This is a genomic window from Halorubrum tropicale (assembly GCF_001280455.1).
In the GTDB taxonomy this organism is placed as follows: Archaea; Halobacteriota; Halobacteria; order Halobacteriales; family Haloferacaceae; genus Halorubrum; species Halorubrum tropicale.
Map to the genome: position 1 here is coordinate 943,358 of NZ_LIST01000001.1, position 87,669 is coordinate 1,031,026.

Annotated in this window: 96 protein-coding genes, 1 tRNA gene and 1 pseudogene (1 of these 98 running past the window's edge); 42 read left to right on the forward strand and 56 right to left on the reverse strand. The window is 71.3% G+C overall.

The features are described 5' to 3' along the window. The 5 genes from AMR74_RS18390 to AMR74_RS04645 all read right to left on the reverse strand — a co-directional run. A protein-coding gene (locus AMR74_RS18390) for a hypothetical protein (protein ID WP_139042959.1) crosses the window boundary here: on the reverse strand, positions 1-27 show its start. 441 nt of this gene lie to the left of the window's left edge; 27 of the gene's 468 nt are visible here — the first part of the coding sequence; the start codon lies at positions 25-27; its stop codon lies off the left edge, out of view. Between the two features lie 421 nt (positions 28-448). Continuing rightward, positions 449-533 (reverse strand) — tRNA-Leu (locus tag AMR74_RS04630). Between the two features lie 45 nt (positions 534-578). Then, complete coding sequence (locus AMR74_RS04635) at positions 579-935, reverse strand: ferredoxin (protein ID WP_053770869.1); 357 nt, start codon at positions 933-935, stop codon at positions 579-581. Between the two features lie 72 nt (positions 936-1,007). Beyond that, positions 1,008-1,247: a DUF7508 domain-containing protein gene (locus AMR74_RS04640; RefSeq protein ID WP_053770870.1), complete on the reverse strand. Its 240-nt coding sequence runs from the start codon at positions 1,245-1,247 to the stop codon at positions 1,008-1,010. 19 nt (positions 1,248-1,266) lie between these two features. Then, a complete protein-coding gene (locus AMR74_RS04645) occupies positions 1,267-1,725 on the reverse strand; it encodes a DUF5796 family protein (RefSeq protein ID WP_053770871.1) in 459 nt (152 codons plus the stop codon). A gap of 158 nt (positions 1,726-1,883) precedes the next feature. Here AMR74_RS04645 and AMR74_RS04650 point away from each other — a divergent pair, with 158 nt between their 5' ends. The 7 genes from AMR74_RS04650 (at position 1,884) to AMR74_RS04680 (ending at position 6,534) form a co-directional block, all read left to right on the forward strand. Further along, the gene (locus AMR74_RS04650; protein WP_053770872.1) at positions 1,884-3,242 is read left to right on the forward strand and encodes a hypothetical protein; all 1,359 of its coding nucleotides are present in this window, start codon (positions 1,884-1,886) and stop codon (positions 3,240-3,242) included. Continuing rightward, positions 3,239-3,700 carry a hypothetical protein gene (locus tag AMR74_RS04655; protein ID WP_053770873.1) on the forward strand — a complete coding sequence of 154 codons (462 nt, stop codon included), beginning with the start codon at positions 3,239-3,241 and terminating at the stop codon, positions 3,698-3,700. The genes AMR74_RS04650 and AMR74_RS04655 overlap by 4 nt, the downstream gene beginning before the upstream one ends. Continuing rightward, positions 3,697-4,326: a hypothetical protein gene (locus tag AMR74_RS04660; RefSeq protein WP_053770874.1), complete on the forward strand. Its 630-nt coding sequence runs from the start codon at positions 3,697-3,699 to the stop codon at positions 4,324-4,326. The genes AMR74_RS04655 and AMR74_RS04660 overlap by 4 nt, the downstream gene beginning before the upstream one ends. Before the next feature lie 97 nt (positions 4,327-4,423). Then, positions 4,424-5,317, forward strand: coding sequence for a shikimate kinase (locus tag AMR74_RS04665; RefSeq protein ID WP_053770875.1), 894 nt, complete (start codon positions 4,424-4,426; stop codon positions 5,315-5,317). 22 nt (positions 5,318-5,339) lie between these two features. After that, on the forward strand, positions 5,340-5,633 hold the full coding sequence (locus AMR74_RS04670; RefSeq protein ID WP_004596730.1) for a chorismate mutase: 294 nt from the start codon (positions 5,340-5,342) through the stop codon (positions 5,631-5,633). Positions 5,634-5,877: 244 nt separating this feature from the next. Beyond that, positions 5,878-6,108: a hypothetical protein gene (locus AMR74_RS04675; RefSeq protein ID WP_053770876.1), complete on the forward strand. Its 231-nt coding sequence runs from the start codon at positions 5,878-5,880 to the stop codon at positions 6,106-6,108. A 9-nt stretch (positions 6,109-6,117) separates the two neighbouring features. Continuing rightward, positions 6,118-6,534, forward strand: coding sequence for a PIN domain-containing protein (locus AMR74_RS04680; protein WP_053770877.1), 417 nt, complete (start codon positions 6,118-6,120; stop codon positions 6,532-6,534). Positions 6,535-6,705: 171 nt separating this feature from the next. Here AMR74_RS04680 and AMR74_RS04685 read toward each other — a convergent pair whose 3' ends face one another. The 6 genes from AMR74_RS04685 to AMR74_RS04710 form a co-directional block, all read right to left on the reverse strand. Next, positions 6,706-7,059: a type II toxin-antitoxin system PemK/MazF family toxin gene (locus AMR74_RS04685; protein ID WP_053770878.1), complete on the reverse strand. Its 354-nt coding sequence runs from the start codon at positions 7,057-7,059 to the stop codon at positions 6,706-6,708. Further along, positions 7,052-7,288: a hypothetical protein gene (locus tag AMR74_RS04690; RefSeq protein ID WP_053770879.1), complete on the reverse strand. Its 237-nt coding sequence runs from the start codon at positions 7,286-7,288 to the stop codon at positions 7,052-7,054. The genes AMR74_RS04685 and AMR74_RS04690 overlap by 8 nt, the downstream gene beginning before the upstream one ends. A gap of 159 nt (positions 7,289-7,447) precedes the next feature. Next, on the reverse strand, positions 7,448-8,032 hold the full coding sequence (locus AMR74_RS04695; RefSeq protein ID WP_053770880.1) for a methyltransferase family protein: 585 nt from the start codon (positions 8,030-8,032) through the stop codon (positions 7,448-7,450). Between the two features lie 78 nt (positions 8,033-8,110). Further along, complete coding sequence (locus AMR74_RS04700) at positions 8,111-8,503, reverse strand: CopG family ribbon-helix-helix protein (protein WP_053770881.1); 393 nt, start codon at positions 8,501-8,503, stop codon at positions 8,111-8,113. A 50-nt stretch (positions 8,504-8,553) separates the two neighbouring features. Beyond that, positions 8,554-9,714, reverse strand: a complete 1,161-nt coding sequence (locus AMR74_RS04705) for an acyl-CoA dehydrogenase family protein (RefSeq protein ID WP_053770882.1) — start codon at positions 9,712-9,714, stop codon at positions 8,554-8,556. A gap of 179 nt (positions 9,715-9,893) precedes the next feature. Beyond that, positions 9,894-11,114, reverse strand: coding sequence for a mandelate racemase/muconate lactonizing enzyme family protein (locus tag AMR74_RS04710; RefSeq protein WP_053770883.1), 1,221 nt, complete (start codon positions 11,112-11,114; stop codon positions 9,894-9,896). A gap of 224 nt (positions 11,115-11,338) precedes the next feature. Between AMR74_RS04710 and AMR74_RS04715 the strand changes: the two genes are divergently transcribed. The 8 genes from AMR74_RS04715 (at position 11,339) to AMR74_RS04750 (ending at position 18,853) form a co-directional block, all read left to right on the forward strand. Then, on the forward strand, positions 11,339-12,658 hold the full coding sequence (locus tag AMR74_RS04715; RefSeq protein ID WP_053770884.1) for a DUF362 domain-containing protein: 1,320 nt from the start codon (positions 11,339-11,341) through the stop codon (positions 12,656-12,658). Between the two features lie 98 nt (positions 12,659-12,756). Further along, positions 12,757-13,545: an SDR family oxidoreductase gene (locus AMR74_RS04720; protein WP_053770885.1), complete on the forward strand. Its 789-nt coding sequence runs from the start codon at positions 12,757-12,759 to the stop codon at positions 13,543-13,545. Beyond that, positions 13,542-13,889, forward strand: a complete 348-nt coding sequence (locus tag AMR74_RS04725) for a cupin domain-containing protein (RefSeq protein WP_053770886.1) — start codon at positions 13,542-13,544, stop codon at positions 13,887-13,889. Before AMR74_RS04720 ends, AMR74_RS04725 begins: the two co-directional genes overlap by 4 nt. A 21-nt stretch (positions 13,890-13,910) precedes the next feature. Beyond that, on the forward strand, positions 13,911-14,732 hold the full coding sequence (locus AMR74_RS04730; protein WP_053770887.1) for a fumarylacetoacetate hydrolase family protein: 822 nt from the start codon (positions 13,911-13,913) through the stop codon (positions 14,730-14,732). Between the two features lie 51 nt (positions 14,733-14,783). Next, the gene (locus AMR74_RS04735; protein WP_053770888.1) at positions 14,784-15,212 is read left to right on the forward strand and encodes a universal stress protein; all 429 of its coding nucleotides are present in this window, start codon (positions 14,784-14,786) and stop codon (positions 15,210-15,212) included. 173 nt (positions 15,213-15,385) lie between these two features. Continuing rightward, positions 15,386-16,477: a TAXI family TRAP transporter solute-binding subunit gene (locus AMR74_RS04740; RefSeq protein ID WP_053770889.1), complete on the forward strand. Its 1,092-nt coding sequence runs from the start codon at positions 15,386-15,388 to the stop codon at positions 16,475-16,477. 154 nt (positions 16,478-16,631) lie between these two features. Beyond that, positions 16,632-18,623, forward strand: coding sequence for a TRAP transporter permease (locus tag AMR74_RS04745; protein WP_053770890.1), 1,992 nt, complete (start codon positions 16,632-16,634; stop codon positions 18,621-18,623). After that, positions 18,620-18,853 carry a hypothetical protein gene (locus AMR74_RS04750; protein WP_053770891.1) on the forward strand — a complete coding sequence of 78 codons (234 nt, stop codon included), beginning with the start codon at positions 18,620-18,622 and terminating at the stop codon, positions 18,851-18,853. Before AMR74_RS04745 ends, AMR74_RS04750 begins: the two co-directional genes overlap by 4 nt. Positions 18,854-19,102: 249 nt before the next feature. Here the strand turns inward: AMR74_RS04750 and AMR74_RS04755 are convergent, their stop codons facing one another. Then, on the reverse strand, positions 19,103-20,008 hold the full coding sequence (locus AMR74_RS04755; RefSeq protein ID WP_053770892.1) for a heavy-metal-associated domain-containing protein: 906 nt from the start codon (positions 20,006-20,008) through the stop codon (positions 19,103-19,105). Between the two features lie 82 nt (positions 20,009-20,090). Beyond that, a complete protein-coding gene (locus AMR74_RS04760) occupies positions 20,091-20,960 on the reverse strand; it encodes a CheF family chemotaxis protein (RefSeq protein WP_053770893.1) in 870 nt (289 codons plus the stop codon). A 232-nt stretch (positions 20,961-21,192) separates the two neighbouring features. Here AMR74_RS04760 and fer point away from each other — a divergent pair, with 232 nt between their 5' ends. After that, positions 21,193-21,582 (forward strand): ferredoxin Fer, encoded by a 390-nt coding sequence (gene fer, locus AMR74_RS04765; protein WP_049931604.1) that lies wholly within the window; start codon positions 21,193-21,195, stop codon positions 21,580-21,582. A 356-nt stretch (positions 21,583-21,938) separates the two neighbouring features. On the opposite strand, the gene AMR74_RS04770 is transcribed toward fer, so the two are convergent. Then, positions 21,939-23,345, reverse strand: coding sequence for an ATP-binding protein (locus AMR74_RS04770; RefSeq protein WP_053770894.1), 1,407 nt, complete (start codon positions 23,343-23,345; stop codon positions 21,939-21,941). A 329-nt stretch (positions 23,346-23,674) separates the two neighbouring features. Between AMR74_RS04770 and AMR74_RS04775 the strand changes: the two genes are divergently transcribed. Both AMR74_RS04775 and AMR74_RS04780 read left to right on the forward strand, forming a co-directional pair. After that, on the forward strand, positions 23,675-24,049 hold the full coding sequence (locus tag AMR74_RS04775; protein ID WP_053770895.1) for an Htur_1727 family rSAM-partnered candidate RiPP: 375 nt from the start codon (positions 23,675-23,677) through the stop codon (positions 24,047-24,049). Continuing rightward, positions 24,046-25,281, forward strand: a complete 1,236-nt coding sequence (locus AMR74_RS04780) for a TIGR04347 family pseudo-SAM/SPASM protein (RefSeq protein WP_053770896.1) — start codon at positions 24,046-24,048, stop codon at positions 25,279-25,281. The genes AMR74_RS04775 and AMR74_RS04780 overlap by 4 nt, the downstream gene beginning before the upstream one ends. A 19-nt stretch (positions 25,282-25,300) precedes the next feature. Here the strand turns inward: AMR74_RS04780 and AMR74_RS19010 are convergent, their stop codons facing one another. The 3 genes from AMR74_RS19010 to AMR74_RS04790 form a co-directional block, all read right to left on the reverse strand. Next, on the reverse strand, positions 25,301-25,468 hold the full coding sequence (locus AMR74_RS19010; protein ID WP_158293536.1) for a hypothetical protein: 168 nt from the start codon (positions 25,466-25,468) through the stop codon (positions 25,301-25,303). A gap of 69 nt (positions 25,469-25,537) precedes the next feature. Continuing rightward, positions 25,538-26,146, reverse strand: coding sequence for a helix-turn-helix domain-containing protein (locus AMR74_RS04785; RefSeq protein ID WP_053770897.1), 609 nt, complete (start codon positions 26,144-26,146; stop codon positions 25,538-25,540). Positions 26,147-26,275: 129 nt separating this feature from the next. Beyond that, positions 26,276-27,319: a cell division FtsA domain-containing protein gene (locus tag AMR74_RS04790; RefSeq protein WP_053770898.1), complete on the reverse strand. Its 1,044-nt coding sequence runs from the start codon at positions 27,317-27,319 to the stop codon at positions 26,276-26,278. Positions 27,320-27,464: 145 nt separating this feature from the next. On the opposite strand from AMR74_RS04790, the gene AMR74_RS04795 reads away from it, so the two are divergent. Continuing rightward, positions 27,465-28,298 (forward strand): geranylgeranylglycerol-phosphate geranylgeranyltransferase, encoded by an 834-nt coding sequence (locus AMR74_RS04795; RefSeq protein ID WP_053770899.1) that lies wholly within the window; start codon positions 27,465-27,467, stop codon positions 28,296-28,298. Between the two features lie 119 nt (positions 28,299-28,417). Here AMR74_RS04795 and yciH read toward each other — a convergent pair whose 3' ends face one another. The 5 genes from yciH to AMR74_RS04820 form a co-directional block, all read right to left on the reverse strand. After that, a complete protein-coding gene (yciH, locus tag AMR74_RS04800) occupies positions 28,418-28,711 on the reverse strand; it encodes a stress response translation initiation inhibitor YciH (RefSeq protein ID WP_004596695.1) in 294 nt (97 codons plus the stop codon). A 54-nt stretch (positions 28,712-28,765) separates the two neighbouring features. Next, positions 28,766-31,048, reverse strand: a complete 2,283-nt coding sequence (locus AMR74_RS04805) for a transglutaminase TgpA family protein (protein ID WP_053770900.1) — start codon at positions 31,046-31,048, stop codon at positions 28,766-28,768. Further along, positions 31,045-32,205 carry a DUF58 domain-containing protein gene (locus AMR74_RS04810; RefSeq protein ID WP_053770901.1) on the reverse strand — a complete coding sequence of 387 codons (1,161 nt, stop codon included), beginning with the start codon at positions 32,203-32,205 and terminating at the stop codon, positions 31,045-31,047. Before AMR74_RS04810 ends, AMR74_RS04805 begins: the two co-directional genes overlap by 4 nt. 30 nt (positions 32,206-32,235) lie before the next feature. Further along, on the reverse strand, positions 32,236-33,276 hold the full coding sequence (locus tag AMR74_RS04815) for an AAA family ATPase (RefSeq protein ID WP_053770902.1): 1,041 nt from the start codon (positions 33,274-33,276) through the stop codon (positions 32,236-32,238). A 208-nt stretch (positions 33,277-33,484) separates the two neighbouring features. Beyond that, the gene (locus AMR74_RS04820; protein ID WP_053770903.1) at positions 33,485-34,816 is read right to left on the reverse strand and encodes a dihydroorotase; all 1,332 of its coding nucleotides are present in this window, start codon (positions 34,814-34,816) and stop codon (positions 33,485-33,487) included. Positions 34,817-34,934: 118 nt separating this feature from the next. Between AMR74_RS04820 and AMR74_RS04825 the strand changes: the two genes are divergently transcribed. Together AMR74_RS04825 and serS are read left to right on the forward strand one after the other, a co-directional pair. Next, on the forward strand, positions 34,935-35,504 hold the full coding sequence (locus tag AMR74_RS04825) for a hypothetical protein (protein ID WP_053770904.1): 570 nt from the start codon (positions 34,935-34,937) through the stop codon (positions 35,502-35,504). An 87-nt stretch (positions 35,505-35,591) separates the two neighbouring features. After that, on the forward strand, positions 35,592-36,962 hold the full coding sequence (serS, locus tag AMR74_RS04830) for a serine--tRNA ligase (protein WP_053770905.1): 1,371 nt from the start codon (positions 35,592-35,594) through the stop codon (positions 36,960-36,962). 49 nt (positions 36,963-37,011) lie between these two features. Here serS and AMR74_RS04835 read toward each other — a convergent pair whose 3' ends face one another. From AMR74_RS04835 to AMR74_RS04845, 3 genes are all read right to left on the reverse strand, one after another. After that, positions 37,012-37,884, reverse strand: coding sequence for an ABC transporter permease (locus AMR74_RS04835; protein ID WP_053770906.1), 873 nt, complete (start codon positions 37,882-37,884; stop codon positions 37,012-37,014). Further along, complete coding sequence (locus AMR74_RS04840) at positions 37,881-38,921, reverse strand: ABC transporter ATP-binding protein (RefSeq protein ID WP_053770907.1); 1,041 nt, start codon at positions 38,919-38,921, stop codon at positions 37,881-37,883. The genes AMR74_RS04835 and AMR74_RS04840 overlap by 4 nt, the downstream gene beginning before the upstream one ends. A 99-nt stretch (positions 38,922-39,020) precedes the next feature. Next, positions 39,021-39,428, reverse strand: a complete 408-nt coding sequence (locus AMR74_RS04845; RefSeq protein WP_053770908.1) for a winged helix-turn-helix transcriptional regulator — start codon at positions 39,426-39,428, stop codon at positions 39,021-39,023. Positions 39,429-39,543: 115 nt separating this feature from the next. On the opposite strand from AMR74_RS04845, the gene AMR74_RS04850 reads away from it, so the two are divergent. Next, entirely contained in the window at positions 39,544-40,203 is a 660-nt protein-coding gene (locus AMR74_RS04850) for an NAD(P)-dependent oxidoreductase (RefSeq protein WP_077152245.1), read from the forward strand. Beyond that, on the forward strand, positions 40,200-41,054 hold the full coding sequence (locus tag AMR74_RS04855) for an SDR family oxidoreductase (RefSeq protein ID WP_053770909.1): 855 nt from the start codon (positions 40,200-40,202) through the stop codon (positions 41,052-41,054). Before AMR74_RS04850 ends, AMR74_RS04855 begins: the two co-directional genes overlap by 4 nt. Before the next feature lie 37 nt (positions 41,055-41,091). On the opposite strand, the gene AMR74_RS04860 is transcribed toward AMR74_RS04855, so the two are convergent. Together AMR74_RS04860 and endA are read right to left on the reverse strand one after the other, a co-directional pair. Next, on the reverse strand, positions 41,092-41,694 hold the full coding sequence (locus AMR74_RS04860) for a hypothetical protein (RefSeq protein ID WP_053770910.1): 603 nt from the start codon (positions 41,692-41,694) through the stop codon (positions 41,092-41,094). A 55-nt stretch (positions 41,695-41,749) separates the two neighbouring features. Further along, positions 41,750-42,904 carry a tRNA-intron lyase gene (gene endA / locus AMR74_RS04865; protein ID WP_053770911.1) on the reverse strand — a complete coding sequence of 385 codons (1,155 nt, stop codon included), beginning with the start codon at positions 42,902-42,904 and terminating at the stop codon, positions 41,750-41,752. A 490-nt stretch (positions 42,905-43,394) separates the two neighbouring features. Between endA and AMR74_RS04870 the strand changes: the two genes are divergently transcribed. Continuing rightward, positions 43,395-45,626 (forward strand): AAA family ATPase, encoded by a 2,232-nt coding sequence (locus AMR74_RS04870; protein WP_053770999.1) that lies wholly within the window; start codon positions 43,395-43,397, stop codon positions 45,624-45,626. 43 nt (positions 45,627-45,669) lie between these two features. On the opposite strand, the gene AMR74_RS04875 is transcribed toward AMR74_RS04870, so the two are convergent. The 5 genes from AMR74_RS04875 to lwrS all read right to left on the reverse strand — a co-directional run bounded on the left by AMR74_RS04875 (position 45,670) and on the right by lwrS (position 48,205). After that, on the reverse strand, positions 45,670-46,185 hold the full coding sequence (locus AMR74_RS04875; RefSeq protein ID WP_053770912.1) for a CopG family ribbon-helix-helix protein: 516 nt from the start codon (positions 46,183-46,185) through the stop codon (positions 45,670-45,672). A 76-nt stretch (positions 46,186-46,261) separates the two neighbouring features. Beyond that, on the reverse strand, positions 46,262-46,585 hold the full coding sequence (locus AMR74_RS04880; protein WP_053770913.1) for a PadR family transcriptional regulator: 324 nt from the start codon (positions 46,583-46,585) through the stop codon (positions 46,262-46,264). A gap of 34 nt (positions 46,586-46,619) precedes the next feature. Beyond that, positions 46,620-47,339, reverse strand: a complete 720-nt coding sequence (locus tag AMR74_RS04885; protein WP_053770914.1) for an HAD family hydrolase — start codon at positions 47,337-47,339, stop codon at positions 46,620-46,622. Between the two features lie 62 nt (positions 47,340-47,401). Continuing rightward, on the reverse strand, positions 47,402-47,770 hold the full coding sequence (locus AMR74_RS04890) for a hypothetical protein (protein ID WP_053770915.1): 369 nt from the start codon (positions 47,768-47,770) through the stop codon (positions 47,402-47,404). A 51-nt stretch (positions 47,771-47,821) separates the two neighbouring features. Then, a complete protein-coding gene (gene lwrS, locus AMR74_RS04895) occupies positions 47,822-48,205 on the reverse strand; it encodes an LWR-salt protein (RefSeq protein WP_053770916.1) in 384 nt (127 codons plus the stop codon). A 65-nt stretch (positions 48,206-48,270) separates the two neighbouring features. Between lwrS and uppS the strand changes: the two genes are divergently transcribed. Further along, positions 48,271-49,275, forward strand: coding sequence for a polyprenyl diphosphate synthase (uppS, locus tag AMR74_RS04900; RefSeq protein WP_053770917.1), 1,005 nt, complete (start codon positions 48,271-48,273; stop codon positions 49,273-49,275). Here uppS and AMR74_RS04905 read toward each other — a convergent pair. From AMR74_RS04905 to AMR74_RS04915, 3 genes are all read right to left on the reverse strand, one after another. Next, the gene (locus tag AMR74_RS04905; RefSeq protein WP_053770918.1) at positions 49,272-50,372 is read right to left on the reverse strand and encodes a DUF2891 domain-containing protein; all 1,101 of its coding nucleotides are present in this window, start codon (positions 50,370-50,372) and stop codon (positions 49,272-49,274) included. The two genes, uppS and AMR74_RS04905, sit on opposite strands and share 4 nt — an antisense overlap. Positions 50,373-50,503: 131 nt before the next feature. Beyond that, a complete protein-coding gene (locus tag AMR74_RS04910) occupies positions 50,504-50,962 on the reverse strand; it encodes an NOB1 family endonuclease (RefSeq protein ID WP_053770919.1) in 459 nt (152 codons plus the stop codon). Then, the gene (locus AMR74_RS04915; protein WP_053770920.1) at positions 50,962-51,207 is read right to left on the reverse strand and encodes a PRC-barrel domain-containing protein; all 246 of its coding nucleotides are present in this window, start codon (positions 51,205-51,207) and stop codon (positions 50,962-50,964) included. Before AMR74_RS04915 ends, AMR74_RS04910 begins: the two co-directional genes overlap by 1 nt. Before the next feature lie 160 nt (positions 51,208-51,367). Between AMR74_RS04915 and infB the strand changes: the two genes are divergently transcribed. From infB to AMR74_RS04935, 4 genes are all read left to right on the forward strand, one after another. Beyond that, a complete protein-coding gene (gene infB, locus AMR74_RS04920) occupies positions 51,368-53,161 on the forward strand; it encodes a translation initiation factor IF-2 (RefSeq protein WP_053770921.1) in 1,794 nt (597 codons plus the stop codon). Positions 53,162-53,220: 59 nt separating this feature from the next. After that, positions 53,221-53,529, forward strand: coding sequence for an amphi-Trp domain-containing protein (locus tag AMR74_RS04925; RefSeq protein ID WP_053770922.1), 309 nt, complete (start codon positions 53,221-53,223; stop codon positions 53,527-53,529). 60 nt (positions 53,530-53,589) lie between these two features. Next, the gene (locus tag AMR74_RS04930; RefSeq protein ID WP_053770923.1) at positions 53,590-53,769 is read left to right on the forward strand and encodes a hypothetical protein; all 180 of its coding nucleotides are present in this window, start codon (positions 53,590-53,592) and stop codon (positions 53,767-53,769) included. 72 nt (positions 53,770-53,841) lie between these two features. Beyond that, positions 53,842-54,168 carry a hypothetical protein gene (locus AMR74_RS04935; RefSeq protein WP_053770924.1) on the forward strand — a complete coding sequence of 109 codons (327 nt, stop codon included), beginning with the start codon at positions 53,842-53,844 and terminating at the stop codon, positions 54,166-54,168. Between the two features lie 24 nt (positions 54,169-54,192). On the opposite strand, the gene AMR74_RS04940 is transcribed toward AMR74_RS04935, so the two are convergent. The 3 genes from AMR74_RS04940 to AMR74_RS04950 form a co-directional block, all read right to left on the reverse strand. After that, positions 54,193-54,840 (reverse strand): hypothetical protein, encoded by a 648-nt coding sequence (locus tag AMR74_RS04940; RefSeq protein ID WP_053770925.1) that lies wholly within the window; start codon positions 54,838-54,840, stop codon positions 54,193-54,195. A gap of 420 nt (positions 54,841-55,260) precedes the next feature. Continuing rightward, positions 55,261-56,328 (reverse strand): mRNA surveillance protein pelota, encoded by a 1,068-nt coding sequence (locus AMR74_RS04945; protein WP_053770926.1) that lies wholly within the window; start codon positions 56,326-56,328, stop codon positions 55,261-55,263. A 25-nt stretch (positions 56,329-56,353) separates the two neighbouring features. After that, on the reverse strand, positions 56,354-57,466 hold the full coding sequence (locus AMR74_RS04950; RefSeq protein WP_053770927.1) for a DUF4013 domain-containing protein: 1,113 nt from the start codon (positions 57,464-57,466) through the stop codon (positions 56,354-56,356). A gap of 236 nt (positions 57,467-57,702) precedes the next feature. On the opposite strand from AMR74_RS04950, the gene AMR74_RS04955 reads away from it, so the two are divergent. The 3 genes from AMR74_RS04955 (at position 57,703) to AMR74_RS04965 (ending at position 59,440) form a co-directional block, all read left to right on the forward strand. Next, the gene (locus AMR74_RS04955) at positions 57,703-58,119 is read left to right on the forward strand and encodes a hypothetical protein (protein ID WP_053770928.1); all 417 of its coding nucleotides are present in this window, start codon (positions 57,703-57,705) and stop codon (positions 58,117-58,119) included. Beyond that, entirely contained in the window at positions 58,116-59,051 is a 936-nt protein-coding gene (locus tag AMR74_RS04960; RefSeq protein ID WP_053770929.1) for an alpha/beta hydrolase, read from the forward strand. The genes AMR74_RS04955 and AMR74_RS04960 overlap by 4 nt, the downstream gene beginning before the upstream one ends. A 77-nt stretch (positions 59,052-59,128) precedes the next feature. Continuing rightward, the gene (locus AMR74_RS04965) at positions 59,129-59,440 is read left to right on the forward strand and encodes a thiamine-binding protein (protein ID WP_053770930.1); all 312 of its coding nucleotides are present in this window, start codon (positions 59,129-59,131) and stop codon (positions 59,438-59,440) included. A gap of 35 nt (positions 59,441-59,475) precedes the next feature. On the opposite strand, the gene AMR74_RS04970 is transcribed toward AMR74_RS04965, so the two are convergent. From AMR74_RS04970 to AMR74_RS04985, 4 genes and pseudogenes are all read right to left on the reverse strand, one after another. Then, complete coding sequence (locus tag AMR74_RS04970; RefSeq protein WP_053770931.1) at positions 59,476-60,984, reverse strand: RtcB family protein; 1,509 nt, start codon at positions 60,982-60,984, stop codon at positions 59,476-59,478. 90 nt (positions 60,985-61,074) lie between these two features. Continuing rightward, positions 61,075-61,617 carry a hypothetical protein gene (locus tag AMR74_RS04975; protein ID WP_053770932.1) on the reverse strand — a complete coding sequence of 181 codons (543 nt, stop codon included), beginning with the start codon at positions 61,615-61,617 and terminating at the stop codon, positions 61,075-61,077. A gap of 55 nt (positions 61,618-61,672) precedes the next feature. Continuing rightward, on the reverse strand, positions 61,673-62,119 hold the full coding sequence (locus tag AMR74_RS04980) for an archease (RefSeq protein WP_053770933.1): 447 nt from the start codon (positions 62,117-62,119) through the stop codon (positions 61,673-61,675). A gap of 158 nt (positions 62,120-62,277) precedes the next feature. After that, positions 62,278-63,084: pseudogene (locus AMR74_RS04985) on the reverse strand (DUF502 domain-containing protein); the annotation flags it as partial. A 187-nt stretch (positions 63,085-63,271) separates the two neighbouring features. Here AMR74_RS04985 and AMR74_RS04990 point away from each other — a divergent pair. Then, complete coding sequence (locus AMR74_RS04990; RefSeq protein WP_053770934.1) at positions 63,272-63,745, forward strand: GNAT family N-acetyltransferase; 474 nt, start codon at positions 63,272-63,274, stop codon at positions 63,743-63,745. An 84-nt stretch (positions 63,746-63,829) separates the two neighbouring features. Continuing rightward, complete coding sequence (gene hmgA / locus AMR74_RS04995; RefSeq protein ID WP_053770935.1) at positions 63,830-65,053, forward strand: hydroxymethylglutaryl-CoA reductase (NADPH); 1,224 nt, start codon at positions 63,830-63,832, stop codon at positions 65,051-65,053. 36 nt (positions 65,054-65,089) lie between these two features. Here the strand turns inward: hmgA and AMR74_RS05000 are convergent, their stop codons facing one another. The 6 genes from AMR74_RS05000 to nadA form a co-directional block, all read right to left on the reverse strand. Further along, complete coding sequence (locus AMR74_RS05000; RefSeq protein WP_053770936.1) at positions 65,090-65,410, reverse strand: DUF2250 domain-containing protein; 321 nt, start codon at positions 65,408-65,410, stop codon at positions 65,090-65,092. 123 nt (positions 65,411-65,533) lie between these two features. Next, positions 65,534-66,991, reverse strand: coding sequence for a 7,8-didemethyl-8-hydroxy-5-deazariboflavin synthase subunit CofH (gene cofH, locus AMR74_RS05005; RefSeq protein WP_053770937.1), 1,458 nt, complete (start codon positions 66,989-66,991; stop codon positions 65,534-65,536). Positions 66,992-67,295: 304 nt separating this feature from the next. Beyond that, positions 67,296-68,303, reverse strand: a complete 1,008-nt coding sequence (locus tag AMR74_RS05010; RefSeq protein WP_053770938.1) for an HFX_2341 family transcriptional regulator — start codon at positions 68,301-68,303, stop codon at positions 67,296-67,298. 109 nt (positions 68,304-68,412) lie between these two features. After that, positions 68,413-69,237, reverse strand: a complete 825-nt coding sequence (nadC, locus tag AMR74_RS05015) for a carboxylating nicotinate-nucleotide diphosphorylase (RefSeq protein WP_053770939.1) — start codon at positions 69,235-69,237, stop codon at positions 68,413-68,415. Next, entirely contained in the window at positions 69,237-70,784 is a 1,548-nt protein-coding gene (locus AMR74_RS05020) for an L-aspartate oxidase (RefSeq protein ID WP_053770940.1), read from the reverse strand. The genes nadC and AMR74_RS05020 overlap by 1 nt, the downstream gene beginning before the upstream one ends. Position 70,785: 1 nt before the next feature. Continuing rightward, entirely contained in the window at positions 70,786-71,916 is a 1,131-nt protein-coding gene (gene nadA, locus AMR74_RS05025; RefSeq protein WP_053770941.1) for a quinolinate synthase NadA, read from the reverse strand. 383 nt (positions 71,917-72,299) lie between these two features. On the opposite strand from nadA, the gene AMR74_RS05030 reads away from it, so the two are divergent. Then, positions 72,300-73,607, forward strand: a complete 1,308-nt coding sequence (locus AMR74_RS05030) for an acetamidase/formamidase family protein (RefSeq protein WP_053770942.1) — start codon at positions 72,300-72,302, stop codon at positions 73,605-73,607. A gap of 4 nt (positions 73,608-73,611) precedes the next feature. On the opposite strand, the gene AMR74_RS05035 is transcribed toward AMR74_RS05030, so the two are convergent. Then, positions 73,612-74,598, reverse strand: a complete 987-nt coding sequence (locus AMR74_RS05035) for a M48 family metallopeptidase (protein WP_053770943.1) — start codon at positions 74,596-74,598, stop codon at positions 73,612-73,614. A gap of 126 nt (positions 74,599-74,724) precedes the next feature. Between AMR74_RS05035 and AMR74_RS05040 the strand changes: the two genes are divergently transcribed. Continuing rightward, positions 74,725-75,804: an aminopeptidase gene (locus AMR74_RS05040; protein ID WP_053770944.1), complete on the forward strand. Its 1,080-nt coding sequence runs from the start codon at positions 74,725-74,727 to the stop codon at positions 75,802-75,804. A 15-nt stretch (positions 75,805-75,819) separates the two neighbouring features. Here the strand turns inward: AMR74_RS05040 and AMR74_RS05045 are convergent, their stop codons facing one another. Next, on the reverse strand, positions 75,820-76,209 hold the full coding sequence (locus AMR74_RS05045; protein WP_053770945.1) for a hypothetical protein: 390 nt from the start codon (positions 76,207-76,209) through the stop codon (positions 75,820-75,822). 97 nt (positions 76,210-76,306) lie between these two features. Here AMR74_RS05045 and AMR74_RS05050 point away from each other — a divergent pair, with 97 nt between their 5' ends. Beyond that, on the forward strand, positions 76,307-76,591 hold the full coding sequence (locus AMR74_RS05050; RefSeq protein WP_053770946.1) for an amphi-Trp domain-containing protein: 285 nt from the start codon (positions 76,307-76,309) through the stop codon (positions 76,589-76,591). 25 nt (positions 76,592-76,616) lie between these two features. Here AMR74_RS05050 and AMR74_RS05055 read toward each other — a convergent pair whose 3' ends face one another. Continuing rightward, the gene (locus AMR74_RS05055) at positions 76,617-77,174 is read right to left on the reverse strand and encodes a response regulator (RefSeq protein WP_053770947.1); all 558 of its coding nucleotides are present in this window, start codon (positions 77,172-77,174) and stop codon (positions 76,617-76,619) included. Positions 77,175-77,431: 257 nt separating this feature from the next. On the opposite strand from AMR74_RS05055, the gene pan2 reads away from it, so the two are divergent. From pan2 to AMR74_RS05070, 3 genes are all read left to right on the forward strand, one after another. After that, positions 77,432-78,655, forward strand: a complete 1,224-nt coding sequence (gene pan2, locus AMR74_RS05060) for a proteasome-activating nucleotidase Pan2 (protein ID WP_053770948.1) — start codon at positions 77,432-77,434, stop codon at positions 78,653-78,655. A gap of 84 nt (positions 78,656-78,739) precedes the next feature. Beyond that, positions 78,740-79,285, forward strand: coding sequence for a pyruvoyl-dependent arginine decarboxylase (locus tag AMR74_RS05065; RefSeq protein ID WP_053770949.1), 546 nt, complete (start codon positions 78,740-78,742; stop codon positions 79,283-79,285). A 95-nt stretch (positions 79,286-79,380) separates the two neighbouring features. After that, complete coding sequence (locus AMR74_RS05070) at positions 79,381-79,758, forward strand: DUF5811 family protein (protein WP_053770950.1); 378 nt, start codon at positions 79,381-79,383, stop codon at positions 79,756-79,758. 51 nt (positions 79,759-79,809) lie between these two features. On the opposite strand, the gene AMR74_RS05075 is transcribed toward AMR74_RS05070, so the two are convergent. Next, entirely contained in the window at positions 79,810-80,682 is an 873-nt protein-coding gene (locus AMR74_RS05075; protein ID WP_053770951.1) for a succinylglutamate desuccinylase/aspartoacylase domain-containing protein, read from the reverse strand. A gap of 55 nt (positions 80,683-80,737) precedes the next feature. Then, positions 80,738-80,908, reverse strand: a complete 171-nt coding sequence (locus tag AMR74_RS17075) for a hypothetical protein (protein WP_240471126.1) — start codon at positions 80,906-80,908, stop codon at positions 80,738-80,740. Positions 80,909-80,984: 76 nt separating this feature from the next. On the opposite strand from AMR74_RS17075, the gene AMR74_RS05080 reads away from it, so the two are divergent. Beyond that, entirely contained in the window at positions 80,985-84,119 is a 3,135-nt protein-coding gene (locus tag AMR74_RS05080) for an FAD-binding and (Fe-S)-binding domain-containing protein (protein ID WP_053770952.1), read from the forward strand. Positions 84,120-84,181: 62 nt separating this feature from the next. Here the strand turns inward: AMR74_RS05080 and AMR74_RS05085 are convergent, their stop codons facing one another. The 3 genes from AMR74_RS05085 to AMR74_RS05095 form a co-directional block, all read right to left on the reverse strand. Further along, complete coding sequence (locus AMR74_RS05085) at positions 84,182-85,168, reverse strand: aldo/keto reductase (protein WP_053770953.1); 987 nt, start codon at positions 85,166-85,168, stop codon at positions 84,182-84,184. Between the two features lie 325 nt (positions 85,169-85,493). Continuing rightward, on the reverse strand, positions 85,494-85,868 hold the full coding sequence (locus tag AMR74_RS05090; RefSeq protein WP_053770954.1) for a hypothetical protein: 375 nt from the start codon (positions 85,866-85,868) through the stop codon (positions 85,494-85,496). Positions 85,869-85,934: 66 nt separating this feature from the next. Next, positions 85,935-87,023: a pyridoxal-phosphate-dependent aminotransferase family protein gene (locus AMR74_RS05095; protein ID WP_053770955.1), complete on the reverse strand. Its 1,089-nt coding sequence runs from the start codon at positions 87,021-87,023 to the stop codon at positions 85,935-85,937. Between the two features lie 143 nt (positions 87,024-87,166). Here AMR74_RS05095 and AMR74_RS05100 point away from each other — a divergent pair. Continuing rightward, positions 87,167-87,669, forward strand: a 503-nt coding sequence (locus AMR74_RS05100; protein ID WP_205625945.1) for a metal-dependent hydrolase, incomplete at its 3' end; no start/stop codon positions are given.

Below are 87,669 nucleotides of genomic sequence, written 5' to 3' on the forward strand. Positions count from 1 at the left end.
TCTCCGGCGTGACTCTGTGGAGGGCACGGTTGTATGTTCTTTTCGATTTAATATGAATACTGGGTCAGAACAAGCCTGCCCGACCATCGCCATCAAGGGGAGAGAGGGTGGACCGAATCCAGTTCCACGTGAGACGGGGGAGACGCTCTGTTTTGGGCAACGGCTGTATCAACTACTCGATTGCTATCAGCAATGCCGTGACCGATACGCGCCCTGTATTTAGCATGGCTCCAAGAACATATCCCCTGTTAAGGATTTCAACAAAGCCCCCTGATCCGTATCCCCTCTCGTCCGATTACTGCTGCTCGCGGGTTGCTCGCAGCAGCAATGCGGGGGAAGGGATTCGAACCACGTTCGCTCGCCGCGACGCGGCTCGCTCACTTCTCGCTCCCTAGTTCGAATCCCTTCTGCTCCTAGTGCTGTCGCTCACGTATTGTTCGTGACAGCATGCGGGGGAAGGGATTCGAACCCTCGAACCTCTACAGGAGCGGATCTTAAGTCCGCCGCTTTTGGCCAGGCTCAGCCACCCCCGCGCGGGTCCCGCTATCCGCGGCGAGGTGAAACCCCTTTCGGAAGTCCTACCAGTCGACCGACAGCGTCCCGTCGCCGTGCGGGTCCGGCGCGATCTCCTCGTCGGTGCGGCGGTCGACGACGTGGATCACGCCCGCGTCCTTCTTCGCGGGACACGCCTCGGCCGCGCGGACGTTCTCTTCGAGGTCCTCCTCGCCGATGTAGTACGCCTCGGGCTTCGCCATCCCGCTCACCACGTCCATCACCCAGTTGTCCGCGACCTCGGCGCACTTGCCCGCCCCGAAACACTTGTTCGCCTCGAAGACGATCTTGTACGGCTTCTCGTCGATCGGCGGTCCCTCGCCGCCGATGTCGCTGGCGCGGAGCACCTCGTCGCCGCCGTCGGTCTCGGCCTCGTCGCTCATGTCGCTTCTTCGGCGGTCGCGGGCCTTTCGTCTGTCGGTCGTTCCCGCTCGTTCGGATCGAGGCGACGGGCGTCAGCCGTCCGTGTGCTCCGCGAGCAGGCGCTCGGTGTGCTCGAGCGAGTCGGCCAGCTCCCACCGGACCTTCGCGGCGTCGCCGTACGCCAGCGCCTCCTTCAGCTCGTCGCGGAGGACGCCGGTGCCGAACCCGACCGTGTCGCCGTCGGCGTCGCCGAGCTCGTACAGCGCGTAGCGGCTCGGCGCGCTCCCGACGGTCGAGCGGTCGAGGTCGCGCCAGGGCTTCGCGAGGCTCACGGCGTCGCCCTCGCTCCCGTCATCGGTGCGCGTCGAGGCCGTCCTCTGGGGCTTCGACGATCTCGTAGCTCCCCTCGGTCCAGCCGTCCTCGACGAAGACGAACACGCGCCCGCCGGCGACCTCGGGGTCGGCGATCACCTCGTTGCGCTGCCCCTCGCGGCCGACGATCACGCCGGGGAACACCTCGTCGCGCTCGCCGTCCTCAACGATGACGCGGCCGACGCCGGACTCCTCCAATATCTCGTCGTCGGTCTTGTAGTCGTTGACGTACGTCATCACGCCCTCCGTCTCCGTGGGGTCGGTGACGAGGACGTGGGTCTCCTTGCCGGGGCCGGCGGTCACCGACCCCTCGGCGGACTCGGGGACGCCCCGGTAGAGGGTCGTTCGGCCGTCGAGGTACTCGACGACGACGCCCTCCTCGCGGAGGTCGACGCCGATCGAGGTCGGCGGCACGTCGCTGCGTGATGGCGCGGACATACGCGACGCTCGGAGTGCCGGCCTCAAAAGGGACGCGCTCGGGCCTCGCGCCGACGCGCGCCCGTCGACGAACCGCCCCGAACGCCGCGCGGTGGGGCGGCCTCAGCCGCGAGAATCGGCGTACCACATTTAAGTTCCTGCCGCGGGGAGTGCGTGGCATGCAACGGACGCGACGGGCGCTTCTCGGGGTCGGCGTCGCCCTCGCCGGGACCGCCGGGTGTCTCGGCGTCGAGGGCGTCCAGTACCCCGACGCCGCCGCGGGCGACGGGGGCGACCCCGTCGGCGACCCGCCCGAAGACGGCCCTCCCGACGACCCGCCCGAGCAGACCGACGGCGGCCCGCCGGACGCCAACGCCGCGCTGGCGACGGCGACGCGCGCGGTCGTCGACGACGCGGTGTGGTTCGCGACCGAGTACCCGGCGGCGGTCGCGACCTACCGCGACGCGATAGCCGACGCGGTCGCGACGGTCCGCTCGGTCCGCGCGACCGTCGACGAGGAGGCGGCGATCGCGACCGAACAAGTCGACGCGGTCGCGGCCGCGGGCGAGACCGCCGCCGACCGCGCGGCCGCGGCGCTCGAACCCCACTTCTCGCCCGGCCCGCGGATCCGCGCCCGCGTCGACCGCCACGTCGCGGTCCTGCGGGAGTTCGCCCCGCGCAACGACGTCGACCGCGCGCTGGAGGAGCTCGACCGCATGCGCCGCGACCTCGCGAGCGTCGGGACCTCCATCTACGTCGAGGAGGAGTTCTCTCGGGACCCGATCTACAACCGGCTGTTCCGCCGACTGCTGGCGCCGCTCCCGCCCGAGGACCCCGAGCGCGGCCGCGTCACGGGCGGCACGCTCGTCGAGCTCGCTGTCGCGAGCCGCGACTTCTCGACGTACGCGCACCGACCCTACGACCGCGACGGGGTCGACCGCGACCGGATCCCGCGCATCTACGGCGACGCGTTCGACTCCGAGCGGCAGCGGGAGCTCCGCGCTCGTCTCGGCCCGATCCCCCAGCCGGAGGACCGCGTCGAGGAGCTGTTCGTCGCGTACGCGCGGCGGCCGCCGCTGGGGACCCGCCGCCGGGAGGCGTTCGAAGGCTGGCCCCGCGAACTCGACGGCGTCCCGGTCCACGTCCAGCGCTACCCGGACGCCGAGACCGCCGAGGCGCGGCTCTCGACGGCCCTCGACGAGGGAGCGACGGAGGGCCGCGCGCCGGTCGATCCCGAGGCGACGCTCGCCGGGTCCGACTTCAGCGGGAACGCGTCCGCGGACGGAAACGCCACCGAGAGCGGAAACGCCTCCGACGCGGACGGCGAGACCGACGACGGCCCGACGGCCTGGCACCGCTTCTACCACCGCGAGGCGGAGGGCGAGCGGTACGGCTTCGACGAGCATGCCGGCGTCCAGTACGGCTACCTCGTCCGGGCGGGCGAGTTCCTGCTCGCGACCGGCTTCTCGGGCGACGCGTGGGAGGAGCGGACCGGGTGGCACGGTCGCCTGCGGCACGGGTGGGTGACCGGCGCGTGAACGCGAAACAGATCGGTCTCGTCGCCGCCGTGTTCGGCCTGGTCGGCGTCGGCGTCGGCATCGTCGGCGCGGCCGCGACGGGCTGGGCGGAGGCGGCGCTCGCGACCGCCGCGACCGGCGAGACGGCGCGGTTCGGCCCCGTGTTCGTCGCGCAGTCCTACCTCGCCGCGACCGCGACCGTCCTCGTTTCCGCCGTCCCGCTGGCCGGCGTCCTCGGCGTCCTCATCGGGTCCCGCGCCCGCGGCGTCGGCTCCGCGGCGACGACCTGCGGGCTCGGGACGGGCCTCGGTGCGCTGGCGTACGGGCTGATCGCGGTCACGGTGATCGTGGTCTCGCAGGGCGACGCCGCCGCACAGGCGCACGGCCTCGTCGACGCCGTCGTCCCGACGCTCGCGACCGCGTTCGTCGCCGGCGCCGTCGGCGCGTCGACCGGCGTCCTCGGGACGGTGATGCGATGACCGCCGACTTCGGTCGGCCCGGCTCCGGCGACGACGGCCGGCCGGACAGACCGATCCGACGCGCGTCGCGGCGAGGCGTCCTCGCGGTCGGCGCCGCCGGACTCCTGGCCGGCTGCCTCGTCACGTCGGAGGAGGAGGGCTCGGACGCCCGGCAGACGGGCGACGGTGCGAACGGGAGCGACGCAGACGGCGACGGGGACGAAAGCGGGTCCGGCGGCGACGCTGGAAGCGACGGGGACGCGTCCGAAGACGCGTCGACCCCGGACGAGGTCGGTCCCGACGGCTCCGGGCTCGTCGTGACCGACGCGACCGTCCGCGAGGTGACGGAAGGCGGCGGGTGGACCAGAGTTCGGGCCCGCCTGACCGTCCGGAACGCCGGCCGGTTCGAGTACGGGACCGTCGAGTTCCGCGCCGACGCGTACGCCGTCAGACCGGGCACGGACGAGCGCGAGGCGGTCGGCTTCGGCTACGTCACGCGCCGCTTCTCCCCGGACGACCGGTTCGGGGAGGGCCGCTCGCGGTCGTTCGACGTGACGATCCGCTTCGAGAGCGACGAGACGCCGGTCCGTCCCGAGCGCGACCGGTACGCCGTCGACGCGGCGGTGCGGCGCGCGGAGCCGCTCTGACGCGACCCCGATCGTGGCCGCTGTTTCCGGTCCGCTCTCGGCAGAGAGACTCGCCGTGATCGCTACCTCTTTGTCCGCGGTCGCGAGCCGTGAACCCATGGAGGGACAGGCGGCGGCGCTCGGCGCCGGGACCGTGTTGAACGCGCTCGCGACCGGCACGGGCGCGGCGTTCGGCCTCGACGTCGAGACGCGCGCGACGGTCGAGCTGGACCCCGCGGCCGACGGCGTGGAGGGCGAGATAGCCGAGGACGCCGCCGCCGACACCGACCTGATCGAGCGCTGCGTCGCGCTCGCGACCGACCGCTGGGGCGACGGCGAGGGCGGCCGCGTCCGGACCGACAGCGACGTGCCGCTGGCGGCGGGTCTAAAGAGCTCCAGCGCGGCCGCCAACGCGGCCGTCCTCGCGACCTGCGACGCGCTCGGGCTCGCGGTCGGCGACGATCCGGACGACCCCGCGGTCGACGTCACCCGCCTCGCGGCCTGCCGGCTCGGCGTGCGCGCGGCCCGCGAGGCCGGCGTCACGGTCACGGGCGCGTTCGATGACGCGACCGCGTCGATGCTCGGCGGCGTCACCGTCACCGACAACGGCGCCGACGAGCTGCGCCGTCGCGAGGCGGTCGACTGGGACGCCCTCGTCTGGACCCCGCCCGAGCGGGCCTACTCGGCCGACGCCGACGTGGCGCGCTGCGAGGCCGTCGCGCCGATGGCGGACCTCGTCGCCGACCTCGCGCTCGACGGCCGGTACGGCGAGGCGATGACGGTGAACGGGCTGGCGTTCTCGGCCGCACTCGGCTTCGACGCCGACCCCGCGGTCGAGGCGATGCCCCACGCGACCGCGGTGTCGCTGTCGGGGACCGGCCCGAGCGTCGTCGCCGTCGCGGCCCCCGACGACCCCGAGACCGACCTCGACGCGGTCGCCGACGCTTGGGGCGACCGCCCCGGAACGCTGCGACGATCGGCGACCAGAAACGACGGCGCGGCCGTCGAGTGACCACACCACTACCCCACTACCAATGAGCGACACACCCAACGCGGAGGACCGGAGCCTCGACGAACTGCGACACGAGATCGAGGACATCGACCGCGAGATAGTCGAGCTGATCGCCCGCCGGACGTACGTCGCCGACACCGTGGCGGCCGTGAAGGAGGAGCGCGACCTGCCGACGACCGACGAGGGGCAGGAGGAGCGGGTGATGGAGCGCGCCGGCGAGAACGCCGAGCGCTTCGACGTGGACGCCAACCTGGTGAAGGCCATCTTCCGGCTACTGATCGAGTTGAACAAAGTTGAGCAAAGAGAGAGTCGGTGAGGCCGAATACACGCACCTCAGGCGCTCTAACTTCTAATTAGTCATCTGAAGTTCGGTTCTGAGGCGTTCTTCGCGTTCGATCAGAGTCGGTGAGCAGCCGGAAGACCGGATACTGATCCGTATCGCATACGTTCCAATAACACTCCGTTCAGTCTCGATAAGACGAACACCGCGAAGCTATCGGTCAGTTCTTACTGCGTCTCGACCCAAAGACACAATATTCTGTGTACGCATAGTTTCCTGTATGCCGAGTATCACCGTCAACGTCGATGACGATCTGAAAGACCGAATGGAGCAACATCCAGAGATCAACTGGAGCGAGGTCACCCGACAGGCTATTCAGGACAAGATCGAGACGCTCGACGTGATGGACGAACTCACGTCCGGGAGTGAACTCACCGAGAGCGATGTCGCGGAGATCGCCAATAAAATCAACGCGAGCGCACGCGACCGCGTGGAAGAGGAATCGGAGTAGCCTCGACGAATGAAGCTGGTCGTCGATGCCAACGTCGTCATCTCCGCACTCATCGCTGACTCGAAAACCCGTGAACATATTGTCACACTCGAACCCGACCTACTGACACCCGAATTCGTCTACGACGAGATCGAGAACTACACAGAGTTGATCGTCCAGAAGTCCGGCATGAGTCCAGAGCGAGTCGCCCAGTTTATCGACCTCCTGTTTCAGTACATAGAGGTCGTTCCCGCCCAAGAGTTCTATCCGCACATCGAAGAGGCCGAAGCAGCGATCGGTGAAACAGATCCCGACGACGTGCTATATGTCGCGTGCGCCCTGGCAGAGGACGCGGCAGTCTGGAGTGATGATACTGATTTCGACGAACAGACTCACGTCGAGACGTATTCGACGAGCGACGTGATCGACTCGTTCGACACACGTTAGCCGATCGGAACGCCCTAAAACAGCGGAGACCTATTTATATACGACACCAATACACACCCTCTGTATTCCGATTTCTGTGGTATTGGGCGCGTGATTAGACACTATTTTCACGAGAATCTATCATGAATTTCAGCCACCTGAACAAAGTTGAACAAAGAGAGAGCCGGTAGCTCAGTCGAGGCCGAGACTCAGCTGTAACGCCTCGTCGACTTCAGCCATCGTGGGTCCGTCGAGTGAACCGACGACCGAGTGAACCCGTTCCGGAACCGAGACGGTTCGAAGCTGGTCGAGCCGGACTGACGAATTCTTTTCGAGCGGTGACCCGTCCGCTTCGACGAACACCTCGAACGGATAGTCGCGGTAGGTCCCCGTGACGGGCGCGACAATGGTCGTACTGGAGTTCCGGTTTCCGATATCGTTTTGAACGACCACGGCCGGGCGCGTCTTCTTCATCCCCTGTCCCTCGGCGGGGTCGAGTCGAACGATTACCACATCGCCCCGTCGCACGTCCGTGCCGTCACTCATCGAGGCGTTCCCACGCTTCGTCGGACGTTTCGCTCCACTCCGCGGCGAGCGCCTCCGCGCTCTCGGAGGCCTCCCGATAGGCGGCTGCCAGCTCGTCGTCGTCCGGCTTGTCGGACTCGACCTCGACGACGGCGACGGTGACGCGCTTGTTCGCGTACTCGGTGCCGAGGTAGACTCGACCCCGGTCGTCCGTCTCCTTCGTTTTGAGGTCTGTCGCGTCGACTTTCATCGACGAATGGTACGGACCCACCGCTGATATGTGTTGCCCACTATTACCCACGAATTTCCCCGTAGCGGGTATAGGTGTATTATGGATTTCAGCTACCTGAGCGAGGCGGAGCGGCGGGAGAATCGGGAAGCGGCTCGGCGTGTCGGACCGGTGTCGGGGTTAGTCGTCGCCGAGCGCGCGCGTGAGCGTCCTGACGCCGACGAACCGGCGGACGCGCTCGCAGTACTCGTCGTAGGCGTCCCCGTAGACCTCGCGGAGCCAGGCTTCCTCGGCGAGCACCTGGAGCACGGTGACGACGGCGAATTCGACGGTCAACACACCGACGAGCGGGGAGTTCGCGAGGACGGCGTACGTCGCGAACAGAAGGACGTAGCCGACGTTCTGGGGGTTGCGGGTGTACCGATAGAGGCCGTCGGTCCGGAGCTCGTCTTTGCGCCCTTCGGTCGCCTCCTGCCCGAGGTCGACGGCGGACCTGCCGAGAACCCCGAACGCGACCAGCACGCCGACGGCGCCGACGCCGAGGTGCCACGGGGCCGCGAGCGGGCCGGCGTTCCAGTTGAGGACGCCAGTCGCGAACACCGCGGGCAACAGCGGGCGGCTGAACGCGAGGTAGACCCGGCGCTTCCGGTCGTCGTCGCCCGCGGGCCAGAGCCGACGCTCGGGCGCGAGCAGGGAGGCGACCATCAGCGCCGACAGCCCGAGGAGGCAGCCCGCCGCGGCGGCGAACGCGACGAGTACGAGCATCGAGTCTGATTGACGAACCGACAGGTATCAAATCCACGGTCCGGCCGGTTCCGCGCTGGAGGTCCGGAAACTCCGAAGTCAATCGCCGTCCCGGATCATCATCACCTTCACGCGGCGAACGGCGTCGAAGTCGCGCAGCCGGTACGTCAGTTCCCGGACGCGGGCGGCGTCGCCGCGGCAGAACAGGGACTCGAGACACCACTCTCCTTGGTGCGTGTGACTCGTGTTGAGGATGACGTCCTGGTACTCGTGTTGGACGCCGTGGAGCTCCCGGATCACCTCGTGGTGACGGTAGTCGAAGCCGAGGAGCGCGACGACCTCGCCCGCCGTGTCTTCGAGCCGCGCGTGCGACTCGACGTACTCCCGCATCGCCTCCCGGACCGCCCGCGACCGGTTCTCGATCCCTTCATCCCGCCACGTCCGGTCGAACTCCTCGATCAACCCCTCGGGGACGTTGAAACTCGTTCGCATCACCTCGTCGTCGGGCCCGCGGGCACAAGAGGGTCGGTATGCCGGTCCGCTTACTGATACGCCTGGATCCCGGTGAGGTCCTCGCCGAGGATCAGGGTGTGGATGTCGTGGGTGCCCTCGTAGGTGTACACCGTCTCCATGTTCGCCATGTGGCGCATCGGCGAGTAGTCGGCTGTGATCCCGTTGCCGCCGAGCATCTCCCGGGCGATCCGCGACTGGTCGCGGGCCATCCGAACGTTGTTACGCTTGGCCATCGAGACGTGCTGCGGCCGCATCTCGCCGGCCTCCTTGAGGTCCGCGAGCCGGTGAGCGAGCAGCTGGGCGAGCGTGATCTGCGTCGCCATCTCCGCGAGCTTCTCCTGTTGCATCTGGAAGCCGCCGATCGGCTTCCCGAACTGCTCGCGGTCGGTGGCGTACTCGCGCGCGACCTCGAAGCAGTCCCGCGCGGCGCCGACCGCGCCCCACGCGATGCCGTAGCGGGCCTGCGTCAGACACGACAGCGGGCCCTTCATGCCCTCAACGCCGGGGAGGCGGTTCTCGGCCGGGACGCGGACGTTCTGGAGGCTGATCTCGCCCGTGATCGACGCCCGGAGGCTGAGCTTCTCGTCGATCTCGTTCGTCGTGACGCCGTCGCGGTCGGTCTCGACGAGGAAGCCGCGGACCGGCGTCCCCTCCTCGCCGTGGTCCTTCGCCCACACGACCGCGACGTCGGCGATCGGGGAGTTCGTGATCCACGTCTTCGAGCCGTTCAGGACGTACCCGTCGCCGTCCGGCTCGGCCATCGTCTCCATCGCGGAGGGGTTCGACCCGTGCTCCGGCTCCGTGAGCCCGAAGCAGCCGACCGCGTCGCCGGTGCCGAGCCGCGGGAGCCACTCCTCCTTCTGCTCGTCGCTGCCGAAGGCGTGGATCGGGTACATTACCAGCGCCCCCTGGACGCTCGCCATCGAGCGGAGCCCGGAGTCGCACGCCTCGAGTTCGCGCATCAGCAGGCCGTACGCCGTCTCGCTGACGCCCGGCAGGCCGTCTCCGTCGAGGTTCGGCGCGTAAAAGCCCATCTCGCCCATCTTCGGGATCAGTTCCGTGGGGAACGTGCCCTCGATCCAGTGGTCTCCCATGTCCGGGACCTCCCCCTCGACGAACGACCGCGCGGAGTCGACGAGCAGCCGCTCCTCCTCTGACAGCGTCGACTCCATGTCGAAGTAATCAAGCATACGATCGCTTGCGATCCCACGGATAAATAAGTATAGTTGTGTCCGCTCAGGGACCAAAACCGCCGATTTCGCCGTCGAGTGAGCCGGGCGCGACGCCGAAACCGCCGCCGGGCGGAGCCCCCGGAAGCGGGCCGGCGATCACCCGGGACCCCAGTCGGCGAGCGCCCCCTCGCGGCGCCTCAGTCCCAGCCGTCCGTCCCGTCGAGCAGGTGCTCCTCGACGACGGCCTCGTCGAGCTCGATCCCGAGCCCGGGCGCCTCCGGCACCGCGATGCGGCCGTCCTCGATCAGCGGCTCGTCGCGCGCCAGTAGGTCGTCCCACCAGTCGACCTCCAGCGCGTGGTACTCCAGCAGGTCGAAGTTCGGCGTGGCGGCGCCGAGGTGGACGCAGGCCATCGTCCCGACCGGGCTACAGACGTTGTGCGGGGACAGCGGCACGTAGTTCTCCTCGGCGCGGTCGGCGATCCGCATCGTCTCCGTGAGCCCGCCGACGGTCGTCGGGTCGGGGGTAACGATGTCGACGCCGTGGTCGTAGATCAGGTCCGACAGCTCGAACACGCGGAAGCGGTTCTCGCCGGTCGCGACCGGCGTCCGCGTCGCCTTCGTCACCTCCTTTTGCGCCTCCATGTTCTCGGGCGGGACGAGGTCTTCGAGCCACATCAGGTCGAACTCCTCCAACTCGTGGGCGAGCCGCTTCGCGCTCTCGACGGAGTAGTCCCAGTGGCAGTCGAACGCGAGGTCGACGTCGTACCCGATCTCGTCGCGCACGGCCGCGACGATCTCCTTTTTCTCCCGGATCGCCGCGTTCGTCAGGCGCCCGTTGTACGGGTCGTTCTCGTTGTCCGCGGGGAGGTCGAGGTCGAACTTCAGCGCGGAGAAGCCCATGTCGGTGACGCGCGCGGCCTCGGCGGCGTACGCCTCGGGCGAGTACGCCTCCGCGTCGGCGTAGGCGGTCGCGCCGTCCTCGACCGCGTACGCCTCGCCGGCGTGGCAGTCGCAGTAGAGCCGAACCTCGTCGCGGTACTTCGAGCCGAGCAGCTGGTAGACCGGGAGCCCGAGGATCTTCCCGGCGGCGTCCAGGAGCGCGATCTCGATGCCCGACGCCGCGGTGACGACCTTCCCGGTCGTACCGCCGTGGCCCGACATCTCCTGGAAGATGTACCGCACGAGCCGCCCCGCGTCGAGCGGATTCTCGCCGACGAGGAACCGGTTCGTGTAGTCGACGAGCTCCGGGATCCCGCCGCCGCGGTACGCCTCACCGATCCCGGTGACGCCGGCGTCGGTCTCGACTTTGATCAGGTTCCACTCGAAGTTCCCCTCGACGACGCAGGCGTCGAGGCCGGTGATCCGTACGTCTCGGTCCGGGTCGCGGGTGTCGATCTGGTCTGAGTAGTCTCGCATGTGTGGTGGTGGTAGCGGTCTCGAACGCGGGGCGGCGGAAGCTCGCTGGCGCCTCGGGGTCGGCCGTCCGCACGTGTGCTGCGGAGTCACACGGCTACAAGTAGAACGCTGTATCGGCAATGCTCTCGGTCGAGACGGCCCGGGCGGAACCGGATACCGTCCCGGGCGATCCGGCGGCGATCCGCCACCGGCAGCTTTTGTATCGGCGCCGCGAGGGGCCCCGTATGGAGTTCCCCGAGCGAGCCGACGTCGACGGACTCATCGACCCGCAGCCGCTTCCGGAGTTCGCGCGGGTGCGGTACGAGCCGCGGACGGAGCGCCTCGACGACCCCGTCGGGGCCGCGCGCGAGTCGCTCGGCGCGCTCGACCTCGACGGTCTCTCCGCGGGCGCGACCGTGGCGGTCGGGGTGGGCAGCCGCGGGATCGACCGCATCGACGAGGTCGCGGCGGGGGTCGTCGACCGCCTCGACGAGCGGGGCTTCGACCCGGTCGTCGTGCCCGCGATGGGCAGTCACGGCGGCGCGACGCCCGAGGGACAGCGCGAGGTGCTGGCGGCGCTCGGCGTCACCGAGGAGTCCGTCGGCGCGCCGATCGACGCGCGCATGGCGGCGGCGGAGCTGGCGACCGTGTCCGTCGGCGACGCCGAGACGCCGGTGTACTTCGCCGAGGCGGCGCTCGAAGCGGACGCGGCCCTGGTGGTGAACCGCGTGAAGGCCCACACCAATTTCACCGGGCCGATCGAGAGCGGGCTCGCGAAGATGACCGTCGTCGGGCTCGGCAAGCAGCGCGGCGCGAAGACGTTCCACTCGACGGCGATCGCCGAGGGGTACGTCGAGACGCTGGCGGCGGCGCTCGACGTCATCGAGGAGGAGACTCCGATCGTCGGCGGCGTCGCCCTCGTCGAGAACTTCGAGGAGGAGATCGGCCACGTCGAGGGCGTCCCGGCGGGCTCGTTCCTTGACCGCGAGCCGGCGCTGCTGGAGCGCGCCTACGAGGAGATGCCGACGCTGCCGGTCGACGACGTCGACCTCCTGGTCGTCGACGAGATCGGCAAGGAGATCTCGGGCGCCGGCATGGACACGAACGTCATCGGTCGGTACCGCGTCCTCAACGCGCCCGACCCCGAGACGCCCGACATCGACCTCATCTACGTCCGGGGACTCACCGAGGCGACGAAGGGGAACGGCAACGGGATCGGGCTGGCGGACCTCACCCGGCGGGCCGCGGTCGACCAGCTGGACCTGACGAAGTCGTACGCGAACGCGCTCACGAGCGGCTCGCTCGCGAAGTCGAAGCTCCCCGTGGTCGCGCCCGACGACGAGTTCGCGCTCCGGACCGCGGCGGCCGCGCTGGGGGCGTACGACCCGGAGAGCGCCCGGATCGTGTGGATCCGGAACACGCAGGAGCTCGGCGAGTTCCGCGTCTCCGACGCCCTGATCGAGGACCTCCCCGAAGCCGCGGTCGTGACCGGCCGCGAGACGGTGACGTTCGACGCGGGGACGGCGGGATTCGAGCCGGCGAGCGACGGCGACGCGGACCCGTAGCGCTCGCGTCGACCGGTCGAACCCGCCGCGTCGCCGCCTGAGACCGCCCGGTTGCCTGTAGGCAAACGTTTTCACGCCGTACTCGGGATCGGTGAGACATGGACCTACAGATCGACGGCAACGCGGCGCTCGTCACCGCATCGTCCAGCGGGCTCGGCAAGGCATCGGCGAAGGCGCTCGCACGCGAGGGCGTCGACGTCGTCATCAACGGCCGCGACGAGGGGCGGCTGGGGGACGCGAAAGCCGAGGTCGAGGCCGTCGCGACCGGCGAGGTCGTCGCCCACTCGGCGGACCTGACCGACGCCGACGAGGTCGCGGCGCTCGTGGAAGCGACCGTCGACGAGTTCGGCACGATCGACCACCTCGTGACGAGCGCCGGCGGCCCGCCCTCCGGCGCGTTCCTCGACACCGACGACGAGGACTGGCAGCACGCCTACGACCTGCTCGTGATGAGCGTCGTCCGACTGGCGCGGGAGTCGTATCCGTACCTCAAGGAGGGCGACGGCGGCACTATCGTCAACGTGACCTCCCGCAGCGTCAAGGAGGCCATCGACAGCCTCGTGCTGTCGAACTCCGTGCGGATGAGCGTCATCGGTCTGGAGAAGACGCTCTCGAAGGAGTTCGCCCCGGAGGTACGCGCGAACGCGGTCCTGCCGGGCCCCCACGAGACGAGCCGAATCCGGGACCTCGTCGAGGCCGCCGTCGAGCGCGGCGACTACGACTCCTACGAGGAGGGGCTCGACGACTGGGCACAGAACCCGCTCGAACGCATCGGCGACCCGATGGAGCTCGGCAACACCGTCGCCTTCCTCTCGTCGCCGAAGTCGGGGTACGTCAACGGCACCGCCCTCCCGATCGACGGCGGCTCCACCGGAGCGAACCTATGAAGCCGGTGGCGTTCGACGAGGCGGAGACGTACGAGCCCGACGAGGGCTGGCGCCGCGTCTCGATGGCGGGCAGCGACCGGTTCTCCTTCGAGTGGTTCGAGAAGCCGCCGGGCCACAGCTCCCCGATGCACGACCACGAGAACGAGCAGGTGTGCCTCTGCCTGGAGGGCGAGCTCACTGTCGTCTCCGAGGACGACGAGGTCACGCTTCAGAAGAACGACTCGGTCCTCTTAGAGGCCAACGAGCCCCACAGGGTCGAGAACACCGGCGACGAGCGCGCGGTCGGCCTCGACGTGTTCGCGCCCGGGCGCTCGTTCGACTTCTGGACGGACCGGGAGGAGTGAGATGAACGGAGCCACCCCGCGATGAAGTACCTCGCGCGCACGGCGACCGGCGAGCCGCTGCTCGGCGACGACGAGGGGTACGTCCCGCTCGACGCCGTCGAGCCCGACCTGAGGAGTGTCCGCGACGCGCTTCCCCGGGCGGCCGCGGGCGACCTGGGAGACCCGGCCGACGCGCCGGCGGACCCCGTCCCGGCAGCGGACGTGTCGTTCGGCGCGCCCCTGGAGTCGTTCGGGAAGCTCTGGGGGGTCGGCCTGAACTACGAGGCGCACGCCGGGGACCTCGACGAGCAGCGCCCCGACGAGCCGGCGAGCTTCATGAAGCCGCGGTCGGTCTTGGCGGGCCCCGGCGGCCCGATCCGGCTGCCCCCGGAGTCGCAGAGCGAGCGGGTGACCGCCGAGGCCGAACTGGCGGTCGTGATGGGACGGACGTGTCGGAACGTCGCCGAGGGCGACGTCGACGACGTGATCGCGGGCTTCCTCCCCGTGATCGACATGACCGCCGAGGACGTGCTCCGGCGGAACCCGCGCTTCCTCACGCGGGCGAAGAGCTACGACACGTTCCTCGTCCCCGGCGCCGCGCTCGCGGTGCCCGACGGCCCGGTCGACCTCGACGGGCTCTCCGTGCGGACGGAGGTCAACGGAGAGGTGCGGGCCGAAAACGAGGTCCGGAACATGCTGTTCCCGCCGGCGGAGATCGTCTCGTTCCACTCCGACGTGATGACGCTGGAGCCCGGCGACCTGTTCAGCACCGGGACGCCCGGCGCGGCGCCCATCGACCCCGGCGACGAGGTGCGGGCGGTCGTCGAGTCCGTCGGGTCCGTCACCGCGCCGGTGACGCGGTAGGCCGGCGAGCCGGCGGCTACTTTTATTACCTGCATTCGGGTAGTGGCGGATATGTACCGAGTACTGCTACCGGTCGGCGGAGAGACCGAACACGCGCCGGCCGCCGCGGACGCGGTCGCGTCGCTTCCGAACGCCGCCGAGGAGGTCGAGGCGGTGCTGCTCAACGTCTACGAGGGGTTCGAGGTCAGCGGCGAGGGCGGCCGCGTCGACTCCGAGGACGTGTGGAACGAGGAGAACTTCCCCGAGGCCGTCGCGGCCGTCGAGGCGCGCTTGGAGGCGGCCGAGGTGGCGACGTCGAAGCGGCGCGAGCACGGCGAGCCCGCGGAGACGATCATCGAGGTCGCCGAGGAACTCGACGTCGACAACATCACGATGAGCGGGCGTCGGCGGAGCCCGACCGGCAAGATGCTGTTCGGGAGCACGACGCAGTCGGTGCTGCTCGCGGCCGACCGACCGGTGACGGTCATCCTCGACGAGTAACCGGCGCCGGCACCGGGGTCCCGACCAGTGATCGGATCCGATGTCGCCGGCCTCGAATAATAACCTGTTCCGGTGACGTGTTTGCTGACGACCATTATAATGAATATTCATTTGAGTTGAACTGAAATAAACAGACACATTGTTAATGATCGACTGGGAGTACTCGGTTGAGTATGTCCGAGAACTCAATCGATCGGCGGAAGTTCCTGTACGGTACCGGCGCGGTAGGCATCACCGGACTCGCCGGCTGTTCCGGCGGCGGGGACGGCGGCGACGGGGGAGACGGCTCCGACGGCGGCGACGGGGGCGACGGCGGCAGCCAGGACCTCTCGCTGCGCGTCGGCACGTCGGCCGGCGGGACGCAGGACGTCGGCCTCGCGGTCGAGCGCGCGGTGAGCCAGGAGAGCGACACGCTGAGCTACTCGACCATCGAGAGCCCGGGATACATCGGGACGATTCGCCGGATGGCGAACAACCAGTTCAACGCCGGCATCACCGACAACAACTCGCTGTCGAAGGCGCTCAGCGAGACGGGCGCGTTCGCGGAACAGCCCGTCGAGCGCATCCCGCAGTACGGCTTCTACGCGTTCCCGTACAGCATCTACGTCATCGCCCGCGACGGCACGGGGATCGAGACGTTCGACGACCTGGCCGGCGCGAACGTCTATCCGGCCGAGCCGGGGTACTCGACGCGCGCGACGACGCTCGACGTCTGGTCGCAGGACCCGACGGCCGACGTCTTCGACCAGATGAACATCCAGAACATGGGCGTCGACTCCGCGCCCGGGGCGATGGAGGAGGGGACCATCGACGCCAGCATCGCGTACGGGACGCCCGGCGTGCGGTACACCGGCTTCGTCCAGGAGATCGCCTCCCGGGTCGACATCCACTACGTCGAGCCGACCGACGCGCTCATTGAGTCCGCCGAGTCGTACGACGGGGCCGGCACCGGCACCACGAGCTACGACGACTGGTCCATCGCGGGCACCGACATCGGCACGGACGAGGTGTTCCACTGGAACCTGGAGGTGAACTACACGTTCAACCCCGAGGCGAACCCCGACGCCGTCTACGAGCTGTGCCGCGTCGTCGACGAGCACAACGACACCGTCAACGAGGGCGAGGCGCAGTTCAACGACTTCGAGTCGACCGCCGACATGCTCGCCTCCGCCCGCGAGAACATCCCGGTCCACCGCGGCGCCGTCCAGTACTACCGGGACAACGACGCCTGGGACGACAGCCTGACCGAAGGCGAAAGCCCTTAATCGGTCGGTAACCGGGCTTTCGCTCCGTTCGCCGCGGTGTACCGATCAGTAATTTAAAATCATCAAATACGCAACCGACAACTCAGACACCAACTATGACACTATCACTCACGTCCGGGCGACCGACCATCCGCTCCGCGGTACATCCGCGCCAATGAGTACGGAAACGGCCTCGGCGGACTCCGAGTCCGGACTCCTTCAGGGGCTCGACATCACCGTCACGGGGGCGGCGCTGCTGTTCTGGGCCGGCGTCCTCTACTGGGCGCAGACGCAGGCGATCTCGCAGGTGCGGTTCGCGACCGCGTTCGTCGGCGGCATCCTGACCGTGTACGCGCTCAACGAGACGCGGCTCGCCATCTCGGACGGCGACTGGATCGACGGCGCCGTGCTGATCCCCGCGTCGCTCGCGCTGATGACCGCGTCGGCGTTCTTCGCGATCAACTTCCAGGACGTGTACCTCCAGCGGCAGGGGTACGCGCTCGAACACGAGTACATGCTCGCGCGGCTGGTGATCCTCTCGCTGATGTACCTCACGTGGCGCGAGTTCGGCAACGTGTTCCTCGGGCTCGTCTTCGCCGTGTTCGGGTACGCGATGTTCGGGAACCTCGTGCCCGGCGTGTTGGGCCACGCGGGGATGAACCAGGCGACGCTGCTCCAGGCGACGGTCACCGACCTGTACGGGTTCTACGGGAGCCTCACGCAGATCACGGCCTCGTGGATCGCGCCGTTCCTGCTGTACGCCGGGCTGCTGTTCGCGTACGGCGCGTTCGACCTGATCCTGCGCGTCGCCATCGTGGCCGCGAAGTACATCGAGTCCGGGATCGCCCAGACCGCCGTGCTCTCCTCGGCGGTCATCGGCTCCATCAACGGATCGTACACCGCCAACGCCGCGATGACGGGGTCGTTCACCATCCCGACGATGCAGGAGGCCGGGATGAAGGGCCACCGGGCGGCGGGCATCGAGGCGGTCGCCTCCACCTCCGGGCAGGTGCTGCCGCCCGTGATGGGGGCGTCCGCGTTCGTGATGGCCTCGTACCTCGGCGTCCCGTACCTCGACATCGTCGTCGCCGGCCTCGTCCCGGCCGCCATCTTGGTCGTCTCCATCTCCATCGCGGTCCACTACCTCGCCATCGCGGACTCCAGCAGCCAGGACATGGAGTTCTCCGAGTTCTTCGACGAGACGCTCTCGACCGAGAAGAAGGTGTTCGAGGCGGTCCGGTTCGGCGTCCCGTTCGGGATCCTCATCTACCTGCTCGGCATCGCGCAGTACACCGTGATGACCTCCGCGCTGTACACCGTGGTCGCGATGATGATCACGGGGACGCTCATGCCGCCGCTCCAGCGTGTCGTCGACAGTTCGGGCGTCAGTCCGGTCAGCGAACTCGTCACGCAGGTGAAAAACACCGTTCACGGGATCCGGCGCGGCGCGATCATCCTCGCGCCCATCGCGATCATCCTCGTCGTCATCAGCGGCGTCGTGAACCTCTTCAGCACGACCGGGATCCCGGCGAAGATCGCGCTGCTGCTCATCAACATCTCGGGCGGCGTGCTGCTGTTCGCGGTGCTGCTCGGGATGGGGGTCGCGATCCTGATGGGGGTCGGCATGCCGACCGTGGCCGCCTACGTCATCGTGGCCATCCTCATCGTGCCGACCTTCGTCTCCGAGTTCAACGTCCCGGCCATCACCGCCCACTACACGATGTTCTACGCGGCGATCCTCGCGGGGATCACGCCGCCGGTGGCCACCGCGGCGGTGATAGCCGCGGGGATCGCGGAGGCCAACTTCTGGCGGACCTGCGGGGCGGCGATCCGGATCGCCGCGCCGCTTTTCATCCTGCCGGTCGCGTTCGTCTACAACCCGGGTCTGATCTCGATGGACGTCGGGATGAACACGCTGTACGTCGGGCTGCTCGTCCTGCTCGGCGCGGTCACGATCATCTACGGGCTGAACTACCCGTTCAAGATGCGCCCCGGTCGGAAGCTCGGCGCGCGCGCGCTGCTCGCGACGCTCGGCGTGCTGATCATGGTGTACCCGTCGAACGTCGCGAAAATCGCCGGCATCGCGGTCTTCGCGGCCGTGTTCGTCGCGGAGAAGGTGATGATCCGCGGTCTCACGCTGCCGTTCGGCAGGGGGGCGAGCCAATGAGCGACGACGACTCCCCCGAGGCGGTCGCCGAGCAGTCGGCACAGCAGGCCGGCGGGCTCGACGAGATCATTCCGGAGCCGCTGCTGCCGGTGTGGAACCAGGTGGAGAAGGTCCAGGCGTTCCGCCGGACGCACGGCTCGAAGTACGTCGGCGCGCTCGAACTGCTCACCGCCCTCGCGCTCACCGGCGGCTACGTCTGGTGGTTGCTCATCTACCTCGAACTGCTGTGAGGCCGCGGGCGGCCCCCGGCCGCCGCGACTATCCTTCTTCGCTCTCGTTCGACCGCCCGCCGCGATGTTGCCCTTGACCCGTCGACAGTGACTGCCTCCGCTCGTCGAACGGGCGTCCGCCTCGTCCGTGAACCGTCCGCTCGCTCGCACGGACGGGACGATTCCGAGCGTGCGCGAGAAACGGGCGACCGTCGAGCAACGTGAGGGCGAGAATGTTCCGCGAGGAAAACGCCGCGAGCGCGGACCGCGTCAGCGACCGCCGTCGGTCATCGCGACCGGCTCGTCGGCCGTCGCCTCCGCCGCCGCGTCGTCGCTCGACGCGGGGTCGGTCGCGGTGTCGGTGACGCCGAACTCCGTCCAGAGCGTGGCGACGACGACCGCGTACGCGACGAGGTCGTAGTGGACCGCGCCCTCGACGCCGGCGAACGCGACCAGCGTGCTGTACCCGTAGAGGGCGGCGACGCCCCCGACGAACGCAGCCTCGTTGGTGAACCGTCCGTCGCGCGCCGCGGCGACCGCGCGGCGGATCGCGGGCGCGCAAGCGACGAGGAACGCGAGCCCGGACAGCGCGCCGAGGTTGATGAAGAAGTGCGTCGTCATCGCCGAGTCGAGGATCGACTGAAGGTACTGGACAGTCACGGGGTCGTAGAACAGCCACTCCACCCGGGTCGGGTACAGCACCGCGATGTACGGCGTCGCGACCATCAGCCCGAAGAGGACCGCGACCGCCACGCGGGCCGACGCGAACTGCGCGGCCCGCCGCGCCTCGAACGCCTCGTCGCCGGGCGCGACGACGAGCCCGCACTCCGCCAACACCTCGCGGAGCGCCTCGCGCGACACCGACGGGTCGTGGTGGACGCCGACCGTCCCGTTGCGCCGGGTCGCCGAGGCGGCGCTGACGCCGTCGACGTCGCGGAGGACCGCCTCCACCAGCCCCTCGCGCCGGTCGGTGTCGATCCCCTCGACGGAGAACGTGTCGTGGTCGTGGTCCGCCGGCACGCGGGCGACCCGCGGGCCCGATACGGCGGCGTCGCCCGCGGGCGCCTCGCCTCCGGGCGGGCCGCGCTCCCCGGCCGCGTCGGGGGCGTCGATTCCGCGTTCGCGGACCACGGCGTCGAGCGGCGTCTCGCCGCCGCGGTGGTCGTCGTCTCGCATGAGAGGTACCTACGGTTACACAAGCATGAAACTTCCCCCGCGGCGGCGGCGCGTTCGGCGGCCGACGCGCCGGCGACGCGCGTCAGGCGTTCACCGATTCGAGGTAGGAGCTCACGATCATCTGCCCCTTCCGGGTGAGCGCGGCCCCGCTCTCGCCGTCGGCGACGAGGTCGGCCTCCCGGAGCGTGTCGAGGATCATCGAGGTCTGGGTGACGTCGCCCGTGACCACGTCGGCGATGTTCGCCTCGCCGCCGGCGGAGTAGATCGACACGAGAATCTCCAGTTGCTCTTCGGTCGGGTCGAACGAGTCGAGGTCCTCCATGGCCTCGTCGTACTCGATCTTGATGTATCGGCCGAGGATGTTGAGCGCCCGCTCGTTCGGGACGGTCGCGATCGACGTGACCGTCTGTCCGTCGGTGACGTGGCGGAAGACGAGCGCCGGGCGCTTCGTGCCCCCGAGGGTGCGGTCGGTCCGCTCGTAGTCGATCACGGCGGAGAGGTCGACGACGAACGGCTCCGGGCAGTCCCTGAACCGTATCTCGCCGGGCGACACCGACACCGAAGCGCGGTGGTCGCCGGCGTCGGTGACGCGCCCGCCGACCTTCGCGGGGTGCCGAACGGTGACGGCGACGTTCCGCAACAGCACCTTGAACAGGAGCCGGGTGAACCGGTCCATGTCCTCGGCCTCGCCCTCCACGAGCGCCGAGCGCCGCGACCCGTCGCGGTCGTACGCGACGGTGACGCTGTCGTTGAAGAACGAGCGCAGGTCGCCCGGGACGCTCCCGACGACGACGTCGAACACCCGCGAGAGCGGGACCGTCTCCTTCCCGTCGTCCGTCGCGAGGACCATTCGCCGCTGGCTCAACAGGACGCGACCCGTCACCGGTTCGTCGGTCCCGAAACTCGCCGCGTGGACGCGGCCGACGAAGTCGGCGACGACGGACTCCTCCATCGGTGTCACCTGAGCGCTGTACGCTATTTATTGTTACTCACCCCGTATCAGTCGTGATAACGAGATGTCACCCGAGCGCCGCGGGCCGCCGGTCGAGCGGGACGGGTCGGGGGATCGGAGCGGCGGGACTCGCCGAACAGGACCGAATTTGTTCGGTCGACGGCGCCCGGTGCCGGGGTGGTCGGCTGGGGAACAGCAAAGCCTAATGACGTGGGCACCAAACCGTCAGGTGATGCCCACAGTAGAATACCTCAACTACGAAGTGCTCGACGACCACGGCTGGTCGATGGACGACGACAACCTCTTCGAGGAGGCCGCCGACGCGGGCCTCGACGAGGAGGACTACGGCACCCTCGAAGTGAACCAGGGCGAGTACATCCTCGAATCGGCCGAGGCGCAGGGCTACGACTGGCCCTTCTCGTGCCGCGCCGGCGCCTGCGCGAACTGCGCGTCCATCGTCAAGGAGGGCGACATCGAGATGGACATGCAGCAGATCCTCTCCGACGAGGAGGTCGAGGAGAAGAACGTCCGCCTCACCTGTATCGGCAGCCCGGCCACCGACGAGGTCAAGATCGTCTACAACGCGAAACACCTCGACTACCTGCAGAACCGCGTCATCTAAACAACAGCGTTCAACGCTCGTTAAACAGACGCGGCCCCTTCCAGGGGTGGCGACAGTTCAGACCAGCCGTTTCCGGCCTGAAATTGCTCTCTACTAACCGTTTTCTCTTGCAGCACTAACTGCGTTCAGAACAGATTCGCGTTTTCCGCTTTCGTTCTGACAACGTGGCTGCAAAATAGTCGTACTGATAGCACGCGGGTCGTGCTGTCAGTAGGTGTGGGGCTCCCACGCTTTCTCTCGCACTCGTACCGATGACTCCTGCTCAGCCACACTCCACCGACGACGCAGCGTTCGTGTTCTCGCTCGTTCCCCTTTGCCCCTCGCTGCACACGAAGGGAAGCGATTCTTGGGAACAGCTATTCGGACAGGTTCTCAACGACATCGTCAACTGTGAACAGACCGAGATCGTCCCGCTCCTCGGCCGCTTCCTCCACTGAGGATGCGAACCCGCTTCGGCTGAACAGTACGTACTCGTAGTTCACGTCGCTGTCAGCTGGTGACCACTCGATTTCGGGTGCCTCCCGTTCGAGCTGAGCGAGAACGTCGTACCCCGTCGGTTGTTGCTGGAACTTCGCTTCCCCGACCAGTAGCGTGTCGCCGTTCGTCGGGGCCACGATATCGATTTCACGGCCGTCGGTGTCCCACCACCGACCTGGGGATTCCGTGAACGTGTACGCGTCCCCGTACTCGTAGAGAACTGCCCGCTGGCAGAGTCGCTCGAACGACGAACTGACGAAGTCCGGAAGATGCGGTTCGACCAGTTCGTCGTACGCGTCCGCTCCGAACACTTCGTACCGAGACGAACGGCCGTGCACGAACCGGAACCAGAACGCGAACAGTTGGTCTCGGATTCGATACCGGCTATTCCGACTCCGGGACGGGTCAACGGTTACTGGGTACTCCTGCTCGATTATCTGGAGTTCCCGCAGGCGGGAGAGGTAGTAACTCGCGCTGTTGGCGTTGATGCCCGCCGCCTGGATGATCTCGTTTCTCTTGTGGTTCCCCTCCGCCATCGCTTTCAGGACGGCGAAATACCGATCGACCTCGTCCAGTTCCCGGTACAGGACGTCCTCGGGCTCCTCGTGGAGGCCGCCATCCCTGAGCAGCAAGGTCTCCGTGATGTTCCCTTGGAGTGACTGCGTATCGTCCATTGCTCGGAGGTACTCCGGTGTCCCCCCGAACACACCGTATGCGATCACCTGTTCGGCTGGCGCGTAGTTCGGGAAGAACTCCATCGCGGCCGCGAACGGGAGCGGACCGATTTCGAGTTTCCCGTTCGGCCGTTTCGATATCCGCCCGTACAGCGGTGAACTCCCGTCGAGTGCGATCCTGTGTATCATCCCGATCGCCGAGCCAGTCAACACGAAGGTCACAGCCGTATCAGCGACTTCGTGGTCCCAGATTCGCTGGACGAGGGAGGGGAGCGCTTCGTTTTCGTCAACGAGATACGGGAACTCGTCGAGGATGACGACTGCGTCCTGCTCAGCAAGGTACGTGAGAACGTTCTCCCAGTCTTTCCGAATCCGATTGACTCCCGGGAACACCGTTGCGGCATCAGCGATGAAGGAGTCGAGTTGTTGCTCCGTCGTCCCGTGTGCAGCCTGATGGTACACCGCGTCGTCACGGTCTTCGATGGATTTGACGACGAGCGCTGTCTTCCCCATCCGCCGACGTCCGTAGACGACGCTCAACTCCGCGGACCCACTCTCGTATAACTCGTGGAGTCTGTCGAGTTCCTGTTCTCGGTTGACGAACGCGGGCATACCTCCACCTTTGACTCACCAGCACATAAAACGCGCGGATAGCGTAGTCTAAACTATCGTAGTTCAAACTACAGTAGTTGAGGCAACAGTAAAGGGAACCGCGTCATCTGACCGGCTCTCACCTGTGGTGACAGGCCGTTCTCACGCGGGGCCGCGCCGCTCGCGGTCCTCGCATCTCCCGCCGCTCCGTCAGCGACGGCGCCGCCGGTCGCGGGCGGCTCCGCCCCGGTGACCGAGCCGCCGCTCTCGCCGCCCGAACCTGTTCGGGCGAATTTCGCGGCCCTGAGAACGCGCGAAACCCCGTTCGGGGGACCGTCCGTACGGGGGGTATGGTCGAGAAGACGGACCGAACCGAAGACGCGAACGGGCCGCGGTCGGCCGACGGTCGCCGGTTCGAGGTGTTCGTCCGCGAGGCGGAGTCGGACCCGCTCCGCCACGTCGGCACCGTCGCCGCGCCGACGCCGGACGTCGCTCACGAGGAGGCGAGCAAGCTCTTCGCGTGGTACGCCCGCGACGTGTGGGTGTGTCCGGCCGCGGAGGTGTCCCGGTACTCCGCGGAATCGCTCGCGGTCGACGCGGACGGACCGGACGACGAGGCCGCCGACGCGGACGAACCGCGCGTCTACGAGGAGACCGAGGGGACGCCGACCGCCTCCCGCGCCGGCGCGCCCACGGTCGACGCCGACGAGGAGGGGTCGCGATGATCTCCGTCAGCAAGCTCCTCTGCGGGCTCGACGCCGAGAGCGACGGACTCCGATACGACGCGGCCGACGACTCCGAGGAGTCGCAGATCACGGAGGAGAAACAGCGGCGGCCGGTCGTCGTCTGGAACACCACGAAGCGGTGTAACCTCTACTGCGAGCACTGCTACGCGGGCGCCGACGCCGAGGGCGCCCCGAACGAGCTCTCCACCGCGGAGGGGAAGGCGCTCATCGACGACCTCGCCGAGTTCGGCGTCCCCGTCGTCCTGTTCTCCGGCGGCGAGCCCCTCGTCCGGGAGGACCTGCCCGAGCTGATCGCGTACGCCGACGACAGCGGGATCCGGCCGGTCCTCTCGACGAACGGCACGCTCCTCACCCGTGACCGCGCCCGGGAGCTGAAGGAGGCGGGGCTCAAGTACGCCGGCGTCTCCGTCGACGGGCTCCCCGAGCGCAACGACCGCATCCGCGGCGAGGAGGGCGCGTTCGACGCCGCGGTCCGCGGCATCGAGGCCTGCCTCGACGTGGGGCTCAAGACGGGCCTGCGGTACACGATCACCGAGCACAACGTCGACGACCTCGCGGGCGTCGTCGACCTGCTCGTCGACGTGGGCGTCGACCGCTTCTGCTTCTATCACCTCGACTACGGCGGCCGCGGCGCCGACATCTCCGACGTCGACCTCTCCCCGGAGGCGACTCGGCAGGCCGTCACCGACCTCTGTGACCTCACCCGCGAGTACCACGCGGCCGGCGAGGAGATAGAGACGCTGCTCGTCGGCAACTACGCCGACGCCGGCCACCTCGTCGAGTACGCCGACCGCGAGGTCGGGTCCGACCGCGCCCGCCTGATCTACCGCTACCTCGAACGCAACGGCGGCGACCCGACCGGCGAGCGCGTCGCGGACGTCGACCCCGTCGGCAACGTCCACCTCACGCAGTTCTGGCAGGGGTACTCGCCCGGCAACGTCCGCGACCGCTCGTTCGGCGCGATCTGGTCCGACGAGTCGAACCCGCTCCTCGCCGGCCTCCGCGAGCGCGAGGACCGCCTCGCCGGCCGCTGCGCCGACTGCGCGTACCAGTCGATCTGTCGGGGCGGGTCGCGGCTCCGCGCGCTCTCGGCGCACGGCGACCCGTTCGCCCCCGACCCGAAGTGCTACCTCACCGAGGCCGAGCGCGCCGGCGAGGAGGCGCTCGCCCGGATCGACGCCGCCGACCGATCCGCACCCGCCGACGACTGAGGCGCTCGCCCGGCCGCGCTCACTCCCGTTCCTCGCCCGCGCCCTCGGCGTCTCTCCCCGTCCCGTACTTCGCCGAGAAGCGCTCCGCGGGCACTTCGCCGCGGGCGACGCCGATGGCGTCGCGCACGAGTTCGAGCGTGACGCCGTCTCGGACCGGCTCGACGGCCGGCGGGTCCTCGTCGTCCATGTTCGGACCGAGGGGCCGGCGACGCCTCCGCCTCCCGCTTTACCGGTGTACCGCTTCAAGAGGAACCGCTCACCGCTCGGCGCCGTCGAAGACGTCCGTCACTAGCTTCGCCTGCGCCGTGCGGAGCCGCTGGGAGAGCGCGGACTTGCTGATCGCTAGCTCGTCGGCCAACTCGCTCAGGCGCACGTCGCGGTCGTCGTCGAAGTAGCCGCGGACGACCGCGAGTTCGAGCCCGCGCCGCTGTTTCGGCGTCAGCGAGGAGAGGTCGAAGGTGACCTGTTCGGTCGCGTCCGGTCCCTCCACGACCGCGAGCCGCACGAGCCGCACGCGGTCGACGACCTCCCGGAGCTCCCCGACCAACCGGCGGACCGCGTCGCGGTCGTCGACGTATGTCGTGACGAGGACCGTCCCGTCCTCGACGCGGCGGAAGTGCGGGACGTAGCCGAGCCGCCCGAACGCGTGACAGAGGCAGTCCTCGTCGACTTCGCCGGTCCCGCGGCGGACGTCCCCGTCCGGCGTCGTCACGTCGACCACGCACTCGTCGCCGACCGCGTTGACCGCCACCTCGGCGGCCTCGTCGGCCTCGTCGACGATCGGACAGCCGCGGTCGCCCCTCGGGTCGACGTCGAGGTCGACCCGCAGGCGGCGGTCACCCTCGGCGCCGGCGGCGTCGGACATGTCAGTCGCTACGGACGGCGTCGGTTTCATCTTTCGGCGGATTCCCGGGATCCGGCGCCGCGCCGGTCGGGTGTAAAAATGGTCGGAATCGGGGTCGAGGTCGCGTCGGAGGCGCGGGTCGGTCGCGCCTCAGTCCTCGGACTCGGGGGCGGCCTCCTCGGCGGCCGGCTCGCTCCCGCCGGCCGACTCCTCGTCGCCCTCCTCGGAGCGCGCGGCGACGAGCGCCCCGCTGGCGACGCTGTACATCGGCTCCTCGGCGGAGCGCACGCCGCTGATCGAGAACGGGATGTTCGCGTCCGCGAGGTGGTCGGCGAACAGGTCTTCGAAGCCGTTCGGGCTGGAGGTGCCGCCGGTGACGACGACGGGCACGTCGAGGCCCTCCTCGACGTCCTCCTCGTCGACCTCGCGCGTGATGTTCTCGATGACGTAATCGAGCAGGTTCTCGTAGTAGATGGCGAGCGCGCCCTCGACGCCGCCGACGTCGGTGCGGAAGTCGAGCTCGAAGTCGTCCTCCTTGATGCTCGTCACCTTGTCGACGGGCGTGCCCGTCGCCTGCGCGGTCTGCTCGTCGACCCAGTCGCCCCCGCGGGCGATGGAGAACTTCATCACGGGCACCGCGTAGTAGGCGAGACAGACGTTGGTCATCCCCGCGCCGAAGCTGATCCCGAGGCCGGTGAAGTTGTTGTCGGCCAGCTCGGAGTAGATGACCGCCATCCCCTCGTTGATCGGCTCGGGGTCGTACCCCATGTCGCCGAGCATCGACTCGAGCGTCTTCTCGTGGTACAGCGTCGTGAGCGGCGAGTCGATGGGGTCCGCCGGGCTGGAGTAGAACAGGCGCTCGTTCGGCTTCGAGGGCTCGCCGACCACTTGTTCGGTGATCAGCTTGATCATCGGGATGGCCGAGGCCTCCTCGCTGGAGAGGATGCCGTGTTGCATCGGCCGTCGGGTCTCCTTGTTGAAGATGTTCGCGAAGTTGAGGGCGTCGTCGCCGACGACGTACACCTTGTCGTCCTTGCGGATGTGGAGGACCTCGCTGCGCGAGAGCATCTGCTCGGCCATGTCGCTGTACTCGATCTCGACGAACGAGTTCCGCTGCTGTACGAACACCGTCTCCGCGCCTTCCTGTCGTCCGGAGAGGATGTTCATCGTACCGACGTCTAAGCCCTTGGCCATATTTGGGTATTTCATTTCGGACCTGATAAACGTTCGTGGCGGGTCGATCCGACCTCGCTCCCGGCCGGGCGAACGCCTTCGGGACGGGGGGTCCCCGACGGATCCCGCACCGTTTATTCCTCGCGGGCGGGAGTACGCGGACGACGTGCGAGACACCCTCCGCGGCCTCGTCCAGCTCGCCCGCCTCGGCAACTGCGTCGCGGCCGGAGTGCTCACGGCCACCGGCGCGTTCGTCGCCGGCGCGAGCGGCGCCGCCGTCCCGACCGCGCTCGCGGCCGCGACGACCGTCTTCGCGGTCGCCGCGGGCAACGCGATCAACGACTACTTCGACCGCGAGATAGACGCCGTCAACCGCCCGGACCGTCCGATCCCGCGCGGCGCCGTCCCGCCGCGGCTCGCGCTCGCGACGGCCGCGACCTGGTTCGCCGTCGCCGTCGCGGTCGCGGTCGCGCTCCCCCCGGCGGCAATCGCCATCGCCGCGGTGAACCTCGTCGCTCTGCTCACCTACACGAGCCTGTTCAAGGGGACGCCCGGCCTCGGCAACGCCCTGGTCGCCTACCTCGTCGGCTCGACGTTCCTGTTCGGCGGCGCCGCGGTCGGGAACCCGCGGGCGGTCCTCGTCCTCGCGGCGCTCGCGGGGCTCTCGACGTTCACGCGCGAGGTGATCAAAGACGTCGAGGACGTGGCCGGCGACCGCGAGGAGGGGCTCGCGACGCTCCCCATCGCGGTCGGCGAGCGCACCGCGCTGTGGATCGGCGCGGCCGCGCTCGTCGCCGCCGTCGCCGTCAGCCCCCTGCCGTACCTCTCCGGGACCCTCGGCGCGGCGTACCTCGCGGTCGTCGCGGTCGCCGACGCGGTCATGCTGTACGCCACATACGAGGGGTTCGATGACCCCGCGGCGGCGCAGCGCCGGTTCAAGTACGGCACCTTCCTCGCGGCGGCCGCCTTCGTCGTCGGGCGAGCCGCCGTGGTCGCATGAGGGAGGTCACGCAGTCGTGGTCGCGTGAGACGGGTCGCACGGCCGCTAATAGGAGAGTGGCGCGGCGAAAAAACGGTCTCGCTCGAAGCGATGCTCGACGGCGGACGGTCAGGTGACGGTCACGCGACGTTGAAGCCCTTGTCGCGGAGGAAGTCCTCCACGCGACCCGAGTGGTTCCCCTGGAGCTCGATGGCGCCGTCCTCGACGGTGCCCCCGCAGGCGAACTTCGACTTGAGATCCGACGAGAGGGAGCTCAGATCCACGTCCTTCGGGTCGAATCCTTCGATGACCGTTACCTCCTTACCGTACCTGCGCTCGTCGATGCGGATGCTGATCTGCTGGGACTCCTTCGCGACGTCCTCGCAGACGCAGAGTTCCTGGGGCAGTCCGCACGTCGAGCAGACTTCCGACATTACAGCCCGAATCTACAGGGCGCCCGTATTAAATAGTGTCGGGAAGCCCCCCGATCAGCGGACGAACCGCCCGATGAGCGGCAGTCGCTCCAGCGCGAGCCCGCGGACGGCCCGCCGGGCGGCGTCGGCCTCGGACCGCGTCACCGACCCGGCGTAGGCGGCGCGCTCGTACGCGGTCGCGACGGTCTCGACGCGCTCGTCGGCGCCGAGCGCCCGCATCGTCTCGACGTAGCGCCGCGGGGTCTCTCCCGGCCGCCGCTCGCGGTATGGCTCGGCGAGCAGCCGTTCGAGGTCGGCGAACGCCCGCTCGGCGTCCGCGGTCGGGTCGCCGCGCCGCCGCGGGAGCAACGGACCGATCCGCAGGCCCGCGCGGCTCGCGAGGCCGGTCCGCCGGACCCCCGCGACGCCGAGGCCGGCGACGAGCAGCCAGTAGAGCGCGGTCTCCGGGTCGGGGAGCGACCCGAGCGGGCCGCCGTCGCTCCCGCTCGCCTCGGCACCCGTCGCCGGGCCGGTCGCCGTCTGCGGCGCGGTCCCCGTCTGGGTCCCGTCGAGCCGCGCGATGGCTCCGGGCCCGAGCGATCCGCCGTCGCTCGCGTTCGCCGTCGCCGAGCCGTTCGTCCCGTTGGCCGACGCCCCCGCGTCGTCGGTCGCCTCCGCGTCGGTCTCGTTCGGCTCGGTCTCCGGCGTCGCGTCCGGGGCGGACGCCTCGGTGTCGACGTTCTCCGCCCCGTCGGCGCGCGCCTCCGCGAGCCGGGTGTCGCGCGCCGCGTCGCGCGGCTCCGAGGGGGTCGGGTCGAACGTCACCCAGCCGTGGTCCGGCACGTAGATAGACACCCACGCGTGGGCGTTCTGTCCGCGGACGACGTACTCGTCGTCGCCGACGCGTTCGCCGGGAGTGTAGCCCGTCTCCATCCGCGTGGGGATCCCCTGCGTCCGGAGCATCGCCGCCATCGTCGTCGCGAAGTACACGCAGTAGCCGGCGTCCATCTCGAAGAGGAACGCGTCGGCCACGTCGCCCTCGGGCCGCTCGACGGTCAGCGAGTAGTCGTACTCCGAGCGCAGGTACGCCTCGACCGCGGCCGCCCGCTCGTACGGCGACTCGGCGTCCGCGGCCGCGAGTATCTCCTCGGTCCGCTCGCCGACCCGGTCGGGCGTGCTCTCGGGCAGCTGGGTGTACCGCTCCTCGATCGCCTCGGGGTAGTCGGTGCTGGCGTTCCGGAGCGTCGCGGGGTCGGCGTCGAGGACGCGGCTCGTCACCGTCACGTCCTCGCCCGGTTCGAGCGGCGCCGCGAGCCGGAGGCCGCCGCGTTCGTCGACCTCGACCGCCCCGCCGCCCGAGACCGAGACGGGCTTCCAGGGCGCGGGCAGCGCGCCCGACACCGTTTCCGCGGTGACCGTCACGTCGACCGTCTCCGCCTCTCCCGGCGGCCCCGCCAGCGTGCCGTTCAGCGCGGAGCGCTCGCCGGTCCGCACCCAGCCGTCGCCGGTGTAGGTGTCGTACGCCCCGGTGTGCCAGTTCCGCTCGACGGGGCTCTCGATCGTGTACCGCACCTCGGGGGAGAGCCGCGTGGTGCCGATCACGTCGAGTTCGTCCTCGCCGCTCAGGCTCGACTCCAGCGTCGTCGTGCCGCGGTCGAGGCCCAGCGGCGCCGCCGCGCCCGCCGGGATCACGGTGATCGTCGCGCTCGCGACGACCATGGCGGCGACCACCAGCGCGAACGTGCCCGCGTGGCCGCGGCGCCGGCCCGGCGTCGAGAGCGTCGAGAGGCCGACGGCGAGCGCGAGCCCGACCACGCCGGCGACCGCCGCCCCCGTCTCCGCGTCGCCCGTGAGCACGAGGAAGCCGAGGGTCCCGCCGCCGACGCTCGCGGCCGCGACGTGGCGCCCGCGCCCGGCGAAGTAGCCGACGAGGAACGTCGGTACCGGCGCCACGGCGAGCACCCACACGTCCGCGAGCGCCAGCCGCAGCACGGAGAGCCCCGTCGACAGCGCGAGGAGGTCCAAGGCGACGCTCCGGACCGTGAACAGCGCGCGCTGGCTCGCGGGGATCGCGAGGAAGTACCCCGCGAGCCCCGCGGCGAACAGCACTCCGGCCAGCCACAGCGCCGTTCGCTCGCCGACGGCCCGCGCCAGCGCGACCCCGCCGAGCCCCGCGACCGCGACGACCGCCGCGGTCCGCCCCGTTCCGCCGACGACGTTCGTCACCTCGAAGAACACGGCGAGGTACGCCGCGGCGACGACCGCGACGCCGATGACCGCCGGGTCGGCCAGCCGCCGCTCGTCCCCGGCGGGACCGCCCGAGGCGAGCCGCTCCCGGACGGACGCCCCGCGGCTCACGGCGACGCCACCTCCCGTCCGTCCGGCGCCGCGTCGGCCCGGCCAGCCCCGGCGCCGTCCCCGGTCGCGCGCTCCGCCTCGGCCTCGCGGCGCAGGTCGGCGAAGGACTCGGACCGGTCGCCCGCGCGGAACCGGGCGTCGTCCGCGCCGGCGACGACCGTCACGTCGGCCTCGTCGTCGGCGACCGCGCCCGGGCCGGTCCGCGCCGCCAGCTCCAGTACCTCGCGCCGCCCGCGGCCGCCGGGGGCCGCCGAGACCCGCCCGCCGGGCAGCCGCACGTCGACGGGGACGCCGTCTTCGAGCAGCGCCAGCGCGAGGCTCACGGTCGCCCGCGCGAGCTCGTCGGCCGCGGCCGCGCTCGCGGTGCGGTCGGCGTCCGCGTCGCCGTCGCGGCCCACGCCGCCGAACGGGTCGCCGTCGCGGCCGGCGCGCCCGCCGCCGCTGACCTCCGTCCCGCCCGCGATCGTCACCCGGTTCCGCGCGGTCTCGGCCGCGAACTCCTTGACGACGATCTCGTCGCGCTTGGCGGTCGTCGCCCAGTGGACGTCGCGGACCGCGTCGCCGCGGGTGTACTCCCGCAGGCGGTCGAACTCCTCGCGCTGACGGCTCACGTCGACCGCGTCGGCCGCGTACAGCGCCCGTCGGAACCGCGCCGGGATCGGGTCGCGCGGCGGGTACACGGTCACCGCGTCGGTCTCGTCGACGAGCAGCGAGCGCTCGAAGAGGCCGAACACGTCGGTCGCGGTGAGCTCGACCGGGCCGAGCGTCCGCTCGCCGCGCTCGCGGTACGTGACGGCGTACGACACGGGCTCCGTGCCGACGGCCGCGCGGATCGGCGCCGTCGGTCCGTCGAGCCCCTCGTCGACCCGGACCCGAACGTCGGCGAGGAACGAGGACGCGCCGCCGCCGTCCCGCGCCGCCGGGCCGAACTCCAGGCGGACCTCGCGCGTCTCCCCGACGAACCCGTCGGCGGGCGTCACGTGCCGGACGGTCGGGGCGTCGACGCGCGACACCTGGACGTAGCCCGCCGCGAGCGCGATGGCGACGGGGATGACGATGGCGTCGAGCGCGCGGCCGCCGGCGGCGAGCGCGCTCGTGGCCGCGACGAGGCCGACGGCGCCGGCGACGCGCCCCCGGCGGGTGAGTTCGGGCGTCATCCGATCGAGGGCGGTGTCGGCGTCATCTCGTCACTCCACGCGGATCCGGTCGAGCGCGTCCTGAACCACGTCGGCGCCGTCGGTTCCGCCCGACTCGGTCCGGATCCGGTGCGAGAGCACGGTCGGGGCCTCCGCCTGAACGTCGTCGGGGATCACGTACCCGCGGCCCTCCAGCGCGGCGCGGGCCTGCGACGCGCGGACCAGCGCGAGGCTCCCGCGCGGGCTCGCCCCGAGCCTGGCGTTTCGGCGGGTGAACACCGCGAGCCGGGCCACGTACTCCCGGACCGCCTCCGAGGCCTCGATCTCGCCGACGATCCGGCGGGCCCGGCGCACGTCGGCGACCGTCGCCACCGGCTCCACCGCGTCGACCGGGTGGTCGCCGGTGAGCCGCCCGAGGATCGCGGCCTCCTCGTCGGTGTCCGGGTAGCCGAGCCGGATCTTCTTCGTGAAGCGGTCGACCTCCGCGACGGGCAGTTCGTAGGTCTGTCCCGGCTCGACGTCGTTCTGGGTCGCGATCACGCAGAACGGGTCCGGCAGGGCGCGGGTCGTCCCGTCGGTCGTCACCTGGTTCTCCTCCATCGCCTCCAGCAGCGCCGACTGCGTCTTCGGCGGGGCGCGGTTGATCTCGTCGCCGAGGACGACGTTCGCGAACACCGGGCCGGGCTGGAAGTCGAACTCGTCGGTGCGGCGGTTGAACACGTTGACGCCGGTCACGTCGGAGGGCAGCAGGTCGGGGGTGAACTGGACGCGCTTGAACGAGCCGTCGATCGATCGCGCGACCGACTTCGCGAGCGTCGTCTTCCCGACGCCGGGCACGTCCTCGACGAGGAGGTGCCCGCGCGCCAGCACGGTGACGAGGACGTGCTCGACGGCGTCGCGCTTGCCGACGATCACGTCCTCGACCTCCCCGACGATGCGGTCAGCGAGCGCGGCCACGTCCGCGGGGGTCTCGGGGTCGACGCCCGCGGCGGCGGCCGCCCCGCCGACCTCGCCGCCGGTCGATTCCGCCTCGCCGTCCACCGGCTCCGCGGGACCGGCGCCGAACGGCCCCGACTCTCCGGGGTCCGTCATGTTCGGCCGGCCTCGTTCGGGTCGGGCTCCCGTCCGAAGGCGACCGTGCGAATGCTCCCCGTGATCATCGATATACCACGGGTAAGGCGAGCAACGGCATATGCGTTCCGCCGGCGGCGGTCCGCTCGTCTCGGCCGATTTCGCCCCTTCGGCGCCGACGGTCGCGGGCGACGATTCGCGCCTCGCGACCGGGCCGTTCGCCGCGGACCTACGACTCCCGGACGTTCCGACCGACCGGGTCGCCGAACGACGCCGCGCCGGTCGCCGGGTCGCGCTCGTAGACGACCTCGCCCCGGACGAGGGTGACCTCCGGGAAGACGCCGCGGAGCCCCTCGAAGGGGGTCCACCCGCAGGCGCTGTGGAGCGCGGCGGCCGCTATCTCCCGCGGGTCGGCGGTGTCGACGAGGACGAGGTCGGCGTCGCGCCCCTCCGCGACCCGTCCCTTCCGGCCGAGGCCGAACGTCTCGGCGGGGTTCGCGGCGACCACGTCGCGGACGCGTTCGAGCGACAGCTCCCCGGTCCGGGCCGATTCGAGGAGGAGCGGGTACAGCGTCTCGACGCCGGGGACGCCGCTCGGCGCGTCGACGAGCCCGCGGCGCTTCTCCGCGACGGTGTGGGGCGCGTGGTCGGTCGCCACCACGTCGACCGCGCCCTGGGCGAGCCGCGCGAACAGGGCCTCGCGGCGCTCCTCCGAGCGGAGCGGCGGGTTCATCCGCCCGAACGTCCCGAGCGACCGCGCCCGCTCGCGGGAGAGGAACAGGTGGTGCGGCGTGACCTCGCAGGTCGCGTCCGCCCCGTCGTCGCGGGCCTCGACGACGGCGTCGACGGCCTCCGGCGTCGAGGTGTGCGCGACGTGGACCTGCGCGTCGCGGTCCGCGGCCGCCGCGAGCGCGCGCTCGACCGCGGCGACCTCGGCGTCGGCCGTCCGGTAGGCCGACCACGCGTCGGCGGTCGCGGCCGTGCCGACGCCCCCGAGGTCGCCGTCGAGCGCCCCCTCGTCGAACAGCGTCGCGTCCTCGGCGTGAACGGTGACGGGGGCGTCGCGCCGGGCCGCCGCGTCGAGCGCGTCGGCGAACAGGTCAGCGTCGATGCCCATGTCGCCCGTCGAGTCCGCGAGGAACACCTCGCCGAGCGCGAACAGCGGGCGGTCGAAGAGGCCCTCGGGGTCCCACTCCTCCGTGACGCCGCCGTTGATCCCGTAGTCGACGAGCGAGTCGGCCGCGAGCGCGGCCTTCTCGTCGAACGCCGCGCCGTCGACGGTGGGCGGCGAGGTGTTCGGCTGGTCGACGACGGTCGTGACGCCGCCCGCGGCCGCGCTCCGTGACCCCGAAGTCCACGTCTCCTTGTGGCTCCCGCCCGGCTCGCGGAAGTGGACGTGGACGTCGACCGCGCCCGGCAGGAGGTGCCTCCCGCGGGCCTCGATGACGCGCTCGCCGGCGTCGGCCCCGAGCCCTCCGGCGACAGCGTCGATCCGTCCGTCGTCGCCGATCCGCACGTCTCGAACCCGGCCGTCGGCCAGCGTCGCGCCCGTGATGAGCATCGTTGTCGGCCGGTCGCGGCGAGCGGGATAAACGCTGGTGGTTCCCGGTCGCGGGGTCCGCGGCGGCCCGCCACGAGGCACCGCAAGACGTTTGTCGCCGGCGCGGGCTCCCTCGCGCATGGTCGCTGCCCTCTCCGCCCTCTCGGGCGCCGCCCCTCCGCTCTCGGGTGCCCTCTCCCCGCTCTCGGGCGCGGCCGCGCCCCTCGCGGCCCCCGCCGTCGCGGACGCGGTCGTCGGCTGGCTGTGGACGGTCGCGCTGTTCCTCTTCCCCGGTATCGTCGCCGCGGGGCTGTGCGCGCCGTTCCTCGCCGCCGAGCGCCTCCGCGCGCTGTTCCGCGCCCTGCCGCCGACGGGGCGGCTCCTCCCCTCCTACCTCGGCGTCTCGGTCGGGCTCTCGGTGCCGTACCTCGCCGGGGTCGTCCTCACCGTCGCGCGCGCTGCCGAGGCGGGCCCCGCCTGGAGCTCCGGGTTCCTGCTCACGGCGCTGCTCGGCGCGGTCGCGGTCGGCCTCGTCGCGCCGGCGGTCGCCGTGTTCGGGCTCCCGCGGCTCGGGCTCAACTGGGACCCGACCGGTTACGGCGTCTCGACGTACCTCCTCCTCGGCGGCGCTGGGCTGTGGTACGCGGCCGTCGCCGCGGTCCCGCTCGTCGCGCTCGCGGTCGGGATGGCGCTGCCGGGCGGGTACTGACGGCGGCCGCCGTCGCCGCACCGCCCCGTGCCAACCGCTGCCGACGCTCCGATACGGTTTTGGGTCGTCCCGCGGAATCCCCGCCAAATGCTGTCTCGACAGTTCGTCCGGGAGAACCCCGAGGTCGTCCGCGAGGCGCTCGACAACAAGGGCGTCGACGTGGACCTCGACCGGATACTCGACGTCGACGAGGAGTGGCGGGAGCTGAAACAGCGCGGCGACGACCTGCGCCACGAGCGCAACGAGGTCTCCTCGACGATCGGCGAGCTGAAGGCGGCCGGGAAGGAGGAAGCGGCCGAAGAGGCGATCGAGCGCTCGCAGGACCTCAAGGCCGAGCTCCAGGCGATCGAGGAGCGCGCCGACGAGCTGGAGGCCGAGTTGGAGGCGTCGCTGCTCGAACTGCCCCAGATCCCGCAGGAGTCGGTCCCGGTCGGCGCCGACGAGTCCGAGAACGTCGAGCGCCGCCGCGAGGGGTTCGACGACCGCCGCGACCTCCCGGCCGACGTCGAGCCGCACTACGACATCGGCGAGGAGCTGCAGATCCTCGACTTCGAGCGCGGCGCGAAGGTCGCGGGCGGCGGCTTCTACGTCGCGAAGGGCGACGGCGCCCGCCTCGAACACGCGCTGATCCAGTTCATGCTCGACGTCCACCGCGAGCAGGGGTACGAGGACGTGTTCCCGCCGATCCCTGTCAACTCCGCGTCGATGCGCGGCACCGGCCAGCTGCCGAAGTTCACCGAGGACGCCTACCGCGTCGAGGGGACGAACGAGGAGGCGTACGACGACGACGACCTCTGGCTGCTCCCGACCGCGGAGGTGCCCGTCACGAACCTCCACCGCGACGAGATCCTCCTCGGCGAGGACCTCCCGCTGAAGTACCAGGCGTACACGCCGAACTTCCGGCAGGAGGCGGGCGAACACGGCACCGAGACTCGCGGGATCGTCCGCGTCCACCAGTTCAACAAGGTGGAGATGGTGAACTTCGTCCGGCCCGAGGAGAGCGACGAGCGCTTCGAGGGGCTCGTCGACGAGGCCGAGGAGGTCCTGCGCCGCCTCGAACTCCCCTACCGCATCCTGGAGATGTGTACCGGTGACCTCGGGTTCACGCAGGCGAAGAAGTACGACATCGAGGTGTGGGCGCCGGCCGACGACATGGACGAGGGCCCCGAGCAGGGCGGCCGCTGGCTGGAGGTCTCGTCCGTCTCGAACTTCGAGGACTTCCAGGCGCGCCGCGCCGGCATCCGGTACCGCGAGGAGCACCACGAGTCCGCGGAGTACCTCCACACCCTGAACGGCTCGGGGCTCGCGGTCCCGCGGATCGTCGTCGCCATCCTGGAGTACTACCAGAACGACGACGGCACCGTCACCGTCCCCGAGGCGCTGCGCCCGTACATGGGCGGCACCGAGGTCATCGAGGGCGGCGACGCGGTCGGCGAGTCGAAGCTGGGCGGGGAGTAGGGCACGCCCTCCGACCGCTCGCGCCCCGAAGCGGCGTCGGCGCTTCCACCTACTTCACGTCCGAACTCGACGCGCGGGAGAGCAGCACGACGGCGACTGCGCCCAACACGAGGTCGAGCCCGACGAGCACGGCGACGCCGGGCGCGACGCCGTCGAGCGTCCCGCCGAACCACGCGACGTCGATGACCGTCATCACGTCCTGGTCGATCATGAGCGAGCGAGCGGCGTCGACGCCGTAGGTCACGGGGTTGACGCGGGCGAACGTCTGGATCCACCCCGGGAGCGCTTCGAGCGGGAGGAACGCGCTCGACAGGAACAGCAGCGGGAACTGCAGCAGGTTCGCGCTGATGATCGTCGACTCCTGGTCTCGCGTGAGGATCGCGACGGCGTTCGAGAACGCGACGAACCAGAGCGAGAACAGGATCCCGACCGCGACGATCCCCGCCGCCCCGGCGACGCCGGTGACGATGTCGGCGCCGAGGAGGACGCCGAGCCCGAGAATGATCGCGATCTGGACCGCGATCCGGAACACCTCCGCGGCGGTCTTGCCGACGAAGACGGCCGTGCGGCTCATCGGCGTGACGAGCACCTTCTCGAACATGCCGTTCTCGATGTCGTTCACGAGCCCGACGCCGGAGGTGATCGCCGCCGCGAGCGCCACCTGAATGGTGATCGCCGGCACGAGATACGTCTCGTAGCTGATCCCCGGCAGCCCCCGGTTAACCGCGCCGCCCGCGACGTTTCCGAACACCTCCGTGAACAGCACGAGGAAGATGATCGGCTGGACGAGCGAGACGACGAGGACGAACGGGTTCCGCACGGCCTTGCGGTTCCACCGCTTGAAGTTCACCCACGCGTCGCCGACGAACGTGTTCCCGGAGCGCGCGCTCGACCCCGAGCGGTCGTTCGCGGGCGCGCTCATCGCGCCACCTCCTCGTCGTCGATGTCGAGCTCTTCACCGGTGATCGCGAGGAAGACGTCGTCGAGCGTCGGCGCGCGGATGTTGAACCCGGTCACCGTTACGTCCGCGTCCCGGAGCGCGACGAGGAGGTCGGTGCCGTGCTCCCGGGCCGTCTCCGCGGTGACGCTGATTCCCTCCTCGGTCTCGGCGACCGAGGCGTCCGCGAAGGCGTCGAACTCCCGCGCTATCGCCGCGGCCCGCTCGGTTGCCGTCCCGTCGCCCTCCAGTTCCACGTCGAGGACCTCACCCCCGACCTCGCGTTTGAGCTCGCTCGGGCTCCCGTCGGCGACGATCTCGCCGTCGAGGATGACCGCCAGGCGGTCGCAGAGCTGGTCCGCCTCCTCCAGGTACTGCGTCGTCAGGAAGATCGTCGTCCCGAGGTCGTTGATGCGTCGGAAGTACTCCCACAGTCGGTTGCGGGCCTTCGGGTCGAGCCCCGTCGTCGGCTCGTCCAGGAAGACGAGCGGCGGTCGATGGACCAGCGCCGTCGCGGCGTCGAGCCGCTTTTTCATCCCGCCCGAGAACTCCTCGGCCCGCTTGTCGGCCACGTCCGCCAGGTCGACGAGGTCGAGCAGTTCGTCGACCCGCTCGGACTGCTCGTCCCGCGGGACTCCGTACGCCTCGCAGGCGAACCGGATGTTCTCCGCGGCGGTGAGCTCGGGGTCGATGCTCGTCTCCTGAGCCATGTACCCGATCGACTCGCGGACCTTCCGGGAGTCGGAGCGCACGTCGAAGCCGCTGACCCGGACCGTTCCGCCGGTCGGGGACAGAAGCGTCGCGAAGACCTTGATCGTCGTCGTCTTGCCGGCCCCGTTCGGCCCCAGAAAGCCGAAGAACTCCCCCTCGGGAACGGTCATGTCGATCCCGTCGACGGCGACGGTCCCGTCCGCGTAGGTGAGTTCGAGCCCGTCGACGTCGATCGCGGCGGCGGACGCCGGCTCGCCGGCGCTGCCGTCTCGGGACCGGTCGCTCGGCCCCGCCGTGTCCTGTGTAGGCATATCCGTAGTACCGGATCCGGCGGCATATACTCCCGACTTCGAACGTCCGACGTTACTATGAAAAATGAAGTCGGCGAGCGGGGTCGACCGCTCGGTACGTCAGAGTTCGTGTTCGATCGCCCAGTGGTGGAGGTGCGCGAAGGCGGGGAACAGCGACTCCGCCTTCTCCGTCGGCGTGTACTCCACCCGGGGCGGCACCTCGTCGTACGCCTCGCGGTCGAGCAGCCCCGCCTCGGTCAGCTCCTTCAACCGCGCCGAGAGCGTGTTCGGGGCGGCGTCGAGTTCGCTCTCCAAGTCGCTGAACCGCAGCGAGTCCTCGGCGAACGCGAACGCGCTCAACACCGCCATCGTGCGCGTCTTTCCGAGGAGATCCAGGAGCTCGGCCACCGTCCGACCGATGCGCTCCTGCTCCTCCGGGGCGAACGACTCGCGGAGGGCGGTCGCCTCCGCGCGAGTCAACCCCCCGCTCAGTCCGGGCACGTCCGGCACATCGCTCTGTCCGTTCATCGAGCGATCACTGCACGCTATTGCTATTGTATCTTTGGGATACAGGCCGAATGCGGGCTAATACTTCGAAGCTTCGAAGTCACAAGTATATGTCCTCGGCGCGCTGCTCTCGGGTATGCGAATCGCAGTACTCGGTGCGTCGGGACGAACCGGCCGGCCGCTCGTCGAACAGGCGCTCGACCGCGGGCACGAGGTGGTCGCGTTCGTCCGGGACCCCGCGAGCCTCTCGTCGTCGGTCCGGGACGACGACCGGGTCGCCGTCGTCGCGGGCGACGCGTACACCGGCGACGGCGTCGACCGCGCCGTCGGCGGGGACGGGACCCCGGTCGACGCCGTCGTCAGCGTCCTCGGACAGACCGACGGGAGCCCGGACGACCTCCTCACGGCGGCCGGCGAGCACGTGCTCGCGGCGATGGACGAGCACGGCGTCGATCGCTTCGTGACGCTCGTCGGCGCGGGTGTCAGGGAGGCGGGCGAGTCGGTGAGTCTCGGCGGGAGGGTGATGGAGTCGCTCCTGAAGCTGCTGGCGCGGGCGGCCCTCGAAGACGCCCGCGACCACGTCGAGACCGTCCGGACCAGCGACGCGCGCTGGACGGTCGTTCGCGCCCCGCGCCTCACCGAGGCCGCGCACGCGGGCGCGTTCCGACACGGGACGGACCTCACGCTCGGGGTGCGCGACGCCGCCGCGCGGGCGAACGTCGCCGCGTTCGTCCTCGACTGCCTCGAAGGGGTCGAATACGTCGGCGAGATGCCGAAGGTCGCGGACGAGCGATGACCGAACGGTTACTGGTCACCGGTGCGACGGGGACCGTCGGCGATCCGCTCGTCAGAGCGCTCGCGGACCGGGACGCGTCCGTCCGCGTGGCGACCCGGAGCCCGGAGCACGCGCGGGACGCGTTCGGCGACGGCCCGGAGCCCGTGGCGTTCGACCTCGGTCGCCCCGAGACGTGGGGGGCGGCGCTGGCTGGCGTCGACCGACTTTTCCTCCTGTACCCGCCGGGGAGCGCGGTGAGCGACGTCCGCGAGTTCGCCGACGCCGCCGACCGCGTGGGCGTCGAGCACGTGGTCTTCCTCTCGATCCTCGGCGCGGAGAAGTTCCCGGTCCTCCCCCATCGTCGGATCGAGCGCCACCTCGCCGGGACCGGCATGGACCACACGTTCCTCCGCGCCTCGTGGTTCGCCCAGAACCTGAGCGAGATCCACCGCCGAGAGATCGTCGAGCGCGACGAGATATTCGTCCCGGCCGGCGACGGCGTCCTGAGCTTCACCGACGCGCGGGACGTCGCGGCGGTCGCCGCGCGGGCGCTCACCGAGTCGGGTCACGCGGACCGGGCGTACGACCTCACCGGCCCGGCCGCGCTCGACTTCGAGGAGGTGGCCGAGATATTCGCGGCGGTGCTCGACAGACCGATCGCGTACGCCGACCCGTCGCGACTGACGTTCGCGCGGCAGATGTACGAACGCGGCTTCTCCCCGGGGTTCGTCGCGTTCATGACCGCCGAGTACTCGGTCGTGCGGCTGGGTCGCTCCGGCCGGACGACGGGCGACGTCGAGGCGGTCCTCGGGCGCCCGCCGCGGACGGTCCGCGAGTTCGTCGCGGACTACGCGGACGAGTTCCGACCGTAGCGCGGCCGCGGTTTCCACCGGGGCGCCGCGAGCGCCGCTACTGGTTCTCCAGGGCGTCGAGGATACAGGCGGCGGCGATCACCGCCTCCTTGGGCACGTCGCTCGCGTCGTCGACGGTGACCGTGTAGGCGTCCCGCATCGAGAACTGCCCCTCGATGTCGCCGACGTGGCCGCCGTCGGCGTCGAATATCTCGTACTTGTTCGGGATCAGGTTCGCGGCGCCGACGAGGTGCCGGAGCGCCGACAGCAGCTTGTTCTTGGACTCGATCGTCGCCAGCGCCTCTCCCGTGTCGGGGTCGCGGACCGTCCAGTTCTCGACGAACAGCGAGTAGTCCTCGTCGAGCACGACCACCTCCTCGCCGGTGCCCGCGTCGACGATGGCGTAGTTGCCGCCGATGTCGACGATCCCGCCCGCCTTCACCGAGAAGGCGTCCTCGTCGTCCCCGGTGACGAACGGGAACTCCTCTTTCAGCTTGAACATCTTCTGTTTCCCGCGGAGGACGACGTTTCCGGCGCTGTCCCGGACGGCGTACTTGTTCCGGACCAGCGACTGTTTCACCTCGTAGCGGTCGTCGCTGAGGTCGACGGTCGAGATGTCGTACGTGCCCGACTCGGCGTCGGACGCGGAGGGAAACGGCATGGACGCGACGACGGCGAGCGGTCAAAAAAGCCTTCTGTTCGCGCCGACCCGGGCGTCAGGGCGTCAGCCGGTCGACGGCGAGCCACTCCACGTCGGCGTCGGCGGCGGGGTGGCCGCCGCCGACCTCGGTCAGGGCGAACACCATCTCCTTGCGGACGCCGCCCGCGAGCCGCACGTCGAGCGAGAGCTCTCGGGGCGAGAACTCGTGGCCCGGCCCCACCACGCGCACGAGGTGCTCGGAGTGCGGGAGGTCCTCGACGGTCTCCACGTCGAGGTACGTCCGGAAGTCGGCGCCGAACTTGAAGCCGGTCTTCGGCACCGCGTCGGCCGCGCGGAGGCGCCGGTAGACGGCGAGCCGGCGATCGAACCGCTCGCCCTCCACGTCGCGGCCGCGGGCGACGATCCGGGCGGCGACGTCCCTCGATTCCGCGTCCGCAGCCTCGGGATTCCCGACCGACGCCGACAGCGACAGGCGTCCGTCGGCGGCCAGCGACGCGGCCTCGACGAGGGAGAGCTGGAGCGCGCCCTCGACGTCGGCGGCGCGGCCGGTGAGCGGGCGCCCGTAGAAGCCGCGCTCGTACAGGTCCTCGGGGGCGTCCCAGACGACGACGCGGTCCGCGAGGAGGACGCCGCTCAGGGCCGCCGGCGGCTCGTACCCCGTCGCGCCGTCGATCGCGCCCTTCTCGGCCGCGAAGTAGGTGATGTCCGACTCCTCGTCGACGACCGCGAGCGTGCGTCCCGCGAGCCCGGCGGCCGCGACCGACTCGCGCTCGCCGACGACCTGGATCGGGTACTTCACGTTCCCCGTGTCGGGGGTCGCGCCGCGCTCGTAGGCGACGAAGTCGACCGCGTCGCTCGCCGCGTCTCGCCCGCCGGGCCACGGCTCGCGGGCGGGCGAGAGGTAGAAGCCGCGGTCGCGGAGGTCCGAGTAGACGAGGAACCGCACCGCGAAGCGGTCGGCCGCGGCGGCGCTCGCGACGAAGAAGCGCTCGAAGCCGACCGGGTCGGCGTCGGTCTCGGCGCTCCCGTCGCCGCCGAGTTCTATCCCCGAGAGGTCGCCGCGGAACAGCAGGTGGGCGGCCTCAACCCGCGAGAGCGCGATCTCGTTACCGTCGAGCGGTCGCCCGTACCCCCGGGCGTCGTAGAAGCGCTGGCGGGCGTCCCCGCCGACGCGGACCGCGTCGCCCCGCAGGTGTCCCGTCGGTTGCATACCAGCTATCGCGGCCGGCCGAGGGAAGGGGGTTGCGGTCGGTGCTCGCGGGACCGGGGCGGATCGGATCGGGCGGTGGTACACTCATAAACGAGCGGGGACGCTGCGGAGAACACCTCCAAAGCCCCAGTCGCGAGGCGGGCGCACGCTCGCCGCGCTCCTCAGTCGCTCACTTCGTTCGCTCCCTGCGGTGCTCGCGTCACCTGCGCCCGCCTCGCGACTGCCCCTTTGAGCCCCACCCCGCACCGCACCGCAACCGCACCTCACGCCTCCCCAACCTCGTCGCTGGCGCCGTCGGCGCCAGCGACTCCCTCGCGCGTGCTGGCTCGCGGTCGCCGAGGGCGACCGCTCGCAGGCACGCGCCGACCGTATCCTCTTTTATACATAATCGCCGTTCCCGCACGGCTGTTTCAATCCCACAGCTATGGTCGGGAACCGGTTCACGACGGTGTCGGACAACTGTAAAGAGCCGCCGGCGAGAACGAGTGGTATGAACGACACCGCAGGGCTCCGGCTCACGGTGCGTGCCGCCGAGAAGCGGGACGCGGGCCGGGGCATCGCCAGGCTCCCCGAGTCGGCCCGCAAGCGGCTCGCCCTCCTCAGCGGCGACACGGTCGAGGTGCGCGGCGAGCGCACCGCCGTCGCGAAGGTGTGGCCGGGCGGTCCCGACGCGCCGGACGGCTCCGTCCTCATCGACGCCGACACCCGCGCGAACGCCGGCGTGAAGGTCGGCGACACCGTGACGATAGCCCCGGTCGACGTGTCCGACGCCGACCGCGCGACGCTGACCGCTCCCGGCCGCCTCGCGGAGGTGGACGTGAGCCGCGAAGTGGTCGAGCGGGCGCTCTCTCGGGAGCTCCGCGACCGCCCCGTCACCGAGGGCGAGGCCGTCCACGTCGAGCGGCTCGGCGGCCTCCGCTTCGTGGTGGCGCGGACGTCGCCCGCGGGGACCGTCCGCATCACGGCGGCGACGGACGTGTCGGTCGAGTACGCCGGCGACGGGGCGGACGCGGGCGGCCGCGGAGGCGCGTCGGCCGACGACCGGTCCGGGTCCGCCGCCGGCTCGGGGACCGACCGCCCGGGCGACGACGCCCGTCCGAAGGGCGGCGACGCCCCGCCGGCCGAGCACACCGCGGGCGCGACCTACGAGGACATCGGGGGGTTAGACGAGGAGTTGGAGCTGGTCCGGGAGACGATCGAACTGCCGCTCTCCGAGCCGGAGGTGTTCACCCGGCTCGGCATCGACCCGCCGAAGGGCGTCCTCCTCCACGGGCCGCCGGGGACCGGGAAGACGCTCATCGCCCGCGCCGTCGCCAACGAGGTCGACGCGACGTTCATCACCGTCGACGGCCCGGAGATCATGTCGAAGTACAAGGGGGAGTCGGAGGAGCGGCTCCGCGAGGTGTTCGAGCGCGCGAGCGAGGACGCCCCGGCCATCGTCTTCTTCGACGAGATCGACTCGATCGCGGGCAAGCGCGACGACGGCGGCGACGTCGAGAACCGCGTCGTCGGCCAGCTGCTCTCGCTGATGGACGGGCTCGACGCGCGCGGCGACGTGATCGTCATCGGCGCGACGAACCGCGTCGACACCATCGACCCCGCCCTCCGGCGGGGCGGCCGGTTCGACCGCGAGATCGAGATCGGCGTCCCCGGCGAGTCCGGTCGCCGACAGATCCTCGACGTCCACACCCGCCGGATGCCGCTCGCGGACGACGTGGACTTAGACCGGATCGCGAGCCGGACGCACGGGTTCGTCGGCGCCGACATCGAGGGGCTCGCGCAGGAGGCGGCGATGACCGCGCTCCGCCGCGCCCGGGAGTCCGACTCCCGCGCGCTGAACGAGGTGACGGTCGGGAAGGCGGACTTCGAGGCCGCGCACGCGAACGTCGAGCCGAGCGCGATGCGCGAGTACGTCGCCGAGCAGCCGACGACCGACTTCGCCGACGTGGGGGGCTTAGACGACGCGAAGGCGGAGCTCGACCGCGCCGTGACGTGGCCGCTGTCGTACGGCCCGCTGTTCGACGCGGCGGGCGCGGACCCGCCGACCGGCGTCCTGCTGTACGGCCCGCCGGGGACCGGGAAGACGCTGCTCGCGCGCGCCATCGCGGGCGAGAGCGGCGTCAACTTCATCCAGGTCGCGGGGCCGGAGCTGCTCGACCGGTACGTCGGCGAGTCGGAGAAGGCGGTCCGCGAGCTGTTCGACCGGGCCCGACAGGCCGCGCCGGCCATCGTCTTCTTCGACGAGATCGACGCGGTCGCGACCGACCGCGACGCGGCCGGCGGCGACGGCTCCGGCGTGAGCGAGCGCGTCGTCTCACAGCTCCTGACCGAGCTCGACCGCGCCAGCGACAACCCGAACCTCGTCGTCCTCGCGGCGACGAACCGGCGGAACGCGCTCGACCCGGCGCTGCTCCGCCCCGGGCGCCTGGAGACCCACGTCGAGGTGCCGGAGCCGGACCGCGAGGCCCGGCGCAAGATTCTGGAGGTTCACACCCGCGACAAGCCGCTGACCGACGGGGTGGACCTGGAGCGCGTCGCCGACGAGACCGAGGGGTACTCCGGCGCGGAGATCGCCTCGCTGTCGCGGGCGGCCGCGATGCGCGCCATCGAGCGCGTCGCCGACGAGCACGGCGAGGCGGCCAACGACCACGCAGACGAGGTCGGGATCACCGGGGAGGACTTCGACGCGGCGATAGAGTCCGTCCGCCCCGAGACCGCCTGAGGCGGGCGAGCGGCCGGGTCCGTCCTCCCGGGCCGCGGCCCGCTCAGTCGTCCTCGTTCGCCTCGGCGGCCGCGTCCGCCTGCCCCTCCGCCTCCTCGGACGCCCCGTGCCCGTGCCCGCCGTGGGCGTGGCCGTCGCCGAGCGCGCCGGCGCCGAACTCGTCCACCGGCGTGACGCTGTAATCGACCGTGAGCGTGTCCTTCGTCGCGCGGACCTTCCCGACGAACGCCGATATCTCCTCTAAGCCCCCCTCCAGCACGAACAGCTCCATACAGTACTGCGAGCCGACGTGGCTGTGGAAGTTCGAGGCGACGATCCCCTCGTCCTCGTGTCGCAGCCGCATCATCCGCTCCTCGACGCTCGTCGTCTCGTAGTTGAACAGGACGGTCACCACGGCCATCAGGGCCCGGTCCTCCAGCTTGGCGTCCTCGAACTCCCCGAGGAGGTTCCGCGAGGCCTCGCGGACGACCTCGCTCCGGCCGGTGTACCCGTGCTCGTCCGCGAACCGGTCGATCCGTTCGAGCAACTCCTCCGGCATGGACACGCTGACGACTGTCATATGTTAATTCACGCCCACGGAGTTGTTAATCCTTGAGGTCCGGCCCGCGGCCCTCCGCCCCCCGCCCGCCGCCTCGCTACCTTCCGTCGTCGCCGTCGTCCCCGTCGCCGTCGTCCCCGTCGCCGCCCTCGATCCGCTCGCCGAGCCAGTCGTAGTGGGCGAGCAGCGCGGCCTCGCCCGCGTCGGTGAGCGCGTACACGTCGGCGATCCCCTCGGCCCGGCGGTCGAGGTATCCGGCCTCGACGAGCGCGGAGAGCGTGCCGTAGAAGGACCCGGGGTCGATCCGCTCGTCGTAATGCGATTCCAGCCGGCTCTTCGCCGACTGCGCGCGCAGCTCGCCGTGGTCGTACAGGAGCGCGCAGAGGTCGCGGCGCCGGCCGCTGTGGAACCACTTCGTCATGGTCGGCGCCTCGCCCCGCGGGCGGATAAATCGCTCACGACGCGTCGACCGGCTCGCCGGCGCCGAGCGGGTCGTCGCCGCTCCGGCCGGCGTCGGTCCGGCCCTCGCCGCCGACCAGTTCGTCGAGGCGGCGCACGCGCCGGTCCCCGAGGATACAGCGGCCGCGCTCGTCGTGGCTGACGCGCTCGACGTGGACCGCGTCGAGGCCGGCGTTCCAGGCGGCCGCCACGTCGCTCTCGCCGTCGCCGACGTAGTAGCCGCGGTGGCGGGCGGGGTCGACGCCGAGTTCGCTCGTCGCGGCCTCTATCGGGTCCGGCGCCGGCTTCCAGCCCGTCTCGTCGGTACAGCAGACGACCGCGTCGAAGCGGCCGCCGAGGTCGAGGCGGTCGAGGACCGGCTCGGCGAGGAACTCCTGGCAGTGGGTGACGAGGCCGGTCGGCCCGCCGACCTCGCCCACGCGGTCGAGCAGTCGCGCGGCGTCGTCGTGGAGGTACGTCGCCTCCGCGCGGGCGACCGGGTCCTCCACGGCGTGGAACGCGGGCCAGAACGCGTCGGGGTCGACCCCCATTCCGCGGAGCGTCTCGGCGCGCGACCCGCCGAGCCCGTGCCAGAGGACGCGCGCCTCGCGGTCCGAGAACTCGCGGTCGAGCCGGTCGCCGACGCGGTCGAACACCGTCCGGGTGTACTCCCACTCGGCGTCGACGAGCGTCCCGTCGAGGTCGAAGAGGTGGAAATCGTAGTCGGCGATCCGCATTCCACGTCCTTTCGCCGCCACCGGGTAAGTGCGTTGTGAAGCTCCGGCGACGGTTCGAGCGCTCAGTCGGCGCTCACGAACGGGAGTCGCACGTCGAGCGCGACGGCGACGTTGCCGACGCCGAGACCGACCAGGGCGACGCCGACGAGAACCGAGATCCGCGAGCCACCGTTTTCGAGCACCGCGAGCGCGCCGCCGGCCAGCAGCGCGAGGCCGAACCCCAACAGGGCGAGCGTCCAGAACACGTTCATCAGCGCGTCCTCGACCGCCTCCCTGACGACCCAGTAGCGGTCGGCGGCGTCGTACTCGGGGGCGTCCCCGGAAGCGCCGCGACCGGCCGCGTCGCCGGCGGTCTCGTCGCCGGCGGTCCCGCCCGCGCGGCCTGACCCGTCCGAACCTGTTTCGGTCGTCTCGTCGAGGGGAGGGCGCATACCGAACGCGTCGCCGCGAGCGGGAATAAATCTGGGCTGCGTCCCGCTGGATCAGCCCCGGACGTGGACCGACGAGCCGAGGTACTTGCGGAGGACCTCGTCGACCGAGTCGGCGTTGAACCGGCTGAGGTCGTCGGCGATCGCCGCCTTCAGCGCGTCGAGGTACGGCCCGTCGGTGCGCAGCTCCCGAAAGTCGGCGGCGACGACCTCGACGCTCCCGGCGTCCGCCAGCCCCAGCCGCTCCTCCGCCAACCGCCGGAACGACGGCTCGTCGCCGATCTCGCCGCGCCACAGGCGGTCGCGGAAGAACAGCCAGCCGTCGGTTCCGGGCTCGCTCGCGGGGAGTTCCACCGTCGTCTCGAAGCGGTCGGGGTCGACGGCGGCGGCCGGCGGGTCGAGCCGGATCGCGACGCTGACGACGTAGGCGGCCTCCATCTGCGGGCCGAAGGACCGGCGGGAGGATAAAAGTACATACCGCTCGGCCGTCTGAGTCATGGAAGATGCTGAACCGACTCCGCGGCCTCGCCGGGCGCGCGTACCGGCGACACCTCCGCCGCGAGATCGACGACGTCCCCGCCCACGTCGCCGTCATCCAGGACGGGAACCGGCGGTACGCCCGCGAGCGCGGCGACGACGCCCCGGACGGGCACCGCGCCGGCGCGGACACCACCGAGCGCGTCCTCGACTGGTGCGCCGACCTCGGCGTCTCTGAGCTCACCCTCTACGCCTTCTCCACGGAGAACTTCGAGCGCCCCGACGAGGAGCTAGAGCCCCTCTTCGACCTGTTGGAACGCAAGCTGCGCGAGTTCGCCGACGCCGACCGCGTCCACGAGCAGGGCGTCCGCGTCCGGGCTATCGGCGACGTGCCCCGCCTCCCGCCGCGGGTCCGCGACGCGGTCGCGTACGCGGAGCGGCGCACCGCCGGTAACGACCGCTTCACGCTCAACGTCGCGCTCGCGTACGGCGGCCGGACCGAGCTGCTCGACGCCGCGCGCGCCATCGCCCGGGACGTCGACGCCGGCGAGATGGCCCCCGAGGACGTCGACGTCGAGACCGTCGAGGAGCGGCTGTACGACCGGCCGATCCGCGACGTGGACCTGATCGTCCGCACCGGCGGCGACGAGCGAACGTCCAACTTCCTCCCGTGGCACGCGAACGGCAACGAGGCGGCCGTCTACTTCTGTGCGCCGTACTGGCCGGAGTTCTCCGAGGCCGACTTCCTGCGCGCGATCCGCACCTACGAGTCGCGCGAGGAGTCGTGGCAGCGCGCCCGGGCGGAGCGGGCCGCCGCGCTGGTGCGCGCGCTCGCCGAGGTCGAGTTCGCGGAGGCGCGGGCCGCCGCCGCCCGGCTCCGGGAGCGCGTCCCCCGGCTCGACGGGAGCGACCTCTCGGACGACGCCCTCGGCATCGCGGAGGGCGAGGCCGTCGGGTCGACCGACGGCGACTCGGTCGGTCGGACCGACGGCGGGACCGGCGACGCGCGCGACCCGTCGGGAGCCGACTAAGCGGCGCCGGGCGCGATCCCGGCCTCGTTCCGCGTCAGCAGGTACAGCGCGAACGACGAGAGCCAGTGCGACCCCGCGTAGTCGTCGGTGCGCACGTCCGCGGCCCCCGCCTCGGCGTGGCGGCGCGCCGCGGCGTCGAGGGGCTCTCGGAGCCGGGCCGCCACGGGGCCGGTCCGATCCGCCAGCGCGTCGCTCAGCCCGGCGAGACACCACGCGCGGGAGACGTTGAGCCCGATCAGGTGCATCGCGGCGCCGTCGCCCTCCTCCGGCTCGACGTCGACGGGCGCGAGCAGCGCGTCGTGCGGGGGCGCGCTGAGGTCGGGCAGGAACCGGCCGAGCCACGCCGCGAACGGGTCGGGGCCGAGGACGCGGCGCATGAGGTCCGCCTCGACGAGCGCCGGGGAGAGGAAGTCCCAGCCGACCGGCTCCGCGCCGACGACCGCGGCGGTGTCGTCGGCGTACAGCCGCCGCGCCGCCGCTTCGGCCTCGCGTTCGAAGGCGGCGTCGCCGACGACCCGCGCGTAGTCGAGGACGGCGGCGAGCGCGAATGCGCTGTTGCCGTGGGTCCCGACGCGCTGCGGGCGGTCGACCCCGAGGAACGACTCGCGGGTTCCGCGGCTGATCCGGTCTTCGAGCGGGCGGAGCGTCTCGCGCCACGCGTCGGCGCGGGGGTCGTCCCACAGGTCGAGCTCCGCGGCGAGGCGCAGCAGCCAGGACCAGCCGTACGGCTCCTCGAATCCGGGGTTCTCGTCGAGGTAGTCGACCTCGCGGGCGACGTTCTCGGGCGTCAATCGCTCGTCGACGCCAGCCGCGATCTCGGCCTCGTTCGGGTGGTCGGGGGCGAGCCGCAGCGCGCGGACGAGCGCCCAGTGGCTGTGGACGGCGGAGTGCCAGTCGAAGCAGCCGTAGAAGACGGGGTGCGTCTCCGAGGGGCGCGGGGGCGCCTCCGGGCCCTCCACGGTCCCCCGGTAGTGCGGGTACTCGGTCTCGACACCGTCGAGCGGGTGCGCTGCCAGCGCGGCGGCGACGGCGTCGTCGAGCGCGTCCGCGCGGCCGGCCCGGAGCGCGTCCGGCGACAGCTCCTCGAAGGCGTTCATGGCGGCGGGTCGGCGGCGCGCCTGTTCAATCGGTCGGTCGCGTGCGGCGGGGCGGCGCGGGCGTCAGGTCGGGCCGCGTCACCCCGTCGGCCCGCACCCTCCCGCCGGGCCGCGTCACCTCCCCCGCCCGCTCACGCCGGGTTCTTCCGCGTGAGGTCGCTGCCGCAGATCGGACACCGCTCTCTGTTCTCGTCGAAGGTGCGGTTACAGCCGACGCACTGGAAGCGCCACTCCCGCTCCTCGGTGATCCCCTCCCTGTCGATGGGCTCGACCGGGAGGTCGAGCCGCTCTGCGACGTTCTGCATCGCGTAGTCGTCGCTGACGAGCGTCGCGTGAAGCTCCAGGGCGGTCGCAATGAGCCGGACGTCGGTGTCCGACAGCTCCGCGGCGTCGCCCGAGCCCTTCGCGGCCCGGCGGACCCGGTCGACCGCCTCGGGCGCGGGCACGTGGACGGTCATGCCGGAGCCCTCCATCGCGTCGAACCGAAGCGCGACCTCGCCGGTGAGCTCCTCGTGGACCGCCGGGATGGAGACCACGTCCTCGTCGGTCGTGTACTCGTGGATGAACGCGGACGAGTCGAGGACCTGCATCAGCGGGCGACGACGATGTAGTCTTTCACCGCCTGCACGTTCGCGACCGGGACTCGGAGCCGCCCCATCTCGTCGAACTCGAAGTCGACGCGCTCCTGTCTGAGCTGTTCGTGCGGGCTGACGAGGAGGTGGTTCAGCTCCCCGGACTCGAGGTTCATCGTGATGTTGTACAGGTCCCCGAGTTCCGTGCCGTCGGAGCTCATCACCGCCTTCCCGGAGAGGTTCTCCGCGAGGATGTCGACCATATCCCCACGGTTCCGGGCGACGGTATTAAACGCCACGGGGCGTCGGACGGGCGACGGACGCGGATCGCGCCCTCGCCGCCGCCGTTCGTCGCGGCGTTTTGAAAGGCTTAACTGACGGCCGGGCGCATGAAACGGTATAACCTTCTCGGGGCGATCACATATGACCGACCACACACACGCGGACACCCTGCGAACCCCCATCGTCGCCGTGCTGGGCCACGTCGACCACGGCAAGACGAGCCTGCTCGACACGATCCGCGGCTCCGCCGTCAGCGAGGGCGAGGCCGGCGCGATCACCCAACACATCGGGGCGACGGACATCCCGCTCGACACCATCTCCGGGATGGCGGGCGAGCTGATCGACCCGTCGGACTTCGATCTACCCGGCCTGCTGTTCATCGACACGCCGGGGCACCACTCCTTCTCGACGCTGCGCGCCCGCGGGGGCGCGCTCGCCGACATCGCGGTGCTCGTCGTCGACGTCAACGACGGCTTCCAGCCGCAGACTGAGGAGGCGATCGACATCCTCCGGCGGACGGGGACGCCCTTCGTCGTCGCCGCCAACAAGGTCGACACGACGCCCGGGTGGAACCCGCAGGACGGCGACCCGATCCAGAAGAGCATGGACGCGCAGTCCGAGCGCGCGAAGTCGATGCTCGACGAGAACCTCTACGAGATCATCGGCCAGCTGTCGGACGCCGGCTTCTCCGCCGACCTCTACTGGCGCGTCCAGGACTTCCAGAAGAACATCGGCGTCGTCCCGCTGTCGGCGCTCACCGGCGAGGGCGTCCCGGACCTCCTGACCGTCCTGATGGGCCTCTCCCAGCGGTTCATGAAAGAGGAGATGGCCATCGACGTCACCGGCCCGGGCGAGGGGACGGTGCTCGAAGTGAAAGACGAGCGCGGGTTCGGCGCCACCGTCGACACCGTCGTCTACGACGGCGTGATCCGCAACGGGGACACCGTCGTCGTCGGCGGGCAGGACGAGCCGATCGTCACCGAGATCCGCGCGCTGCTCCGCCCGCGGCCGCTCGCGGAGATCCGCACCGAAAAGGAGTTCGAGAAGGTCGGCGAGGTCGGCGCCGCGGCCGGCGTGAAGATCGCCGCCCCCGACCTCGATCAGGCGATGGCCGGCGCGCCGGTCCGCGTCGTCCGCGACCGCACCGTCGATCAGGTCGTCGACGAAGTGAAGGCCGAACTGGCCGAGATCGAGGTCGAGACGGCCGACAACGGCGTCGTCGTCAAGGCGGACACCCTCGGCTCGCTGGAGGCGATGGCGAACGCCCTCCGGGAGGCCGAGGTCCCCATCCTTCGCGCCGAGGTCGGCGACATCGCGCCCCGCGACATCGCGGTCGCGGAGACGGCGAACCAGGACGAGCACAAGGCCATCCTCGGGTTCAACGTCGACCTCCTCCAGAACGCGGAGTCGGACTTGGAGAACGCCGACGTGAAGCTGTTCAAGAACGAGGTCATCTACCAGCTGGTCGAGGACTACGAGCGCTACGTCGAGGAGAAGCAGCGCGCCCAACAGGAGACCGTGCTCGACAAGGTGGTGCGCCCGGCCCGATTCCGCATCCTCCCCGACCACACCTTCCGGCAGAACGACCCCGCGGTCGTCGGCGTCGAGGTCATCTCGGGCACGCTCCAGAACAACCGCAACGTCGGCTACTTCGAGGGCAACGAGTTCGAGCGCGTCGGCGGCCTCTCCGGGATTCAGAAGCAGGGCGAGGACGTCGACGAGGCGCGCTCGGGCGAGCGCGTCAGCATCGCCATCGACGGGCCGACCGTCGGCCGCGGCATCGAGGAGGGCGACACGCTCTGGACCGAGGTGCCGGAGAAGCACGCGAAGATCTTAGAACAGGAGCTGAAAAAGGAGATCACCGCCGACGAGCGCGAGGCGCTCCAGGGCTACCTGGAGACGCGCCGTAAGCGCGACCCCTTCTGGGGGAAGTGACGAGCGCATTCGGGGCCCCACCGCGCAGCTTATTCGCGTGCGCCGGCAACTGACGGGAGATGACGGAGACGGATACCGACTCGCGAGATGAGTCCGAAGACGACCTGACCCTCATCAGAGAGGGCCGCGACTTCGAACAGGAGTACCGCCTGACCGCCGCCGAGGCCGGCCGGTTCCTGGTCGAAGTCGGCGAACAGCTTCAGGCGGGCGACGAGCTGACCCTTACCGGCGACGAGTGGACGCTACCGTTCGCGTTCGGCGAGCCCGTCGAACTCGAGATCGATTACGAGGGGTACGGCGAACAGGAGCTCGAGATCGAACTCGAGATCCCGGGGACGACCGACGAGACGGCGCCGACCGTCGACTGAGGGGCGCAGCGTCGAGTAACGCCCGAAGAGTATTTGCCGTTCGATCGGCCAGTCACGCGTATGGTCTCCCGAGAGAACGCGGTCATCCTCCTGTTCATGGCGGTCGGGTTGGCGTTGGCGTACGGCGGTCGCGTCGCGACGAGCCTGAGCGACACCGTCCTGATCGGCGTCCTGCTATTCGTCGGCGTCGTGGCGCCGCAGTTGGTCAACGGCTACCTGGACGCCGAGGACGCGGCCTGACGCCGTCCCGTCGCGCCCGCGTGCGACACGAGCGCGTGCCGCCGTTATATGCGTCGAGCCCGTAGCGAGGGTATGGAGACCACTGTGGTCGAGCACGACGGCGCGATCCTCGCGCGGCTGGAGAGCGACGACCGGGTGTTCGAGGTGCGCTTCGACGCGCTCGAACCCACCGACGTGACGCTGCGGTTCCGCCGCGACGGCGAGCGCGTGGGGAGCATCTACAACGACGACGGCACGAAGCGAACGATGGCGCGGCTCACGACGGCGCGCGAGGGGACCGACTTCATCGGCGTCGAGGTGCCGAAGGAGTTCGTCGTCGAGATTCTCGACGCGGCGCTGGAAACGGGCCGCGTCACCGACGAGACCGCCGCCGGGGGATACCGGCTCCGCATGCTCTGAGCCGCGGCGCGTCGCGTCCGCGGCTCAGGCGTACACGAGGATGATCACGGCGACGAAGGCGAGCTCGCCGCCGACGAGCAGCGCCGCGAGCAGCCACGCCCGGTAGGTCCACAGCCACTCGCGGGCGTCGGCGAGCCGCCCCGACTCCTCGGCGTCGTCGTCGCCACGGTACGCGGCGTCGACCCGCCAGCCCGTCTCCGGGTCGTACGTCGCCGGCACGCGGCTGCCGACGAGCTCGTCGACGTCGAGCGGCGAGACGCCCGCGGCCTCCAAGAACCCCAGGAACGCCTCGGACTCCTGAAGCGACCCGTCGCGGGGCGCGTCGAACCGCTCGGTGTGCGTGGCGTCGCCGTGGGGCGGGCGCATCTCGACGGCGACGCGGTCGCCGACGGAGCGCACCCGCGTGACGATCAGCGCGTTCTCCTCGTCGTTGAGGTACGCCTCGCGGAGCCGGCGCTTCACCGCCTCGTCGACGCCCGCGTCGTCGAGGTCGTCGGGGAGGGCCTCGGCGTCCGAGAGGACGTCTGTGTCGGAGCGGGCGTCGGTGTCGGAGCGGGCATCGGTGTCGGAGCGGGCGTCGGTGTCGGGGAGCGCGTCGGCGTCCACGTCGTCGGCGCTTTCGCGGTCGGCGGTCGTCGAGACGCTCTCGTCACCGCCGGGTCGGTCCGCCATCGATCCGGAGTTGGCGGCCCGCTCTCATAAGGTCACGGCCGCGTACGTGACCGGTTTCGTTGTGGACGGTCCGCGGGCCGAGCGCGCCGAAGCCCCGGTCGCTCGGCCGTACGAAGGTGACACTTGTAAACTGGCGATCGACACGGACGCCACCGAAGCCCCAGCCGCGAGGCGGGCGCACGTTCGCTGCGGTCCTCACTCGGTCGCCTCGCTCCCTCGTTGCGGTCCTTGCGTCACCTGCGCCCGCCCCGCGACTGCCCCTTCGATTCCCGCCCCGCACGGCACCTCGCACCTCCCCAGCCTCGTCGGTGGCGGTCTTCACTTCGCTCGACCGCCACCGACTCCCTCGCGCGTGCTCCTCGCGACCGCCGGTGGCGGCCGCTCGCAGGCACGCGCCGCCGCACTTCGACCGTCAGCCGTTCACTGGAGCCGGTAGCGTAAGATCGCGGCGATGCCGCCGAGGTTGGCGAGCTGCTCGCCGGGCGCGAACTCCGAGGAGAAGACGACCACGTCGCCGCCCTGCCGCTCGACCGACTCGATCACCGCGTTCACGTCGATGTCCCAGTCGCCGTCGCCCTGTCGCTCGGTGCGGAGGCGCTCGTCGACGACGAGCAGCGTCTCGACCGCGCCGAACTCGGCGGCCTCGGCGGTGTCGTCCGGGCCGTACGTCGCCTTCTCGCCTTTCGCGATGTTCTCGGTCAGGTCGTCGATGAGGCTCGCCTCCTTCGAGATGCGGGTCTCCTTCTGGACCTCGTCGACCGCGCCGCGCTTGAGGACCTCGTGGACGCCGCGGTCGCCCGCCGCGGAGGTGTCGACCGTTGTGAGCCGGTCTGCGAGGTCGCGGTACTCCTCCTCGATGTAGTCGCGCGCGTCCTGCTTGGTGAACCCCGGCCCGGCCAGGATCACGGCGTCGGCGTCGAGGTGCGCGAGCGCCTCGCCGAGTTCCGCGAACAGCTCCTCGCGCGGCCGCGAGAACTCGCCTTTCCCCGTCGGCTTCGTGAACGAGGCGTACTCCTCCGTGCCGTACTGCTGGACGGTGTGGACGTAGGCGGCGCCCTCCTCGACGGTGGCGATGGCCACGTCGGGGTTCTCCGCGGCCTCGGTCGCCTCCTCCAACCGCTCCGTCTGGTCCGGCTTGAAGTGCTTCTCGACGGTTATCTCGTCGTGCTCTTCGACGTTGAGCGTGTGGTGGGCGTTGAGCTGGTCCTCGCGCGAGCAGCCGACGATGACGCCGCCGACGCGGAGCCGGTTGGCGAACCGCGCGAACTCCACGTCCTCGACCTCCAGCGTGACGAAGATGTGCTCGCGCTGCCCGCCGGTGTCCCGCATCTGGTCGTCGTTCCGCTGGATCCGCCGGGTGGTGTCGCCCTCGACCAGGTCCCCGGGTTCGAGGACGTGCGCGAGGTGCCAGAGGTCGTCCACGTTCTCGGGGACCAGCGTGAGCCGTTCCCGGCCCTCCTCGCCGTACCCCCGCTCGGAGATGCGCATGTCCGGGCGTTCGCTCGCGCCCGTATCAACTCTTGTCTTCCGCGTCGGACAGCGCCGGCCCCCACTCGAAGCCGCCGGTCGGATCGGCGTCCGCGCCGCCCGCCTCGTCCGCGCGGGTCGGGTCGGTGTCGGCGGACTCGTCGCTCTCGTCAGCGACAGAAACGCCGCGGCCGACCTGAACCGCGGCCGGCGGCTCGCTCCGCATCGGTCGTCCGCCGTCCCCCGACACCACGGGAGCCGGCGGCCCGTCGCCGGCCGGACCGACGCTCGGGCCCGATCCGCTGCCGGCTCCCGCTTCGTCGCCCGAGCGCGCGGCGTCGGGCGCCGCGTCGACCGGCCGCCGCGTCGCGGTCGCCGCCGTCGTCGCCTCCGTCTCCTCGGTCAGGCTCTCGGCCGCGCCCCGGCCGTAGAGGTCGTGCGCGACGATCCGAGCGAGGAAGGCGACCGCGACGCCGACGACGAGCGGAACCGTCGGCGCCGCGACGGCGTACCCGACCGCGAGCGCCCCGACGGCCAGCGTCCAGCCGGTCGCGTACGGCCCCGTCGCGGCGACGCCGGCTACCGTTCGCGGGTCGAGCCCGTCCCGGAGGCGGCCGGACGCGGCGAACGCGGCGAGCGCCGCGGGGCGGACGTACGCGAACGCGACCAGGTACGCGCCGACGAGCGCGAGGACGCCGGCGGCGGCGACGACGGCGACTGCGGCCGGCCCGTTCGGTCCGAGCGCCGACTCGACGGCCGTCGCGGTCGCCCCCGGCTCGACGGGGCCCGCGACGAGTGCGGCGACGGCGCCGCCCGCGACCGCGAGCCCGCCCGCGAGGGGCGCGAGCAGCGCCGCGGACAGCAGCGCCGACTTGAGGCCGTCCCTGGCCAGTTCTCCCCAGGCGACGAGCGACGGCGCGCCGGCGGCGTCGCCGGGCTGGATCGCCGCCCGCGTCACCCGGACGAGGTAGCCGCGCGCCACGAGCGACGGCGCGAGCGCGACCGGGGCCGCGACGGCGACGGCGGGGCTGACGAAGAGGACGCCGGCGAGCCACAGGGGCGTGAGGATCCACCCCAACAGCGTCACGGACCCGCCGACGAGGACGACGCCCGCGGTGTCGTCGGTTCGCGTCAGCGCCGTCGCGGCCGCGGTGAGCATGTGACCGGACACAGGGACGGGAGCCGCATAAATGGTACCCGGCCCGAGCGTTTATATCGCTTCGCGGAGTATTGCCGTCTGGCCGCGCGGGACAATCGTGTGCCTCTGACAACCCACCCGCGGCCGCCACTCGGCGGCCGTCCCCCCGTCCGCGGCTTTCTGCCGACGCCGTTCGCCCAGACGCGTCGCCGCCGCGTGCCGGTACCGATTTATCCCGTCCCGCCGACGGGTCGGGTATGACCGGCGACGAGGGGACGACCGATCTGGAGCCGGAGCTCAGGAGCTACGGCGTCAGCGTCGAATCGATCGACGGGGGCGATCCGCTGGAGCTGACGTACATGACCGCGTTCCCCGGCCGCGAGGTCCACCGCGGCGAGATCGGGCGCGCGCTCAACGCGCTCATCGACGAGGCCGAAGCCGACGAGTGGGACCCCGTCCGGGTCGAGGGAACGGTGGTCCGCTCGCCCGGCGACGTCCTCGGGACGTGGCACGCGGAGGCCGAGTGGTTCGAGGCGCTCATCGGCTACGAGATATCCGAGACCGAGTTCTCGTCGCGCGTGCTGGAGACGCTCAGCCACGAGCCCGGTGACGGGGGCGAGGGCTCGTCGGACGCGGTGGACGCCGACGCGGACGGGCAGGAGGCGGACCGGTGACCCGACGCAGGCCGGTCAACCGCGCGCAGCGCCGCCTCGCGCGCCCGGCCCGCGAGCGGTTCGCCACCCGCGCGGTCGCGTTCGACGTCGACGGCGCGACCTGCCGCGGGACGCTGTACCTGCCGGGCGGCGACGCGGACGACCCCCCGGTCGTCGTGATGGCCCCGGGGCTCGGCGCGGAGCGGAGCTTCGGCTACCCCGCCGTCGCGGAGCGGTTCGCGGACGCGGGCTACGCCGCGCTCCTCTTCGACCACCCCGAGTTCGGCGCGTCCGACGGCGACTCCCAGCTCGTCGACCTGGACCGCCAGCGCGACGCGTACGCGGCCGCGCTCGACCGCGCGAAGCGCGTCGACGACGCGGGCGACGACCTCGTGCTCTGGGGGGCGTCGCTGTCGGCCGCGCACGTCCTCACGCTCGCCGCGGAGCGCCGCGACGTCGACGCCGTGGTCGGCCTCGTCCCGATGCTCGACGGGCGCGCAATCGCCCTGCGGCGCGGCGGGCGCTACCTCCTCCGGTCCGGCGCCGCCGGGCTCCGCGACCTGCTCGGCCACCGGGTCGGTCGCGGCCGCACCGTGCCGATCGTCGGCGACCCGGAGGAGCGCGCCGCGATCACCGAGCCGGGAGCGGAGCGCAAGTACATCGACCTCGTCGACCGCGAGTCGGCGTGGCGCAACGAGACGCCCGCGCGGTCGCTGCTCGGCCTCGTCGGCTACCGACCCGTGACGCGGCTCAACGAGGTCGACGCCCCTGCGCTGCTGCTCGCGGGGACCGACGACGCGATCGTCGACGCCGACGCGGTCGCGGCCGCCGGCGAGCGCCTCTCGCGCGGGACCGTCGTCACGATGCCCGCCGACCACTTCTCGGTGCTCGGCGACGACTTCGAGGGCGCGGTCGGCCACCAGCTCTCCTTCCTGCGCGACGCGCTCGAATAGGCGGGCGGTCGGGCTCGCCCGCGACCGCGGGCCGGCCCGCGCGACTACTTAAGTGGCCCCGCGACGCACGCACTGTCATGACAGCGATCGCGATGCTGAGCGTCGCGCCGGTGATCGAGGAGAGCATGGCCGCGGAGGTGGCGGCGGCCGTCGCCGCGCTCGACGACTTCGACGTGAGCTACGAGACGAACCCGATGGGCACGGTGATCGAGGCCGACGACGCGGAGACGCTCTTTGTGGCCGCGGCGGCCGCCCACGACGCGGTCGACGGCGACCGCGTGTCGACGTTCCTCAAGGTCGACGACAAGCGGGCGGGCGACGGGACCGCCGCGGAGAAGGTCGACGCCGTCGAGGAACACCTCGGCCGGGAGGCGAGGCGGGAGCGCTGACTCGCCGGCAGCCGCCGGGCCGACGGGCGGGTCGGTTACCCCTTGATGTTACACACGGGGAACGTCCGCGCAACCTTGTCGCCGATCCCCAGCTCGTCGCTGACGCGGATCACCTCGTCGATGTCCTTGTACACGCCCGGGGCCTCCTCCGCGATGGTGGCGCCGGACTGGGCCTTCACGTAGATCCGCTGGCCGTCTTCGAGGTCGTCTTGGACGTCGCCGCCCCAGAACTCCTGTTTCGCCTGCGTCCGGCTCATCAGGCGCCCGGCGCCGTGGGCGGTCGAGCCGAACGACACCGACATCGACTCGTCGCCGCCGCGGAGCACGTACGACCCGGCGCCCATGCTGCCGGGGATGATGACGGGCTGGCCCACGCCGCGGTACGCCTCGGGCACGTCCTCGTTGCCCGCGGGGAACGCCCGCGTCGCGCCCTTGCGGTGGACGTACAGCTGGCGCTCCGCGCGGTCGACGGCCGCGTCGCCGACGGCGGGGCGCCCCTCGGCGTCGACGCCGACCTCGTGGGTCTCCTTCTTCGCGATGTTGTGCGCCACGTCGTACAGCAGTTCCATCCCGAGGTCGTCGATCGGGTCCGCGTCGAACACCTCGCCGAACGTCTCGCGCGTCTGGTGGGTGATCAGCTGGCGGTTCACCCACGCGAAGTTGATGCACGCGCCCATCGCGCCGTAGTACTCGTCGGCCAGCTCGGACCCGGCGGGCGCGGCCGCCAGCTCCTTGTCCGGGAGCTCGTCGAGGAGGTCGCCGTGCTCCTGCTCGATCCGGCGCAGGTAGTCGTTACACGTCTGGTGGCCGAGCCCGCGGCTCCCGCAGTGGATCAGGACGACGATCCCGTCCTCTGTCAGCCCGTAGGACTCGGCCACGTCCGCGCGGAACACGTCGGTGACGCGCTGGACCTCCAGGAAGTGGTTGCCCGAGCCGAGCGACCCCATCTGGTTGCGCCCGCGGTCCATCGCCTTCTGGGAGACGTACTCCGGGCGCGCGTCGGGACGCCGTCCCTCGTCCTCGCAGCACGCGAGGTCGCTCTCGATCCCGTACCCCGCCTCGACCGCCCACTCGACGCCGCGTTCGAGCGCGCCCTCGACGGCGTCGGCGGTGCCGTCGATCACGCCGCCCCCGCCGAGCCCCGAGGGGATCGCCTCGAACAGCGCGTCGACCAGCTCCTCCTCGCGGCCGCGCACGTCGTCGTAGGCGAGGTTCGTCCGCACCATCCGGACGCCGCAGTTGATGTCGTAGCCGACCGCTCCGGGCGAGATACAGCCGGTCCGGGCGTCGATCGCGCCGACGCCGCCGACGGGGAAGCCGTACCCCTGGTGGCCGTCGGGCATACAGATCGCGGGCTCGACGACGCCGGGCAGGTGCGTCGCGTTCTTCAGCTGCCGGAGCGAGTCGTCGTCGCCGATCGCCTCCAGCAGCGACTCGCTGGCGAGGACCCGCGCGGGGACGTTCATCCCGCCCTCGCGAGGGATCTCCCAGACGTGCTCGCGCACCTTCTCAAGCCGGATCCCGTCGAACTCGCGCGCTGTCATGCGCGCCACTTCGACGCGGGGCGCCAAGGGCGTTGCGTCAGGCGGTCGCCGGCGGGCCGCCGCGACGTCGCCCGGGCGCTGACGAGCCGGCTACCGGTTCGCGGGGTCGGTCGGGAGCCAGTCGATCGCGCCCTCCGCGAGGGTGAACGCGGCGAACGCCCGCCCCAGGACGACCCCGTACACGAGGTGCGCGACCGCGATGACGACGCCGAACTCGAAGCTCGCGGTGAGGCCGGGGACCGGCAGGGTCGGCACCGGCAGCGACGTGGCCCCCTCGATGGCGATGGCGGCCGGCAACAGGAGCCCGCCGGTGATCACGCCGAGCAGCGCCGAGTGGATGACGCCGAGCGACAGGCACCCGCCCACGTCTCCGCGGAGGTCGGCGAAGAACGACCGGTCGAAGACGGCGACGAACAGCGCGCCGAACAGCGTGCTGTTGAACAGGTGGACGGCCCACCCGCCGACGACCGTCTCGACGCCGACCAGCGCGCCGATCGTCGGCATGAGCCCGAGGCCGGCGTGTAACACGGCCCCCATCGCCGCGCCGGCGACGAGCCCCGAACTCGCCCCCGCGCGCCAGCGTCGGCCAGTGCCGTCCGGTCCCGTCCCGTCGCGCAGCCCTGTGCGTGACATACGATAACAATGTACTCGACAGACATAACGGTTTGTCACGCCCCACGGGGCGGCTTCACACGTCGAACACGACGTACGCGTACCACCCGTCGCCGCGCCGTTCGAGCGCCATCTCGGAGTAGGTGACCGCCTTAATCTCGCGGGCCGCCACCGCGTCGAGGGGGACGCCGCGCGCGCTCCCCGTGAGCCGCCACTCGTCCGCGTTCGCGGCGTCGTCGTCCGCAGCGTCGACGGACTCCGGCTCGATCACCGTACACCGGTGGTCGGCCGGTAAAACGAGCCGCACGTCCCGCTCGTAGATCAGGCGGTCGAGGTAGTCGAACAGCAGGGCCTCGCGGCTCTCGGCGGCGACGTCGAGGTCGAACCGCTCGCCGGCGGCCGGGACCGACTCCGCGCTGGCGGCCGCGAGCCCGTCGGCGACCGCCGCGAACAGCCCCGAAAGCGTGTCGGCGGTCGCCTCCACGGCCACGTCGGCCGTGTGCTCGCGGAGGGCGTAGCTCATCGGCCGGAGCCGCGGTTGCGCCCGGCCGCGTCGCCGAGGTCGCTGTCGGCGGCGCTCGGGGCGTCGTCCTCGTCAGCGCTGAGGCCGTCGTCCTCACCGGCGCCGGGGCCGCTGCCCTCGACCGCCTCTCGCGACCCGTCTTCCGCCGGCCGGTACGTCTCGTCGCTGCCTTCGCCCTCCTCCTCGCGCGGCTCGTGGGCGGTGTCGGGGCGCTCGTCGGCCGGGAACCGGGCGTCGACGGTCCGCTCGGGCGCCCCGGCGTGGAGGTCGTCCGGATCCACGTCGTCGAGGTCGGCGGCGACCTCTTCCAAGGCGACGCCGCTCGTCACCAGTGCGCGGATCCCCTCGTCGACGGTCAGCTCGACGTCGACGATCCGGCGCTCCGGGACGAAGACGACGTGGCCGCCCATCACCGGGTTCGGCGCCATCGGCATGAACACGGTCCGCATCCCGTCGTCCTCCGTGTCGGCGTGGTCCGCGATGACGGCCGGGGTCTCGCTCGTGATGAACGCGAGGGTGTAGGTCTCCTCGGTCGGGAACTCGACGAGGACGACTTCGCGGAAGTTCCCGCCGTCCGACTCCAACATGGCGTCGCTCATCTGCCGGAACCCCTGGTAGACGGAACCGATCCCCGGCACCCGCTCGACGAGGTCGTCGACCTGGTCGACGGCGCGCTCTCCGTACCGCGACGACTCGACGCCGGCGCCGAGCAGGATGATCACGCCCACGAACACCACCGGCGCCGCGATCTCGATCGCGAGCTCCCGCGGGATGGACCCGATCAGCGGCAGCGGCACGTCGGGCGATACGGTGACGACCGCCGTCGAGAACAGGTCGAGGTAGTTGTACACCGCGTTGAACGCGAACGCCAGGACGACGAGCGTGATGACGGCGGGGACGACGACGGCGACGCCGGTCAGGAACGCCCGTCGGATGCGCTCCATGCCCGACGACTGCATAGCCATTACTACCGACCACGCGCGACCGCGACAAAGGTTTTCTGTCCCGACGCGGACACGTCGCGCCTGCGGTTCCGACGCGGCCCTGACGGTCGCTTACGGTCGGATCGCGGAGCGTTGGCCGGCCGTAGCCGCTCGCAACGGTCCCCGCTGGCGGTGGAGTTATATTCCGTCCACGTGTTAGGTCATTGCAGTGAGCGTCAACGTCGAAAAGCGGACCGACCCGCCCGGCGAGTCCGACTACGCGACCGCCGCGTGGGAGCTCAAGGAGCGAATTCGGTCCGCGGAGGGCGTCCTCCGACAGCGACGCGGCTTCTTCGTCGACGCCTACCGCCGGTCGACCGCCCACCTGCTCGTGGAGAACGACCGGCTCGTCGCGTTCGCCTCCGTCCGGCGCGACGGCTACATCCTCTTTCTCGCCGTTCACCCCGACCACCGCGGCCGCGGCCACGCCGAGCGGCTGATCGCCGACGTCGCGGCGAACCACCGGTCGGTCACCTGCCACGCCCGCACGACGAACCGGCGGGCGCTCGGCTTCTACGAGCACCTCGGCTTCGAGGTCATCCGCCGCATCGACGACTACTACGAGGACGGCGGCGACGCCTACTACCTCAAGCTCGGCGGCGAGTCGCTCCGGGAGCGCCTCTCCGGGTTCGTCGGCCGGTAGGCGGCCGCGTTCCGCCCGCCGTCTCTCCCCCTCGAAGCCGGCCGAACCGACAGTAATTAGCGCCCGCCGCGAGGAGTGGCCGCCATGTCGCAACCGACTCCCGCGGACCTCGCGGCCCGGGTCCGCGACGGCGACCTCCGCTTCCACGAGCTGGAAGACCACGCCGACGCCGACGTCGCGACCGCCGCGCGCCGGCTGCTCGTCGCGGAGGCGACCGACGCCGACCTCGACCCGCTCGGCGAGTACGCCTTCGACGCCGACGCGGTCCACGGCTCGAACATCGAGAACACGCTCGGGGGCGTCCAGGTCCCCGTCGGCGTCGCCGGCCCGGTGACGATCGACGGCGGCGCCGCCTCGGGCGAGCGCTACCTCCCCCTCGCGACCACCGAGGGTGCCTTGGTCGCGTCGATCAACCGCGGCTGCTCCGTGATCGAGGACGCCGGCGGCGCGACGGCGCGGGTGACGAAGAGCGGGATGACCCGCGCGCCCGTCTTCCGGGTCGCGGACGTCGCCGAGGCCGAGGCGCTCGTCGACTGGGTCCGCGACAACGAGCCCGCGCTCGCCGAGGCCGCGGAGGCGACGACGAGCCACGGCGAGCTGCTCGACGTGACGCCGTACGTCGTCGGCAACAGCGTCTTCTGCCGGTTCCGCTACGACACGAAGGACGCGATGGGGATGAACATGGTCACCATCGCGACGCGGGAGGCCTGCGACGTGATCGAGGCGGAGACGGACGCCTCGCTCGTCGCGCTCTCGGGGAACCTCTGTTCCGACAAGAAGCCGGCCGCGATCAACGCCGTCGAGGGGCGCGGGCGGTCGGTCGTCGCGGACGCGACGATCCCGCGCGCGGTCGTCGAGGAGCGGCTCCGCACGACGCCGGAGTCGATCGAGGAGATCAACACGCGGAAGAACCTCGTCGGCTCCGCGAAGGCGGGCGCGCTCGGCTTCAACGCGCACGTCGCCAACGCGGTCGCGGCGATGTTCCTCGCCACCGGGCAGGACGAGGCGCAGGTCGTCGAGGGGGCGAACGCGATCACGACCGCCGAGACGACCGCCGACGGCGACCTCTACGTCTCCGTCTCGCTGGCGAGCCTCGAAGTGGGGACGGTCGGCGGCGGGACGAAGCTGCCGACGCAGCAGGCCAGCCTGGAGATCCTCGGGGTCGCGGGCGGCGGCGACCCGGCCGGGAGCAACGCCGACGCGCTCGCGGAGTCGATCGCGGCCTGCGCGCTCGCCGGCGAGCTCAACCTGCTCGCGGCGCTCGGGTCGCGCCACCTCTCGTCGGCCCACGAGGAGCTCGGGCGGTAGACGGGCGCGGCGCCGCGCGGGAACCTCGTCGCTCTCTCAGTCCGACCAGCGCGGGCAGTCCTCGCGGAGGGCTTCCCGCCCCGCGTCGGTGACGCGGTACACCGCCTCGCCGGAGACGCGCTCGACGAGCCCGGCGTCCGCCAGCGCGGTCAGCCGCGACTCGACGTGGTCGGCGTACAGGCCCGTGTTCCCGGCGATGAACGCTTGGTAGTCTGCGCCCACGTCGGCGAGGTACGAGAGCAGCCGTTCGTCGGAGCGCGTGAGCGACGGGCGGTCCGGGTCGATCCGCTCGTCGCCGCTCCCGTCTTCGGCGGCGTTCTCCGGACGGTCGACGGACTGCGCGTCGGGTCGGGCCATCTCACACGTGGTGGCGTGTACCACGGTAAAGGGGATACCGCGGGTTCCCACTCGCTGGGAGTCGCCGGCGGTCGGGGGAACACGTTCGGCGAGGAACTAGTCGGGCGGGGTCGCTCCGGGCGCTCAGTCGTCGGCGTCGGCGGGCGGCGTCCCGGTCGCGTCGGCGCCGCTCTCGCCGCCGGACGGCCCGTCCGGGAGCATCGGCGTCCCGTCGGCGCGCGGGCCGAGCCGCGGGCCGTGCGGGCCGTCGTCGGGATCGATCCGGCGGCGGGTGCGGTAGTCCGTCGAGCGCTCGACGGGCGTCCGACCGATCGCCGTTATCATCTCGACGTAGTCGTCGAACGAGCGGTACTCGCCGTACTCGCCGCCCGCACGGCTGGTGATCTCCTCCGAGAGGATGGTGCCCATGAAGTCGTCGGCGCCGCAGTTGAGCAGCTTCAGCCCGTGGGCGTCGCCCGACTTCACCCACGAGGCCTGTACGTGGTCGACGTTGTCGAGGAAGAGCCGCGCGACCGCGACCACCAGCTCGTCCTCGGCGCGCGAGGGCCCGGAGTCGACGACGCCGCGCCGGTAGAGCGGGGTGTTCCGGTGGATGAAGGACAGCGGGACGAACTCGGTGATCGCGCCCGTCCGGTCCTGGAGGTCGCGGATCACCTCCAGGTGCTGCGCGCGGTGCGCGACCGTCTCGACGTGGCCGTACATCATCGTCGAGGTGACGTCGAGGCCGGCGGCGGCCGCGCCCTCCATCGCGGCCACCCAGTCGTCCGTGCGGATCTTCCCCGGGCAGATCACGTCGCGGACCTCGTCGACGAGAATCTCGGCGGCGGTGCCCGGCGCGGAGTCGAGGCCGGCGTCGGCCAACTCGCGGTAGACGGACTCGTACGCCCAGTCGGTGCCGCGCTTGGCGTGGTACGCCTCCTCCGGGGTCATCGAGTGGAGGTGGACGCCGCCGACCGACATCGCCGCCATCTGTTCGACGTAGGTGCCCGGGTCGGTCGCGTACGCCTCGGGCGGCTTGTAGTTCGCCTCGCTCGCGGGGTCGTCGTGCGCGGCGAGTACCTCGTGGTGCTCCTCGTTCAGCGCGAACGCCGGGTGGAGCCCCGAAACGGAGCACACCTCGTAGACCCCCATGTCGAGGGCGTCCTCGACGACCGCGCGCGACTCCGCGGGCGGCTTGGTGAACCCCGCGTGTTCGACGTCGCTGTCGGCCTCGAAGGCGTGCGCGGTGTCCTTGAAGTTACAGAACAGACAGCCCGTGTTACACGCCGTGGTGACGTTGTTGTTGAGGTTGGCGACGAAGGTGACCTCGTCGCCGACCTCCTCGGCCCGGCGCCGGTCGGCCACCTCCAGCACGGCCTCCTTGCGGACGGGGTCGATCCCCTCGCGGTCCGTGCCCGTGGCGAGCAGTTCCGTCGCGTCGTCGACCGTCAGTCGGGCGCAGTCGCGGGCCTTCGCGAGCGCGTTCTCGAACGACTGGTCAGTCGCGGGCGCCGCGAAGTCGAACTCGTTCGCGCCGCTCTCGCCGTCGCCGCCCCCGCGACCGTTCGACCCGCTCGCGTCGGAACTGCCCCCCGAACTCATCCCTTAACGCTCCCGGTTCCACCCTGATAAACGGGCGGGTCGAGACAGTCGACGGCTGATAATCGAGCGCCGAAGTCCAGTGCGGTGGCGCGCGCCTCCGAGCGGCCGCCGCGGGCGGCCGCGAGGAGCGCGTGCGAGGGAGTCGCTGGGGGCCGAAGCGGAGCGAGGCCGGCAGCGACGAGGCTGGGGAGGCGCGAGGCCGCGGTTGCGGTACGGGTCGAGAATCGGTTGGGGCTTCGACGGCCTTCGTCGCCGACCAGCCACCGATAATCGATAGATAAGCGACCGTCTCGTCAGGGCGCGTTCACGCCGGGTCCCGGTAGTCTCGGTCCTCGTCGGCGTGCGCGCGGACCCACAGCTCCCCGATCCGCGAGAGGCTCGTCCGGTAGGACTTCCCGTGCTCCTCGCGCTCGATGTACCCCTTCCCGCCGGGGCCGAGCCGGTCGACGTTGTAGATCACCTTCGAGCGGAACGACTCCGTGTACTCCTCGTTGAGTTCGGCCGCGAGCGTCTCCGCCAGCTCCGAGACCGACTCGAACTCGCCGTGCTCGCCGAGCGTGAACAGCACCAGCTCCTCGAACGGCTTGACGTTCTGGAAGGAGGCGACCGGCAGCTCGATCACGTGGCGGTCGCCGATGCGCTTTGCGCCGATGGTGGTGCCGCGCTCGTCGAACTCCGCGAGGAGATCGGTGGTGCTCGCCAGGCGGTCGGCGACGCGGTCGGGGTCGACGCCCGCCTCCGTCGGCGCCTCGCTCCCGGCGTCGAGGTCCCGCAGGAGCTCCCGCGTCTCGCGCAGCTCCTCCGCCAGCTCGGTCTCTAAGTACTTCTCGGGGGCCGTGTAGTAGGTGTGGATGCGGTCGCGGTCCGCCTGCCGCTCGACCATGATCGAGTGCGCGGCGGTCGCGAACGCGAACGAGACCGGCCGAGGCATCGAACAGAGGTTCACCCACACCTCGCGGTCGCCGGCGGGCGGGTCGTCCGCGTCCCCCACGTCCTCTGCGCCCGCCTCGTCGCCCGCCGCGTCGCCGCCGTCGTCGCGGTCCAGCTCCGCGTTGATCAGGTCGAAGGCGCGCTCGAAGGCGGCGTCGTAGTCGTACACGTCGTCCAACCGCTCGCGGACGGTCTCGGCGCCGAGGAGGTTCCGGAAGTCCTGTTCGAGCTTGCGCGCGATGTTCCGCGAGTACTCGACGTTGGCCTCGCTGCCGACGGCGCCCTCCAAGAGGATCACGCGGTCGACGTCGAACTGGTCCCGGATGAGGGGGGCGATCATCCGGTCGTAGTCGAACCCGACGGGCACGACGTGGGTCTGCATACCCTGACCGTGGGTGTGGGATTTATAAAAACCACCAGATCACTCCGCGACGCCAACGCTCGCGGACGGAGCCGACCCCGCCGCCGGCGCCCGCCCCGACACCGGCGCGCTACCCGTCGCCTCCCGTCCGGAACGACAGGTCGAGCGCCGGCGCGGAGTGCGTGAGCCCGCCCATCGAGATCACGTCGACGCCGGTCGCGGCGTAGTCCGGGACGACCTCCACCGTGATACCGCCTGACGCCTCGGTCAGCGCGTCGCCGTCCGCGGCGGCCACGCGCTCGACCGCGGCCGCCGTTTCCGCGGGCGTCATGTTGTCGAGCAGGACCACGTCGGCGCCGGCCGCGGCGGCGCGCGCGGCTGCGTCGGGCCCCTCGACCTCGACCTCGACGTTCGTCGCGAAGGAGGCGCGCTCGCGGAAGCGCTCGATCGCCTCCGTCAGCCCCAGCTCCGCGACGTGGTTGTCCTTGACCATGACCATGTGCGAGAGGCCGAGCCGATGGGTGTCGCCGCCGCCGGCCGCGACCGCGCGCTTCTCTACTCCCCGGAGCCCGGGCGTCGTCTTGCGCGTGGCGGCGACCCGGACGTCCGGATCGACTTCGCGGGCGGCCTCAACCGCGGCGTCGGTCCGCGTCGCCACTCCCGAGGCGTGGGCCGCGACGTTCACGGCGACGCGCTCGCCGCGGAGGACCGCCCTCGCCGGGCCCGCGACCCGCAGCAGCGCGTCGCCCGGGTCGACGGCGGTCCCGTCCGCGACGCGCTCGGTCACAGTCGCGTCGAGGTAGTCGAACACGGCGCTCGCGGCGTCGACGCCGGCCGCGACGCCGGGCTCTTTCGCGACGAGCCGGCCGCTCGTCTCGCCCGGCACGTCGTTGGTCACGTCGTGGTGGCCCACGTCCTCGCGGAGCCAGCGCTCCACGTCGGCGTCGGTGAGCATCAGTCGTCCGCCGCCGGCCCGGGCTCGGCGGGCTCGGCGTCGTCCGCGACGTAGTGCGTCCCGACGCTCTCGCCGTTCGCGAGCGCCTGCCGGGTCACGAGCAGCGCCGTCACGGTGGCGTTTCGCAGCTCGTAGAGCGACCGCGACGTCCGAGTCCGGACGTACGCGTCGACCTCCCCCTTCAGGCGCCGGAGCACGCCGAGCGCTCGGCGGAGTTCGGCCGGATCGCGCTCGATCCCGACGTGCTCGCCGAGCACCCTGCGGAGTCGCCGGAACTTCTCGCGGGCGAACGCCGGCGGGAGGTCGGGGTCGCGGTCCAGCAGGTCCGGGGGCGCGACCCGCTCGGGGTCCGCCGGCGTCCCGTCGGACCCGACAGTTCTGGCCGCGTCGGCGCCCGCCCGGAGCCCCCACACGAGCCCTTCGAGGAGGCTCGTGGAGGCGAGGCGGTTCGCGCCGTGGACGCCGGTCCGCGCGCACTCGCCGACCGCGTAGAGCCGGTCGAGGCTCGTCCGCCCCCGGTCGTCGACCGCGACGCCGCCGCAGAGGAAGTGCTCGGCGGGCGCAACGGGGATCCCCTGCGCGGAGTCGACGCCGCGGTCGGCGCACTTCTCGGCGAGGCCGGGGAACGCGCCCGCGAAGTCGAGCGGGCCGACGTCGAGGCGGACCTCGCCCGTGGCGTCGCGCTCGGCGGCCACGGCCCGCGAGACCACGTCCCGCGGCGCCAGCTCGGCGTCGTCGTGGTACCCGGGCATGAACCGCTCGCCGTCGCCGTTGCGCAGTAGCGCGCCCTCGCCGCGGACCGCCTCGCTGACGAGGAACCCCTCCTCGTCCGGGCCCGCGTCGTACGCCGTCGGGTGGAACTGGACGAACTCCATGTCCGTCACGTCGGCGCCCGCGAGCGCGGCCATCGCGACCCCGTCACCGGTGGCCCCGCGGGGGTTCGTCGACCGCGGGAACAGGTCGCCGATCCCGCCGGTCGCGAGCACGGTCGCGTTCGCGTACACCGGCACGCGCCCGTCGGCCGACGCCACGACGGCGCCGTGGACGCGCCCCTCGCTCGCGATCAGGTCGAGCGCGGCCGCGTCGTCGACGATCTCGACGCCGTCGCGTCCGTCGAGGTGGTTCAACAGGGGGACGTGGACGTGCTCGCCCGTCGCCGCGCCGACGTGGAGGATCCGGTCCTCGCTGTGGGCGGCCTCGCGGCCGTAGTCGAACGTCCCGGCGTCCGCCTCGCGGTCGAACTCGACGCCGAGCGTGTCGACGAGCACGTCCCGGACCGCGTCGTCGGCGTTCTCGACGAGCACGTCGACAGCGTCCGGGTCGGCGGTGCCGTCCGAGGCCGCCAGCACGTCCCGCTTGAACCGCACCGGCCGGTCGCGGGCGACTGCGATCCCGCCCTGCGCCCACCACGACGCGGCGTCCGCGGGGCGCGTGGCCTTCGTCGCCACCGTCACCTCGCGGCCCTCGCGCGCGGCGGCGAGCGCGGTCGTCAGCCCGGCGACCCCCGAGCCGACGACGAGCACGTCCGCGGTCTCGTGGCCCGTCATCTCACACCTCCAGCATGCGGTCGAGGGCGACGCGCGCGAGGTCCTTCTCCTCGGGCGCGACCTCGACGACGTTGCGCTCGCGTCCGGCGGCCAACTCTTCGAGCACCCACGCGAGGTAGTTCGGGTCGATCTGGCGCATCGCGTTACAGTCCATACACGCCTCGCCGCACAGCGGGACGACGTCCACCTCCGGGTGCCACCGCTGGAGGTGGCGGGTCAGGTGGACCTCGGTCCCGATGGCCCACGTCTCGCCGGGGTCGGCCTCGGCGACGGTCTCGCGGATCGTCGCGGTGGAGCCGACCACGTCCGCCGCCTCGACGACCTCCCGGCGGCACTCGGGGTGGACGACCACCCGCGCGTCCTCGTGGTCCGCCCGGACCCGCTCGACGTGCGACGGGCTGAACCGCTCGTGGACCTGACAGTAGCCGTCCCAGAGGATCACGTCCTTGTCGACGACCCCTGCCGCGTCGGCCGACGCGGCGTCCCAGGGGTCCCACTCGGCGATCTCGTCTTCGAGCCCGAGCCGGTGAGCGGTGTTCTCCCCGAGGTGCTTGTCGGGGAGGAACAGCACTTTGTCGCCCTCGTCGAGCGCGTACTCGAAGGCGCGGTGGGCGTTCGAGGAGGTACACACCAAGCCGCCGTGCTCGGCGCAGAACGCCTTGAGGTCGGCGTAGCTGTTCATGTAGGTGACCGGCACGACGTCCGCGTCGGTCGCGGCCGTCAGCTCCGCCCACGCCGCGTCGACCTGGAGCGCCTCCGCCATCCCCGCCATCGGGCACGACGCCTCCATGCTCGGGAGAACGACCGTCTGGTCGTCGTCGGTGATGATGTCGGCGGACTCGGCCATGAACGTGACCCCGCCGAAGACGACGTACGCCGCGTCGGCCGCCGCGGCCTCCTTGCTCAGCTGGTAGGAGTCGCCGACGAAGTCGGCGTGCTCGACGATCTCCCGCCGCTGGTAGTTGTGACCGAGGATCACCACGTCGTCGCCGAGCGCGTCCAGCGCCCCCTCGATCCGTCGCGTTCGCTCGCTCTCGTCGAGGTCGCGGTATTCAGACGGAAGCTGTTCGAGATTATCGTATTTGAAGAGACTGAGTTCGGTATCGAACTCGGCGGTTTCCATTGCTGGCATTCTGAGTCTCCGTCGCGTATTCGCTCACAGAACTGTGTCGTGAAAAGATTTTGTCTTCAATAGTTCGGTTTGGCTAGTCGTATGCTCTCCGAGTCCGTTCAGAATCGCGATCTTCGAACGATACGTACGGTCTCGCAGGCGAACTCCGGATCGTGGGTCGGTGACCCCTTTGCGGGGTCGCGGACCGAGGGCCGAAATTCGCGGACTGCGAGCCGGGCGGACCGCGAGCCGGGCGGACCGCGAGCGCGCGGTTGGCTCTCGCCCCGGACGGCCCGTCGAGCGAGCGCGCCTCGTGGTCCTCGGGCTTGGCGGCCCTCGCGGTTCCCGGTCTGAGTGCCGCCTCCCCTACGGTTATGATGTGCCATGCCGTACCACTACACGGTATGGCGCAGACAGAGGTCGAAGAGGAGCTGTACGTCGACCAGTACACGCTCGGGCTCGTCGGGCCCGACCAGGAGTGGGCCGGGACGGTCGCGGACGGCGGGACGGTGACGACGTACACGCCGCCGGGCTGTTGGGGACCGATGGTGACGCCCTCGTTCCGCGGCGGCCACGAGGTGACGCGGCCGATCCGCGTCGAGGGCGCCGAGGTCGGCGACGCCGTCGCGATCCACATCCGCGACGTGGAGGTGACGAGCATGGCCACCAGCACGGGGTCGATGGCGGAACGCGACGAGGCGTTCGGCGACGACCCGTTCGTCGACCACCGCTGCCCGGAGTGCGGGACGACGTGGCCCGAGTCCGTCGTCGAGGGCACCGGCGAGGACGCGATCCGCTGCGCGGAGTGCGGCGCCAACGCCTCCTCGTTCGGGTTCGAGTACGGCTACACCGTCGCCTTCGACCACGAGAACGCGGTCGGGATCACGCTCGACGATGAGGGCGCCCACGCGCTCGCGACCGACGCCGAGCGCGTGATGGACATCCCCGAGAACGCCCGCCAGCACCCGATCCTGCTGTACGAGCCCGACGAGATGCCAGGCACGCTCGGCCGCCTCCGCCCGTTCATCGGCAACATCGGCACGACCCCGCCGGTGACGATGCCCGACTCGCACAACGCCGGCGACTTCGGCCAGAACCTGATCGGCGCCGACCACGACTACGGCGTCGAGACCGAGGACGACCTCGAACTGCGCACCGACGGCCACATGGACGTGCCCGAGGTCCGGGCGGGCGCGACGCTGATCTGTCCGGTCGTCGTCGACGGCGGCGGGATCTACGTCGGCGACCTCCACGCGAACCAGGGCGACGGCGAGCTCTCCCTCCACACCACCGACGTGAGCGGGACCGTCACGATGGACGTCGAGGTGATCGAAGACGTCGATCTCGACGGGCCCGTCCTGCTGCCGAACGAGGAGGACCTCCCGTTCATCAGCGCGCCCTACAGCGACGAGGAGGTCGCGGCCGGCGACGCCCTCGGCGCGGAGCACGGCGTCGACGTCGACACCGACGCCGCGCCGATCCAGGTGATCGGCTCCGGCGCGACCGTCAACGACGCCACGCAGAACGCCTTCGACCGCGCCGGGACGCTGCTCGGCATGAGCGAGGGCGAGGTCCGCGCCCGGTGCACGTTCACCGGTGGCGTGCAGATCGGGCGGCTCCCCGGCGTCGTCCAGTTAGACATGCTCGTGCCCGCGGACGTGCTGGCGGAGTCGGGCCTCGACGACGTGACGCGCGAGCAGTACGGGCTGTAAGCCCTCACCGCCACGACGATCCGCGTCCGCTGCTCGCCCGCGACGGCCCCGCCGGGATCCGCCGCGTCGGCCCCTGCGACTCGGCCCGCTCCCGCAGGCGCTCGACCCGCTCGTCGGTCGAGGGGTGCGTCGAGAGCCAGCGCTCTGCGGTCTCGTCGGTCCGTTTCTGCGACGAGAACGGCGCGAGGGGCCACTCCGGGTCGGTCGCGCGCTCGATTCGGCGGAGCGCCCGCGCGAGCGCCGCGGGGTCGCCCGTCACCTCGGCCGCGCGGTCGTCGGCCGCGAACTCGCGCTTGCGCGACCGCGACCGGGCGACGAGCGTCGCGAGGACGAACGCGGCGAACAGGGCGCCGGCGAGCGCGCGGTGAAGCCGCGCGAACGGCCCCGACCGGTCGCCGGGTCGCCCGCGGATCCACGCCGAGGCGGCCGCGAGCCCCGACAGCGCGAGCAGCGCGGGCAGCGCGACCAGGGTGGCGACCCCGACCAGCGAGCGGCCGACCCCGTCCGCCATCGCGATCGCGAACCCGTCGTTGCCCTCTAAGTGCGCCAGCTCGTGCGCGAGGATCGCCTCGATCTCGCGGGCGGACAGTAGCCGGAACAGCGACCGGTCGATCACGAGCGCCCCGCTCCCCGACCCGCCGCCGACGGCGAACGCGTTCGGCGCGCGGGCGTCGGTGACGTACAGCGCCGGCCGCGGCAGGTCCATCCGCGCCGCGAGCGAGTCGATCCGGCGGTGGAGATCCGGCGCCCGCCTCCGCGGGACGCGGTCGCCCTCCAGGTTCGCGAGGATCTGGGCGGTGCCGAGCCGGTAGCTGAGGTACGCCGACCCGAGCGCGACCGCGGCAAGCAGCGCGACGAGGACCGGGAGGTCCGGTCGGGCCGCCCAGGCCGCGCGCAGCAGGTCGGCGACGAACAGCGCCGCGGTCAGGTAGCCGACGAGGAGGGCGACGCCGACGGCGGCGGCGGCCGCGCGGAACGCGAGCCGAGGCATGTCCGAGGCTACGCGACGGCGGGGCAAACGCGTTGCGGCCGGGAGGGCCGCGACGGGATCGGTCGCTCCCCCACCCGGCCCGCCGGAAGGAAAAGCGGTAATTCCCCGGCCGCGAAACCGGCTGTCATGGACGCACGCGTACGCGAACACGCGGAGATCATCGCCGACCACTCGACCGGCATCGAGTCGGGCGACGACGTGGTCATCCAGATGCCGAAGGAGGCCGAGGACCTCGCGGTCGCGCTCCACGAGGTCTGCGGCGACCGCGGGGCGAACCCCGTCTACCTCAATTACTCGAAGCGCGCCCAGCGCGCGTTCAAGCGCGCCTCCGAGGACTTCTCCGAGCCGAGCCACCGGCGCGCGCTCTACGAGGAGGCCGACGCCTTCGTCATCGCGCGCGGCGGCGCGAACGCCACCGAGGACGCCGACGTGGACCCCGAGACGAACGCCGCGTACAACCGCGCGATGGAGGAGGTCAAGCGCACGCGGCTCTCGAAGACGTGGTGTCTCACGCAGTACCCGACCGCGAGCCACGCCCAGCTCGCCGGGATGAGCACCGAGGCGTACGAGAACTTCGTGTGGGACGCCGTCTCGCTCGACTGGGACGAACAGCGCGAGTTCCAGGCGGAGATGGTCGAGATCCTCGACGCGGCCGACGAGGTGCGCATCAGGTCCGGCGACGAGACCGACCTCACGCTCGACGTGTCGGGCAACTCCACGCTCAACGACTACGGCGAGGCGAACCTCCCCGGCGGCGAGGTGTTCACGGCGCCGACGCGCGACGGCGTCGACGGCGAGGTCCACTTCGACCTCCCGCTGTACCGCTACGGGCGCGAGATCGACGGGGTCCGGCTCCGGTTCGAGGACGGCGAGGTCGTCTCGCACTCCGCCGAGCGCAACGAGGAGCTGCTCTCCGGCATCCTCGACACCGACGAGGGATCGCGGCGCCTCGGCGAGCTCGGAATCGGCATGAACCGCCAGATCGACCGGTTCACCTACAACATGCTGTTCGACGAGAAGATGGGCGACACCGTCCACATGGCGGTCGGCTCCGCGTATCCGGAGACCGTCGGCGAGGAGAACGCGGTCAACGAGTCCGCCGAGCACGTCGACATGATCGTCGACATGAGCGAGGACTCCGTCATCGAGGTCGACGGCGAGGTCGTCCAGCGGAACGGGACGTTCGTCTTCGAGGACGGGTTCTGAGGGCCTCGCGTCCACTCACTCGCCCGCGCCTCGCGCCGCGGTCCGGCGGGCGAACGCCGCGTACGCGACGAGGAGGACGCCGAACAGCCCGACCGTGCCGATCGCCGCGATCCCCGGGTAGCCGGCGAGCGGCGCGATCTCGCCCGCGGGCGGCGCGACGAGGTCGACGACGCCGGTGCCGACCGACAGCGCGAGCACGGCGAGCCACATCGTCCCCACCGCGTACCCGAGTTCGACGAGGCGGCCGGTGCGCGCCGCGTGGGCGACGACGGCGCCGCCGCCGAGGATCGGGACCGCGGCGAGCGGACTCGTCGGGTCCGGGAGGAGGACGCTCCCGCCGAGCGCGATCGCCGTCCAGTAGACGGCGACGGCGACGACCGTGCGGAGCGAGTCGGGGACGGACACGGGGTGCGGGTTCGGTCGGCGAACACAAAACGATCGGGGGCGAGGCCCCGCCGGCGCCGCGTCGGTGTTTATCACTCGTGGGCGCGTACGTCCACGCATGCCAGAAGAAGTCCTGTTCAAGTCTGAGAGCCGTCGGAGCCGCGAGGAAATCGCCGCGTACCTGCGGACGGTCGCGGACTCGCTCGACGCCGGGAACGCGATCACCCTCACGCGCGGCGCCGAGTCGACGACGCTGGAGCCGCCCGCGCGGCCCACCTTCGAAGTGAAGGCGGAGCGCGAGGGGCCGGCCGACGGGCCGGGCGAGCTGAGCGTCGAGTTCGAGTTGGAGTGGGACGAGAACGCCGGCGAGGAGGCGGCGGACGGCGAGCTGACGATCGAGTGACGGTCCGGAGGCGCCCTCCGCCTCGCTACGGTACTTCGCCCGGGACCTCGGCGAACGCGTCCCGCGCCGAGAGGTGGTCGAGCGTGTCGTCGACCTCGACGCGCACGGATTCCATCCGCTCGATGAGCTCCTCGTACTCCTCGGAGTTCGTCGTGCCGGCGGCCTCCAGCGCCGCCTTCTTCGAGGCGAGCGCGAAGAACTCCTGGCTCCGCTCGTCGAACGCGGCGCGGTGGAGGAGCACCTCGACGAGCGTGAGGAGGTCCTCCTTCGTGACCGGCTTCGTCTTGTAGTCGTCGAACGGCATCTCGACGATGTCGACGTCGGGCTCTACCGCGGTCAGCATCGCCACCCGGGCGTCGTACCCCTCGCCGCGGATCGCGTTCAGCACCTCGTGGCCCGACATGTCGGGCATCCGGCGGTCGAGGAGGACCACGTCGACCGTCTCGTCCATCGCGTCGATCGCTTCCTCGCCCCCGGTCGCGATGCGAACGTCGTACTCCGGGTCGAGGTACACCCGGTACAGCTCTGCGAGGTCCGGCTCGTCGTCGACCGCGAGGACGGTCGCGTCCGGAGTGCCGCTCATGGGCGGGCCCTCCCGGTCTCGCGGTTCGCGACCCCCGGACCGGCGCGTCCGCCCGCCGTTCGTACGTCCATACGGCCACGTTGCTCCCCTCCGCGTTAAAACGTTGACACCCGATTATCAGAGATGATTCCGGGGTTGCGGGCGGGGTCGACAGAGGGGTAACCGGAGCCGTGACGCCGGCGTCCTCTCGGCGGATCCAACGGTCTCTCCGTGACCCAAAGGCACATTTACGCCCGCATCTTAGTCAGGCTCAACGAATGTCTCACAGCCCCTCACTGCCCGACCGCCCGCGGTTGGAGCTCGACCCCGAGATGAGCGACGCGGAGCGGTTGGAGGCGATCCGCCAGCACTACCGGCGGATCGTTCAGGTGAACGAGGAACTGGAATCGCGGCTCGCCGACGCCGAGGGGCGCCGCGGCGAGCTGAAGGACGACGTCGAGCAGCTGAAGCGCGAGAACGAGGTGCTGAAGACCACCTCGCTGTACATCGCGTCCGTCGAGGAGATCACCGACGAGGGCGTCGTCATCAAACAGCACGGCAACAACCAGGAGGTGCTCACGCAGGCCGCCTCGCGGCTCGACGAGGACCTCCGCCCCGGCGACCGCGTCGCGATCAACGACTCCTTCGCCGTCCAGCAGGTGCTCGACGACGAGACCGACTCCCGGGCCCAGGCGATGGAGGTCACCGAGTCCCCCGACGTCACGTACGCCGACATCGGCGGCATCGACGACCAGATCCGGGAGGTGCGCGAGGCCGTCGAGGACCCGCTGGAGAACCCCGAGCAGTTCGAGACGGTCGGCGTCGAGCCGCCGAGCGGCGTCCTCCTCCACGGCCCGCCGGGCACCGGGAAGACGATGCTCGCGAAGGCCGTCGCCAACGAGTCCGACGCCACCTTCATCAAGATGGCCGGGTCCGAGCTCGTCCGGAAGTTCATCGGCGAGGGCGCGCGGCTCGTCCGCGACCTGTTCGAGCTGGCCGCCGAGCGCGAGCCGGCCGTCATCTTCATCGACGAGATCGACGCCGTCGCCGCCAAGCGGACGGACTCGAAGACCTCAGGCGACGCCGAGGTCCAGCGCACGATGATGCAGCTCCTCAGCGAGATGGACGGCTTCGACGACCGCGGCGAGGTCCGGATCATGGCCGCGACGAACCGCTTCGACATGCTCGACGAGGCGATCCTCCGCCCCGGTCGCTTCGACCGCCTCATCGAGGTGCCAGAGCCCGGCGCCGAGGGCCGCGAGCGCATCCTGGAGATCCACACCGACGACATGAACGTCGCCGACGGGGTCGACCTCGGCGTCGTCGCCCGCGACCTCGACGGGTACAGCGGCGCCGACATCGCGTCGCTGGCGACCGAGGCCGGGATGTTCGCCATCCGCGACGGCCGCACCGAGGTGACCCAGGAGGACTTCGAGCAGGCCCGCGACAAGCTTCAGGACGCGGACACCGAAGACGAGCGGGTCATCAACTACCAGTACTGAACCCTCGGTCCCCGTCCTCGCCGTGCGCGTTTCGGAGCGGTCAGTTCGTAACCCCTTAGCGCGCCCGCCGCCGACTCGCCCGTAATGAACACCATCCACGTCGCCGGCGGCGTCGGAATCGCCGACACGGCGATGGCCTCCTACGACGCCGCGCTCGCGGACGCGAACCTCCACAACTACAACCTCGTGGCGGTCTCCTCGGTCGTCCCCGCCGAGGCGACCGTCGAGGCGGTCGCGGCGGCGCCCGACCTCGGGCCCGCGGGGAACCGCCTCACCGTCGTCGAGGCGCGCCGGACGGTCGGGCCGGGCGACGAGGTCGACTTCCGCGAGGGCGGTCGCGCGGGCGCCGAGGGCGCCGAGTCGAAGCGCGCGCCTCGCCGTCGCCCCGACGCGGTCGCGGGGCTCGGCTGGGCGACCGGTCCGGGGCCGGGGCTCTTCTACGAGGTGACGGGCGAGGACCCCGACGACGTGCGCGAGCGGATCGAGGCGGGCCTCGACGCCGGCGGCGACCTCCGGGACTGGGAGCTCCCCGACCGGGAGACGCGCGTCGAGACGGTCGCGGCCGAGCCGGAGCGGTACGCGACCGCGGTCGTCATCGCCGCGTACGGGGAGTCCGAGCCGATCCTGTAACGGGCCGCGCGGAGAGAGGCCGGGCCGCGCCGGAGCCCCGGTCGCCGTCGCCGACGCCTTTTTGACTCGGCTCCGCGTACGGGTCGTGTCTTCGAATGAACGGCAACAACCCGTACGCCGGGGCGCCGGGTGTGACGGACGCGGGCTCGCCCGCGGCCGTCGACCTCTCTCCGGACCAAGAAAAACAGCTCCGGCGCGCGGTCGCCGGAATCGTATCGCGCACGGAATCGTACCTGCCCGACAGCTACGCCGTCGGCTCCGAGCTGTCCGTCGGCGCGGACGGCCCGCAGGCGACCGTCGCGGTGAACCCCCCGGCCGGCCACCCCGTCTCGGCCGGCTTCACGCCGGACCCGGAGGACTTGGACGCCGGCATCGCCGAGTCCGACACCGACGAGGTCGCCCGCGGGCTCGCCGCCAGCGCGGCGGTCCAAGTGATGGACGCCGTCGGCGACATCACGCCCACCGCGAAGTGACGGTCCCGGCCCGGCCGTAGACCGTTCGAGCGATCGGTCAGCCCCGTTCTCTCAGTCGTCCCCTTCCTCGTCGCGCGGGTACACCCGCAGGTCGCCCTCCCCCGGCGGCTTCAGCGTGCCCGTGACGCGGCCGTAGATGCCGAAGATGTCGTCGTACCCGTCCTCGCTCGCGAGGATCGGGACCACGCCCGGCTCCTCGACGCGGTGGGTGTACACATCATCCTCGGCGAACACCGCGCCCTCCGGGATCGGCTCGAAGTTCCGGAAGTGGACGTGCGGCGTCCCCTCGCCCTTCGGCACCTCCTCGCTGCCCGCGACCACGGTCGTCTCCGAGAACGTCGGCTGCTCGTCCGCGAGCGCGCCGTGGGCCCGGAGGAACGCGCGACACGCCTCGTGGCCGAACTCGACGGCCTCCTCGCTGCCCTGCCGGCCCACCTCGATCGAGACGGTGTGCGGGATGGTGGAGTCGAGCGTCGTCGACCGCAGCCCGCTCGCGTCGACGACGTGGTCGACGGGGAGGCCGGTGACGGTGCGGCGGACCGACTCCGTGAGGTCGCTGAAGATGGCGAACGGCGGCGGCGCGCTGTGCGACGTGTGGAGCGCGAGCACGGCGTCGAACCCCTCCAGTTCCGCGGCGAGCCGCGGCGCCAGCGCCCGCTCGTACTCGTCGCTGTCGGCGTCGCCCGGGAACGCCCGGTTCAGGTCCGCGTCGGTGTAGCGCGTTCCGGCCTCGATCGCCGGCTCGTTGGCGAGTATCAGCCGGACGAGCCCCGCGGACCCCTCCTCACCGTCGGAGGAGTCGAGGGGCGCGAGCTCCGCTGCGAGCCGCTCTACGATCCGCACGCCGGCGGGCTCGTCGCCGTGGATCCCGCCGACGATCGCGACGCGGGCCGACCCCGCCGACCCGCGGTCGAACGTTTGCATACCGTCAGTACGTCGCGGTCCGCCCATAAATCGTCGCGATCCGCGCCCGGCGGGATCAGCGGTCGACCCGGTCGGCGAGCGCGGCCCGGTACCGCCGCGCGACGAAGCGGTCGCGCGGGTCCACGCCGATGAGCCGGAGCGACGCCGCGTACGCCACGAGTCCGACCCCGCTTCCCGCGACGACCGCCGGGGCGCCCACCAGCGTCGCACGGACCGCGTACGTCAAGGCGACGGCGACGGCCTAAATGAATATAATTATCGTTCACAATAGATTTATCACGCTCATCCCGTCCACCTACCCCATGAACGGAGGAGGACTCGCCGGCGACGGCGGCTCGGGGGGATCGCGAGACGAGGCCGCCGACGACCGACCGCGGCGGGCCGCGTCCGACGGCGGAGTGGCCGCGGGATCGGCCGGGGCGGACCGATCGGGCGTCTCGGCGGCCGCGCTCGGCCACGACCGCCCGGACGTCGAGGCGTACCGGTCGCTCGCGGCCGACTTACGCGGCGCGGTCGCGGGCGGCGTCGAGTTCGACGAGTACGCGCAGGTGCTGTACGCGACCGACGGGAGCGTCTACCAGGCCCGCCCGGCGGGCGTCGTCTACCCCCGCGGCGTCGACGACGTGCGGGCCGCGACCCGGGTCGCGGCCGACCACGGCGTCCCCGTGCTACCGCGCGGCGCGGGGTCGTCGCTCGCGGGACAGACCGTCGGGCCGGGCTGCGTCGTGCTCGACTGCTCGCGTCACATGGACGCGATCCTGTCGGTCGACCCCGGCGCCCGCCGCGCCACGGTCCAGCCCGGCGTCGTCCAGGACGACCTCGACGACCGGCTCGCAGCGGACGGCCTGAAGTTCGCGCCCGACCCCGCCTCCTCGGCGCGCGCGACCGTGGGCGGCGGCATCGGCAACAACTCCACCGGCGCCCACTCCGTGCGGTACGGGATCACCGACGCCTACACCGAGGAGCTGCGCGTGGTGCTGGCGGACGGCTCGCTCGTTCACACCCGGGAGGTCGTCCTCGACTCCCCCGAGTACGAGGCCATCGTCGCGGGCGAGGCGGCCGGCGAGCGGGAGGCCGCGCTGTACGAGACGGTCCGCGCGCTCGTCGAGGGCAACGCCGACGAGATAGCCGAGCGATACCCGACGCTCAAGCGGTCGGTCTCGGGGTACAACCTCCACAAGGTGATCTACGAGAATGACGACGGCGAGGAGGTGATCAACCTCTCGAAGCTGTTCGTCGGCGCCGAGGGGACCTTGGGCGTCGTCGTCGAGGCCACCCTCTCGCTCGTCACCCGCCCCGAGGCGACCGCGCTGGCGCTGTACTCGTTCGACACGCTCGACGCCGCCATGCGCGCGGTCCCCGAGGCGCTGGCGCTCCCGGTGAGCGCGGTCGAGCTGATGGACGACGCGGTCGTGGAGCTGGCTGCGGGATCGCCGGAGTACGCCGAGTACGCGGACCCGATCCCGGACTGGGCCGCGGCCGCGCTCATGTTGGAGTGGGACTCCGAGCTGGTCGACGACTTCGAGGCGGCTGTCGCCGACGCGAACGACCGCTTCCGCGGCGACGGCGACCGCGACGCCTTCGACGTCATCGAGGCGTACGACGAGGGCGCGCAGGCGGACCTCTGGAACCTCCGGAAGGCCGCGATACCGCTCCTGATGAGCATGGACGGCGACGCGAAGCCGTACCCGTTCATCGAGGACGCCTCGGTGCCGCCCGCGGAGCTCGCCGACTACGTCGCCGCCTTCGAGGAGGTCCTCGACGACCACGGCACCTCGGCCGCGTACTTCGCGCACGCCGGCGTCGGGACGCTCCACATCCGCCCGATCCTCTCGCTGAAGGAGTCTGAGGGCGTCGAGACGATGCACGCCATCGCCGACGACGTCACCGACCTCGTCTTGGAGCACCACGGCGCCTTCTCCGGCGAGCACGGCGACGGGCTCGCGCGCACCGAGTTCAACCCGAAGATGTACGGCGAGGACCTCTGGGCCGCGTTCCAGGAGCTGAAGTCCGCGTTCGACCCCGAGTGGCGGATGAACCCCGGGAAGGTCGTCTACGTCGACGGCGAGACCGCGGCCGAGCGCGGCTACCCCGAGGCTGCCGCCGACACCGACGTGCGCGAAAACCTCCGGTACGGGCCGACGTACCGGTCGATCGAGCCGCAGACGAACCTCGACTTCTCCGACGAGGGCGGCTTCTCGGAGCTCGTCGAGCTGTGTAACGGCTGCGGTACCTGTCGCGAGACCGACTCCGGGACGATGTGTCCCACGTACCGCGCCTCCGGCGAGGAGGTCCAGACGACTCGCGGGCGGGCGAACATGCTCCGGGCCGCGATAAGCGGCGAGCTCGACGACGAGGAGATCCACTCCGACCGGTTCCAGGCGGAGGTGTTAGACCTCTGCGTCGGCTGTAAGGGCTGTCAGAGCGACTGTCCGACCGGGGTCGACCTCGCGAAGCTGAAGGCGGAGGTGAAACACGAGCACCACGAGCGGGAGGGCGCGGGGCTGCGCGAGCGGCTCTTCCGCGACGTCGACCGGCTCTCGGCGCTCGGGAGCCGGCTGGCGCCGCTGTCGAACGCGGCGGCGAGAGTTCCGGGCGCCCGCAGGGCGATGGACGCGCTCGTCGGGATCGCTCCCGAGCGCGCGCTGCCGACCTTCCGGTCCGAGAGCTTCGAGGCGTGGTTCGCGGCCCGCGGCGGCCCCGCGGTCGCCCGCTCCGAGGCGGTCGACACCGTCGTCCTGTTCCCCGACACCTACACCGACTACAGCTACCCGGCGGCCGGGAAGGCGGCGGTGCGCGTGCTGGAGGCCGCGGACGTCCGCGTCGAGGTCCCGGACGGCCTCGCGCCCTCGGGCCGCGCCGCCTTCTCGACCGGCTTCCTCGACGCGGCCCGGGAGCGCGCGGCCGAGAACGTCGCGGCGCTCGCGCCCCGCGTCCGCGAGGGGCAGTCGGTCCTCTTCGTCGAGCCCTCCGACGCGGTGATGTTCCAGGACGAGTACCGGGACCTGCTCGACGGCCCGGACGTCGAGGCGGTGTCCGCGGCCGCGGCCGGCGTCTGCGAGTACCTCGACGCGCGCCGGGTCGGCGAGCGGCTCTCGTTCGACGCGCCGGCGGAGACGCTCACCTACCACGGGCACTGTAACCAGAAGGCGGCGAACACGGACCACCACGCGGTCGGCGTCCTCCGGCGCGCCGGCTACGGCGTCGACCCCCTCGACTCCTCGTGTTGCGGCATGGCGGGCTCGTTCGGCTACGAGAGCGAGCACTACGACCTCTCGCAGGCGATCGGGCGCATCCTCTTCGGGCAGGTCGCCGACAGCGACGGCGACGCGGTGACGGCGCCCGGCGCCTCCTGCCGGTCGCAGCTCGGCGACCGCGAGGGCGCCGAGACGCCGCCCCATCCGATCGAGAAGCTGGCGGCGGCGCTCGACGAGTGAGGGGGCGGGGCGCGCCTCGGCACGGACCGTTCCGCGTCGCGCTCGCCGGCCCCCGGCGGCGCTCACCAGCGCTGGTGGACGTGCTCGCGGACGTGCTCGTCGTACACCTCGTTCGCGGCGTCGCGCTCGGCGTCGGAGAGCGGGGGCGCCTCGCTCGCGGCCGCGTTCGCCCGGACGTGCTCGGGCGTCGTCGACCCCGGGATCACCGTCGAGACGGCGTCGTGGTCGAGGATCCAGCGTAGCGCGAACTCGGGCAGCGGGCGGTCGTCCGGCAGGCGCTCGCCGAGCGCGTCGACCGCGTCGAGGCCCGCCCCGAAGGGGACGCCCGCGAACGTCTCGCCCACGTCGAAGGCGTCGCCCTCGCGGTTGTAGTTGCGGTGGTCGTCCTCGGGGAACTCGGCGTCGCGCGAGAGCGCGCCCGTGAGCAGCCCGGACGCGAGCGGCACCCGGCAGATGACGCCCACGTCGCGCGCGGCGGCCTCCTCCAAGAACAGCTCGGCCGGCCGCTGCCGGAAGGGATTGAAGATGATCTGGACGGTCTCGACGCCCGGGTACTCGATCGCCTTCAGCCCCTCCTCGACGCGCTCGACGCTGACGCCGTAGCTCGCGATCCGCCCCTCGTCCGCGAGCGCGTCGAGCGCGTCGAACGTCTCCGGCCGGTAGTACACGTCCGTGGGCGGGCAGTGAAGCTGGACCAGATCGAGCGTGTCCATCCCGAGGTTCTCCCGGGAGCGGTCGACGAACCGCCGGAGGTTCGCCTCCGCGTAGCCGTCCGCCTCGTGCGGGTCGAGCCGGCGGCCGGCCTTCGTCGCGACGGTCACGTCGCCCGCGGCGACCTCGTCCGCGAGCGTCTCGCCGACGATCCGCTCCGACCTGCCGTCGCCGTACACGTCGGCGGTGTCGAAGAAGTCGACCCCGGCGTCGCGGGCGGCCTCGACGGCCGCGACCGCCTCCGCCTCCGTGACCTCGCCCCAGTCGCCGCCGATCTGCCAGGCGCCGTAGCCGACCTCGCTGACCGCGCCGACATCGCCGAGTTCGCGGTGGTTCATGTCGCCCGAACGTTCCTCGGCCGGACGCAAGGGCGTTCCGGAGGCGGGCGATCGCCGTCATCGCCTGACATCACCCGTTGTAACGGGGACCCGAAACGACTCGGGCGCGTCATGAAGCGGCTCGGACCGGCGGTGAACGCGGTCGGTCTGCCGATCAGCGCGGCCGGCACCCTCGTGCGTTACGCACACGTGACCGACAGGTACCACTCGCAGATAGCTGATATCGGCTCCGTCGCGGTCGGATACCTCGGCGCGATCCTGTTCGGGGTGTCGGTGTCGCTCTCCGGGATCGCGCTGTCGCTGTGGGAACCCCGCGACTGTGCCCCTACTCGCCCGGGAACGGGAGGTGCGCCCGCCCCTCGTCCCACTCGGCGTTCATTACCCGCCAGCGAGGGTTGTCCAGCCACAGCGAGCGCTCGTCGCGCTCCGCGAGCTCGTGGGCCGTCGCCTTGTCGTGACCTGCGGCGCGGTGTTCGATCTCCCTGAGCTCGTGGTAGAGGATGAACCGGTCGTACTTCGCCCACTTCTCGGAGACCCAGATCTCGTTGCGCGGGATTCCGAGGTCGTCGGCCGCGGGCGGATAGATGAGCTCGCCGTCGAGAACGACGCGGTAGCAGGCGTTGTACTTCGCTATCTCTTCGTGGGGAACGTGTTCGACCGTCCAGCCCCGCTCCCGGATCGCCTCGCGTGGCGACGCCATGTGCGGACGCCCCGTCGCGCGACGGTTCAACGTTCCGGCGGCGTGCGACGTGTTCTCACCCCGCGCTCACAGCACCGCGGCGAGCGCGTCCATCGCCTCCTCGACCCGATCGACCCGCGCGTTGTGGCCCATGTGTCCCACGCGGAGGACGTCCTCCGACCCCTCGCCGAGCCCCGTCGCGAGGACCACGTCGTGCTCCTCGCGCAGCCGCTCTCGGAGCGCCTCGGCCCGCCCGGGCACCTCGAAGGCGGTCACCGTCGGAGAGCTGCGCTCGGGGTCCGGCACGGGCGCTAAGCCTAGCTCCGCGCCGCGCTCCCGGCACCGCGCGGCGGCCGCCGCGTGTCGCTCGCGGACGGCGTCGAGCCCCTCGTCGAGCAGGAGTCCGAGCGCGGCGTCGAGCGCGACGACCTCGGTCGTGAGGTGCGTGTACGGGAACCCGTCGCTCACGTCGCGGAACGGGAGGAAGTTCGCGTACAGCGAGTGCGGGTCTCGGGCCTCCATCGCGGCCCAGGCGCGGTCGCTCACCGCGGCGGTCGCCAGCCCCGGCGGCGCGCTGAAACACTTCTGGGACGCGCCGAGGCACACGTCGATCCGGTCGGTCGGGACTTCGACCCCGCCGAGCGAGGAGACGGCGTCGACGACCGTCAGGGCCGCCGGGGCCGCCGCCTCGATCCGGTCGAGCGCGGCCTCGACGTCGTTGAGCGTCCCCGTCGGCGTCTCGCAGTGGACCATCGTGACGAGGTCGACGTCGGCGTCGTCGGCCGCCAGCGCATCGTCGAGCGCGTCGAGCGGCAGCGGCTCGTCGTGCTCGGCGGCCACGAGCGTCGGGTCGCCGCCGTACGACCCGACGAAGTCGGCGAACCCCTCGCCGTAGAGCCCGTTCGACAGGCACAGGACCTCGGTGCCCGGCTCGACGAGCGACGCGACGGCCGCCTCCAGTCCGAGGATCCCCTCGCCGCCGAGGACGACCACGTCGCGCGACGCGCCGTTCCCCGCGGCGTCGGCCGCGTCGACGCCGTACACGGTCGCGAGCCGCTCCGTGAGGCGGTCGTATATCTCCCGGAACCGCGGGTCCACGTCGGGGTTGATCAGCTCGCGGGACATCGTCTCGCGCACGGGCTCTGGGACCGCGGTCGGCCCCGGCGTCATGAGCATACGCCCCGGTTCGCGCGACGAGGTATAAACGGACCGCGAAACGACGGCTGCGGCGGCCGAAGAGGCCGTCGACGCGGGTGCGGGCCCCCGACCGCCGCGCCGACACGCTCATATGTTTCTGTCGCCTGCGTTCCGGTACGATGATGCTTCCGACCCACGTGCTGGCGGGGATGCTGCTCGCGGCCCCGCTGGTGCGCGTCGCGCCGGAACTGGCGCCGGTGGGGCTGGTCGCCGGGTTCCTCGGCGGGCTCGTCCCCGACCTCGACATGTACACCGGTCACCGGCGGACCCTCCACTACCCCGTCTACTACTCGGTCCTCTCCGTCCCGGCGCTCGTCGCGGCCGCGGTCGCGCAGTCGGCGCTCACCGTCGCCGTCGCGCTCTTCCTCCTCGGCGCGGCGCTCCACAGCGTCGCCGACATGTACGGCGGCGGCTTGGAGCTCCGCCCGTGGGAGGGGAACTCCGACCGCGCCGTGTACGACCACCACCGCGAGACGTGGGTCGCCCCGCGGCGCGGCGTCCGGTACGACGGGGCCGTCGAGGACCTCGCCCTCTCGGTCGGGCTCTCGGTCCCGCTGCTCGTGCTGGTCGACCCCCCGCTCCGCGCGGTCGTGATCGGGACGCTGGCCGTCGCGGTCGTGTACAC

Excerpts from the sequence above, each read along its gene's own strand:
- AMR74_RS05070 (WP_053770950.1), top strand. The coding sequence starts at position 79,381 with ATGAACGGCAACAACCCGTACGCCGGGGCGCCGGGTGTGACGGACGCG.
- nadC (WP_053770939.1), bottom strand. The coding sequence starts at position 69,237 with ATGCTCACCGACGCCGACGTGGAGCGCTGGCTCCGCGAGGACGTGGGC.
- AMR74_RS04685 (WP_053770878.1), bottom strand. The coding sequence starts at position 7,059 with ATGAGTGACGGCACGGACGTGCGACGGGGCGATGTGGTAATCGTTCGA.
- AMR74_RS04970 (WP_053770931.1), bottom strand. The coding sequence starts at position 60,984 with ATGACAGCGCGCGAGTTCGACGGGATCCGGCTTGAGAAGGTGCGCGAG.
- AMR74_RS04925 (WP_053770922.1), top strand. The coding sequence starts at position 53,221 with ATGACGGAGACGGATACCGACTCGCGAGATGAGTCCGAAGACGACCTG.
- AMR74_RS04750 (WP_053770891.1), top strand. The coding sequence starts at position 18,620 with ATGAGCGACGACGACTCCCCCGAGGCGGTCGCCGAGCAGTCGGCACAG.
- cofH (WP_053770937.1), bottom strand. The coding sequence starts at position 66,991 with ATGAGTTCGGGGGGCAGTTCCGACGCGAGCGGGTCGAACGGTCGCGGG.
- AMR74_RS04835 (WP_053770906.1), bottom strand. The coding sequence starts at position 37,884 with ATGAGCGCGCCCGCGAACGACCGCTCGGGGTCGAGCGCGCGCTCCGGG.
- AMR74_RS04725 (WP_053770886.1), top strand. The coding sequence starts at position 13,542 with ATGAAGCCGGTGGCGTTCGACGAGGCGGAGACGTACGAGCCCGACGAG.
- AMR74_RS04980 (WP_053770933.1), bottom strand. The coding sequence starts at position 62,119 with ATGAGCTACGCCCTCCGCGAGCACACGGCCGACGTGGCCGTGGAGGCG.
- AMR74_RS04840 (WP_053770907.1), bottom strand. The coding sequence starts at position 38,921 with ATGCCTACACAGGACACGGCGGGGCCGAGCGACCGGTCCCGAGACGGC.
- AMR74_RS04955 (WP_053770928.1), top strand. The coding sequence starts at position 57,703 with ATGACCGGCGACGAGGGGACGACCGATCTGGAGCCGGAGCTCAGGAGC.
- pan2 (WP_053770948.1), top strand. The coding sequence starts at position 77,432 with ATGTCTCACAGCCCCTCACTGCCCGACCGCCCGCGGTTGGAGCTCGAC.
- AMR74_RS04885 (WP_053770914.1), bottom strand. The coding sequence starts at position 47,339 with ATGCGGATCGCCGACTACGATTTCCACCTCTTCGACCTCGACGGGACG.
- AMR74_RS04775 (WP_053770895.1), top strand. The coding sequence starts at position 23,675 with ATGGTCGAGAAGACGGACCGAACCGAAGACGCGAACGGGCCGCGGTCG.
- AMR74_RS04870 (WP_053770999.1), top strand. The coding sequence starts at position 43,395 with ATGAACGACACCGCAGGGCTCCGGCTCACGGTGCGTGCCGCCGAGAAG.
- AMR74_RS05035 (WP_053770943.1), bottom strand. The coding sequence starts at position 74,598 with ATGCCTCGGCTCGCGTTCCGCGCGGCCGCCGCCGCCGTCGGCGTCGCC.
- AMR74_RS04680 (WP_053770877.1), top strand. The coding sequence starts at position 6,118 with ATGAAGCTGGTCGTCGATGCCAACGTCGTCATCTCCGCACTCATCGCT.
- AMR74_RS05090 (WP_053770954.1), bottom strand. The coding sequence starts at position 85,868 with ATGGCGTCGCCACGCGAGGCGATCCGGGAGCGGGGCTGGACGGTCGAA.
- AMR74_RS05095 (WP_053770955.1), bottom strand. The coding sequence starts at position 87,023 with ATGCTCATGACGCCGGGGCCGACCGCGGTCCCAGAGCCCGTGCGCGAG.
- AMR74_RS04975 (WP_053770932.1), bottom strand. The coding sequence starts at position 61,617 with ATGTCACGCACAGGGCTGCGCGACGGGACGGGACCGGACGGCACTGGC.
- AMR74_RS04845 (WP_053770908.1), bottom strand. The coding sequence starts at position 39,428 with ATGAACGGACAGAGCGATGTGCCGGACGTGCCCGGACTGAGCGGGGGG.
- AMR74_RS05085 (WP_053770953.1), bottom strand. The coding sequence starts at position 85,168 with ATGAACCACCGCGAACTCGGCGATGTCGGCGCGGTCAGCGAGGTCGGC.
- AMR74_RS04720 (WP_053770885.1), top strand. The coding sequence starts at position 12,757 with ATGGACCTACAGATCGACGGCAACGCGGCGCTCGTCACCGCATCGTCC.
- AMR74_RS04860 (WP_053770910.1), bottom strand. The coding sequence starts at position 41,694 with ATGCCGTTTCCCTCCGCGTCCGACGCCGAGTCGGGCACGTACGACATC.
- AMR74_RS04930 (WP_053770923.1), top strand. The coding sequence starts at position 53,590 with ATGGTCTCCCGAGAGAACGCGGTCATCCTCCTGTTCATGGCGGTCGGG.
- AMR74_RS04790 (WP_053770898.1), bottom strand. The coding sequence starts at position 27,319 with ATGGCCAAGGGCTTAGACGTCGGTACGATGAACATCCTCTCCGGACGA.
- AMR74_RS04950 (WP_053770927.1), bottom strand. The coding sequence starts at position 57,466 with ATGCTCACCGCGGCCGCGACGGCGCTGACGCGAACCGACGACACCGCG.
- AMR74_RS04755 (WP_053770892.1), bottom strand. The coding sequence starts at position 20,008 with ATGCGAGACGACGACCACCGCGGCGGCGAGACGCCGCTCGACGCCGTG.
- AMR74_RS04735 (WP_053770888.1), top strand. The coding sequence starts at position 14,784 with ATGTACCGAGTACTGCTACCGGTCGGCGGAGAGACCGAACACGCGCCG.
- AMR74_RS19010 (WP_158293536.1), bottom strand. The coding sequence starts at position 25,468 with ATGGACGACGAGGACCCGCCGGCCGTCGAGCCGGTCCGAGACGGCGTC.
- AMR74_RS05055 (WP_053770947.1), bottom strand. The coding sequence starts at position 77,174 with ATGAGCGGCACTCCGGACGCGACCGTCCTCGCGGTCGACGACGAGCCG.
- AMR74_RS04810 (WP_053770901.1), bottom strand. The coding sequence starts at position 32,205 with ATGACGCCCGAACTCACCCGCCGGGGGCGCGTCGCCGGCGCCGTCGGC.
- AMR74_RS04760 (WP_053770893.1), bottom strand. The coding sequence starts at position 20,960 with ATGGAGGAGTCCGTCGTCGCCGACTTCGTCGGCCGCGTCCACGCGGCG.
- hmgA (WP_053770935.1), top strand. The coding sequence starts at position 63,830 with ATGTCGCAACCGACTCCCGCGGACCTCGCGGCCCGGGTCCGCGACGGC.
- AMR74_RS04945 (WP_053770926.1), bottom strand. The coding sequence starts at position 56,328 with ATGCGCATCTCCGAGCGGGGGTACGGCGAGGAGGGCCGGGAACGGCTC.
- AMR74_RS04850 (WP_077152245.1), top strand. The coding sequence starts at position 39,544 with ATGCGAATCGCAGTACTCGGTGCGTCGGGACGAACCGGCCGGCCGCTC.
- AMR74_RS04740 (WP_053770889.1), top strand. The coding sequence starts at position 15,386 with ATGTCCGAGAACTCAATCGATCGGCGGAAGTTCCTGTACGGTACCGGC.
- yciH (WP_004596695.1), bottom strand. The coding sequence starts at position 28,711 with ATGTCGGAAGTCTGCTCGACGTGCGGACTGCCCCAGGAACTCTGCGTC.
- infB (WP_053770921.1), top strand. The coding sequence starts at position 51,368 with ATGACCGACCACACACACGCGGACACCCTGCGAACCCCCATCGTCGCC.
- nadA (WP_053770941.1), bottom strand. The coding sequence starts at position 71,916 with ATGCCAGCAATGGAAACCGCCGAGTTCGATACCGAACTCAGTCTCTTC.
- AMR74_RS04905 (WP_053770918.1), bottom strand. The coding sequence starts at position 50,372 with ATGAACGCCTTCGAGGAGCTGTCGCCGGACGCGCTCCGGGCCGGCCGC.
- AMR74_RS04705 (WP_053770882.1), bottom strand. The coding sequence starts at position 9,714 with ATGCTTGATTACTTCGACATGGAGTCGACGCTGTCAGAGGAGGAGCGG.
- AMR74_RS05020 (WP_053770940.1), bottom strand. The coding sequence starts at position 70,784 with ATGACGGGCCACGAGACCGCGGACGTGCTCGTCGTCGGCTCGGGGGTC.
- AMR74_RS04940 (WP_053770925.1), bottom strand. The coding sequence starts at position 54,840 with ATGGCGGACCGACCCGGCGGTGACGAGAGCGTCTCGACGACCGCCGAC.
- AMR74_RS04700 (WP_053770881.1), bottom strand. The coding sequence starts at position 8,503 with ATGCGAACGAGTTTCAACGTCCCCGAGGGGTTGATCGAGGAGTTCGAC.
- AMR74_RS04690 (WP_053770879.1), bottom strand. The coding sequence starts at position 7,288 with ATGAAAGTCGACGCGACAGACCTCAAAACGAAGGAGACGGACGACCGG.
- AMR74_RS04670 (WP_004596730.1), top strand. The coding sequence starts at position 5,340 with ATGAGCGACACACCCAACGCGGAGGACCGGAGCCTCGACGAACTGCGA.
- AMR74_RS05065 (WP_053770949.1), top strand. The coding sequence starts at position 78,740 with ATGAACACCATCCACGTCGCCGGCGGCGTCGGAATCGCCGACACGGCG.
- AMR74_RS04660 (WP_053770874.1), top strand. The coding sequence starts at position 3,697 with ATGACCGCCGACTTCGGTCGGCCCGGCTCCGGCGACGACGGCCGGCCG.
- AMR74_RS04780 (WP_053770896.1), top strand. The coding sequence starts at position 24,046 with ATGATCTCCGTCAGCAAGCTCCTCTGCGGGCTCGACGCCGAGAGCGAC.
- uppS (WP_053770917.1), top strand. The coding sequence starts at position 48,271 with ATGCTGAACCGACTCCGCGGCCTCGCCGGGCGCGCGTACCGGCGACAC.
- AMR74_RS04695 (WP_053770880.1), bottom strand. The coding sequence starts at position 8,032 with ATGCTCGTACTCGTCGCGTTCGCCGCCGCGGCGGGCTGCCTCCTCGGG.
- fer (WP_049931604.1), top strand. The coding sequence starts at position 21,193 with ATGCCCACAGTAGAATACCTCAACTACGAAGTGCTCGACGACCACGGC.
- AMR74_RS04665 (WP_053770875.1), top strand. The coding sequence starts at position 4,424 with ATGGAGGGACAGGCGGCGGCGCTCGGCGCCGGGACCGTGTTGAACGCG.
- AMR74_RS04965 (WP_053770930.1), top strand. The coding sequence starts at position 59,129 with ATGACAGCGATCGCGATGCTGAGCGTCGCGCCGGTGATCGAGGAGAGC.
- lwrS (WP_053770916.1), bottom strand. The coding sequence starts at position 48,205 with ATGGAGGCCGCCTACGTCGTCAGCGTCGCGATCCGGCTCGACCCGCCG.
- AMR74_RS05075 (WP_053770951.1), bottom strand. The coding sequence starts at position 80,682 with ATGCAAACGTTCGACCGCGGGTCGGCGGGGTCGGCCCGCGTCGCGATC.
- AMR74_RS04645 (WP_053770871.1), bottom strand. The coding sequence starts at position 1,725 with ATGTCCGCGCCATCACGCAGCGACGTGCCGCCGACCTCGATCGGCGTC.
- AMR74_RS04880 (WP_053770913.1), bottom strand. The coding sequence starts at position 46,585 with ATGACGAAGTGGTTCCACAGCGGCCGGCGCCGCGACCTCTGCGCGCTC.
- AMR74_RS04825 (WP_053770904.1), top strand. The coding sequence starts at position 34,935 with ATGGTCGCTGCCCTCTCCGCCCTCTCGGGCGCCGCCCCTCCGCTCTCG.
- AMR74_RS04875 (WP_053770912.1), bottom strand. The coding sequence starts at position 46,185 with ATGACAGTCGTCAGCGTGTCCATGCCGGAGGAGTTGCTCGAACGGATC.
- AMR74_RS04915 (WP_053770920.1), bottom strand. The coding sequence starts at position 51,207 with ATGGTCGACATCCTCGCGGAGAACCTCTCCGGGAAGGCGGTGATGAGC.
- AMR74_RS04855 (WP_053770909.1), top strand. The coding sequence starts at position 40,200 with ATGACCGAACGGTTACTGGTCACCGGTGCGACGGGGACCGTCGGCGAT.
- AMR74_RS05000 (WP_053770936.1), bottom strand. The coding sequence starts at position 65,410 with ATGGCCCGACCCGACGCGCAGTCCGTCGACCGTCCGGAGAACGCCGCC.
- AMR74_RS04770 (WP_053770894.1), bottom strand. The coding sequence starts at position 23,345 with ATGCCCGCGTTCGTCAACCGAGAACAGGAACTCGACAGACTCCACGAG.
- AMR74_RS04745 (WP_053770890.1), top strand. The coding sequence starts at position 16,632 with ATGAGTACGGAAACGGCCTCGGCGGACTCCGAGTCCGGACTCCTTCAG.
- AMR74_RS04785 (WP_053770897.1), bottom strand. The coding sequence starts at position 26,146 with ATGTCCGACGCCGCCGGCGCCGAGGGTGACCGCCGCCTGCGGGTCGAC.
- AMR74_RS04820 (WP_053770903.1), bottom strand. The coding sequence starts at position 34,816 with ATGCTCATCACGGGCGCGACGCTGGCCGACGGCCGGGTTCGAGACGTG.
- AMR74_RS04675 (WP_053770876.1), top strand. The coding sequence starts at position 5,878 with ATGCCGAGTATCACCGTCAACGTCGATGACGATCTGAAAGACCGAATG.
- AMR74_RS05080 (WP_053770952.1), top strand. The coding sequence starts at position 80,985 with ATGAACGGAGGAGGACTCGCCGGCGACGGCGGCTCGGGGGGATCGCGA.
- AMR74_RS05010 (WP_053770938.1), bottom strand. The coding sequence starts at position 68,303 with ATGCAGACCCACGTCGTGCCCGTCGGGTTCGACTACGACCGGATGATC.
- AMR74_RS04890 (WP_053770915.1), bottom strand. The coding sequence starts at position 47,770 with ATGCGCCCTCCCCTCGACGAGACGACCGAAACAGGTTCGGACGGGTCA.
- AMR74_RS04910 (WP_053770919.1), bottom strand. The coding sequence starts at position 50,962 with ATGCAGGTCCTCGACTCGTCCGCGTTCATCCACGAGTACACGACCGAC.
- endA (WP_053770911.1), bottom strand. The coding sequence starts at position 42,904 with ATGCAACCGACGGGACACCTGCGGGGCGACGCGGTCCGCGTCGGCGGG.
- AMR74_RS04815 (WP_053770902.1), bottom strand. The coding sequence starts at position 33,276 with ATGACGGACCCCGGAGAGTCGGGGCCGTTCGGCGCCGGTCCCGCGGAG.
- AMR74_RS05030 (WP_053770942.1), top strand. The coding sequence starts at position 72,300 with ATGGCGCAGACAGAGGTCGAAGAGGAGCTGTACGTCGACCAGTACACG.
- serS (WP_053770905.1), top strand. The coding sequence starts at position 35,592 with ATGCTGTCTCGACAGTTCGTCCGGGAGAACCCCGAGGTCGTCCGCGAG.
- AMR74_RS04650 (WP_053770872.1), top strand. The coding sequence starts at position 1,884 with ATGCAACGGACGCGACGGGCGCTTCTCGGGGTCGGCGTCGCCCTCGCC.
- AMR74_RS04935 (WP_053770924.1), top strand. The coding sequence starts at position 53,842 with ATGGAGACCACTGTGGTCGAGCACGACGGCGCGATCCTCGCGCGGCTG.
- AMR74_RS04635 (WP_053770869.1), bottom strand. The coding sequence starts at position 935 with ATGAGCGACGAGGCCGAGACCGACGGCGGCGACGAGGTGCTCCGCGCC.
- AMR74_RS05040 (WP_053770944.1), top strand. The coding sequence starts at position 74,725 with ATGGACGCACGCGTACGCGAACACGCGGAGATCATCGCCGACCACTCG.
- AMR74_RS04715 (WP_053770884.1), top strand. The coding sequence starts at position 11,339 with ATGGAGTTCCCCGAGCGAGCCGACGTCGACGGACTCATCGACCCGCAG.
- AMR74_RS04710 (WP_053770883.1), bottom strand. The coding sequence starts at position 11,114 with ATGCGAGACTACTCAGACCAGATCGACACCCGCGACCCGGACCGAGAC.
- AMR74_RS04730 (WP_053770887.1), top strand. The coding sequence starts at position 13,911 with ATGAAGTACCTCGCGCGCACGGCGACCGGCGAGCCGCTGCTCGGCGAC.
- AMR74_RS05050 (WP_053770946.1), top strand. The coding sequence starts at position 76,307 with ATGCCAGAAGAAGTCCTGTTCAAGTCTGAGAGCCGTCGGAGCCGCGAG.